The 115,343-nt window shown below is 28.9% G+C and carries 101 protein-coding genes, 1 other RNA gene and 1 pseudogene (2 of these 103 cut by a window edge); 42 read left to right on the forward strand and 61 right to left on the reverse strand.

Annotated features, from left to right (window positions below; translation table 11 throughout):
* The 5 genes from menA to ACY2RX_RS07115 form a co-directional block, all read right to left on the reverse strand.
* Positions 1 to 617 carry the 5' portion of a 1,4-dihydroxy-2-naphthoate octaprenyltransferase gene (gene menA, locus ACY2RX_RS07095; RefSeq protein ID WP_490103270.1) on the reverse strand. The gene continues 325 nt to the left of window position 1, outside the view, so only the first 617 of its 942 coding nucleotides appear in the window; its start codon is at positions 615 to 617; its stop codon lies beyond the left edge, outside the window.
* A 45-nt stretch (positions 618 to 662) separates the two neighbouring features.
* Positions 663 to 1,442, reverse strand: coding sequence for a (Fe-S)-binding protein (locus tag ACY2RX_RS07100; protein ID WP_490103271.1), 780 nt, complete (start codon positions 1,440 to 1,442; stop codon positions 663 to 665).
* 73 nt (positions 1,443 to 1,515) lie between these two features.
* Positions 1,516 to 2,832, reverse strand: a complete 1,317-nt coding sequence (locus tag ACY2RX_RS07105; RefSeq protein WP_490103272.1) for a 4Fe-4S dicluster domain-containing protein — start codon at positions 2,830 to 2,832, stop codon at positions 1,516 to 1,518.
* A 22-nt stretch (positions 2,833 to 2,854) separates the two neighbouring features.
* A complete protein-coding gene (locus ACY2RX_RS07110; protein ID WP_490103273.1) occupies positions 2,855 to 3,826 on the reverse strand; it encodes an MlaD family protein in 972 nt (323 codons plus the stop codon).
* Between the two features lie 54 nt (positions 3,827 to 3,880).
* Positions 3,881 to 4,978: an N-acetylmuramoyl-L-alanine amidase family protein gene (locus tag ACY2RX_RS07115; protein ID WP_490103274.1), complete on the reverse strand. Its 1,098-nt coding sequence runs from the start codon at positions 4,976 to 4,978 to the stop codon at positions 3,881 to 3,883.
* Between the two features lie 194 nt (positions 4,979 to 5,172).
* Between ACY2RX_RS07115 and ACY2RX_RS07120 the strand changes: the two genes are divergently transcribed.
* Positions 5,173 to 7,734, forward strand: coding sequence for a putative LPS assembly protein LptD (locus ACY2RX_RS07120; protein ID WP_490103275.1), 2,562 nt, complete (start codon positions 5,173 to 5,175; stop codon positions 7,732 to 7,734).
* 64 nt (positions 7,735 to 7,798) lie between these two features.
* Positions 7,799 to 8,179: a RidA family protein gene (locus ACY2RX_RS07125; RefSeq protein WP_490103276.1), complete on the forward strand. Its 381-nt coding sequence runs from the start codon at positions 7,799 to 7,801 to the stop codon at positions 8,177 to 8,179.
* An 81-nt stretch (positions 8,180 to 8,260) separates the two neighbouring features.
* Here the strand turns inward: ACY2RX_RS07125 and gap are convergent, their stop codons facing one another.
* From gap to ACY2RX_RS07140, 3 genes are all read right to left on the reverse strand, one after another.
* Positions 8,261 to 9,262 carry a type I glyceraldehyde-3-phosphate dehydrogenase gene (gene gap / locus ACY2RX_RS07130; RefSeq protein WP_490103277.1) on the reverse strand — a complete coding sequence of 334 codons (1,002 nt, stop codon included), beginning with the start codon at positions 9,260 to 9,262 and terminating at the stop codon, positions 8,261 to 8,263.
* A gap of 24 nt (positions 9,263 to 9,286) precedes the next feature.
* Positions 9,287 to 10,270, reverse strand: a complete 984-nt coding sequence (gene pfkA, locus ACY2RX_RS07135; protein WP_490103278.1) for a 6-phosphofructokinase — start codon at positions 10,268 to 10,270, stop codon at positions 9,287 to 9,289.
* Positions 10,271 to 10,460: 190 nt separating this feature from the next.
* Positions 10,461 to 14,846 (reverse strand): translocation/assembly module TamB domain-containing protein, encoded by a 4,386-nt coding sequence (locus ACY2RX_RS07140; RefSeq protein WP_490103279.1) that lies wholly within the window; start codon positions 14,844 to 14,846, stop codon positions 10,461 to 10,463.
* Between the two features lie 235 nt (positions 14,847 to 15,081).
* On the opposite strand from ACY2RX_RS07140, the gene tsaD reads away from it, so the two are divergent.
* The 4 genes from tsaD to ACY2RX_RS07160 all read left to right on the forward strand — a co-directional run bounded on the left by tsaD (position 15,082) and on the right by ACY2RX_RS07160 (position 19,597).
* Positions 15,082 to 16,107 (forward strand): tRNA (adenosine(37)-N6)-threonylcarbamoyltransferase complex transferase subunit TsaD, encoded by a 1,026-nt coding sequence (gene tsaD / locus ACY2RX_RS07145; protein ID WP_490103455.1) that lies wholly within the window; start codon positions 15,082 to 15,084, stop codon positions 16,105 to 16,107.
* A 7-nt stretch (positions 16,108 to 16,114) separates the two neighbouring features.
* Positions 16,115 to 17,971: an LTA synthase family protein gene (locus tag ACY2RX_RS07150; protein ID WP_490103280.1), complete on the forward strand. Its 1,857-nt coding sequence runs from the start codon at positions 16,115 to 16,117 to the stop codon at positions 17,969 to 17,971.
* A gap of 100 nt (positions 17,972 to 18,071) precedes the next feature.
* The gene (locus ACY2RX_RS07155) at positions 18,072 to 18,551 is read left to right on the forward strand and encodes a hypothetical protein (protein ID WP_490103281.1); all 480 of its coding nucleotides are present in this window, start codon (positions 18,072 to 18,074) and stop codon (positions 18,549 to 18,551) included.
* A 260-nt stretch (positions 18,552 to 18,811) separates the two neighbouring features.
* Entirely contained in the window at positions 18,812 to 19,597 is a 786-nt protein-coding gene (locus ACY2RX_RS07160) for a hypothetical protein (protein ID WP_490103282.1), read from the forward strand.
* Positions 19,598 to 19,699: 102 nt separating this feature from the next.
* Here the strand turns inward: ACY2RX_RS07160 and rlmF are convergent, their stop codons facing one another.
* Complete coding sequence (rlmF, locus tag ACY2RX_RS07165; protein ID WP_490103283.1) at positions 19,700 to 20,548, reverse strand: 23S rRNA (adenine(1618)-N(6))-methyltransferase RlmF; 849 nt, start codon at positions 20,546 to 20,548, stop codon at positions 19,700 to 19,702.
* A gap of 32 nt (positions 20,549 to 20,580) precedes the next feature.
* On the opposite strand from rlmF, the gene ACY2RX_RS07170 reads away from it, so the two are divergent.
* Complete coding sequence (locus ACY2RX_RS07170; protein WP_490103284.1) at positions 20,581 to 21,180, forward strand: hypothetical protein; 600 nt, start codon at positions 20,581 to 20,583, stop codon at positions 21,178 to 21,180.
* Positions 21,181 to 21,184: 4 nt separating this feature from the next.
* Positions 21,185 to 21,475 carry a hypothetical protein gene (locus ACY2RX_RS07175; RefSeq protein ID WP_490103285.1) on the forward strand — a complete coding sequence of 97 codons (291 nt, stop codon included), beginning with the start codon at positions 21,185 to 21,187 and terminating at the stop codon, positions 21,473 to 21,475.
* On the opposite strand, the gene bshC is transcribed toward ACY2RX_RS07175, so the two are convergent.
* Positions 21,470 to 23,062 (reverse strand): bacillithiol biosynthesis cysteine-adding enzyme BshC, encoded by a 1,593-nt coding sequence (bshC, locus tag ACY2RX_RS07180; protein WP_490103286.1) that lies wholly within the window; start codon positions 23,060 to 23,062, stop codon positions 21,470 to 21,472. The genes ACY2RX_RS07175 and bshC overlap by 6 nt on opposite strands.
* Before the next feature lie 210 nt (positions 23,063 to 23,272).
* On the opposite strand from bshC, the gene ACY2RX_RS07185 reads away from it, so the two are divergent.
* Entirely contained in the window at positions 23,273 to 25,750 is a 2,478-nt protein-coding gene (locus tag ACY2RX_RS07185) for a M14 family metallopeptidase (protein ID WP_490103287.1), read from the forward strand.
* Between the two features lies 1 nt (position 25,751).
* Here the strand turns inward: ACY2RX_RS07185 and ACY2RX_RS07190 are convergent, their stop codons facing one another.
* The 13 genes from ACY2RX_RS07190 to ACY2RX_RS07250 form a co-directional block, all read right to left on the reverse strand.
* A complete protein-coding gene (locus tag ACY2RX_RS07190) occupies positions 25,752 to 26,477 on the reverse strand; it encodes a Dph6-related ATP pyrophosphatase (RefSeq protein WP_490103288.1) in 726 nt (241 codons plus the stop codon).
* 46 nt (positions 26,478 to 26,523) lie between these two features.
* Positions 26,524 to 27,876 carry a 30S ribosomal protein S12 methylthiotransferase RimO gene (rimO, locus tag ACY2RX_RS07195; RefSeq protein WP_490103289.1) on the reverse strand — a complete coding sequence of 451 codons (1,353 nt, stop codon included), beginning with the start codon at positions 27,874 to 27,876 and terminating at the stop codon, positions 26,524 to 26,526.
* A 55-nt stretch (positions 27,877 to 27,931) separates the two neighbouring features.
* The gene (locus tag ACY2RX_RS07200) at positions 27,932 to 29,572 is read right to left on the reverse strand and encodes an amidase family protein (RefSeq protein ID WP_490103290.1); all 1,641 of its coding nucleotides are present in this window, start codon (positions 29,570 to 29,572) and stop codon (positions 27,932 to 27,934) included.
* Positions 29,573 to 29,835: 263 nt separating this feature from the next.
* Positions 29,836 to 31,038 (reverse strand): glycoside hydrolase family 88 protein, encoded by a 1,203-nt coding sequence (locus tag ACY2RX_RS07205; RefSeq protein ID WP_490103291.1) that lies wholly within the window; start codon positions 31,036 to 31,038, stop codon positions 29,836 to 29,838.
* Positions 31,039 to 31,951: 913 nt separating this feature from the next.
* On the reverse strand, positions 31,952 to 32,905 hold the full coding sequence (gene ftsY, locus ACY2RX_RS07210; protein ID WP_490103292.1) for a signal recognition particle-docking protein FtsY: 954 nt from the start codon (positions 32,903 to 32,905) through the stop codon (positions 31,952 to 31,954).
* A gap of 334 nt (positions 32,906 to 33,239) precedes the next feature.
* Positions 33,240 to 33,392, reverse strand: a complete 153-nt coding sequence (locus ACY2RX_RS07215; RefSeq protein ID WP_490103293.1) for a DUF4295 domain-containing protein — start codon at positions 33,390 to 33,392, stop codon at positions 33,240 to 33,242.
* Between the two features lie 52 nt (positions 33,393 to 33,444).
* Positions 33,445 to 33,627, reverse strand: a complete 183-nt coding sequence (rpmG, locus tag ACY2RX_RS07220) for a 50S ribosomal protein L33 (RefSeq protein WP_013868805.1) — start codon at positions 33,625 to 33,627, stop codon at positions 33,445 to 33,447.
* 92 nt (positions 33,628 to 33,719) lie between these two features.
* Entirely contained in the window at positions 33,720 to 33,959 is a 240-nt protein-coding gene (gene rpmB, locus ACY2RX_RS07225; protein ID WP_036785598.1) for a 50S ribosomal protein L28, read from the reverse strand.
* Between the two features lie 89 nt (positions 33,960 to 34,048).
* A complete protein-coding gene (locus ACY2RX_RS07230; protein WP_490103294.1) occupies positions 34,049 to 35,290 on the reverse strand; it encodes a competence/damage-inducible protein A in 1,242 nt (413 codons plus the stop codon).
* Positions 35,291 to 35,354: 64 nt separating this feature from the next.
* A complete protein-coding gene (locus ACY2RX_RS07235; RefSeq protein WP_490103295.1) occupies positions 35,355 to 35,672 on the reverse strand; it encodes a hypothetical protein in 318 nt (105 codons plus the stop codon).
* Positions 35,673 to 35,682: 10 nt separating this feature from the next.
* Complete coding sequence (locus ACY2RX_RS07240; RefSeq protein WP_490103296.1) at positions 35,683 to 36,291, reverse strand: fumarylacetoacetate hydrolase family protein; 609 nt, start codon at positions 36,289 to 36,291, stop codon at positions 35,683 to 35,685.
* Positions 36,292 to 36,424: 133 nt separating this feature from the next.
* Positions 36,425 to 37,294 carry a formyltetrahydrofolate deformylase gene (gene purU, locus ACY2RX_RS07245; RefSeq protein ID WP_490103297.1) on the reverse strand — a complete coding sequence of 290 codons (870 nt, stop codon included), beginning with the start codon at positions 37,292 to 37,294 and terminating at the stop codon, positions 36,425 to 36,427.
* Between the two features lie 77 nt (positions 37,295 to 37,371).
* Complete coding sequence (locus tag ACY2RX_RS07250; RefSeq protein WP_490103298.1) at positions 37,372 to 38,211, reverse strand: 1,4-dihydroxy-2-naphthoyl-CoA synthase; 840 nt, start codon at positions 38,209 to 38,211, stop codon at positions 37,372 to 37,374.
* Between the two features lie 67 nt (positions 38,212 to 38,278).
* Between ACY2RX_RS07250 and ACY2RX_RS07255 the strand changes: the two genes are divergently transcribed.
* The gene (locus tag ACY2RX_RS07255; protein ID WP_490103299.1) at positions 38,279 to 39,436 is read left to right on the forward strand and encodes an alpha/beta hydrolase-fold protein; all 1,158 of its coding nucleotides are present in this window, start codon (positions 38,279 to 38,281) and stop codon (positions 39,434 to 39,436) included.
* A gap of 151 nt (positions 39,437 to 39,587) precedes the next feature.
* Here the strand turns inward: ACY2RX_RS07255 and ACY2RX_RS07260 are convergent, their stop codons facing one another.
* The 5 genes from ACY2RX_RS07260 to ffs all read right to left on the reverse strand — a co-directional run bounded on the left by ACY2RX_RS07260 (position 39,588) and on the right by ffs (position 43,811).
* Positions 39,588 to 40,037, reverse strand: coding sequence for a S1 RNA-binding domain-containing protein (locus ACY2RX_RS07260; protein ID WP_490103300.1), 450 nt, complete (start codon positions 40,035 to 40,037; stop codon positions 39,588 to 39,590).
* Entirely contained in the window at positions 40,037 to 41,719 is a 1,683-nt protein-coding gene (gene menD, locus ACY2RX_RS07265; protein ID WP_490103301.1) for a 2-succinyl-5-enolpyruvyl-6-hydroxy-3-cyclohexene-1-carboxylic-acid synthase, read from the reverse strand. The genes ACY2RX_RS07260 and menD overlap by 1 nt, the downstream gene beginning before the upstream one ends.
* Before the next feature lie 96 nt (positions 41,720 to 41,815).
* On the reverse strand, positions 41,816 to 42,469 hold the full coding sequence (fsa, locus tag ACY2RX_RS07270) for a fructose-6-phosphate aldolase (protein ID WP_490103302.1): 654 nt from the start codon (positions 42,467 to 42,469) through the stop codon (positions 41,816 to 41,818).
* Positions 42,470 to 42,710: 241 nt separating this feature from the next.
* A complete protein-coding gene (locus ACY2RX_RS07275; RefSeq protein ID WP_490103303.1) occupies positions 42,711 to 43,514 on the reverse strand; it encodes an SDR family oxidoreductase in 804 nt (267 codons plus the stop codon).
* A gap of 198 nt (positions 43,515 to 43,712) precedes the next feature.
* Positions 43,713 to 43,811: signal recognition particle sRNA small type (gene ffs, locus ACY2RX_RS07280), an RNA gene on the reverse strand.
* A gap of 179 nt (positions 43,812 to 43,990) precedes the next feature.
* Here ffs and ACY2RX_RS07285 point away from each other — a divergent pair.
* The 7 genes from ACY2RX_RS07285 (at position 43,991) to ACY2RX_RS07315 (ending at position 51,848) form a co-directional block, all read left to right on the forward strand.
* Complete coding sequence (locus tag ACY2RX_RS07285) at positions 43,991 to 44,512, forward strand: DUF4199 domain-containing protein (protein ID WP_490103304.1); 522 nt, start codon at positions 43,991 to 43,993, stop codon at positions 44,510 to 44,512.
* Positions 44,513 to 44,592: 80 nt separating this feature from the next.
* Positions 44,593 to 45,549 (forward strand): glycosyltransferase family 2 protein, encoded by a 957-nt coding sequence (locus ACY2RX_RS07290; RefSeq protein ID WP_490103305.1) that lies wholly within the window; start codon positions 44,593 to 44,595, stop codon positions 45,547 to 45,549.
* A 45-nt stretch (positions 45,550 to 45,594) separates the two neighbouring features.
* Positions 45,595 to 47,310: a phospho-sugar mutase gene (locus ACY2RX_RS07295; RefSeq protein ID WP_490103306.1), complete on the forward strand. Its 1,716-nt coding sequence runs from the start codon at positions 45,595 to 45,597 to the stop codon at positions 47,308 to 47,310.
* On the forward strand, positions 47,310 to 49,139 hold the full coding sequence (locus ACY2RX_RS07300) for an ABC transporter ATP-binding protein (RefSeq protein ID WP_490103307.1): 1,830 nt from the start codon (positions 47,310 to 47,312) through the stop codon (positions 49,137 to 49,139). The genes ACY2RX_RS07295 and ACY2RX_RS07300 overlap by 1 nt, the downstream gene beginning before the upstream one ends.
* Positions 49,139 to 50,347, forward strand: coding sequence for a glycosyltransferase family 87 protein (locus ACY2RX_RS07305; protein ID WP_490103308.1), 1,209 nt, complete (start codon positions 49,139 to 49,141; stop codon positions 50,345 to 50,347). The genes ACY2RX_RS07300 and ACY2RX_RS07305 overlap by 1 nt, the downstream gene beginning before the upstream one ends.
* A 2-nt stretch (positions 50,348 to 50,349) precedes the next feature.
* On the forward strand, positions 50,350 to 51,063 hold the full coding sequence (locus tag ACY2RX_RS07310) for a glycosyltransferase family 2 protein (RefSeq protein ID WP_490103309.1): 714 nt from the start codon (positions 50,350 to 50,352) through the stop codon (positions 51,061 to 51,063).
* Complete coding sequence (locus tag ACY2RX_RS07315; RefSeq protein ID WP_490103310.1) at positions 51,060 to 51,848, forward strand: polysaccharide deacetylase family protein; 789 nt, start codon at positions 51,060 to 51,062, stop codon at positions 51,846 to 51,848. The genes ACY2RX_RS07310 and ACY2RX_RS07315 overlap by 4 nt, the downstream gene beginning before the upstream one ends.
* Here ACY2RX_RS07315 and ACY2RX_RS07320 read toward each other — a convergent pair.
* The 10 genes from ACY2RX_RS07320 to ACY2RX_RS07365 form a co-directional block, all read right to left on the reverse strand.
* Complete coding sequence (locus tag ACY2RX_RS07320; RefSeq protein WP_490103311.1) at positions 51,845 to 53,263, reverse strand: CCA tRNA nucleotidyltransferase; 1,419 nt, start codon at positions 53,261 to 53,263, stop codon at positions 51,845 to 51,847. The two genes, ACY2RX_RS07315 and ACY2RX_RS07320, sit on opposite strands and share 4 nt — an antisense overlap.
* A gap of 70 nt (positions 53,264 to 53,333) precedes the next feature.
* Positions 53,334 to 54,638 carry an ArnT family glycosyltransferase gene (locus tag ACY2RX_RS07325; protein WP_490103312.1) on the reverse strand — a complete coding sequence of 435 codons (1,305 nt, stop codon included), beginning with the start codon at positions 54,636 to 54,638 and terminating at the stop codon, positions 53,334 to 53,336.
* 104 nt (positions 54,639 to 54,742) lie between these two features.
* Positions 54,743 to 55,477: a class I SAM-dependent methyltransferase gene (locus tag ACY2RX_RS07330; RefSeq protein WP_490103313.1), complete on the reverse strand. Its 735-nt coding sequence runs from the start codon at positions 55,475 to 55,477 to the stop codon at positions 54,743 to 54,745.
* Positions 55,478 to 56,419, reverse strand: a complete 942-nt coding sequence (locus ACY2RX_RS07335) for a glycosyltransferase (protein WP_490103314.1) — start codon at positions 56,417 to 56,419, stop codon at positions 55,478 to 55,480.
* Entirely contained in the window at positions 56,409 to 57,494 is a 1,086-nt protein-coding gene (locus ACY2RX_RS07340; RefSeq protein WP_490103315.1) for a DegT/DnrJ/EryC1/StrS family aminotransferase, read from the reverse strand. Before ACY2RX_RS07340 ends, ACY2RX_RS07335 begins: the two co-directional genes overlap by 11 nt.
* A gap of 3 nt (positions 57,495 to 57,497) precedes the next feature.
* A complete protein-coding gene (locus ACY2RX_RS07345) occupies positions 57,498 to 58,478 on the reverse strand; it encodes a GDP-mannose 4,6-dehydratase (protein ID WP_490103316.1) in 981 nt (326 codons plus the stop codon).
* A 129-nt stretch (positions 58,479 to 58,607) separates the two neighbouring features.
* Positions 58,608 to 59,729 (reverse strand): glycosyltransferase family 4 protein, encoded by a 1,122-nt coding sequence (locus ACY2RX_RS07350; RefSeq protein ID WP_490103317.1) that lies wholly within the window; start codon positions 59,727 to 59,729, stop codon positions 58,608 to 58,610.
* Positions 59,719 to 60,840: a glycosyltransferase family 4 protein gene (locus ACY2RX_RS07355; protein WP_490103318.1), complete on the reverse strand. Its 1,122-nt coding sequence runs from the start codon at positions 60,838 to 60,840 to the stop codon at positions 59,719 to 59,721. The genes ACY2RX_RS07350 and ACY2RX_RS07355 overlap by 11 nt, the downstream gene beginning before the upstream one ends.
* 1 nt (position 60,841) lies before the next feature.
* On the reverse strand, positions 60,842 to 61,606 hold the full coding sequence (locus ACY2RX_RS07360; protein ID WP_490103319.1) for a glycosyltransferase family 2 protein: 765 nt from the start codon (positions 61,604 to 61,606) through the stop codon (positions 60,842 to 60,844).
* Between the two features lie 14 nt (positions 61,607 to 61,620).
* Positions 61,621 to 62,436: a 2,3,4,5-tetrahydropyridine-2,6-dicarboxylate N-succinyltransferase gene (locus ACY2RX_RS07365; protein ID WP_490103320.1), complete on the reverse strand. Its 816-nt coding sequence runs from the start codon at positions 62,434 to 62,436 to the stop codon at positions 61,621 to 61,623.
* A gap of 210 nt (positions 62,437 to 62,646) precedes the next feature.
* Between ACY2RX_RS07365 and ruvX the strand changes: the two genes are divergently transcribed.
* The 8 genes from ruvX (at position 62,647) to ACY2RX_RS07405 (ending at position 68,207) form a co-directional block, all read left to right on the forward strand.
* Complete coding sequence (gene ruvX / locus ACY2RX_RS07370) at positions 62,647 to 63,060, forward strand: Holliday junction resolvase RuvX (protein ID WP_490103321.1); 414 nt, start codon at positions 62,647 to 62,649, stop codon at positions 63,058 to 63,060.
* 115 nt (positions 63,061 to 63,175) lie between these two features.
* Positions 63,176 to 63,766: a peptide deformylase gene (gene def, locus ACY2RX_RS07375; RefSeq protein ID WP_490103322.1), complete on the forward strand. Its 591-nt coding sequence runs from the start codon at positions 63,176 to 63,178 to the stop codon at positions 63,764 to 63,766.
* A 40-nt stretch (positions 63,767 to 63,806) separates the two neighbouring features.
* Complete coding sequence (locus ACY2RX_RS07380) at positions 63,807 to 64,232, forward strand: DUF5606 family protein (protein ID WP_490103323.1); 426 nt, start codon at positions 63,807 to 63,809, stop codon at positions 64,230 to 64,232.
* 102 nt (positions 64,233 to 64,334) lie between these two features.
* Positions 64,335 to 65,114: a nucleoside triphosphate pyrophosphohydrolase gene (mazG, locus tag ACY2RX_RS07385; RefSeq protein WP_490103324.1), complete on the forward strand. Its 780-nt coding sequence runs from the start codon at positions 64,335 to 64,337 to the stop codon at positions 65,112 to 65,114.
* A 31-nt stretch (positions 65,115 to 65,145) separates the two neighbouring features.
* Positions 65,146 to 65,871, forward strand: coding sequence for a (S)-benzoin forming benzil reductase (locus tag ACY2RX_RS07390; protein ID WP_490103325.1), 726 nt, complete (start codon positions 65,146 to 65,148; stop codon positions 65,869 to 65,871).
* A 38-nt stretch (positions 65,872 to 65,909) separates the two neighbouring features.
* Positions 65,910 to 66,233, forward strand: coding sequence for a hypothetical protein (locus ACY2RX_RS07395; protein WP_490103326.1), 324 nt, complete (start codon positions 65,910 to 65,912; stop codon positions 66,231 to 66,233).
* Positions 66,234 to 66,237: 4 nt separating this feature from the next.
* Positions 66,238 to 67,089 (forward strand): phosphatase PAP2 family protein, encoded by an 852-nt coding sequence (locus ACY2RX_RS07400; RefSeq protein ID WP_490103327.1) that lies wholly within the window; start codon positions 66,238 to 66,240, stop codon positions 67,087 to 67,089.
* Positions 67,086 to 68,207: a hypothetical protein gene (locus ACY2RX_RS07405; RefSeq protein ID WP_490103328.1), complete on the forward strand. Its 1,122-nt coding sequence runs from the start codon at positions 67,086 to 67,088 to the stop codon at positions 68,205 to 68,207. The genes ACY2RX_RS07400 and ACY2RX_RS07405 overlap by 4 nt, the downstream gene beginning before the upstream one ends.
* Before the next feature lie 159 nt (positions 68,208 to 68,366).
* Here the strand turns inward: ACY2RX_RS07405 and lon are convergent, their stop codons facing one another.
* Together lon and ACY2RX_RS07415 are read right to left on the reverse strand one after the other, a co-directional pair.
* Positions 68,367 to 70,820 carry an endopeptidase La gene (gene lon / locus ACY2RX_RS07410; RefSeq protein WP_490103329.1) on the reverse strand — a complete coding sequence of 818 codons (2,454 nt, stop codon included), beginning with the start codon at positions 70,818 to 70,820 and terminating at the stop codon, positions 68,367 to 68,369.
* Positions 70,821 to 70,977: 157 nt separating this feature from the next.
* Positions 70,978 to 71,637 (reverse strand): class I SAM-dependent methyltransferase, encoded by a 660-nt coding sequence (locus ACY2RX_RS07415; protein WP_490103330.1) that lies wholly within the window; start codon positions 71,635 to 71,637, stop codon positions 70,978 to 70,980.
* A gap of 214 nt (positions 71,638 to 71,851) precedes the next feature.
* Between ACY2RX_RS07415 and ACY2RX_RS07420 the strand changes: the two genes are divergently transcribed.
* The 8 genes from ACY2RX_RS07420 (at position 71,852) to ACY2RX_RS07455 (ending at position 77,139) form a co-directional block, all read left to right on the forward strand.
* On the forward strand, positions 71,852 to 72,316 hold the full coding sequence (locus ACY2RX_RS07420; protein WP_490103331.1) for a hypothetical protein: 465 nt from the start codon (positions 71,852 to 71,854) through the stop codon (positions 72,314 to 72,316).
* Between the two features lie 21 nt (positions 72,317 to 72,337).
* Positions 72,338 to 73,060, forward strand: a complete 723-nt coding sequence (locus ACY2RX_RS07425; protein WP_490103332.1) for an SDR family oxidoreductase — start codon at positions 72,338 to 72,340, stop codon at positions 73,058 to 73,060.
* A gap of 412 nt (positions 73,061 to 73,472) precedes the next feature.
* The gene (locus tag ACY2RX_RS07430) at positions 73,473 to 73,712 is read left to right on the forward strand and encodes a ribbon-helix-helix domain-containing protein (RefSeq protein ID WP_490103333.1); all 240 of its coding nucleotides are present in this window, start codon (positions 73,473 to 73,475) and stop codon (positions 73,710 to 73,712) included.
* Positions 73,705 to 73,998 carry a type II toxin-antitoxin system RelE/ParE family toxin gene (locus tag ACY2RX_RS07435; RefSeq protein ID WP_490103334.1) on the forward strand — a complete coding sequence of 98 codons (294 nt, stop codon included), beginning with the start codon at positions 73,705 to 73,707 and terminating at the stop codon, positions 73,996 to 73,998. Before ACY2RX_RS07430 ends, ACY2RX_RS07435 begins: the two co-directional genes overlap by 8 nt.
* A gap of 240 nt (positions 73,999 to 74,238) precedes the next feature.
* Positions 74,239 to 74,805, forward strand: a complete 567-nt coding sequence (locus ACY2RX_RS07440) for an RNA polymerase sigma factor (RefSeq protein ID WP_490103335.1) — start codon at positions 74,239 to 74,241, stop codon at positions 74,803 to 74,805.
* Positions 74,795 to 75,319 (forward strand): hypothetical protein, encoded by a 525-nt coding sequence (locus tag ACY2RX_RS07445; RefSeq protein WP_490103336.1) that lies wholly within the window; start codon positions 74,795 to 74,797, stop codon positions 75,317 to 75,319. Before ACY2RX_RS07440 ends, ACY2RX_RS07445 begins: the two co-directional genes overlap by 11 nt.
* Positions 75,303 to 76,382: a DUF4097 family beta strand repeat-containing protein gene (locus tag ACY2RX_RS07450; RefSeq protein ID WP_490103337.1), complete on the forward strand. Its 1,080-nt coding sequence runs from the start codon at positions 75,303 to 75,305 to the stop codon at positions 76,380 to 76,382. The genes ACY2RX_RS07445 and ACY2RX_RS07450 overlap by 17 nt, the downstream gene beginning before the upstream one ends.
* 25 nt (positions 76,383 to 76,407) lie before the next feature.
* Positions 76,408 to 77,139 (forward strand): head GIN domain-containing protein, encoded by a 732-nt coding sequence (locus ACY2RX_RS07455; RefSeq protein ID WP_490103338.1) that lies wholly within the window; start codon positions 76,408 to 76,410, stop codon positions 77,137 to 77,139.
* Between the two features lie 95 nt (positions 77,140 to 77,234).
* Here the strand turns inward: ACY2RX_RS07455 and ACY2RX_RS07460 are convergent, their stop codons facing one another.
* On the reverse strand, positions 77,235 to 78,407 hold the full coding sequence (locus ACY2RX_RS07460; RefSeq protein WP_490103339.1) for a GlmU family protein: 1,173 nt from the start codon (positions 78,405 to 78,407) through the stop codon (positions 77,235 to 77,237).
* Between the two features lie 105 nt (positions 78,408 to 78,512).
* Positions 78,513 to 79,295, reverse strand: a complete 783-nt coding sequence (locus tag ACY2RX_RS07465; protein WP_490103340.1) for a choice-of-anchor V domain-containing protein — start codon at positions 79,293 to 79,295, stop codon at positions 78,513 to 78,515.
* A 300-nt stretch (positions 79,296 to 79,595) separates the two neighbouring features.
* Between ACY2RX_RS07465 and ACY2RX_RS07470 the strand changes: the two genes are divergently transcribed.
* Positions 79,596 to 80,141 carry a GNAT family N-acetyltransferase gene (locus ACY2RX_RS07470; protein ID WP_490103341.1) on the forward strand — a complete coding sequence of 182 codons (546 nt, stop codon included), beginning with the start codon at positions 79,596 to 79,598 and terminating at the stop codon, positions 80,139 to 80,141.
* Between the two features lie 76 nt (positions 80,142 to 80,217).
* Here the strand turns inward: ACY2RX_RS07470 and carB are convergent, their stop codons facing one another.
* From carB to rpmH, 4 genes are all read right to left on the reverse strand, one after another.
* A complete protein-coding gene (gene carB / locus ACY2RX_RS07475) occupies positions 80,218 to 83,073 on the reverse strand; it encodes a carbamoyl-phosphate synthase large subunit (protein ID WP_490103342.1) in 2,856 nt (951 codons plus the stop codon).
* 58 nt (positions 83,074 to 83,131) lie between these two features.
* The gene (gene eptA / locus ACY2RX_RS07480) at positions 83,132 to 84,655 is read right to left on the reverse strand and encodes a phosphoethanolamine--lipid A transferase EptA (RefSeq protein WP_490103343.1); all 1,524 of its coding nucleotides are present in this window, start codon (positions 84,653 to 84,655) and stop codon (positions 83,132 to 83,134) included.
* Positions 84,636 to 85,487 carry a phosphatase PAP2 family protein gene (locus tag ACY2RX_RS07485; protein ID WP_490103344.1) on the reverse strand — a complete coding sequence of 284 codons (852 nt, stop codon included), beginning with the start codon at positions 85,485 to 85,487 and terminating at the stop codon, positions 84,636 to 84,638. The genes eptA and ACY2RX_RS07485 overlap by 20 nt, the downstream gene beginning before the upstream one ends.
* A 144-nt stretch (positions 85,488 to 85,631) precedes the next feature.
* Positions 85,632 to 85,793, reverse strand: a complete 162-nt coding sequence (gene rpmH, locus ACY2RX_RS07490; RefSeq protein WP_298949287.1) for a 50S ribosomal protein L34 — start codon at positions 85,791 to 85,793, stop codon at positions 85,632 to 85,634.
* Between the two features lie 228 nt (positions 85,794 to 86,021).
* Here rpmH and pyrG point away from each other — a divergent pair, with 228 nt between their 5' ends.
* From pyrG to ACY2RX_RS07515, 5 genes are all read left to right on the forward strand, one after another.
* Positions 86,022 to 87,635 (forward strand): CTP synthase, encoded by a 1,614-nt coding sequence (gene pyrG, locus ACY2RX_RS07495; protein WP_490103345.1) that lies wholly within the window; start codon positions 86,022 to 86,024, stop codon positions 87,633 to 87,635.
* A gap of 140 nt (positions 87,636 to 87,775) precedes the next feature.
* On the forward strand, positions 87,776 to 89,656 hold the full coding sequence (yidC, locus tag ACY2RX_RS07500) for a membrane protein insertase YidC (RefSeq protein ID WP_490103346.1): 1,881 nt from the start codon (positions 87,776 to 87,778) through the stop codon (positions 89,654 to 89,656).
* A gap of 96 nt (positions 89,657 to 89,752) precedes the next feature.
* Entirely contained in the window at positions 89,753 to 90,379 is a 627-nt protein-coding gene (locus tag ACY2RX_RS07505; RefSeq protein WP_490103347.1) for a GDSL-type esterase/lipase family protein, read from the forward strand.
* A 449-nt stretch (positions 90,380 to 90,828) separates the two neighbouring features.
* Entirely contained in the window at positions 90,829 to 91,062 is a 234-nt protein-coding gene (locus ACY2RX_RS07510; RefSeq protein ID WP_490103348.1) for a hypothetical protein, read from the forward strand.
* Positions 91,046 to 91,333, forward strand: a complete 288-nt coding sequence (locus tag ACY2RX_RS07515) for a type II toxin-antitoxin system RelE/ParE family toxin (RefSeq protein ID WP_490103349.1) — start codon at positions 91,046 to 91,048, stop codon at positions 91,331 to 91,333. Before ACY2RX_RS07510 ends, ACY2RX_RS07515 begins: the two co-directional genes overlap by 17 nt.
* A 143-nt stretch (positions 91,334 to 91,476) precedes the next feature.
* Here ACY2RX_RS07515 and ACY2RX_RS07520 read toward each other — a convergent pair whose 3' ends face one another.
* The 4 genes from ACY2RX_RS07520 to ACY2RX_RS07535 form a co-directional block, all read right to left on the reverse strand.
* Positions 91,477 to 92,436: a glycosyltransferase family 2 protein gene (locus tag ACY2RX_RS07520; RefSeq protein WP_490103350.1), complete on the reverse strand. Its 960-nt coding sequence runs from the start codon at positions 92,434 to 92,436 to the stop codon at positions 91,477 to 91,479.
* 167 nt (positions 92,437 to 92,603) lie between these two features.
* Positions 92,604 to 93,410 (reverse strand): enoyl-ACP reductase FabI, encoded by an 807-nt coding sequence (locus ACY2RX_RS07525; RefSeq protein ID WP_490103351.1) that lies wholly within the window; start codon positions 93,408 to 93,410, stop codon positions 92,604 to 92,606.
* 115 nt (positions 93,411 to 93,525) lie between these two features.
* Positions 93,526 to 95,178, reverse strand: a complete 1,653-nt coding sequence (recN, locus tag ACY2RX_RS07530; protein ID WP_490103352.1) for a DNA repair protein RecN — start codon at positions 95,176 to 95,178, stop codon at positions 93,526 to 93,528.
* Positions 95,179 to 95,323: 145 nt separating this feature from the next.
* Positions 95,324 to 95,662, reverse strand: a complete 339-nt coding sequence (locus ACY2RX_RS07535) for a DUF4870 domain-containing protein (RefSeq protein WP_490103353.1) — start codon at positions 95,660 to 95,662, stop codon at positions 95,324 to 95,326.
* A gap of 102 nt (positions 95,663 to 95,764) precedes the next feature.
* Here ACY2RX_RS07535 and mnmE point away from each other — a divergent pair, with 102 nt between their 5' ends.
* Complete coding sequence (gene mnmE, locus ACY2RX_RS07540) at positions 95,765 to 97,159, forward strand: tRNA uridine-5-carboxymethylaminomethyl(34) synthesis GTPase MnmE (protein WP_490103354.1); 1,395 nt, start codon at positions 95,765 to 95,767, stop codon at positions 97,157 to 97,159.
* An 85-nt stretch (positions 97,160 to 97,244) separates the two neighbouring features.
* On the opposite strand, the pseudogene ACY2RX_RS07545 reads toward mnmE, so the two are convergent.
* Together ACY2RX_RS07545 and ACY2RX_RS07550 are read right to left on the reverse strand one after the other, a co-directional pair.
* A pseudogene (locus tag ACY2RX_RS07545) lies at positions 97,245 to 97,547 on the reverse strand (phage integrase SAM-like domain-containing protein); the annotation flags it as partial.
* A gap of 15 nt (positions 97,548 to 97,562) precedes the next feature.
* A complete protein-coding gene (locus tag ACY2RX_RS07550) occupies positions 97,563 to 97,907 on the reverse strand; it encodes an Arm DNA-binding domain-containing protein (protein ID WP_490103355.1) in 345 nt (114 codons plus the stop codon).
* Between the two features lies 1 nt (position 97,908).
* Between ACY2RX_RS07550 and ACY2RX_RS07555 the strand changes: the two genes are divergently transcribed.
* Positions 97,909 to 98,415: a site-specific integrase gene (locus ACY2RX_RS07555; RefSeq protein WP_490103356.1), complete on the forward strand. Its 507-nt coding sequence runs from the start codon at positions 97,909 to 97,911 to the stop codon at positions 98,413 to 98,415.
* A gap of 306 nt (positions 98,416 to 98,721) precedes the next feature.
* Here the strand turns inward: ACY2RX_RS07555 and ACY2RX_RS07560 are convergent, their stop codons facing one another.
* The 9 genes from ACY2RX_RS07560 to ACY2RX_RS07600 all read right to left on the reverse strand — a co-directional run bounded on the left by ACY2RX_RS07560 (position 98,722) and on the right by ACY2RX_RS07600 (position 113,173).
* Positions 98,722 to 99,348, reverse strand: coding sequence for a sialate O-acetylesterase (locus ACY2RX_RS07560; protein WP_490103357.1), 627 nt, complete (start codon positions 99,346 to 99,348; stop codon positions 98,722 to 98,724).
* Positions 99,303 to 99,644 carry a sialate O-acetylesterase gene (locus tag ACY2RX_RS07565; RefSeq protein WP_490103358.1) on the reverse strand — a complete coding sequence of 114 codons (342 nt, stop codon included), beginning with the start codon at positions 99,642 to 99,644 and terminating at the stop codon, positions 99,303 to 99,305. Before ACY2RX_RS07565 ends, ACY2RX_RS07560 begins: the two co-directional genes overlap by 46 nt.
* Positions 99,645 to 99,714: 70 nt before the next feature.
* Positions 99,715 to 101,847, reverse strand: coding sequence for a N,N-dimethylformamidase beta subunit family domain-containing protein (locus ACY2RX_RS07570; protein ID WP_490103359.1), 2,133 nt, complete (start codon positions 101,845 to 101,847; stop codon positions 99,715 to 99,717).
* A gap of 95 nt (positions 101,848 to 101,942) precedes the next feature.
* Positions 101,943 to 104,111, reverse strand: coding sequence for a heparinase II/III family protein (locus tag ACY2RX_RS07575; protein ID WP_490103360.1), 2,169 nt, complete (start codon positions 104,109 to 104,111; stop codon positions 101,943 to 101,945).
* 203 nt (positions 104,112 to 104,314) lie between these two features.
* Positions 104,315 to 105,937 carry a DUF4955 domain-containing protein gene (locus ACY2RX_RS07580; protein ID WP_490103361.1) on the reverse strand — a complete coding sequence of 541 codons (1,623 nt, stop codon included), beginning with the start codon at positions 105,935 to 105,937 and terminating at the stop codon, positions 104,315 to 104,317.
* 113 nt (positions 105,938 to 106,050) lie between these two features.
* On the reverse strand, positions 106,051 to 107,295 hold the full coding sequence (locus tag ACY2RX_RS07585) for a glycoside hydrolase family 88 protein (protein ID WP_490103362.1): 1,245 nt from the start codon (positions 107,293 to 107,295) through the stop codon (positions 106,051 to 106,053).
* An 87-nt stretch (positions 107,296 to 107,382) separates the two neighbouring features.
* Positions 107,383 to 108,321, reverse strand: coding sequence for a DUF5017 domain-containing protein (locus ACY2RX_RS07590; RefSeq protein WP_490103363.1), 939 nt, complete (start codon positions 108,319 to 108,321; stop codon positions 107,383 to 107,385).
* A 29-nt stretch (positions 108,322 to 108,350) separates the two neighbouring features.
* Entirely contained in the window at positions 108,351 to 109,991 is a 1,641-nt protein-coding gene (locus tag ACY2RX_RS07595) for a RagB/SusD family nutrient uptake outer membrane protein (protein ID WP_490103364.1), read from the reverse strand.
* A gap of 14 nt (positions 109,992 to 110,005) precedes the next feature.
* Positions 110,006 to 113,173 (reverse strand): SusC/RagA family TonB-linked outer membrane protein, encoded by a 3,168-nt coding sequence (locus ACY2RX_RS07600; protein WP_490103365.1) that lies wholly within the window; start codon positions 113,171 to 113,173, stop codon positions 110,006 to 110,008.
* 728 nt (positions 113,174 to 113,901) lie between these two features.
* On the opposite strand from ACY2RX_RS07600, the gene ACY2RX_RS07605 reads away from it, so the two are divergent.
* Positions 113,902 to 115,343: the beginning of a hybrid sensor histidine kinase/response regulator transcription factor gene (locus ACY2RX_RS07605; protein WP_490103366.1), read on the forward strand. Its footprint extends 2,563 nt past the window's final position; the window shows 1,442 of its 4,005 coding nt (coding positions 1-1,442); its start codon is at positions 113,902 to 113,904; its stop codon lies beyond the right edge, outside the window.

Below are 115,343 nucleotides of genomic sequence, written 5' to 3' on the forward strand. Positions count from 1 at the left end.
GCTGTACTTAATAATCCAATAGAAATTGCTGGTAAAAATATTTTAAAGTTGATGTGCTTTGTATATAAAAAATAACTCCCCACAACACTTAACAAACCAAAGAAAAGAAACACAAAAACATCACCAAAACCACTGTAACCATAAGCAGAGTTACCCACTGTATATTTAATAGCTGCTGCAATTGATGCAATTCCTAAACCAAAAAACAAGATAGAATATCCAAAATTTTCTTTCCCAAAAGCAACATAAATAAGTAACAAAGCAATTATTAAAGTAATAATTGTGGTAAGTATCATTGCTGATTTCATTTGTTTTGGTGTTATTACACCTAAAGACACCATTCTTGCTTCTCCTGTTCTATTTTTGTCTGAACCTTTTATACCATCTCCATAATCATTGGCAAAGTTTGATAATACTTGAAAACCAATTGTGGTTAAGATTGCTAAAATAAAAATCCAATAATTTTTCTCTTTATGAATACAAAAAGCTTCTAATAAATTATACCCTGCTGGGTGAGTATCATTTATAAAATTAGCTAAAAAAGCCCCAACAATAATCCCAGAAACCGATAAAGGTAATGTTCTTAAACGTGCAGCTTTTATGTAGTTTTTAAGCATTTTTTAAAAAGAGATTCCCACTTTCGTGGGAATGACAAATTTGGTTTATAATTTATTAGCTTCAGCAATTAATTCTGCAATGTCTTTTACTTGTACTTCAGCTTCTTTTTCTTTGAATTTAATTCCGTCTGTCATCATTGTATTACAATAAGGACAACCTGTTGCAATAATGTTTGGTTGGGTTTCTAAAGCATCTTCTGTTCTTAAAACATTAACTTCTTTATCGCCTTTTTCTGCATCTTTAAACATTTGCGCTCCACCAGCTCCACAACATAATGCAGTAGATTTATGACGTTGCATCTCTGTTAAATTAACACCTAATCTTTTAATTAAATCTCTTGGAGATTCATAAACTTCATTCGCTCTTCCTAAATAACAAGGATCATGGAACGTAACTCTTTTATCTTTTAAAGTTGTGTTATCAATTTTTAAACGACCTTCTTCAATTAAGTTTTCTATGAATTGTGTGTGATGAAAAACTTCATATTTACCACCTAAACCTGGATATTCATTTTTTAGAGTATTAAATGAATGCGGATCGCAAGTAACTATCTTTTTAACTTCGTAACCATTTAGAACTTCAATATTCATCATTGCTTGCATTTGAAACAAAAATTCGTTTCCGGCTCTTTTTGCAGCATCACCTGTAGAAGATTCTTCTGTTCCTAAAACCGCGAAATCTACCTTAGCTTGATGCAATATTTTTACAAATGCTCTCGATATTTTTTTAGCTCTATCATCATAACTCCCAGCTGCGCCAACCCAAAACAACACTTCTGGTTGCTTGCCTTGCGCCATCATTTCTGCCATTGTTGGTACTGTCATAAATTACAAATTTTGAATTATGAATTATGAATTGAACCAATTCGTAATTAATAATTATTAATTAAAATATTATTTATTCTTCGTCTTTCCAGTTTAATCTATCCATTTGGTTGTATTGCCATGGAGCTCCATTATTTTCGATGTTGGTCATCATCATATTTAATTCTTGTGGTGCTGCACTTTCTTCCATTACCAAATATCTACGCATATCCATAATTATTGATAATGGGTCTATGTTTACAGGACATTCTTCTACACACGCATTACAACTTGTACACGCCCACAATTCTTCTGGTGTAATATAATCGTTTAACAACTGCTTTCCATCATCTTTAAACACTCCTTTATTAGCATCAATATTTTTACCAACTTCTTCTAATCTATCACGAGTTTTCATCATAATATTTCTTGGCGACAACTCTTTACCTGTTAAGTTTGCAGGACAAGATGATGTACATCTACCACATTCTGTACAGGTATAGGCATTTAGTAATTGTACCCAATTTAAATCGGTAACATCAGATGCGCCAAACTTTTCTGGGACTTCATCTTCTGCTCCTTCTATTGGAGTAGCGTAAGGATCTGCATCAGGATCCATCATTAATTTTACTTCTTTGGTAACAGATTCTAAATTATTGAGTTGTCCTTTAGGGTTTAGATTCGCAAAGTATGTATTTGGAAACGCTAATAAAATGTGTAAATGCTTTGAATAATACAAGTAATTTAAGAATACTAAGATTCCTAAAATATGAATCCACCAAGCAGATCTTTCTACAATATGAATTGATTCTGGTGAAAAACTGCTAAAAAGTGGTGCCATAAATTGACTTATTGGATTTCCTATTCCTGCTTGTTGAAATGAAGTGTCTGCGGCATTCATCACCAAAAACAAGGTCATTAAAACCATTTCAAAATACAGAATGTTGTTACCATCATTTTTTGGCCAACCTGTCATTTCTTTGCTTAAAAAACGTTTGATGTTAGCTACATTTCTACGCAACCAAAATATAATTACGGCTACAAAAACTAGTGCTGCTAAAATTTCGAAAGTTCCTATTAAGAATGCGTAAAATCTATCACCTAAAACACCTTTAAAAATTCTGTGCGTACCAAATAAACCATCAATAATGATTTCTAAAACTTCTATATTAATAATGATAAAACCAACGTAAACAACAATGTGTAAAAAACCAGAAAGTGGTCTTTTTACCATTTTAGATTGCCCAAGCGCAATCATCATCATATTTTTTAGTCTTTCAGATTTTCTGTCTTTTCTATCTACATCTTTACCTAATTTAATGTTTCTTGATAGTTTGCGAATATTCATCGCAAAAAAACCGATACCAATTGCTAATGCTAAGGCAAAAAAGATGTTTGGTAAGTATTGCATATTGCTAGTAAATTTTAATAAATTATTTGTTAGCTTCTTTTTCTAATTCTTTGTCTTTTTTAGGCTTATAGGGTTTGGCTCTTTTTCCGAACAAAGAAAAATGGACAAATCTTTTAGGATTTAATTTCATTTCTCTTAGCAAATCTTCTAACTCTTTAGACATTGCAGTAAGGTTATTGTACATTTCGTCATCTGTTACTAACTTACCTATTGTACCTTTACCTTTGTGAATTCCATCTAACATTAAATTAACAGAATTTAGTGTAATCTCTGCTTTTTTAATAATTCTGCCAATATTAGCATTTGCTAAAGTATTTGAAACTTTGGCTAAATTATCTGTAATTTTTTTAGTATTCTTTACGGTAATTTTTAATTCTGTTGATGTAGAATCTATGACACTATTAACAGAATGCATTATTTCTCTAACATCTTTGATAGTATATTCTAAATTTTTAACAGACCTTTTTAAACTATTTTGAGTTTTTGAATCTAATATATTGTTAATATTCTTAAATAAAGAATCTGCACTAACAATTACTTTTTCTACTTTATTCTGTAATGGATCTAAACGCTCACCAATAGAGGTAAATAAACTAGACTCTATTTCGCCTTTTAAGACATCGCCACTTATTGCATTTGCTCCCTTATAATCTGGAATAACTGCTAAATTAGAAGGACTTAATGGACTTGGAGAATAAATTTTAACAACACTGTTTTTAGAAAACTCGAAGTCATCTTCTACAGAAAATCTTACAATTAAATGCCCTCTTTTTTCTTGAGATTGATCAAACTTTATACTCTCTACTTTACCTACTTTTAACCCATTAATAGTAACAAAACTAGATCTTGTTAAGCCACCTATTTGGCTATACTCTACTTTAAAATAACGGGTATTTCCATCAAGTAAATTTTGCCCTTTTAAAAAATTATAGCCCCATACAAAAATTGCAATTACAATTATTGCTACAATTCCTGTTTTTAACTCTTTTGACATAAATAGATATTTAACAACAATATTACTAATAATTTTTGGTTGAAACCATTAAAACTATTGCATTTTAATTACATCTTTTATAGAGATTTTAGTGCCATTTTTATAGGCAACTAAAAAAGCTGAGGTATATCCTTTAGATTTTGCTGTTTTAAGATTTTTTTTAGCATTTTTATAACTAGAAGTTTTACCAAAATAATACTTGTAAAACTTACCAACTTTAACTCTTTCTACATTTCTTAAGCCTTTAAAATTATAAGATTTTGTTGCCAATTTATTTTTACTAGAAGCTAACTGTACTTTAAATTCAAGCGCAGCATTTACCTTATTTTCTACAATAGTATTATCTGTTACTGTATTTAGTTTTATGTTAGAAATATAATTATGAATGGCACTTGCAATTGCTTCTGCCATCTGATTTTGACCTTTTTTAGAATTTAAATATCTTCCTTCTCTTCTATTGGTTAAAAAACCTAACTCAACCAAAACGCTTGGCATTATTGTTTCTCTTAAAACTTGAAAATTATCTTGTTTTACTTTTCTATTATTTCTTTTTAATTTAAAAGCAAAATTATTCTGAATTAAACTCGCTATTTCTAAACTTTTATCTAAATTTTCTTCTTGAAGTAAGGACAGTCCTATAACAGATTCTGCCGAATTTGGATCAAAACCTTTATATTTATCTTTATAATTGTCTTCATATAATACAATTGAAGCATTTTCTCTTTTTGCAATTTCAAGGTTTTTTTTGTTTCCTCTTAAACCCAAAACAAAAGTTCCTGCTCCGTAAGCGTTAGATGTATGAGAATCGCAATGAATAGAAACAAACAAATCTGCTTTAGCATTATTTGCAACTTCTCCTCTTTTCCATAAATCTACATAAACATCTTTTTTTCTAGTAAAAATTACTTTTATATCTTTTTTCTTGGCTAATTTTTTACCCACTTGTAAAGCTACTTTTAAGGCTATTTTTTTTTCTTTATAACCATTTCCTAAATTACCAGGGTCTTTACCACCATGGCCTGCATCAATAACTATTACATATTTTTTTTGAGCATTTACAGAAGAAACATTCATTAAAAAAACGAATGCAAAGCTTAAAATAAAAACTATTTTAAATTTGGTATTAATTTTGTGGTTTTGTTGGAATCGCATCAATAAAATTTAACTAATTTTGGCAACTTAAATTTGGTGCTTCAAATATTGAGCCATACTTTTACCTTAATACAAAAATAGTATTTATAGCATTGCAAACAAATCAATTACACATACTTTTATTTTGCTGTTTATTTTTTTTAGACCAAGCTTATTCTCAAGATATTAAGCCTGCTAAAAAAACAAAAGCTCTTTTGGTTAAAAAAGATACTGTACCTGCCCAAAAAAAGGACTCTTTAATTACAAAAAAAATTGATACTACTTCTATAGACTCGTTAAAACCTAAAGAAACTATTGAAGACATTATTACACACGTTGCAAAAGACTATACCTTACAAAACGCTAAAAACAAAACTGTTACACTTTACAACGAAGCCAATATAAAATATACAGATATTGATTTAAAAGCAGGAATTATTATTGTTGATTATAAAAAAAACACCTTATTTGCTAAAGGGATTAAAGACAGTACTGGTTATGTACAAAGACCTGTTTTTAAACAAGGAGGTCAAGAATCTGAGCAAGATTCTATACTCTATGATTTTAAAAGTAAACGTGCTTTAATCTACGGATTAAAAACAAAACAAGGAGAAATGTTTACTTACGGAGAAAAAACAAAACGTGTAAACGATTCTACTGTTTACATTAGAAAAATACGTTTTACTACTTCAGATAAAAAAATACCTGATTACTATATTGCTACAGACAAAGCCAAATTAGTACCAGGTAAAAAAATAATTGTGGGTACTAGTAACTTAGTTTTAGCAGATGTACCCACTCCAATTTTTCTTCCTTTTGCATATTTTCCTATCACAGAAACAAGTGTTTCTGGTTTTTTAATCCCGGCATTTGATACTGGTAGTAGCTCTAGAGGAATTGGTTTTCAAAACGGAGGATATTATTTTGCAATTAGCGATTATATAGATTTAGCTGTAAGAGGTGATGCCTATTCTAACGGAAGCTGGGGATTTAGAATGAATTCTAATTATAGAAAAAGATACAGATTTAATGGTTCTTTTAATTTTAGTTTTGAAAATAATATTAACGGAATTAGAGGTTTTGATACTTTTAGTAAAAGCAACAATTTTAATATAAGGTGGTCTCATAACCAAGATACAAAAGCAAGTCCAAACTCTAGATTTACAGCATCTGTAAATTTAGGAAGCAGTAAGTTTTTTAGAGAATCTCAAAATCAATTTAATGTTTCGCAAACACAAACCAACACTTTTAGCTCTTCTATAAATTACAGCAAAACTTTTGTGGGCACGCCTTTTAATATGAGTTTAACAGCAAGTCATCAACAAAATACAAACACAGAAAAAATAACAATGACGCTGCCTTCGTTAAATGTAAATATGAATAGAGTTTATCCGTTTGCAGGTAAAGGAGGCGTTAAAAAAACACCCATTCAAAAATTAGGTTTTAATTATACACTGCAAGGTCAGTATTTAATTAATACAGATGATGATGATTTTTTTACGAAAAAAATGTTTAAAACAGCCACAGCAGGTGCAAAACACAGAACTAGCACCAACACAAACATAAAAGCTTTTAAGTATTTTACACTTTCGCCAAGTGCTAATTATGAAGAAACTTGGAATTTTAATCACATCAAAAAAAAATATGACCCCGTTAAAAATAAAATTGTTATAGACTCCTTAAATGGTTTTAAAACATTTAGAACTTACAATTTAGGATTAAGTTTAGGCACAAATATTTACGGAACATTTAATTTTAGTAAAGGAAGACTTAAAGCAATTAGGCACACCATTAGACCATCAATTTCTTACACCTATAGACCCGATTTTGGAACAAAATTTATAAAGCAGGTTCAACGTAGTTCAGATCCTTTAGACCTAGAAAACTACACTATTTTTGATGCTAGTTTGTACACAGCACCTAGCGTTGGCTTAAGCAATTCTATAGGGATAACTTTAAACAATGTTTTAGAAGCAAAAGTAGCACCTAAAGACCCAGACAGCGATAAAGAAGATGAAAAAATAACCATTTTAAACAATTTAAATTTTAGCAGTTCGTATAATATTGCTGCAGATAGTTTACGCTGGTCTCCTGTCAGTTTTTCTGCTGGAACAAGGTTGTTTAAAGATAAATTATCTTTAAATCTAAACGGCTCTATGGATCCTTATCAAGTTAAAAACATTAATGGAACAGCCGTTAGAATTAATAAATTTAATCCTAATATTTTAAGATTAACAAATGCCAATTTAACTGCAAATTATTCGATTTCTAGTAGTGATTTTAAAAAGGATGAAAAAGGTGGTAATAATCAACAAAACAATAACGACCCTAATAATTCTACTGATATTATTGGTGCAAATATAGACCCTACAAGTCAAAACCAAAGAAATAATTCTAAAAATAAAACGCAAGAGAAAGAAGCTAAACTTTACAAAGCGGATATTCCTTGGTCTATAAATTTAGCGTATTCAGCAAATTATACAAATAATGGATTAGAAGCTGGAAAAATAGGAAATCATAGTTTAATGTTTAGCGGAAATATAGAACTTTCACCTAAATGGAAACTAGGATATTCTTCTGGATATGATATTAAAAGTGGTGGATTCACCTTTTCTCGATTTAATTTTAGTAGAGATTTAGATAGTTGGAATTTTAATTTTAATTGGGTTCCTTTTGGCACAAACTCTTCTTATACATTCTTTATTGGTGTAAAATCTTCTGTTTTATCAGACTTAAAATGGGATAAAAATAAACCACCAGATAGAAGATTGTTTTAAGCTGTTAGCAAAAATAAAAACTCTTTAATCCTACAACTTTGAACTTTGAACTTAATAAAATACAATGAAAAAAATAATAACAACCACTAAAGCACCAGCTCCTATTGGACCCTATAATCAAGCAGTTTTAAGTGGAAATACTTTATATACTTCTGGACAAATTGCTATTAATCCTAAAACTGGCAATCTAGTTTTAGATTCTATTAAAGAAGAAACAAAACAAGTAATGGAAAATTTAAAAGAGGTTTTAGCTGCCGCTGAAATGACTTTTGAAAACGTTATTAAAACCTCCATTTTTATTTCTGATATGAATAATTTTGCCCAAATAAACGCTGTTTATGGAGATTATTTTAATGAAGAAACTGCGCCTGCAAGAGAAACTGTAGAAGTTGCTAACTTACCAAAATTTGTAAATGTAGAAATTAGCGCAATTGCTGTTAAGTAATTAATCATCAAATGATAAAAATAAAAAACCTGATTAGTTTAACTAATCAGGTTTTTTCATCAATTCAAATCACTATGTTTACTACAAAGTAGCTGCGTATTCAATTAAATCTACAATTTTAGTTGAATAACCCATTTCGTTATCGTACCAAGACACCACTTTTACAAAGTTATCGTTTAAAGCAATACCAGCTTTAGCATCAAAAATTGAAGTTCTAGTGTCGCTTACAAAGTCTTGAGATACAACTAATTCTTCTGTATATCCTAAAACACCTTTCATAGATCCGCTTTCTGATGCGGCTTTCATTGCAGCACAGATATCATCATAAGAAGCAGCTTTTTCTAATCTAACAGTTAAATCTACTACAGATACATCCATTGTTGGAACTCTAAATGCCATACCTGTTAATTTACCATCCATTGCAGGTATAACTTTACCTACAGCTTTAGCAGCTCCTGTAGAAGAAGGAATTACGTTTCCGATAGCAGAACGTCCACCTCTCCAGTCTTTCATAGAAGGACCATCAACCGTTTTTTGAGTTGCTGTTGCAGCATGAACAGTTGTCATTAAACCTTCTACAATACCAAAGTTATCATTTAAAACTTTTGTAATTGGTGCTAAACAGTTTGTTGTACAAGATGCATTAGAAAAAATCTTTTGATCTGCTTTTAATTCAGTATTATTTACACCCATTACAAACATTGGTGTATGATCTTTAGAAGGTGCAGATAAAACTACTTTTTTAGCGCCAGCTTCTAAGTGTTTACCAGCTGTTTCTTCGGTTAAGAAAAATCCTGTAGACTCGATAACATATTCTGCACCTACTTCATCCCATTTTAAATCTGCTGGGTTTCTTTCTGCAGTAATTCTAATTTCGTTTCCGTTTACAATTAATTTACCGTCTTTTACATCAACAGTTCCATCAAATTTACCGTGAACTGAATCGTATTTCAACATATATGCTAAATAATCTACGTCTAATAAATCGTTAATTGCAACTACTTGTACGTTTTTTCTATTTACTGTAGATCTGAAAGCTAATCTTCCAATTCTTCCAAATCCGTTAATTCCTACTTTAATCATTTTACTAATCTTTATTTGTTTATTTTATGTTGTTATTATATCAGAAATTCTAAGGAGCTCAAGGTTTATTGTATGGCCTCCAGAAATTGCTTCTTTTATATCTGTACTAATTACTATGTTATCTTTTAAACCTACCATTAAATTGGTTTTGCCATCTAATAATAATTCTACTGCTTTTACGCCTAATCTACTTGCTAAAACTCTATCGAAACAAGAAGGAGAACCACCTCTTTGCATGTGCCCTAAAATACTAACTCTTACATCGTATTCTGGCAAGTTTTTTTCTACATACTGTGCTAGTTCATAAACGTTTTTACCAGATTTATCGCCTTCTGCCACCACAACAATACTAGATGATTTACCTGCTCTTCTACTTTTTTCTAAAGACTCTAACATTCTATCTAATCCTAAATCTTCTTCAGGAATTAAAATTTCTTCTGCTCCTGCTCCAACACCTGCGTTTAAAGCTATAAAACCTGCATCTCTACCCATTACCTCTACAAAGAATAATCGATTGTGTGATGATGCTGTATCTCTAATTTTATCTATTGCTTCTACTGCTGTATTTAAAGCGGTATCATAACCTAAGGTATGAGAAGTACCAAAAATATCGTTATCTATTGTACCCGGAATTCCAATTACAGGAAAATTATATTCTTCATTAAAAATTACGGCTCCTGTAAAAGAACCATCACCACCAATTACAACCATTGCATCTACTTCTCTTTCTTGCAGATTTTCGAATGCTTTTTGTCTTCCTTCTTTTGTTCTAAATCCTTTAGATCTAGCAGATTTTAAGATGGTTCCTCCTTTGTTAACAATATTATGCACACTTCTTGCATTTAATTCTACAAGATCGTCTTCTATTAATCCTTCATAACCTCTGTATATTCCTACACAACCTAAACTGTAATACGCACAAGACCTTACTACTGCTCTAATTGCGGCATTCATCCCTGGAGCATCTCCTCCAGAAGTCATAACTGCTATTTTTTTTATTTTCTTCATAATATTCTGATGTAAAATTACTGCTTTTTAGACATTTAAAATAATAAAACTACGAAATCGTTTTAGGCTAATTTGCAGAATTTAAGTTGATAAATTGTTGCTATTTATTTTTAACAACAAAGGTTTTTTATACGTTTATAAAAACAAATTTAAGCTAAATAACCAATGATAAAATATTAGCTTTTGTACACTAATTTCCTTCAAAATTATCAAACTCTTTACTATTTGTTTTAGCAGAGTCTTTTTTTACAGGAAGTTTCTTTTTTTGTTTTTTCTTTTTCAATCCTATTTTTCTAAGTAAATCTGATAAATTATTAAAGTTTACTTGATAAGAAAGTCCAAAACCTTGTGTATACCCTTCTTCTTGTTGTGAGTATTGAATTTCATTCTGGCGATTAAAAATAATTCCTCTAAAATTACCTTCTTTGTTTAATAAAACTTCAACTTTTACTTCGCCAACAACACTAGACTGAGTTTGAGCGCCAACTGGAACACCTACTTTACCATTAATTATTACTCTATCACTTACTTGGGTACTTACAGATACATCTACCTGATTATCAATATTTAATCTATCTACATCACTCCCTCTGTTTCCTTGTTGATAATCTACTCCTAATTGAAATTTACTATCAGGGTTACTTAACAGGCTTGAAAAAGCTGCTGCCACTGCACTTGATGCTGTACTAGTAAGTTGCGCATTTGCATCAAAATCTGTTTTGTCTGGATTTGCAAAATTACCAAAAGCTAATAGCGATATAAATTGCGTTGTTTTTTCGTTTACATTATTATCATTTAAAATAAACTCTAATTCGCCTGCAATTGTTGGATCTACATTTGTTAATTGAATGTCTAATTCTTGTTTAGAACTGAATAAACCTCCAGTAATTCTGGTTACCAAATCTACTTCAATTTTTCTATTAGAATTAAAGTTTTCTAACAAAACACCTGGGTTTGCTTTTGCCTTATAAACTGCTGTTACATCTAAGTTTGCTTCGTAAGGATTTCCGTTCCAAGAAACGGTTCCTCCTTTTTGAATTACAAATGGTCTGCTTACAATACCTCCATATTTAAAATCGTACACTCCTTTATCTATGGTATAATCTCCATACATATTAAATTTACCACGTGTGTTTATTTCGATTCTTAAATTTCCTTTTCCACTACCAGACAACTGACTTCCGTAAACTTCATCTATTACAACTTGTGCAGTGGCATCTTTTGTAACATCTAAATTTATATTTAATGATAATCCTTTTAAAGATTCTCTAGCTATTTCTTTTTGTTTATCAACAATTTTTGTTTCCTTAGTTTTAAAATGGATTAGTCTGTAACTATCTACCGTTACAATATCTTTTAACGGAACCACAAATACAGTTCCTGATTTTGTTTTAGCATTTACTTCGATTGTTAGTTGATCTGTTAAACCTGTAATAGCTGCATTTCCATCAATAAAAGCAGTGCCATAATACAAGGCTTCTTCGGTGTTTTTTGTGTCTAAAACCAACAAATTATCACTTTCTATTTCAATATTTAAAAACCATTTATCAAAATTAAGATGCGTAATATCTCCTTGTAAAACTCCTTTCGTTTTATGTTTTGTATCTAAGAGAGCAATCTTTTCTAAAATAAAGGATTGCTGCTGCAAAGTAATTATAGATTCGCCTTCAAAATCATAATCAACATTTAAATAAGGAAATCTTAATCCTGCATTTTTAAGTGTTAAAGCACCATCCATTTCTGGGTTTCCTAAAAATCCTCTTAAATTAAAATTACCGGAAGCTGTACCTCTTATTGACGATAAAACGTCTTGCCCTAAAGGACTAAAAGCGTCTAAACCAAATTCTTCTAAATAAACTTCTAAATCTATTAAAGGTCTTTTTGTGGAAAAATCTAAATTCCCAGTTGCAGCTATACTTTTAACTTTTTTATTTTCTATGGATAAATCTACATCATATTTTTTGTAAGAATTATTGCCTTTTACATTTAAGGCTAAATTACCTTGTTTAAAGTTATTTACTTCAAAACCTTTAATTGCCAATGTTGCTTCTGGACTGTATTCTCCTTCTTTTTGTACAAAATCTACATTGCCAGATAATTCTCCTTTTAAAGCCAAACTATCTATAACTGGCAAAAAGCTTTGCAATCTAACTTTGGTAAAATCTGCCAATAATATTTTTTCGTTTTCTCCTTTTAAACTGCCAGTAAATTCAATTTTTTGTTCGCCAGAAACTAATTTAAATTGACTAAAGTTAAACTCATTGTTTTTTAAATCGAAGGTAATTTTATCGGTGTTTGATTTATCTGGATTTATATTCCAAACATTGTCTTTAAATTTAAATGAAGAATCTTCGAAACCAATAACAGATCTACCTTCTTTATTAAACGTATAGAAAAAATCTAGATTAAAATCTTCGTTTTTTTTATGACCTCCTTTAAATTCGGATTTAAAAAATAAGGTATCGTTTTGAGTTCTGTTTATTAAATTTAATTTGGCAATTTTATAATATTCTGTATTAATTTCATCCGCAGTTAAACTTGTGTTATATAACGGATTTTGATTGTCTGTTATCAACCTTATTTTTTTAATTTCATTTCCGTAAACATTTAGTTGTGGAGAAAAGAAATTAACTTTTAACAAGCTTTTATTTGAGTTAACGCTACCTCTTAATTTGGTTTTATTATCAATAGTTATTTTTGGGAAAAATACACTAACTACTTGATTATAAATGGTAAAATTAAAATCTATAAATTGATTTGGCTCAACTGTATAAGGTTTGTAATTTGTATAAATACTACCCAAAGCATTTTGTGCTACAAAAGGCAGTTCTGAAAACGAAAATTTACCAGAAATATATCCTTTAGCAATGTCTTTAGAATCTACTTCAATCCTTTTAATACTGTCTTTTAAGGATGAAGTTACATTGAACTTTTTGAATTCAAATTCCTCCTTTTCATTGGTATATAAAATATCATTAAAAGTGGCTTTTCCTGTAATATCATCAAACGTGTTACCTTCTATGTCTAAGGCAATTTTTCCTTTTAAAATAGAAATACTATCTCTAACAAACAGGTTAGTTTTTTTTAGATTTAAATAGGTGATGTCAGATTTAAAATCGAATTTATTTACTTTTTGTGATAAATCTGCCAAGCCATTAAATTTCATTTTAAAGTTCTCATCATCTATGGTCAAATCTCCATCAAATTTGTTATTTTGATATTGCCCATTTGCAGCTATATTCTTATAAGCATACTTGTTAAAATTTAATTCTGATACATTACCAATAAATGATGTGTTGATACTTTCTAGCTTAAATCCTTTTCCATTAACATCGCCTTTTAAAGAGACTTTACCAAAAATAGCATCATTAAATAAAACACCAACATCAAAAGATTTTAACTCTATTTCACCACTATAAGAAGCATAATCTATGTCATCTAACTCAGAAATTTGTAAGTCAGAAATAATTGTACCAATTTCAGATTTTAAGTTAACAGTGGCATTCATTTGCTCTGGAGTAACATTTATTTTACCTCTAGCTGTAAACTTGCCAAACTTACTAAATTCAGTTGGCAAGGTTTTTCCTAAAACGTTTGGCAAAATACTTTTTAGCTTACCATAAGTTGCTGTAAGATTTTTTAAATCTCCTTCAAAAATAAATCCTCTTTCATTATTTACTGCATTTACAAAAGCTAAATTTCCAATTATTTTAATACCTTGATTTGTATATGAATTTAAGTTATAGAGTCCAAAATTATTAAGTTTCCCATCTAATTTTCCAGAAAAATTAATTTTATCATTTCCACTTAACTCATTATAATATTTTTTTAAATCGGTTACAGCCAATTTGCTTTTTTTAAAATTCGCTTTGATTTGTACTTTGTTATTAAAATCGACTAAATCTTCTCTTTTGTAGGTAAAATTAATATCTGCTTTTAAATCAGATTTTCTTGTTTGCAAAGTTGTTTTTTTAAAACGCATTGCTGTTAAAGAATAAGAAAAATCGGTAGTTAAATTGGTTACTTCTAATCCTCTATTATCTACAAAATAGAGTCCTCTAATTTTAGTTGAAAAATCTGGACCAGAAATTAACATATCTTGTAAGTTTCCTCCAGTTTTATCCGCAGAAAATAAAAGAGAATCTTTTTTATTAGCATCAATTAATTTAAAACTTAAATTATTTACATACACATCCGAAGATCTTAATATAAAAGGATTTGCTAAAGAATCTGTTGGACTTCCATCATCAAAACTATCAATAAAAACAGCCATATTATCATCAGTTTCTCCTTTGTAAGTCTTCATATAAAAATGAACTCCATCTAAAGAAATACTTCCTAAATTTACTTCGTTATCTAAAACTCTTTTGGCATTTAAGACAGAAGTTTTTAATTTGTTTACAAAAATTAAAGTGTCTAAATGATGGTCTCTAATTTCTACACCTTTTAAACGAACACTTCCTAAGAAAGATAAATCTATTTTTTTAATAGAAATATTGGTGTTAAAATCTTCGTTTAACTTTTTGGTAGCATAATTTCCTAATTTTGTTTGAATGGCAGGTATAGAAAGCAGCATACTAATCAGCAGTAAAAAGAGCACTAAGTACCCAAGCCATTTTAGTATTTTTTTTCCAACTTTTTTAATGATTTCTCTTTTTTAAGATTGATAAAAGTAAGTAGTAATAATAATCAAAAACTTTACCATTTATTACAAAGAACGTGCAAATTTAACAAAGAATTAAATTTCTATTCTTAAAAAAGACTAAGAAGATAAAATTATGTTTAATTTTGCTTTAAAATATCGTTTTTTAATGCAAAAACCTGTTTATATTTTAGGAATTGAATCTTCATGCGATGATACAAGTGCGTCTGTAATTTGCGATGCAAAAGTTTTAAGCAATGTTGTGGCAAATCAAGAAATTCATTCTAAATATGGTGGTGTTGTTCCAGAATTGGCATCAAGAGCACATCAACAAAACATTGTACCTGTTGTACAACAAGCTATTAAGCAAGCCCATATTACAAAAAAAGATTTATCTGCAATTGCATTTACTAGAGGACCAGGCTTAATGGGTTCTTTATTAGTTGGTACTTCTTTTGCAAAATCGTTAGCCTTAGGTTTGCAAATTCCTTTAATTGATGTAAACCATATGCAAGCACATATTTTAGCACATTTTATTAAAGAAGAAAATAGCAAAATACCTCCTTTTCCTTTTTTATGTTTAACAATTAGCGGAGGTCATACACAGATTGTAAAAATTACCAACCATTTTAAAATGGAAATTTTAGGAGAAACTATTGATGATGCTGTAGGTGAAGCTTTTGATAAATCTGCAAAAATTTTAGGACTACCTTATCCTGGTGGACCTTTAATAGACAAATACGCAAAACTTGGAAACCCAAAAGCGTTTCAATTTACAAAACCAAAAGTGGGCGATTTAGACTTTAGTTTTAGCGGATTAAAAACAGGAATTTTATATTTTATTCAAAAACAACAACGCATAAATCCGCAATTTATTGAAGAAAATTTAAATGATATTTGTGCTTCAATACAATACACAATTGTAGAAATTTTAATTGATAAATTAAAAAATGCCGTTAAAAAAACCAACATTAAACATATTGCAATTGCTGGTGGGGTTTCTGCAAATTCAGCAATTAGAAATCGTTTAGAATTAGCCCAAAAACATTTTGGATGGACAACCTATATTCCTAAATTTGAATACACAACAGACAATGCTGCAATGATTGCAATTACAGGATATTTAAAGTTTTTAAACAACGATTATTCTAATGTTTCTATAACCGCAAAAGCAAGATTAAAAGTTACAGAGTAATAAACCTATGAAAACTTTTCTCAATCGTCTTTTTTTAAACATTACCTATTTCTTTTTATGGGTAATTTATTTTGTATTTGCGCGTTTATTTTTCTTGCTTTTTGAGTTTGATAAAACTCAAGAACTAGGTTTTATAACCACTCTTAAAACTTTTTTATACGGTTTACAATTAGATTTTTCTTTTGCAGGTTATTTATGTGCTATTCCTTTTTTGCTAATCCTATTTACAGTTTTTATCCATCAAAAAAAAATAGCTCAAATTCTAAAATGGTATTCTGCAATGCTACTTATTTTTATTAGTCTACTTTTAATTATTGATGCCAGTTTGTATGGTGCTTGGGGGGTGCGTTTAGACACTTCTATACTGCCGTATTTAAACACACCAGAATTAATGATTTCTTCTGCTTCTACTTTTCAATTGGTTTTAGGAATCTTTTTTTGGATACTCATTTCTTTTATTTTTATCAAATTTTTTAATAAAATAATCGAAAAAAGAATGCACAAAGTAGCAAAAAGCAACTGGTTACAAGCACCCGCTTTTTTGTTGATTACGGGTTTATTAATTTTCCCAATAAGAGGTGGTTTACAAACAATACCAGTAAACCAAAGTAATGTTTATTTTTCTGATAAAATGTTTGCAAATCATGCAGCAATTAATTTTATCTGGAACTTTTTTAACACACTAACTCATAAAACTGATGGCACAAATCCTTATACATATTTTGATAATCAAACTGCTAAAAACATTATCAATAAAACCAAAAACAAACTTTTAACTGCTGACATTGACAGTATTTTAAACACAAAAAAACCGAATATAATTTTAATTCTTTGGGAAAGTTTATCTGCTAAAGTTGTAGGTTCTTTAGGAGGCGAACCCAATGTAACCCCCAATTTAAATAACTTATCTAAAAAAGGTATTTTATTTACCAATTTTTACGCAAATGGTGACAGAACTGACAAAGGAATTCCGGCTATTTTAAGCGGTTATTACCCACAACCATTTAAAAGAATTATGAGAATGCCTAACAAAACTAGAAGTTTACCTATGTTGCCAAAAAAAATGAAAAAATTAGGCTATAAAACTTCGTTTTATTATGGTGGCGATTTAAATTTTGGCAATATGAACACCTATTTAAGAAATGCAGAAATTAACACTATTGTTGACGGAAGCGTGTTTGACAAAAAAGATTGGAACTCTAAATGGGGAGCTTATGATGATGTTTTTATGGAACGTTTTGCCAAAGATTTATCAATTCAACAAAAAGAACCTTTCTTTAAAATCGCTTTAACGCTTACAAGTCATGAGCCTTATGAAATTCGAGGCGAATATAAATTCGGAAAAAATTCTGAAGATAATCTATATAGAAGTTCTCACTTTTATACGGATGCTGTAATTGGTAATTTTATAAATTTTGCTAAAAAGCAAGATTGGTATAAAAACACTTTAATTGTTATTATGGCTGATCATGGACACAGTTCTCCTAAACATAAAGGTCCTTATTTTTCTCCTAAAAAATTTAGGATTCCTATGTTGTGGTTAGGTGGCGCATTAAATAAAAAAGAAATAGAAATAAATACCGTTTCTAGCCAAGTAGATTTTTCTTATACCTTGTTAGATTTGTTAGGTGCAGATAACAAAGACTTTGTTTTTAGTAAAAATATTTTTAATACTTCTGATAAACAATATGCGCATTACACTTTTAATAAAGGCTATGGAACCCTCACCAAAAATGGCATTTTTATTTATGATTATATTGGTAAAAAACCAATTTTAGAAACTGGCAAAAACACGAAAATGTTAGACTCTCTAGGTAAAGCATTAACACAAGATTCTTATCAAGATTTTTTAGAGAGAAAATAGGTGTTTTTCCTATTGATTTTCTTGACTGAAAAAAACTAACTTCGCTAACTACGAATATAAAACATTGAAACGTTGCATAAACGTGTTTACGTTGGCAATAATGTCAGAAACACTTGTCAATATAAAACAAATAATTACAACAATATTTTTCTTAACATCAATAATCAGTTATTCTCAACTTAATTTGACTTTCGAAGAAGTTCAAAAGAAATTCGGAACCAAAAATATAACCGAAACTCAAATCGATGAAAATCATTTTGAGGTAAAAAAACTAAATGAAACGGAAACAATTAAATTCACTTACAATATTAAAAATATCGTGACTATGATTGAAGTTGAAAACAAACAAATAATTGATAATAGCAGATTTCATAAACTTGCAAAAGAACTTAATCCGAAATTTAAATTAACATCTTCTGGAAATACTGAAACTATAAATTTTTATTATGACTCGAAAAATGAACTTTTAAATATTAAAGTATATAAAACAAATAAAAAGTCCAAACTGAAAAAAGTTATTTTTATTTCAGACACTAAAATAATTTCGGAATTAATTCCTGACATAAAAAAGTGGAAATAAATACTATTGCCAACAACGTGTATAAAAAATTGCGTAGTTTAGTGCTTTACCAAAGTCAGTTGCAATTTTGCTACGTCTGATTTTCCCTTCGAAAAATCCTCGCACTTTTGCTATCTTTGGTACTTAACTCGGAAAAATCTTGCCGATTTTTCCGTAACGAAATCATACACTAAACCGTTCGGCGGCATCAAGCCCTAGCGGACTAATGCCGCCGAACGTCCGCGCAGCTGCGCGGACGTTGGTGGTAATTTGAGAAAAGAATGGGAAATAGAGCAAACTTAATTCTTCAGAAGAAGAATTCGAATAATAAATTGGTTCTTGAAGCGAATAACCAATTGCCCTTTTTTTGGTTGTTAATTTTAGACTTGAATACAATCGAAAAAAACGAGGAACGATTTCTAAATTGCTTTGAAGGTCAAAATGCGAATTGCGAACGTAATTTTAAAATAAATAAAACAGTTTTAGAGAAAAACGTAAAAACCGCAAAAGAATATATTAAAAAATTTCATCCCGATTTAACTACAAAATATGAACAGTTCTCTGAATATATCATATATATAATATCGGAAGACTTTATTGAGTTAGATTTTATAGAAATCACAAATTTCTATTCTTCACCAACTGAATTTCTAAACGAGATTAAAAAGACATTAACTTCTATTGAGGAAATGACTTCATTGGATAAAAAAGATTTGTCTGAATATCTTTCCAATACAAGTTATTTTTATCTAGTAGGATACGATAATTACGTTAATATTGAACAAAAATTTTCTGATTTCAGTAAAGATTATAATCAATTACATATTGACATAAAAAAAGAAAAAGAAAGAGTAAATAAGCTCAAAAAGAGAGATAAAAGAAAAAAAATGCTCTACGCACTTTTAATAAGTTTTATTGGTCTATTAATGCTAATTGTCCATATAATTAGAATTGTTTACGATAAAAACTTAAAATTGGGAAAAGGAATTTTTGGTATTGCTTTTGGCTTACTGATTATAATATATGGCTTTAAAAAGTATAAAAAAACTACCACCAACACCGTATAAAAATAATGCGTAGTTTAGTACAAAATCAAAAGTTAGTGCGTATTTGGTCACTCTGATTTTCCTATCGGAAAACCCTCGCCACAAACACGTTAGCAAATCTGTTTAAAACCGCCAACAAATAATACGTGTAACTTTATTTCCTTGCGTCATCGGAATAATTTTAAATTCTTTTACTCCTAGCTTCTTTCCAGACTTCTGTAAACTTTCTACATTTTCCTTTTTAGAAACTAAACTTGTAAACCATTTGCTAGCATCTGGTAGTTGAGAACTTTCATACAAATAGGTATGTAAAAAAGCTTTTTCTCCACCAACATACCAAAGTTCATTATTATTTCCTGCAAAATTACGGACAGCGTTATTTCCTAAATTTCTAGTTTTTCTTCTATTAGCTCCTTGAGCTTCTTCAGCAGATTTATAAAAAGGAGGATTACACATTGTAACTGTAAAAGAATCCTCTTCTTCTATAATTCCTTTTAAAATGTTTTCTTCTTTAAATTGCTGACGTAATTCTATAAATTCATCAAAATTATTATCATCAATAATATCTTGTGCAGAATCTAACGAGTCTAAATCAATATCTGTGGCAACAAAATTCCATTTGTATTCTGCAACACCTAATAACGGATACACACAACTTGCGCCAGTACCAATATCTAATACTTTTACATCAGTTTCGTTACCAATCAAATCTGCTAAATGATGAATATAATCTACACGTCCAGGAATTGGCGGACATAAATTGTCATCAGAAAAATTCCAATCTTTAATTCCGTAATATGCAAGCAACAAGGCTTTATTAAACTCTTTTACCGCTTTTGGGTCAGAAAAATCGATGGTAATTCTCTCAAATCTTTCAATAAGAAAAGGTTTTATTTTTGGATACTTTTCTGATAAAAAATCAAAATCATAACCATTGTTGTGCTTGTTTTTTGGATGTAAAGATTTACTCATTTATAATCATCTATTTTACTATTTTTGCTGCTATGTTTACAAATACTTCAGCATTTACAAAAGTACTACTAAAAGCCACTGTAAAAATAACAATTGCTGGTTTTTTAATTGGTTTTTTACATCAATATGATTGGCTAGTTGCTTTAATGCTATTTGCTAAAGTAGCTTTTGAAGTGTATGCTAGAGTTTACAAAAACAAAAATTACTTATTTTTAGTGGGTATTATTTTAACTTGTATAGCTGGTTTAATTGGAGAAAATTGGGGCGTTTCTAATGGTTTTTGGGAATATCACGATGTTCACAGAAACTTACCTTTATGGTTACCTTTTGCTTGGATGTTGGCTTTTAGTTTTTTATATAAATTAGAAGTGAGAACGATTCCTTTACTGAAAGATAAGTCGTTAAGAAACAAACTTATTTTAACTGTTATTTACGTGATTTTCTTTCCTGCATTTGGAGAAATCATCACCATAAAAACCGGTGTTTGGACCTATTATTGGCCTTATCAACTTTTTGGAGTTCCATTATATGCCTTATTTTGTTTGGTTTTTGTACATATGATGGTAAACCTAGTTTTAGTTTGGGCAAATAAAAAATACAATTGGAAAGATGATGTTTTTACGCTTTATTAAAAAAATGAAAAATAACTCTAAAGATTATTATATAAATCAAAAGAAAAAAAGCATACAAAAATGGGAAAAAACTAGGAAAAATAGAACTAAGTTTGCTTTCAAAAAATCTTTTTTTGACGCTTTAATTTATGGTTTAGGAATTCCTTTTATTATTAGTGGTTTTCCTACAATAGAAAATATGTTTAGGTATTCTATCTTTTTTAGTTTAACATTCATAATTTTCTTTTTAATCCATTTTTATATAACTTTTAAAATCAAAGAAAAATACTATCAGAAAACAAAAAAAGAACTATAACTCTAAAACGGTAAATTCTAACTCTAAAGGTTTTAAGTTTTCTTTTAACGCTTTTATAAAGTTATTTCCATACTCTAAATAATATTCAGAAAAGTTACGTTGACGTTCTTCTAAACTTTGATTTGGCAAGACTTCGTTTTGTAATTCTATAATTCTGGTAACCAAATCTTTTTGCTTTCGTTTTTCTGCTCTTAATAAACGTTTTTCTAAGTTTTCTAATCCTTTTTGCTGTTTTCTTTCTTGTGCATTAACTGCTCCTACAAAAGATAAATCTGTTTTGTTTGCTACTCTTCTTAAAGCTAAAAACTGTTCGTTTAATAAAACTTTTGCATCTTGAAAACTAAATTGAATATCAGAATTTTCTTTAATTTTTAGTTTTAATAATTCATTTTGTTTTAAAAAAACTTCTTCTAAAAAAACATTAAGGTTAGCTAATTTTTTCGCTTGTTTTCCTGACAAAACTTGTACAGAATTACGCAATAACAAAATTGGAAAAGGAACATTTACGCTTTCGAAATAAGCTTTTAATTCTAACCAATATGCAATTTCTCCTCCACCTCCTATATAACAAATATTTGGTAAAATTACCTCTTGATACAAAGGCCTCATTATTACATTTGGCGAAAAAGCTTTTGGATTATTTGCTACTTCTTGTAAAATTTCTTCTTTAGAAAAAGTGATTTCTGTATTATTAACTTTATAAATTCCGTTTTCAAAAATGATGCGTTCTCTAAAATTATCACCCAAATAAAATAAGTTGATTTCTCTCGGATTTACCTGAATTTTATACTTTTTTTCTAAAGATAAAATAGTTTTTGAAACCGCTTTAAACGAAGTTTTATTTTCCAATTCATCTTTTACAATTGGAGCAAATAATTGTTTTAAATTCACGTCATCTCCATCAATAATTACCAAACCAAAATCGCTAAACAATTCATTTGCAATATAACGTGTTGCATTTGCTAAATTTTGATGCTTTAAATATCCATCAGTAAACAATTGCTTTAAATATTGTGCATTTTTAGAATTTCCTAAATGATTTGAAAAAACTTCAAAAACATCCTCTAAACCATCCGTAGAAAAACGACCAACTGCGCCACCATCTTCTCTATTCCATTGTACTTTTTTACCATCAAAATTAAAATAATTAATTTCATCAAAATCGTGATCTTCTGTTGCCATCCAATAAATTGGCACAAAATTTTGCTCAGGAAATTTTTCTGATAATTCTTCACATAAATTAATGGTAGACAGTATTTTATATAAAAAATACAAGGGTCCTGTAAACAAATTTAATTGATGACCAGTAGTTACTGTAAAAGTATTCTGCAACTTTAAGCTTTCTATTTTTTCTTCAGATTTTTCAGAAATCTTAAAACCTTTGTATTGCTTTTTTAGGGCATCTACCAGAACGAATCTATTTTGTAATCGAAAAGAATTTTGCTTTTCTTCTATCTGATTATAAAAACCAGCAATGTTTGGAAAGTTATTGTAAAACGGTTGTATGGTTTTTTTTTGCTCTAAATAATCTAGCATTGTTTTAGAGAAAAAACCTGTTTTTTTAAATGGAATGTGCGTTACTTTCATAATTAAAATGGAATCACACGGTTTTTACAACAATCAGATTCTAAAATAAAACTCATATAGTTTGATTAATTTTTTGATAAAAATACGAATATTTTAAGGCTTTGTCGAGAAGTTAAAATCAATCTAACAAATTTTTAACTTGTTTAACATTCATCAACCTATAAAGAGAGAAAATAATCCTTACTTTTGAAAATAACAACTTCCGCTTTTATGAAATTAAAATTACTTTTTCTTGTTGCAATATTCATATCAACAGGTATTTTTTCACAAAAACTACAATCTCCTTCAGAATTTTTAGGGTACGAAATTGGCTCACGTTTTACAAGACATCACAAAGTTGTAGCCTATTTTAAATATGTTAGCAACACTTTATCGAACGTTAAACTAGAAAAATACGGAGAAACTAACGAGTATAGACCTTTGTATTTAAGCTATATTTCATCACAAAAAAACATTACTAATTTAGAAAATATTAGAAAAAATAATTTATCTCAAACTGGTATTATTTCTGGTAATTTAGATAACAAAATAGCAATTGTTTGGTTGAGTTATAATGTTCACGGAAATGAAGCTTCGAGTACAGAAGCATCAATGTTAACACTTTACGAGCTAGTTATAAAGAAAAAAAATTGGTTAGAAAATACGGTGGTTATTATAGATCCTTGTATAAATCCTGATGGAAGAGACAGATATGTAAACTGGTATCATCAAGTAAAAAGTACGCCTTATAATGTAAATCAAAATGCCAAAGAACATTCTGAACCTTGGCCTTCTGGAAGACCCAATCATTATTTGTTCGATTTAAACAGAGATTGGGCTTGGGTTACGCAAGTAGAATCTGCGCAAAGAATAAAAATGTACAATAAATGGATGCCACATATTCACGTAGATTTTCACGAACAAGGCATTAATAGTCCTTATTATTTTGCGCCAGCTGCAGCGCCATTTCACGAAATAATTTCTGATTGGCAGCGCAATTTTCAGATGGAAATAGGAAAAAACCACGCAAAATATTTTGACAAAGAAGGTTGGTTGTATTTTACTAAAGAAAGTTTCGATTTGTTATATCCAAGTTATGGAGATACATATCCAACTTATATGGGCGCAATTGGTATGACTTATGAACAAGCTGGTCACGGACGCGCAGGTTTAGGAATTAAAACTGATGAAGGTGAAATTTTAACCTTAAAAGATAGAGCCATTCATCATTTAACAACAGGCTTATCTACCGTAGAAATTTCTTCTAACAATGCAGAAAAATTAAATGCTGAATTCAAAAAATTCTTTGATAATAGTAAATTAAAATACAAAAGTTATGTGTTAAAAAATGATAATAAAGACAAAACAAATCGTCTAAAAAAATTATTAGACGCGCACGAAATTCAATACGAAAATGCTAAAAATGGCACTGTAAAGGGTTATGATTATACGACTCAAAAAGACAGAAAAATGAGTGTTTCTTCATCAGATTTAGTTGTACATACACATCAACCAAAAGGAAAAATGGTAAAAGCACTTTTTGAACCTAAAACAAAATTAGCAGATTCTTTAACTTACGATATTACTGCTTGGTCTTTACCTTATGCACACGGATTTAAAGCAATTGCTTCTAAAACCAGAGTAAATTCTTCTAAAAGTAATGCTTCAACAAACATCAATAATTCAATTAATAAAAGTGCATACGCCTACATTTCTAAATGGAATAGTTTAGAGGATGCTACATTTTTAGGAGCATTATTACAAGCCAATATTACCCCTCGTTTTTCTGAAAAACCTTTTTCTGTAGAAGGAAAATCTTATGACAGAGGTAGTTTAATCATTTTAAGAAATGACAACAGAAATAATTCTTTTGATGCAAAATTGATTGAAATTGCGAACAAACACAAAAGAAAATTGAATGCTGTTTCTACAGGATTTGTGAGTTCTGGAGTTGATTTTGGTTCTAATGCAGTAAAACCAATCAACCAACAAAAAATAGCAGTTTTATCTGGCAAAGGAACATCATCTTTAAGTTTTGGTGAAATTTGGCATTTCTTTGAAACGCAATTGCAATACCCAATTACCAATATAAATTCAGATTATTTTGGTAGCATAGACTTTTCTAAATTTGATGTCATAATTCTGCCAAACGGATATTACAGCAGTGTTTTAAACAAATCTACTTTTGATAAATTAAAAAAATGGACTCGTTCTGGAGGAACATTAATTGCTATTGGAAATGCCTTAAATAGTTTTGCAAACACAAAAGGATTTGCGCTAAAAAAGAAAAAATCAAAAAAAGATGTTACAAAAGCTAATTTAACTCCTTATGCAAATTTAGAGCGTAAAAGTGTAGAAAATTTTATAACCGGTAGTATTTTTAAAAGTAAGGTTGATGTAACGCATCCGCTTGCTTTTGGTTATGATAAAGAATATTTTAGTTTAAAATTAGGAACAAATGCTTTTGAATATTTAAAAGACGGAAACAATGTGGTTTATTTTGATGAAAACACTAAAAATGTTTCGGGCTATGCAGGTAGTAAAGCAGTAAAAATGATTCCAAAATCTTTACTTTTTGGCGAAGAAAAAATAGGAAAAGGAAGTGTTATTTATATGACTGAAAATCCGTTATTTAGGTCTTTTTGGGAAAATGGAAAACTCTTTGTTGCCAATGCCGTTTTCTTACTAAATTCGAACAAGCTAAAATAATTTAGAATACATCGCAATACCAAAAACGGGTGTCGTAATTGGCATCCGTTTTTTTTGTTTGATCACAATTATCGTCTTTATCATCACTTAAAGTATAAGAACGTAATACTTTATTTCCTATTGAAAAATCAACAGTATTTTTAAAAATTGGCCCATCAAAAACAAAGGTATGAAACTCACCATTTTCTCCGCAAACATCTACATTGTCAGGTAAATCTTCAATAAATTGTTTATCTATAATTCTTCCAACAAATTCTTTACCTAACAATTTTGCATTTACACAAACTGTAATTGCTTTAAAACCTAAATTTAAAAATTCTTCAAGCAAAGCTCTTGTGTCTTGTTTCCAAAGTGGATACACACCTGTTATAGCAACTTCTTCTAATTTTTTATCTCTATAATTCTTTAAATCTTCTAAAAAAATATCTCCAAAAATTGCGTGTGTATAACTTTTTTTAACGAAAGAAACCATAGACTTTTTCATAATTTCTGAATATAAATCCATAGTAACATCAGCAGGAAATTCTATTGTTTTTAACGGAATACCTATAGATTCTACTTGTTTTTGCAGTAAGTTTTTTCTCAAGCCGTGCATAGAAACTCTATCAAAATCTTTATTTAAAGTAGTTACCAATAAATCTACATTAAAACTTGGGTTTTGTAAAATTTTGTAAAGTGCCAAAGCAGCATCTTTACCAGAACTCCAATTTATATAGGCTTTTTTCATTGTAACAAAGTTGCATAAAAAATCCTGCATTTAGCAGGATTAAATATTATTTTCTTTTTTGATGTAAAGAAACTGGTTTTTCTTGTTTTATAGTTGGCTCTCCATACAAATCGTAATCGCCAGCTTCGTTAATTTTAATATCTATAAATTCTCCTAATTTTATATAATGTTTTGTTGCATCTACAATTACATCATTATCTACATCTGGTGAATCGAATTCTGTACGTCCATAGAAAAACTCGCCATCTTTTCTATCGAACAAACATTTAAAAGTTTTACCAATTTTTTCTTGATTTAATTCCCAAGAAATTTGCGATTGAATTTCCATAATTTCATTCACTCTTTTAAACTTCACTTCTGCAGGCACATCATCTTCTAAAACATAAGCTCCTGTATTTTCTTCGTGCGAATATTCGAAAGCCCCCAAACGTTCAAAACGCATCACCTCTACCCAATCTTTTAGTTCTTGAAACATTTCTTCAGTTTCTCCTGGATAACCAACAATTAACGTAGTTCTAATTGCCATTTCTGGAACAGCTTCTCTAAATTTATGAATTAACGCAGTTGTTTTTTTATGTGTTGTTCCGCGTTTCATAGATTTCAGTAACTCCGTATTGATGTGTTGCAACGGAATATCTAAGTAATTACAAACTTTAGGTTCGCGTTTCATTACTTCTAAAACATCCATAGGAAAACCCGTTGGAAACGCATAATGCAAACGAATCCATTCAATTCCATTAATCTTAACAAGAGCTTCTAATAATTTTGCTAATGCTCTTTTTTTGTAAATATCTAATCCATAATAGGTTAAATCTTGCGCAATTAACATAATTTCTTTGATGCCTTTTTCGGCTAATTTTGTGGCTTCAATAACTATTTCTTCAATGGGAGTTGATTTGTGTTTACCTCGCATCAACGGAATTGCACAAAACGAACAAGGTCTATCGCAACCTTCAGCAATTTTTAAATATGCGTAGTGTTTTGGCGTAGTTGTTAAGCGTTCACCAATTAATTCGTGTTTATAATCTGCTTCTAAAACCTTTAATAAATTAGGTAAATCGTGCGTACCAAAATATTGATCTACATTGGTAATTTCTCTTTCTAAATCTGGTTTATATCGCTCACTTAAACACCCTGAAACAAAAACTTTATCTATTTCTCCTGCTTCTTTACGTTGCGCATAATGTAAAATTGTATCTATACTTTCTTCTTTAGCTTTACCAATAAATCCGCAAGTATTTATAACCACAATATTTCCGTCATCATCTAGATCTTCGTGCACCACATTTTTACCATTGGCTTTTAATTGTCCCATTAAAACCTCACTGTCGTAAACGTTTTTAGAACAACCTAAAGTAACAACGTTAATCTTATTTTTCTTTACTGTTTTTGTACGCATTGTTTCTTATTTAAGCGGATGCAAAAATAGTGGTTTTAATACGATTATAAATTTTCTACTGATAGTTTTTTGGTATCTTTCTGGCTTTGGTTAATTGCTCAAAAGCATAGCCTATTTCTAATAATCTTTTTTCTAAAAATGGTTTTCCAATAAAAGTTAAACTAATAGGTTCTCCAGATTTTTTATAACCCATAGGCACAGTTAATGTTGGATGATTTGTAACTGCTGCAATTGCAGAATGATAATTATTTATAGATAAAATAGCAACTAAATTTTTATCTTCTAATACATTTAATAACTTTTTTCCTTCTAAATTTAACTTACGTTTTACAACTTCTAATTGTGCTAAAGTAGTGGTGTCTTTTACAATTCCTTCAAATAATTGTTGCCCATACGGAGCTCTTAAAAGAGAATCTTTTTTATTAAATTCTATAACATCTTTTACGTTTTTAACAGTTATTGAAGTAGCTGCATTATTTTTTAAATATTTAGGCAAATCATACTTCATATCAATATTAAGCAAAGTTAGAAAACCATTAAATGAAATTTTTGGAGGTATAATTTCAACTATTTCTGCACCAGCATTTTTTATTTTTTCTATTGTAGATTTATAAATAGAATCTGTTAATAAAGGTTTTAAAACGCCAATTCTAGATTTTACAAAATTAAATTTATATTCATTTAACAAGTTAAATTTATAATCTGTTTTTATTGATGCTGCATCACTATTATCTAAACCTAACATGGCTTCTAAAAATATTGCATTATCAATTACATTTTTTGTCATTGGTCCAGGTGTATCTAAAGTTGAAGAAATTGGTACAATACCCGTTCTACTTAACACACCAATGGTTGGTTTTAAACCTACCACAGAATTTTTACTTGAAGGCGAAGTTATTGATCCTGCAGTTTCTGTACCCACTGCTGCAACTGCATAATTTGCTGCTACTGCTACTCCACTTCCTGCTGAGCTTCCTCCTGTTTCAAACACTTTTCTCCCGTAAGGATTTAACGTTTGACCCCCAATTGCAGAATAGCCTAATGGACAACCCGAACAGAAAAAGTATGCCCATTCACTCAAGTTTACTTTTCCTAAAATTAAAGCTCCTTCTTTTTTTAATTGCTGAACAATAAAAGCATCAGATTTTGTATTATTTTTTTCTAGAGCCAAAGCACCGGCTGTAGTTGCCATTTCTTTAGTGTTAATATTATCTTTTAAAAGAATTGGCATTCCGTATATAGAATTTTCAGAGGCGTTATTATTTTTATCTTTTTCTCTAGCTTCCTTTAAAACATTAGGATTTAAAGCAATAATTGCATTTAAAGACTTAGTAGAATCGCTTTCAAACTTTCTAATTCTATACAAATAAAAAAGTACTAGTTTTTCATAAGTCAACTTCTCTTCTTTTATATTTTTCTGAAGTGAAGGAATATTTTGCTCTAAAATTAAAGGTTTTAATTTCTGATATTCTACTTCAGAAAAATTAGCCAAATCGTTTTGAAAAGGCTTAAAAACTGAATTCATATCTAATACTTTAGATTGAATCAATTTAAATTGCATTCTAGGATTTTTTTGATTTTGTTGTGAAGCTAATTCAGCTGTTTCATCATATTTTTTAAAATAATTTTTTTCTACTTCTTTCTTGCAAGAAACTGTAAATAAAACAATAGCAATTATTAAAACTAATTTTCTCATTATATTTAAATTGTAATTCAAATATATGATTTTAAACTTTTGTATATTTTACCATTTAAAAAATAATGTACTATATCTGTTTAAAATCATTGTTTAATTATTAATTTTAAAAACATTAACTTCTTTAGTAAACCATTTATTAAGTAAAAAAACACATACAAAAGATAAGAAAAACAGTACTTTAAACAATAAAAACAAAAATCATATTTAATTAAGAAATTACTTGCTCAATTAAATATGATTTTTGTTTTTATTTAAGTTCTTTATTTTGATTCATTTTCCATTTTAACTTTTCTCATCAAAGCTTCTACATAATAATAATCTGCATATACAAGTGGCGCATCAATTTCTTGATTATGAGGAATACTACCTACACTATGCTTTAATATAAAATTATGATTCTCACCTAATTTTGCTGTATACACATCACTCGCCAAAGATTTAAATACTTTATCTATAAAAGGAGAATAATCATTCTTAGAGTATTTTTTTAATTCTAGTAATGCAGAAATTGTAATTGTTGCTGCAGATACATCTCTTGGTTCGTTTGGTATGTTTGCTGCGTTATAATCCCAATACGGAATTCCATCTTCAGGTGTTATTGGTTGCTCAATAATGTATTTTGCTATTTTTTCTGCTTGTTCTAAATAACGATTATCTTTTGTATAACGATAACAAACTGTGTAGCCATATAAACCCCAAGCTTGTCCACGCGCCCAAGCACTACTATCTGCAAAACCTTGAGCCGTATTTCTATTTCTAACTTCACCTGTTTCTGGGTCATAATCAATTACATGGTATGAACTATTATCTTTACGATAATGATTTTTTAAAGTTGTATTTGCATGCGCAATTGCAACATTTTTATACTTTTCATCTCCAGTTATTTTAGTCAATTCAAATAATAACTCAAGATTCATCATATTATCAATAATAACAGGAAATTTCCAACCTCTTTCAGCTTGCCAACCAGAAGTTACTTCCCAACTTTGAATACATCCAACATTTGGATTAAAACGTGTTAATAAAGAGTTTCCTGCTGTAATGATTACTTCTTTAAATTCTTTGTTGCCTGTTAATCTATATCCATTACCAAAAGAACAATTAAAAATAAATCCTAAATCATGATTAAATGTTTTTAATTTGTGTGATTCAAATTTTGCTTGGAATTTTTCTGCTGCTTCTCTCCAAGCTTCATCTTTTGTATTTTCATATAAATACCAACAAGTTCCTGGAAAAAAACCTTCTGTCCAATCAAACGCTTCACGAGTCCAATGCATTTTATTTTCTGCGGTTACTGTTCTTGGTATTCTATTAAATTCAAGAGCACTTTTTAGCAACAATGCAGTTTGTTTTTCAGAATGAATTAGCTGCTCTTTTGCAAAATTATTTTCTTGCTTTTTTGTGGTTGAATTACAAGAGAATAATAAAGTACAAGATATTATTAAAATTAGATTTTTTATCATTTTAGGTACTATGTATTAAAGTTGATAATTATAGTGAAACAAGACTTTATATTTCTAATAAATATTAAAATTTTGTATTAGCAAATTTAACCTCAAAAAAAAAAACATAATGGGGGTAATAGTTCTAACAAAGGGGAAATTAAGTTCTTTGCGTGTTAAAAACACCCTAAAAATGGAAAAAGTGATTAATAAAGAATTTTTTGAAACCAACTATCCTCGAGGCAGAGCCATAGAGGTATTTTGCTGGTTTCATACTCAATTAAGTTGAGTACAAGCTTTGACCTAAAAAAGGTCAAAAAACAAAATCCTGTATTTAGATTCCCGTTTTCACGGGAATGACAATTTCAACGGAAACCCCGAGGCAGAGCCTCGAGGAATTCTTTTGATGAAAAATAAGAATTTATAATTTTTTTAAGAATGATTTGATGAAAAATGTCTTCTTACTTAAAAAAAGAATTTCCAAAATCATTTATTATTAATTTAATATTAATTCTACCAAAACAGCTACTCATCGTCTAAAAATAAAACTTAAATTTATAAAAAAACAACTCGAAAACGTAATATTCATTATTACAAACGCTTTCAAAAAACACACTAAACATATTATTATGAGTAGTTTAACCAAAACAAAGCTATCTTAATTTATTTGAAATAAAATTATTAAAAAATATAGTCCTATTATTTAAAATTATACTAATTTTGCAGGCTTTTAAAATTTAAATAAAAATATTATGATTCATAAAGAAAGAATACCAACAGAAAGCAAGGTTGGGGTTAAAACAACTAAGTTTAGTAATTCAAACGCTGTTCACTGGAATATGAGAAGAAGATTTAGATAATCTCTTATTTCTACAACTAAAAAACTCCTTTTGCAAATTGTAAAAGGAGTTTTTTATGTTTAAAATTTATATGGCTATTTAAAAAAAGAATCTACAAATTCTATTTTATTAAAAACTTGTAAATCATCTATTCCTTCTCCTACTCCAATATATTTTACAGGAATTTGAAACTGATCTGAAATACCAATTACAACACCACCTTTTGCGGTTCCGTCTAATTTTGTAACCGCTAAAGAAGTTACTTCTGTTGCCAATGTAAATTGCTTTGCTTGTTCAAAAGCATTTTGACCTGTTGACCCATCTAAAACTAATAAAACATCGTGAGGCGAATTGTCTACCACTTTTTGCATTACACGTTTAATTTTTGTCAATTCATTCATTAAATTAACTTTATTGTGTAATCTACCTGCAGTATCTATAATAACCACATCTGCATTTTGTTTTACTGCAGAAGTTAACGTATCAAACGCAACAGATGCAGGATCTGAACCCATTTCTTGACGTACAATTGGTACTTCTGTTCTGTCTGCCCAAACCTGTAATTGATCTATGGCAGCAGCTCTAAATGTATCTGCGGCTCCTAAAACAACTTTTAATCCTTGTTTTTTAAATTGACTGGCTAATTTACCAATAGTGGTTGTTTTACCAACTCCGTTTACACCAACAACCATTATTACGTGTGGTTTGTTATTTTTTGGAACTGTAAATTCGGTTTCGTTACCAAGATTGGTTTCAGAGAGTAAACCCGCAATTTCTTCTCTAAGAATTCTATTTAACTCGTCTGTACCAACATATTTGTCTTTTGCAACTCTGGCTTCTATTCTATCAATAATTTTTAAGGTGGTATCTACTCCAACATCAGAAGCAACTAAAACCTCTTCTAAATTATCTAAAACATCATCGTCTACTTTAGATTTACCAGCAACCGCTTTTGTTAATTTGCCAAAGAAACTTTCTTTAGACTTTTCTAATCCTTTGTCTAAGGTTTCTTTTTTTTCTTTTGAAAATATTTTTTTGAAAAAACTCATATTTCGAGTGGTTAGTTTTTAGTTATTAGTTTTTTAGTTCGCTAAAATTGTACCAAAATAAATAATGGACAACTTGTCTTATGTATTACTAAAGTTTGCAAACAAGCCGCGTTAGGGATTGAAATGGCATCCTTTTTTTATGAAGACTCTTTACCTCTTTTTAATTTTGAAATTGCCACAAAAAATAAAAAACTTTTTTGCAATGACAGCCTAAAAAAAGATATAATGAAAAGCCCGACCTTTAGGTAACGCCCAAAAATACGGAATTCTAAGGCATAAAAAAAAGCTACTTTCTAAAATTAGAAAATAGCTTTTATATTTTATGCAGTAATACTTACTTTTTAGCTAAAAAGTCGTTTACTTTAGAAGGATCCATAATAGATTCTACAAACATATAAGCTCCTGTTTTTGGAGATTTTACCATTTTTATAGCTTTTGTTAATCTTTTTGATCCTGTTTGTAACGATGCTACTGATTTTTTTGCCATTGTCTAAATGTTTTAAATCTATGTGCTCTGTTCTGAGTTCTAGATAATTTAATTATTTAATTTCTTTGTGAACAGTCATTTTCTTTAAGATAGGATTGAATTTTTTAATTTCCATTCTATCTGGAGTGTTCTTCTTGTTCTTAGTTGTAATGTATCTTGATGTACCAGGTTGCCCAGAAGCTTTATGCTCTGTACATTCTAAAATTACCTGAACTCTGTTTCCTTTTTTTGCCATCTCTTTTGGAGTTTAAAAGTTTAAAAGTTTAAAAGTTTAAAAGTTTAAAAGTTTTGCAACTGAAAACCGAAACTGTAAACTGCAACTTATATTTATTTTGTTAAAAATCCGTTAGCTCTTGCTTCTTTTATAACTGCAGAAATACCTTTTCTGTTTATATTTTTTAAAGCTGATGCAGATACTTTTAAAGTAATCCATTTATCTTCTTCTGGAATGTAAAAACGCTTGGTCATTAGATTAGCGTCAAACTTTCTCTTAGTTCTATTTAAAGCGTGAGAAACATTGTTCCCAACCATTGCTTTTTTTCCTGTTAATTCACAAACTCTAGACATCTTTTCGACAGTATTTATAGTGTTATCTCTAAACGAGGTGCAAATCTACAAATAATTACAATATTGAACAAAACTATTTTACAAATTTTTTACAGCAATTCTTTTTGTAAAATCTCTAATGATTTACTCACGGTTCTATTGATAACCTTTTCTCTGGGTTGACCAAAATTAAACTCCTGTACAACCTCCTTATTATCAGCAACTAAGGCAATAAAAACAACTCCCACACTTTTATCGTTATTATCTGTTGTTGGACCAGCATTACCTGTAACTGCTATTGCATAATTGGTTTTTAGTTTTTCTTTTGCTCCTTTTGCCATTTCTAAAGCCACTTCTTTACTAACAACTGTGTGTGTTTTTATGGTTTCTGCTAAAACGCCTAATAAATTTATTTTAGTTTCTGCTGAATAGGTTACAAAACTCCCTTTGTAATATGCTGACGACCCTGCAACAGAAACCAAGGTTGAGGCTATTTTTCCGCCAGTTAAACTCTCTGCTGTACAAATGGTTTTGTTGTTTTTCTTTAACAACTTACCTACTCTTTTCTCTAGAGAACTATCATCATCTAAACCTGTAATAATATCTGGTATTAATTGATAAAGAGTAGCCACTTTTTTATTCAACTCGTTTTCTAATATTTCTTTATTTTCGCCTTTGGCGGATAAACGCAAACGCACTCTACCAAAAGAGGGCAAATAGGCTAACTTTATATAATGTGGTAAATTATTTTCGAAATCTTCAATACGTTCTGCAATGGTACTTTCTCCTTGTCCATAAGTCATAATGGTTTTATGAATGATAAATGGCAGTTTAAATTGCTTTTGAATTCTTGGTAAAACTTCAGAAGTCATTAATCCTTTCATTTCATAAGGAACTCCTGGAAGTGACACAAAAACAGTGTTATTTTCATAAAACCACATTCCGGGTGCTGTACCAAATTGATTCATTAACAACGTTGCTTTTGATGGTAATTGCGCTTGATACCTTTGAATTTCTCTGAATGGATGGTTAATTTTTTTGAATAATTTTTTAATATGCGTTATAACTTCTGGATATTCAATTAATTGATTATCATTGAAAAATTGAGCTATTGTTTTTTTTGTGATATCGTCTTTTGTGGATCCTAATCCGCCAGTAATAATTACAATATCTACTCTTTCTTGTGCTTCTTTTAAAGCATTTAAAATATGTTGTTGATCATCTTGTATAGACGTAATCTGATATACAGAAACGCCAATCTTGTTTAATTGCTGACCTATAAATTGTGAATTGGTATCTACAATTTGTCCTATTAAAATCTCGTCTCCAATGGTTATTATTTCTGCGTTCATATTTTATAAAGTTGCAAAGTAAAAATTAGTTACAAAGCTGCAAAGTTTACTTTACGACTTCATTTTATTTATTTCCAATTCTATCAATTTCTTTTTTATCTACCTTCTTTTTTCTACTCCAAATAAAACTTAACAATTGAAACAAAAAGAAAACACTTAATAAACCTATTAAAAAAGATTTTAATGAAATTACCGAAACATCAATACTATTAATTTCATCAGCTTTAAAAAATCTTAAGTATAAAGGATACATAAAAACTCCCGTAAAAAAAGTTCCTATACCTAGCAAACCAAACAACCATTTACTTCTATGATGATTTTCAGCTAATCTATAAAAATAAAACCCTACATAAAACATAAAAATATAGCCTAATGCATTCATAAATAATACATTATTTCACTCTGACATTAAAAGATTCATTGCTATCAAGAATTCCTTTTAAAGCATCATTTTCTGCAACTTTACCAACGCCAGCAGGAGTTCCTGTAAAAATGACATCTCCTTTTTTTAGGGTAAAATATTGCGAAACATAGGCAATTAATTCATCAATTTTCCACAACATTGCATTGGTGTTTCCATCTTGAACGATTTCATTATTTTTATATAATTGAAACTTCAAATTTTCTAAATCAAAGTTTTCCTTTGGATAAAACTCTCCAATAACTGCACTACCATCAAAGGCTTTTGCTTTTTCCCAAGGCAATCCTTTTTCTTTACATTTGGCTTGTACATCTCTGGCAGTAAAATCGATTCCTAAACCAATTTCGTCATAATATTTGTGAGCAAATTTTGCATCTATATATTTACCCACTTTATTTATTTTAATCAAGATTTCCACTTCATAGTGAACATCATCAGAAAAAGGCGGAATAAAAAATGGATTTTTTTTAGGCAAAATTGCAGAATCTGGCTTTAAAAAAACAACAGGGTTTTTTGGTTTTTCGTTTGCCAGTTCTTGGATATGTTTTGCGTAATTGCGCCCAATACAGATTATTTTCATAAGTCCCTTTTAGTTTCCCCAAAGGGGAAAAACACTCATACTACAATATTTATTAAATAAATTATAAGTACTAATTATAACTTCATTTTTTCACCCAAGAGCTTCTTCCCTTTGGGAAGATTAAGATGGACTTTTATTCTCCTGCTTCAGGAAAAACAATGGCTCTATTTCCTGAAACAATAATTTGATTGTTCAAATGACATTTTACTGCTCTTGCTAAAACCAATTTTTCGATATCTGCTCCAATTCTTTTTAAAGTTGTTGGTGTACTTTCGTGTGTTACAGGTTTTACATCTTGTTCAATAATTGGACCTTCGTCTAAATCTTCTGTTGCATAATGTGCAGTTGCTCCTATTAACTTTACACCTCTTTCGTAGGCTCTTTTATAAGGGTTTGCTCCTTGAAAAGCAGGCAAAAAAGAATGATGTATATTAATAATTCTCTTTGGATAATGATTGATAAAATCAGAAGATAAAATCTGCATATATCTTGCCATAATCACCAAATCTATTTCATTAGAATTTAACAAATTGATAACTTGTAACTCTTGTTCTAATTTGGTTTCTTTTGTTACTGGTAAATGATAAAAAGGAACCTCAAACATTTCTGCAATCGGTCTTAATTTATTGTGATTACTAATAACCATTTTTACATTGCAATCTAAACGTTCTTCTTTATAACGCTCTAACAAATCGTATAAATTATGACTTGTATGCGATACCATAATTGCTACATTTTGCTTTTTATCTCCGTAATTTACAGACCAATCAAACTGTAAAGGTGCTGCCAATTTTAAAAAGCTATTTTCTAATTCTTGTTTAGAAATATTTGTACCATCAGCATTTAAACGAACACGCATAAAATAAGTGTCTTCAATAGAATTTACATATTGCTGACAACTTAAAATATTGAATCCTTTTTCATAAAAAAAACTGGTTATTTTTGCCACCAATCCTTTTTGATCTGGACATTTTATTAAAAAAGTTACTACTTGTGATTTCATTTTAAATAATTATGAATTATAAATTTTAAATTACGAAATATCTATTCGTAATTCATAATTGTAAACTTGCTAATTGATTATGGTATCCATTTTTTAGGAAAGTTTGGTTTTCTTTTTTCTAAAAACGCATCTCTTCCTTCTTTGGCTTCATCAGTCATATAGGCCAATCTTGTTGCTTCTCCTGCAAAAACTTGTTGCCCAACCATTCCATCATCAGTTAAATTCATAGCAAATTTTAGCATTTTAATTGAAGTTGGTGATTTTGCTAAAATCTCTTGTGCCCATTCATAAGCTGTATCTTCTAACTCTTTGTGCGGAATTACAGCATTTACCATTCCCATTTCATAAGCTTCTTGTGCAGAGTAATTTCTTCCTAAAAAGAAAATTTCTCTTGCTTTTTTCTGACCCACCATTTTAGCTAAATAAGCAGAACCATAACCACCATCAAAACTGGTTACATCAGCATCTGTTTGTTTAAAAATGGCGTGTTCTTTAGATGCTAATGTTAAATCGCAAACCACGTGTAAACTATGACCACCACCAACCGCCCAACCAGGAACCACAGCAATTACAGCTTTTGGCATAAAACGAATTAAACGTTGCACTTCTAAAATATTTAAACGATGATAACCATCATCACCCACATAACCTTGATGTCCTCGCGCTTTTTGATCGCCACCAGAACAGAAAGAATAAACTCCATCTTTTGTACTGGGTCCTTCAGCAGAAAGTAGCACAACTCCTATTGATGTATCTTCACCTGCATCATAAAAAGCATCATACAATTCTGAGGTTGTTTTTGGGCGAAAAGCATTTCTAACATTAGGTCTGTTAAATGCTATTCTTGCAACTCCATTTGCTTTTTTATAAGTAATATCTTCATACACTTTAGCTGTTTTCCAATCGGGTTGTATCATATTTTTGTATTTTAGGCGTTCTTGAAGAAGAACAAAATAATTGTTACAAAAATAAAGATTATAATTTATGTTAAAGAAAACGTGCTTACTAATATTTACACTTTTTTACTTTAGTGGATTTTCTCAAAAAATTATCAATAAAAATATTGAATCAGAAATATTAGAAACTACCAGAAATCTTAAAATTTATTTGCCTCAAGGATATGAAAAAGATAGTATTAAAAATTATCCTTTAGCGGTAGTTTTTGATGCAGAATACTTGTTTGATACCTATGTAGGAAATTCAGTTTTATTTGCTGCAAAAGATAAGGCTCCTAAACAAATTGTGGTTGGAATTTCTATGAAAAAAACTAGAAAAAAAGACACATATTTTAATATTAACAATGGTAGTTTAACTGCAAATAACTCTGCCTTTTATCAATTTGTAAGAGATGAAGTAATTTTTTATATGGAAAGCAACTTTAGAACTTCTCCTTTTATTTCTTTAGTTGGCGAAGGAACTTCTGCCAAATTAATTACACATTTTTTAAACGAACCTAAGCCTTTTATCAACTCTTATATTTGTATCAATCCTACTTTTTCGGATTTTGTTGGTCAAAATTTTCAGGTTTTTAATTTAGAAAAGTTTCAAAAAGAGGATAATACCTTTTACTTATACATAAACAATTCTACTTCTTTTTCTAGCAAAAAACAAACAAAAATTGGGCAATTGCAAGTTGGTTTATCATCGCTAGAAATTAAAAATTTTAATGTTGTTAATGATACAATTATTACAACAAGTAGCATTTCTGCTATGAGTGAAGCTATTCCTAGAGCTATGACAAAAGTGTTCGAAATTTACTCTGCTATCTCAAAAGATGAATATGAAAAAAATGTAAAAGATTTATCTCCTGTTGATGCCATTGCCTATTTAGAAAATAAATATTTAGAAATTGAATTTCTTTTTGGTAGCAATTTAGGAATTAGAGAACGTGATATTTATGCCGTAGAAAAAATCATTATCGAAAAAGAAAACGGAGATCATTTAAGAGATTTTGGTAAAATGATTTTAAAACTATTCCCTTTATCTCCTTTAGGTGATTATTATATTGGAAGATATTATGAGGAAGGTAAAAACATTAAAAAAGCATTAAAATATTATAAAATTGGATATGGAAAAATGGATCCTTCTGACCCAAATTCTGATGCTTTTTATGAAAATATTTTAAGACTTGGAGGACAGTAATTGTTAGTTGTTAGTTGTTAGTTGTTAGTTGTTAGTTGTTAGCAAAAATGAAAACTTTTCCACTTTCTAACTTTGAAACTTTGAAACTAATTAACAATACAAAATTTCCAGCCTTTTACTGCCTACTAAACACTGACAACTGAATACTAATTTACACCAACTCTATTCTATCTTCTTTAATAACAATAAGCTTTTGTTTGTATAGATTTCCAACGGCTTTTTTAAACGCTTTCTTACTCATTTTTAGATGAAAACGAATAGCATCTGGAGAACTTTTATCGGTTAATAATAAAAAACCTTCTCTACTTTTTTTTAGTTTTTCTAATACTTTTTCTACATCAGCATCAATAACATTTCTAAAACCTTGCGGACGAAGAGAAACATCTATTTTACCGTCTTCACGAATTTTTTTCACATAACCAACAACTTCCATATTTTCTTCTAAATCCTGAAAAACTTCACTTCTAAAAAGCAAACCATCATATTCTTCATTTATTAAAACAGTGTATCCTAAACCTGTTTCCGTTTCAATTATCAATTGTACTTTTTCTCCTTCTTTTAAATTGATATCTCCTTCTTGATAATCTTCTTGTGAATCCATTACTGTATGTATTTAAAATATGTGGTTAAAATTACATCATTTTCTTCACTTGGTGTGAAGATTTCTAAAATCTTTGGTTTTTCTGATGTTTTATAAAAATCTACCAATTGTGCTTTTACAGTTGCTGTAGAAGCTGCTTTACAATACTCAAAATCATACATTTTAGCCAAATGTTCCGCAGTTAAATTATGTGGAGTTTCAAAATATTTTGTTGCATTTGTTGATTTTGGTCCTGGAATAATTTTAAAAATACCTCCACCAGAATTGTTAATTAAGATAATTCTAAAATTAGCAAGAATATTGTTATTCCACAATGCGTTAGAATCGTAAAAAAAACTTAAATCGCCCGTAATAAAAACGGTCTGATTTTTACTTGCAAAAGCTGCGCCAATTGCGGTAGATGTGCTTCCATCAATTCCGCTTGCCCCTCTATTACAAAACACACGTAATGAGTCTTTTAAAGTAAATAGTTGTGCGTATCTAATGATTGAGCTATTACTTATTTGCAATTGATTATTCTCAGGAACACTCTCTAAAATTTGCTCAAAAACTTTAAAATCTGAATGTATTGCTTTTGATAAATATTCAGCGTGTTTTACTCTTTTTTTATCACGAATTTGCAACCATTTTGGTTGATAATTACTTTCTTTTTTATCGATGATTTTATTAAACTTAGAAAAGAAATCTACAGGTTTTGCTTGTATAAATTCTGATAAACAGAAAAACGTATTGGTCGCTTTTTTTTCATCAATATTCCAGTGATGTTTGGGTGGATACTTTCTTAAAAATTGTTTTATTTTTTTAGAAACAATCATTCCTCCAAATGTTATTAAAACATCTGGTTGCAACTCTTTAAATTGATCATCTTTCAAAGAAAAAATTAATTGATCTATAGAATTTATTGCTTTGTTATGATATAAATTTGAAGTGGTTTCTGTAAGAATTAATACAGAATTATCTTCTGCATATAAATCTATTAATTTATTTAATTCAGCATCTGGATAATTTACCCCCACTAAAATCATTTTCTTTTCGGCTATATTCCAAATAGAACTTAATTTTTGACAATCCGTTTTGTCATTACGAGGAGTTTTCGACGAAGTAATCTCTTTAAAATAGTGCTTCACTTTATTGGTAATAACACTATCCATTTTATCAACCGTTTCATACAAAGGCTCATCAAACGGAACGTTTATATGAACAGGACCTTTCTGCAAAACAGCTAATTGCAAAGTTTTACTAACTAATTTTAAATTTTGATTTTTAAATTTTGAACCTTCTGTTAAATTGGCCGAAAATAAAATGTGATTTTCAAATACATTTTCTTGACGAATAGTTTGCCCATCACCAATATCTATAAAGTGTTTGGGTCTATCCGCAGAAATTACCACTAACGGAATATTACTGTAAAAAGCTTCTGCAATTGCAGGATAATAATTTAACAAAGCAGAACCAGATGTACACAAAATTGCGACTGGTTTTTGCTTTTGTTGCGCAATTCCTAAAGCAAAAAAAGCAGCACAACGCTCATCTACCACACTTAAAGTTTTAATTTCTGGATGATTAGAAAAACCAACCGTAAGTGGCGCATTTCGCGAACCTGGAGAAATAACAACTGAGTCAATATTAAATTGATGACAAGCTGATATTACCAATTGAGCGAGTTCTTTTTTAGGATACATTTTTTAAATCTTTTTTAAGATTTAAAAAGTTATTAGTTATTAGTTATTAGTTATTAGTGAGCCACTGAAAACTGAAAACTGAAAACTGAAAACTTTCTAGTTTCCTTTTTTATAATCTGCTAAAAACTTAGCCAAACCTATATCTGTTAAAGGATGTTTTAACAAACCTTCTATGGCACTTAAAGGTCCTGTCATTACATCAGAACCTAATTTTGCACAATCAATAATATGCATTGTATGACGTACAGAAGCTGCTAAAATTTGAGTTCCAAAACCATAATTATCATAAATCTGACGAATCTCTGCAATTAAGTTTAAACCATCTGTAGAAATATCGTCTAAACGCCCAATAAATGGCGATACATAAGTTGCTCCTGCTTTTGCTGCCAATAAAGCTTGACCCGCAGAAAACACTAAGGTTACATTCGTTTTTATTCCTTTCGACGAAAAGTATTTACACGCTTTTACGCCGTCTTTTATCATTGGTAATTTTACCACAATCTGCGGATTTAAAGCAGCCAAAGCTTCACCTTCTTTTACCATTCCTTCAAAATCAGTAGCAATAACTTCTGCAGAAACATCGCCATCAACCAACTCGCAAATTGCTTTGTAATGATTAATAATATTTGCTTCTCCGGTAATTCCTTCTTTTGCCATTAAAGACGGATTTGTAGTTACCCCATCTAAAATTCCTAATGCTTGCGCTTCTTTAATTTGGGCTAAATTTGCTGTGTCTATAAAAAATTTCATTTGTACTTATTTACGTGTCATTTTTATTTATTTGGGCATTCCCTAAAGGTCGGGCTTTTCGCACTCGCTTTTTGTTCATTCTTCACAAAAGAGCTCAAACAAATGCTACAATCCCTAATGCAAAGATAGTTACTACTTATAATATTTTAGCAGTAACAAAAACTATTTTTCTATCATTTATAAACAATACTAAAAAAGACCTCAGAGGTTTTAAAAACCTCTGAGGTCTCGTAAATATTATTTACAACTTATAATAATTCATTAATAATTTTTCGTACATTTTATCTGGCAAAATTCTTTTTAAAATTATAGAGAATTTTTCCATAAATCCGCCCACTTTATAATGAATTTTAGGATGCTTCGTATTAATTATTTTATGAACCGCTTTTGCCATTTCAATAGGATGCATTCCTCCATCAACGTGTGCGTCCATTAAGTCTAAATTTGCTTGATAATTTTCTTTATACGCGGAATTTTCGAAAACAGGTGTATGATATCTTCCTGCAGCAATATTAGTTGCAAAATCTCCAGGAGCAACATTTACAACGTTAATTCCAAAATTCTTCACTTCCATTCTTGTGGCTTCTGTAATTAATTCTAAAGCACCTTTTGTAGCAGAATACAATCCTCTAAAAGGCAAACCCATATAACCTGCAATAGAAGTTACATTTATAATTGTACCTGAATTTTGTTTACGCATTTGTGGTAAAACAGCTTTCATTACATCAATTGCACCAAAAAGATTTGTGTTAAAAACAGCACGCATTTCATCAGTTGGCGTGTCTTCAATAGGTCCTGTAATTCCCATTCCTGCATTATTTACAAGTACATCTAATTTTCCTTCTTTATCAATAATAAAATTAATGGCTTCTTTAATGGTATCAACTTTTAAAACATCTAAAGCAATCAATTGAAAAGAAAAATCTTTTACATTTTTAGGATTTCTACTGGTACCGTAAACTTTATAACCTTTTTCGTTTAAAAAAGTAGCAATTGATTTTCCAATTCCAGAAGAAGCACCAGTAATTAAAACAACTTTAGACATTGACTATTAAAAAATTGAAAGATTAAAATATTCAAGAATTAAATTTTTCAATAAAGTTTTATTTAATCTTTGAGTTCAAATGCAAATATCATAAAAGTAAATGAAGAAAACTAAAAAAAGAAAATCAAAGTAAATTTAAAAGAAATGCTTTTTTTGAAATCCTTTCTATCGGAAAGGGTTTAGGATTAGGAGCATAAAAAATGGCAAGCTATCTACATCACACTGCTACAACCTAATACCTTTGCTGCGTTCCCGCCCTGGAGGATTCAAAGGGAGCTAGTTGTGTAGGACTTGCCGCTGCAAATTTACAACAGATTTTTATTTAAACAATTAAAAAAAGATGAAATTTTGTGTAACAAATTCAACACCCTGAATACTAATATATTGTTTTGATAGTTGATAAACTTTTTTCAAAAATAAAAACTATCAAAAATGAAATGAATATATTTGTATTACTAACTAAATTTTAAAACACAATGGAAGATAAAGTAAATAGTAAAGGTCTTATTTTAAACTACGGATTGTATTTAGGTATAATTGGTGTAGTTGTACACGTAGCATTATGGGCTTCAGGTAAGTTAATTGATTTAAACTGGGTGAACACTGTAGTTTGGTTAATAGCTTTAACCGCATTTTTAGTAATGGGTATTAACAAATACAAAGAACAAACTGGTGGATTTATTTCTTGGGGACAAGGATTAAAAATCGGAATGGGAATTGCTATGATTAGTGCTGTAATTACAGTTATTTATACACTTTTATTTACCAATGTTATAGATCCAGAATTTCAACAACAAGCTATGGAAGTTCAACAACAAACTTGGTTAGATTCAGGAATGACTGAAGAGCAAGTAGAAACTTTTACAGAATCTGCTAAAACTTTTCAAAGTCCAGCCATTATAACTGCTCTAGTTTTAGGTGTTTTTGCATTTTTAGGATTTATTGTTTCTGCTATTACTGCTGCAGTAATGAAAAAATCGGACGAAGAACAATATTAAGAATAGTTTAAAGTTTTAAAAGAAAGGTTTAAAAGTTTTCCTTACTACTTTTACAACTTGCAACAATACAACTAAAATATATGGATATTTCGGTAGTAATACCACTTTTAAACGAAGAAGCTTCTTTACAAGAATTATACGATTGGATTGCAAAAGTTATGCAATCCAATCGTTATTTATATGAAATTATTTTTATTGATGATGGCAGCACAGATACTTCTTGGAAAGTAATTGAACAATTATCTGAAAAACATACTGAAGTAAAAGGAATTCGTTTTCAAAAAAATTATGGTAAATCGCAGGCTTTAGACGCTGGTTTCGAATTGGCAAAAGGACGGGTAGTAATTACTATGGATGCTGATTTACAAGACAATCCTGAAGAAATTCCAGATTTATACAGTTTAATTGTTGATGAAGATTTCGACTTAATATCTGGCTGGAAAAAGAAACGTTATGACAACGTTATCACAAAAAATATTCCATCAAAATTATTTAACGCGGCTGCAAGGAAAACATCAGGATTAAAATTACACGATTTTAACTGCGGATTAAAAGCTTATAAAAACGAAGTCATAAAAGCTGTAAAAGTTAGCGGAGAAATGCACAGATACATTCCTGTTTTAGCTAAAAACGAAGGTTTTCATAAAATTGGCGAAAAAATTGTACAACACCAAGCTAGAAAATATGGCGAAACCAAATTTGGTATGGATAGGTTTATAAATGGTTTTCTTGATTTAATTACCATTTCATTTTTATCAAAATTTGGTAAAAGGCCTATGCACTTTTTTGGTCTTTGGGGCACTTTAATGTTCTTATTCGGAACAACTTTAGCATTTTACATTGGTGCTTATAAACTCTACAAGGTTTACAACGGTATTAAAACCATTTTAGTGACTAACAATCCTTGGTTTTATATTGCTTTAACATCTATGGTTTTAGGAACTTTACTTTTTTTAGCAGGTTTTATTGGCGAACTCATAATAAAAACTAAAAATGATGAAAAACACTATACCATTAAAGAAAAACTAAATTTCTAAACGTATATTTGTCTTTTTATTTATACAACTCAATTTTCTATCAAAATGAATGATATTTTAGATAAAGCAAAACAATGGTTAACAGCTACTTTTGATGCTGAAACTCAGAAAGAAATTCAAGAATTAATCAATACAAATTCTAATGATTTAGCAGACAGATTCTATAAAAATATGGAATTTGGTACAGGTGGAATGCGTGGAATTATGGGCGCAGGAACCAACAGAATTAATAAATATACCTTAGGTAGAGCAACCCAAGGTTTATCTAATTATTTAATAGAAAACGTAAAAAAAGAACAATTAAAAGTAGTAATTGCTTTCGATTGTAGACATAACAGTAAAAAGTTTGCTAAAATTGTGGCAGATGTTTTTTCTGCAAATAATATTAAAGTATTTCTTTTTGAAGATTTAAGACCAACTCCAGAATTATCCTTTGCAGTTCGTCATTTAAATTGCGATGCAGGTATTGTATTAACAGCTTCTCACAATCCGCCAGAATATAATGGTTATAAAGTTTATTGGAATGATGGTGGGCAAATTGTACCTCCTCATGATAGCGGAATTATTAATAAAGTAAACGCGTTAGATTTTTCTGAAATTAAATTTAATGCCAATGAAAGTTTAATTGAAGTAATTGGTAAAGATGTTGATAATGTCTTTATTGATGGTGCTGTTAAAAACGGATGTTTGTCTGATAAAATTGACAGAAAAAAACTAAAAGTAGTTTTTACGTCTTTACACGGAACATCAATAATTTCTGTACCAGATGCATTGGCAAAAGCTGGTTATACAGATGTTCATATAGTTGAAGAACAAAGAAAACCCAATGGAGATTTTCCAACAGTAAAATCTCCAAATCCAGAAGAACCAGAAGCTTTAAAAATTGCTACAGATTTAGCTGATAAAATTAAAGCAGATATTGTAATAGGTACAGACCCAGATTGCGATAGATTAGGTGTTGCTGTAAGAGATACTGATGGAAAAATGAAGTTGATGAATGGCAACCAAACAATGGTTGTTATGACTGAATTCTTGCTAAAAAAATGGAAAGAAGAAGGTAAAATTAACGGAAACCAGTTTGTGGGTTCTACCATAGTTTCTTCTGAATTGGTAAATGATGTTTCTGCCAGTTATGGTGTAGAAACCAAAGTTTGTTTAACAGGTTTTAAATGGATTGCAAAACTAATTAGAGATTCTTCAGAACTCGATTTTATTGGTGGTGGTGAAGAAAGTTTTGGTTATATGGTTGGCGATTTTGTTAGAGATAAAGATGCAGTTACTGCAACACTTTTAGCTTGCGAAGTTGCAGCATACGCAAAACAAAATGGCAGTTCTTTTTATGAAGAATTGCTAAATATTTATGTAAAAAACAGCTTTTACAAAGAGCATTTAATTGCTATCGTTAAAAAAGGAATGGATGGCGCAGCTCAAATTAAACAAATGATGAGTGATATGAGAAACAATCCTATCTCTGAAATTGATGGAGAAAAAGTAGAATCACTTTACGACTATCAAGCATCAACTAAGAAAAGTTTAATTACAGGAGAAATTACAACTATAGATTTACCTAAATCTAACGTTTTAATTTATCAAACAGAAAAAGGCACAAGAATAGCTGCAAGACCCAGTGGAACAGAGCCAAAAATTAAATTCTACTTTAGTGTAAATGCACCTTTAGACAACACTAAAAATGCTGAAAAAGTAGAAGCTGAATTGGATGTTAAAATTCAAAGAATTATAAAAGAAATGAAACTCGATTAATGAATCATTTTAAAGACATTTTAAAATATGAAAAGAAATATAGAAAGTTTACTCTTTTAAACATTTTCTTTAATATTTTATATGCCATTTTTAATGTTTTATCTGTTCTCGCTTTTATACCAGTTTTAGGAATACTTTTTGAAACAGAAAAGAAAATAACTTCACAACCAACTTATGAAGGAATTACGAATATTGGTAGTTATTTAAAAGAAAATTTTTATCATTTTATTTCACAAAAAATAGATAATGATGGGCAAATAAATACACTGTTATTTATTTGCCTATTAGCTTTGTCACTGTTCTTTTTAAAGAATTTTTTTAGGTATTTGGCTTCTTATGTTATTACTTTTTTAAGAACAGGAATTGTAAAAGATTTGCGAGATAAATTGTACAATAAAATTGTAGAATTGCCTATCTCTTACTTTACCGAAAAAAGAAAAGGAGATATTATTGCTAGAATGACTGCTGATGTACAAGAAGTAGAAGTTTCTATTTTAACATCTATAGAAACCATTGTAAGAGAACCACTTACCGTAATTATTGCAATAGCAATTATGCTTTTTATGAGTGTAAAATTGACACTTTTTGTATTTATTTTACTACCTGTTTCTGGTTTTATCATTTCATCTATCAGCAAAAAATTAAAAGCAAATTCTGTAAAAGCCCAAAAAGAAACTGGTACTTTTTTATCTTTTATCGAAGAAACTTTAGGCGGTTTACGAGTGATAAAAGGGTTTAATGCAGAACAAATTATAAAGAAAAAATTCAACAATTCTACTTCTATTTTTAGAAACTTAATGACGAGTGTTTTTCATAGACAAACACTAGCATCTCCTATGAGCGAATTTCTAGGGTCTGCCACCATCATTGCCATTCTTTGGTATGGAGGAACCGAAGTTTTATCGAACACAAGTTCTTTACAACCAGATGAATTTATGGGATATATTGTCTTGTTTTACACGGTTTTAAATCCTATTAAATTAATTACAACTTCCTATTATAATATTCAAAAAGGAGAAGCATCTGCAGAGAGAATTATGCAAGTTTTAAATACCGAAAACAACATAAAAGACAAACCTAATGCTATTGTAAAACAATCTTTTGACAAAGAAATTGAGTTTAAAAACATTTCTTTTAAATATAAAAAAGAATATGTTTTAAAAGATTTTTCTTTGACTATTAAGAAAGGAGAAACTGTTGCTTTGGTTGGACAATCAGGTAGTGGAAAATCTACCTTAGCAAATTTAATTACTCGTTTTTATGATGTTAACGAAGGTGCTGTTTTAATTGATAACATCAACATAAAAGAGCTCACAAAAAAATCTTTACGAGATTTAATGGGTATTGTTACGCAAGAATCCATTTTATTTAATGATACCGTAAAAAATAATATAAAATTAGGTACAGAAAATGCATCAGAATCTGCCATAAAAGATGCTGCTGATATTGCAAATGCTTATGAATTTATAAAAGATTTGCCAGAGCAATTTAATACCAATATTGGCGATAGTGGTAATTCTCTTTCTGGCGGACAAAAACAAAGGCTTTCTATTGCAAGAGCTGTTTTAAAGAATCCTCCTATTATGATTTTAGATGAAGCAACTTCTGCTTTAGATACAGAATCTGAACAATTGGTGCAGCTTGCTTTAGAAAAAATGATGCAAAACAGAACTTCTTTAGTCATTGCGCATAGATTGTCTACCATTCAAAAAGCAAATAAAATTGTAGTAATGAAAAAAGGACAAATTGTAGAACAAGGTAAACACGAAGAATTACTTGCCAACAAAGGCGAATATTTTAAGTTAGTAACTATGCAAAGTCTTAATTAATGTTTAAGGTAAAATCCATCAGAAAAAAAAAATCTAATTTTTTAAAATCTTCATTTCAAACTAAAAAGAGTGTTTTTTTGTTTGGCTTGTTTTTTACGTTTGCAGTTACTTTTAAAGAAGTAATTAATTTATCTTATAATAATTTTCAGATATTTTCTTTTGGTTCTATCGATTTTTGGAACCATATAAACCCTTATTCAGATTGGTATCACTTAAGTCTTAGAGGCAAACCTTTAGATGTCTTTATTTACTTGCCTTTATTTTCGATACTTTTTACGCCTTTTACACTTTTACCAAGTTGGCTTGGAGCTTTTACTTGGAATTTTTTTACCTATTTTGTTTTCTACACCTCTATTTTTACGCTACCAGAAAAATTTAATTTTAAAGCTAAAAAGTTTATATTTTTTATTTCTTGTCTATTACTTTTTGCAACGCAATTATCAATGCAATTTAATCCAATTGTTGCGGCTATATTTTTATTCTCATTTACTTTATTCGAAAAAAATAAAAGTTTTTGGGCAATCTTATTAATTTCAATCTCTGGTTTTATTAAAATTTATGGTATTTTTCAATTGATTATGTTGCTTTTTTATCCCAAATTTTGGAAAAACGTAGGTTACACTTTTATTATAGGAATAGGATTACTTTTCTTACCATTAATCCGTTTTAATTTTAAAGAATTATTTATGTATTACCAATCTTGGTTAACAGCAGTTTCTGAACACTCAACAAGAGCACAAGATTTTTACAGTATTTACAGACCAATTTATACGCTATACAATTCCATTAATGATTCTGCTTCTATAATTGCAATAGTTGTACTTTTCTTTTTGTTTGTGATTACAATATTAAAATTAAAAAAATTTAAAAACTCGTTTTCGTTAAGAGCTCAGTTTACGGGTATATTAATGAGTTGGTTAATTATTTTTGGTTTAAGTTCTGAATTGCACACCTATGTAATTGCTATGGTTGGTTATGCAATTTGGTACTTGTTTAGCGAAAAAACGAAACTAAATACAATTTTATTATGGGCAAATTTTGTACTCATTGCTATTTTTCCGATTGATATTCTTTGCCCAACAATAATTTCTGATGTTGTTTTAAAAGATTTACATCTTGCTGTAATTATATTTTTTATTACCTGGGTTAGAATGGTTTATTTAACGTATTTTTCGAATACTAACAACTACAATAAGATTCAAAAATAAAAATGAGTTTAAAACCAGAACTAACAATAATTTTACCTATTTACAACCCTCATAAAGGTTGGGAAAAACTTTTAGGCTCTGAATTACAAAATTTGGATACTTATTTTAAAGAAATAACTTTTAAAATTATTATTGTAAACGATGGTTCTTCTAAAGAAATCGACAAAGAAATTAGTGTTTTAAAAAATCAATATTCAAACTTAGAATACATAAGCTATCCTAAGAATAAAGGAAAAGGTTATGCCGTAAAAAAAGGATTGCAAGAAGCTAATTCTATTTTCTACATATATACTGATTGGGATTTTCCTTTTGGTACAAAAGCAATCAACACATCTTATAAACTAATGAAAGAAAATGGTTTTGATGTAATTGTAGGCACAAGAACCATAGATTATTATAAAAAACTACCTTTTTTTAGAAAATTTATTTCTGCTGGATTAAGAGCTTTAAACTTCTTACTTCTTGGCTTTAAAAACATAGATACACAAGCAGGATTAAAAGGAATCAATGAAAAAGGACGCAAACAATTTTTAGAAACCAAAACCAATAGTTTTATTTTTGAATTTGAATTTATTAAAAGAGCTTTAAAAAATCGCTTAAAAATCAATTATATGACGGTTCATTTAAGAGAAAATATGATTTTTACTAATTTTAGCTTAAAAACATTACAAAAAGAGTCTAGTAATTTAATTAGAATGTATTTTAATAAAAAATGAGCAAAAAAATATTATTAACTTTTGATTTAGAAGAGTTTGATTTACCGTTAGAATACAATTTAGATATCAGCAAGAAAAAGCAGCTAGAAATTAGCACAAAAGGTCTTTTAACTTTATTAGATTTATTAGAGAAATATAATGTAAAAGCAACTTTTTTTACCACAGCTTATTATGCTGAAAACAAACCAGAATTAATTAAAAGAATTATTGATAAAGGGCATGAGTTGGCTTCTCATTTATATTATCATTCTGATTACAACCCAGCACACATTGCACTTTCTAAACAAAAATTAGAAGAAATTTCTAAGCAAAAAATATATGGAATTAGAAGTCCAAGATTAAGACCTTTAAGTTTTGATGAAATTAAAAAAGCTGGCTATACATATAGTTCTTCTTTAAACCCAACTTATATTCCTGGTAGATATAATAACTTAAAAAAACCAAGGCAAATTTTTTATGATACAACCTTAAATATACTACGTGTGCCTTTTTCTGTTACACCAATTTTTAGGTTTCCATTATTTTGGTTGAGTTTTAAAAGTTTACCATTAAGTATCTATTCTTTTTTATGTAATAGATCTTTAAATAAGGATAAATATTTGCATCTATACTTTCATCCATGGGAGTTTTCTGACATAACAGCTTTTCAAATTCCTAGTTTTATAAAAAATGTTAGTGGTAAAAAAATGACTACTAAATTTGAAAAATTTATTCAAAAAATAGCACAAAAAGGCGACTTTATAACTGTTAAAAAATACCTTAAACAAAACTTTAGAGAAAACTAGTTTTTATCAACTTTAAAACCTAATTCTTCTCCTTTTTTAATCATAAATTGATAAGAAGCTTCTTTTTCATTGGGTATAATTCCATCTAAAATTGCATTTTTAATAGCCTCTTTTATCACTCCAATTTCTCTACAAGGCTTTAAATTAAAGACTTTTATAATTTCTTCACCTGTAACAGGTGGCTGAAAGTTACGAATTCTATCTCGCTCTTCTACTTCTTTTATTTTAGTACGCACTAATTCAAAATTTTGATGATAACGTTTAAATTTCTTTGGGTTTTTTGTGGTAATATCTGCTTCACACAAAGTCATTAAAGAATTAATATCGTCTCCAGCATCAAAAATTAAACGTCTTACAGCAGAATCTGTAACTTTACTCGCTAAAACAATAGGTCTAGAACTTAACAACACCATTTTCTGAACAAATTTCATTTTATTATTCAATGGCATTTTTAGTCTTTTAAATAATTTATAGACCATTTTAGAACCAACAAATTCGTGTGCATGAAATGTCCAACCCACTTTTTTACTAAACTTTTTGGTGGGCGCTTTACCAATATCATGCAACAAAGCTGCCCAACGTAACCAAACATCATTGGTGTTTTCAGAAATGTTATCAACCACCTCTAAAGTGTGATAAAAATTGTCTTTATGCTTTTGCCCTTCTACTTCTTCCACTCCTTTTAAGGCAATAATTTCTGGTAAAATTTGCTTTAACAATCCTGTTTTTTCTAACAATAAAAAACCGATTGATGGTTTTGGTGATGCTAAAATTTTATTTAGTTCAACAACAATTCTTTCTCTTGTAATAATCTTTAATCGATTAGAATTTTTAGTGATTGCGTTCAAAGAATTTTCTTCAATTTTAAAATTTAATTGTGTTGCAAAACGAATGGCACGCATCATTCTTAAAGGATCATCAGAATAAGTTATATCTGGATTTAAAGGTGTTCTAATAATCTTCTTTTTTAAATCATCAATGCCGTTAAAAGGATCTAATAATTTGCCAAAATTAGTTTCATTTAAACTTAAAGCCAACGCGTTAATAGTAAAATCTCTTCTATTTTGATCATCTTGCAAAGTACCAGCTACAACTTCTGGATTTCTACTATTCTCAGAATACGATTCTTTTCTAGCTCCAACAAACTCAATTTCTACATCATTGTAACGCAACATTGCTGTACCATAGGTTTTAAAAACTTGTACTTTTGGTTTTTTGGGCAATAATTCTGATACTTTTAAGGCCAAATCAATTCCGCTACCAATGGCAACAACATCAATATCTTTTGCGTTTCCTCTTTTTAAGAAAAAATCGCGAACAAAGCCACCAATTACATAACTATCTACTTGTAATTGTTTTGATGCGTTAGAGATTACGCTAAAAATTTCTGCTGAAATTGCTTCTGTATACTTCATAATTTTAAAAGTGACGCAAATTTACATTTTAGTAAAGACTTTAAAAACTTATCTACTTTTTAATGAATAACTATTTTTTCTTTAAGAGAATAGCTTTTTTATCTTGAAGATGCAAATTAGATATAATTTCATACTCTTTAAATTCTTTATTTTTCTCTAAACTTGATTCTATAATGATATAATCTCCTTCTGATAAATTTTTATTAATCGTAGCTAACTGAAACTCTTCTGGAAATTTATATCCTAGTACGGCTGGATTTGGAGAATTATACTTGCATAAAAAATAATAAGAAGGAGAAATTCCTTGTAAATATACATTCTCTTCCATTTTTAAATTAGCTTTTAAAATTGGAATATTTTTTTGTTGGCTTAAATGCATTTCTTTAGTTTCAATATATGTTTTATACAGCTCAAAAAATGAAGATCCTATAAAAAAAACAGTGACAGCAAAAACTAATTTAGCTTTCTTATAAAAAAAATATTTTGGTATGCTAGCTATTAGTATAAGAATATATGGAATAATTAGTTGATAATAATGATCGTAATAAGCAAAACATAATTGACATAAAGAACCTAATAATAAAAATATAGCAAACCAATTTTTATTTGTTTTTCTAGTTTTATTAAAGATTAAATACCCAATTAAAAGTATAAAAGGAAACCTAATTAATAACTCTAAATTTTTTGTAAATAATCTAGATAATTCGTAATAAGTACCCGTTACAGATTCATCGCCTTTTAATGCAGAAACTCCAAAAATTTTATAAACAAAATCTATAATTAAAACTTTTTCGATATAAACAAAATAAACAGCTAATAATACTATTGGTAATAAAAAACCTAGTATTAAAAAAAAACTATAGTAAAAAAAATCTTTTGTCTTTTTTACTTCTCTAAATATAAAAAAGAACATAGCAGGAAACACAAACAAACCATACTGTTTAGAATAAAATGCGAGAAATACAAATATTCCTGAAAGAAACAGCTGCCATTTTTTGTTTTTCCAACTTAATAAAACCCATAAAGCAGTTAATTGAAACAATAATACATAAGGCTCTAATAAAATATGGTTTCCTTCTAAAACAAAAATTGAAGTAATACAAATTAATGTTAGTAGTAGCTTAGTTTTTTTATCCTCATTAAAATAGTTTAGTATTTTATAAAATAGTAAAGCAATTACAGGATATACAAGAAAAAAGAATACAAAAATCATTTCTAATCCTGTATTTTTATCTATATAAAAAAGAATAGAAAAAAAATACATAACCATAGGAGGATAACTACAGTTCAATCCTTTAAAAAAAGAAAATCCATTTGTTAAATCGTAAGCTATTTTTAGATAGAAACCTGAATCTGGTCCTATAGAAGGGTACAAAAACACTATAGTTAAATAACTAAATATTACTATACTAAATACAAAAATAAAAAACACAAAAAATTTGTTATGTTTTGAATCGAAAAGGTGAATGTTAGCTATTTTCATTTATTTTTTTTTGCAACAACAAATAACGAACTTCCAAAAGGAATATTTCCAATATTTAAAATAAAATAATTTTCAATTCTTCCCAAAAAAGAAAAGATAGCATTAACAAACGACGATGTTTTTTGCACATCTGAATATACTTTTTTAACAGGTTTTATTTTATATATAAACTTTTGAATAAGTATTATTAAAAACAAATATGGCATCCTGTAAGATGCCTTTTCTATTGTAAAACCTATTTGTTTTAACTGATAAATTAAATCTTTTTTATAGTACCTTCTTTTTGTATGGACAACTGTATCATGGTCTCTTTTTAAAATATTAAAAGCTGCCAAGTTTAAAATGAGAGTACCATTATTATTTAAACTATTATAAAACTTCTCTAAAACTTTGTAATCGTTTTCTATTGCAGAATGATACAATACATCTATAGAGGTTATAACATCATATTTAATTTCAGCTTCCCAAGTATTTAAATCACCTTGTTTTACATTATTTAATCCTCTTTTTTCAGAAAAGCAAATTGCTTGTTCAGAATAATCGATACCAGAAACATTCCCAAAAACTTTTAATAATTCCATTAATCTTCCTGTACCACAACCAGCATCAAAAATAGATAAACTTCTAGATTTTTTTTCTTTGACATAAGAAATAATTAAACAATGAATAATTTTGTACCACCAAAAATCATTTTCTTGTTCATACATATTTTTATACTCCTCTTTTTCCATCTAACTACTTAAGCTATAAGATTTTCTAATTGAGTATTGAGGCATTCTATTTTGAGCCATAAACATTCTTCCTATATATTCACCAATCATTCCTAGGGCTAATAATTGTATTCCAGAAAAAATTAATATTAAAATAATCATAGTTGTATATCCCATAGGTAAATTGGGGTTATAAAATTTTTCAATTACAGTAATAATACCATAAACAAAACCTAAAATTGAAAAAACAAACCCTACAAACATAGATACACGAAGTGGTAAAACAGAAAAATTTGTAAACATATTAAGCCATAAAGAAACTAATTTTTTTAAAGTATAATTAGATTTTCCTTCTTTTCTTTTTTGGTGTTTTACTTGTATTTTACCAATATTATTAGTTGTTCTTAAAATTAAGCCGTCTATATATGGAAAAGGCAAATCATATTTAATAATTTCTTTTACTAAAAATGCATTAAGAATTTTAAAACTGGATAAATATAATTCTTTTGGTTTTTTTAATAAAACTGTTGCTACTTTATCATTAAATCTACTTCCTAAATTTCTAAAAAAATTATGCTCTTTTTTTTCATAATAGGTATAAACTACATCGTTTTTTGAAACCACAGCATACTCAATTAATTTTATAACTTCAGATACTGTATTCTGAAAATCATCATCCATAATTACAGTATAATTTCCTGTTACATTATTTAAACCTGCCATAACAGCATTATGTTCTCCCACATTTTTGGCCAAACTAAAAAACTTTACTGTTTCTTTATATTTTTCAAAAATTGAAATACATACTTCCTCTGAATTATCTGGAGAGCAGTCATTTACTAAAACAATTTCTAAAAGATAGTTTTTAGTTAAAGAAGTAATTAACTGGTTTACTAGCTTTGATATAGATTTAGCCCCATTATACACAGGAATTACAATAGAAACTGATTCTTTATTTTTCATAATTATTTACTACTGTAACTATTCTTTGTAAATTTTCTTCTGTAAGTTCTGGGTAAATTGGTAAACTAATAATTTTACTTGTAAAATCTTCAGCAACATTTAAACATTCATCTTTTTGAGACAAGAATGCTTTTTGCTTATGAATTGGAATTGGATAATGTATGAATGCTTGAATATTATTATCATTTAAATAATTTAAAAACTGATCTCTATTTGATATTTTTATGACAAATAAATGATAAACAGATTTACCATACTTGTTTTCTTTTAAAAACTCAACTCCTTTTAAGTACTTTTTATAATAATTTGCTATATGATTCCTCTTACTATTCCAGTCATTTAATAAAGGCAATTTACTTCTTAAAATAGCCGCTTGTATTTCATCTAATCTACTATTAATTCCTTTAAAATTATGGTGGTATCTTTTTGTTTGCCCATAATTTCTTAATGAAATTAATTTGGTATATAGCTCTTTATTATTTGTTGTTATAGCACCAGCATCTCCATAAGCTCCTAAATTTTTTGTTGGATAAAATGAAAATGCTCCACAACTACCAATTGTTCCGCATTTTTTTGTTTTATAACTTGCGCCAGCTGCTTGTGCACAATCCTCAATAACCTTTAAATTATACTTATTGGCTATCTTCATTATTGCATCCATATTACAACTTTGTCCATATAAATGAACAGGAATAATTGCTTTTGTTTTTGATGTAATTTTTTCTTCAATTTTTGTGTAATCGATTAACCCATCCTCTTCAAAAATATCTATAACTATTGATTTTGCTCCAGACTGTTCTATTCCTGTAATTGTAGGAAAAGCAGTAACACTTGTAGTTATTACTTCATCATTATAACCAATCTCATTTGCCATTAAAGAAAGTGTTATTGCTTCTGTTCCAGAAGCCACTCCAACACAATATTTAGCGTTTAAATATTCAGAAAATTCTTTTTCAAAACTCTCTACTTCTTTACCTAAAACGTACCAACCACTCTCTAAAACTCTAGTTATTGCTGAATCTGTAGCTAGTTTATTATTTTGATAATGTAATTTAAAATCGTTAAATGGAATCATTTATTAGATATAATAGTTTAAATTGGTATTATAATATTTAAGTGTTTTTTTTATACCTTCTCTAAAAGAAACTTTAGGTTCCCATCCTAAATCTTGATGTATTTTATTAAAGTTTCCATAAAAATCTCCTATATCAATATTTTTTCTATCTGCTGGAAAATCAATATGGTTATATGCTCCTTTTTTATTTTCTTCAACCAAAATCATTGCTGTATCATTTAATGAAATAGGGTTATTATCGCCTAAATTATAAATTTTACCATTTGCTTTTTCAGACAATGCAGTTAATAAAAATGCATCTACAACATCATCTACAAAGTTATAATCTCTTATTTGTTTGCCATTTCCAAAAATTAGAAATGGCTTTTCTTCTAAAAGATTTCTAATCCAAACCCCTAAAAAAGTTTGTCTAGCATCTTTTATTCTTAATCGAGGTCCGTATGTATTTGTTAAACGTAAAACACTTGCCTTAATACCGTACACATTATTATATAATAAATGATAACTTTCTCCAGACATTTTATTTATGCCATTTACATCAACAGGGTTTATAGGATGTTTTTCATCTACTGGTAAATATTCTGGCTTGCCATATAATTGTCTAGTACTTGCAAAAACTATTTTAATAGAAGAATTATATTTACGACAAGCTTCTAAAATAGATAATTGAGCTTTTGAATTTATTTCTAAATCTTGAAAAGGATCAATCATAGAATCTAGATGACTTGTTTGTCCTGCCAGATTAAAAAGATAGTCTTGATTTTTAATCAAATGCTTTATGGAGAATTCGTCTCTAACATCAGAAAAATTAATTGTAATTTTATTTTTTACAGGTTCAATGTTCTTAATATTCCCTCCATACTCAGGAATCATACTATCTAACACAGTAACATTTGCACCTAATTCAACTAGTCTTATTGCTAAATTAGAACCTATAAAACCAAGTCCTCCAGTAATTAAAATATTTTTTTTTGTAAAACTCATTTTTACATTTAATTTTTATAAAACCTTTATTTAAAAATTGATTTTTCTTGAAGGAAAACAGCTTTTTTATGTTGGTGCAAATTTACAATATAATCTACATTTATAAAATAGTATTATTTTTTTGATGTTTTAAGAGTTATTAATTTCTAATCTCATATTATTAAGAACCTCTGCATATAATAAACTCATTTTTTTTGAAGAAATTTTTATTGAATGTTTTTTATTTACATCTAAAAAAGCTTTCTCAATTAAATCTTTAGAAAACTCTTTATTATTTAATAATTTAAGAATATTAATCTCTAATTCATCAACCATTGTAGGTTTAAAAATTAATCCATTTTTATTATGCATAATAATTTCTGGAACTCCTCCAACATTTGAAGCTATTACAGGTACTTTAGATGCAAATGACTCTAAAATAACATTGGGATAACCTTCTGCAAGTGATGGCAAAACAAGCATATCAAAATTTTCCATTATTCTAGGAATATCATTTCTAAATCCTGCAAAAATAACACTTTCATTCAGATTTGCTTTTTTAACCATTGTCTTTAATTCTTCTTTTAAAACTCCATTACCAATAATTACTAATGTTACATTAAAAAATTTCTTTTTTACAGCCTTAAAGGCATCTATCAAACAAGGTATTCCTTTCTCTTTTGATAGACTTCCTACAAAACCAATAATTTTATTTTCAACTGGTATATTAAATTCTTTTTTTAAAGAATAATCTGATTTTAAATTATACTTTTCTGTTTTTATACCATCATTAATAACGCAAACGTTATTTTTATTTTTATAGTTTATTAAGACTATTTTTTTTGCTGCTTCAGATACACAAACAATCTTTTTTAAATTCTTATGAGAATATTTAAATGTTGATATTTTTCCTTTAGAAAAAGGAAAAATTGTTCTTTTACTTAAAACATTTGGAGTTTTATTTTTAAAGAAAAGTGAAGCCAAAAAACAAATTGTTTGTGAACCAGAATCATTATTATGTATAATATCTATTTTATTATTCTTACAAATTTTTGTTAATTTATAAGCAGCAAATAGATCTAATGAAATCCTTTTTTTATATCCAATAACTTTTATATTGTTTTCAATGCATTTTTTATATAATACAGAATTGTTTGGGCAAAAAAAACAAACATTAACTTCATTTTTAATTTCTTTTACAAGCTCAAGTATCTGAAACTCTCCTCCTCTCCAGCTTATAGGTGTTGAAAAAAATAAAACATTAATTTTCATTTAATACTTTTTTATATAAATTCATATAAGAATCTGCTATACAAACATCATTAAATTTTTGAACATAATTAAAACCTTCTTCTACCATTCTATTTCTTTCTTTAGGGTTATTCAATAAAAAAACGATAGCATCTTTAATCTCTTTAATACTCATAGGGTTTACATAATAAGAATTAGGTCCTGCTGCTTCTGGAAAAACCCCTTTACCATTAGTAACAACAGGCGTTTTAGAGTATAAAGCCTCTATAATTGGTATTCCAAATCCTTCAAAAATACTTGGATACACAAAAACAGTTGCCAGTTGATAAATTACTGATAATTCTTTCATACTAACCCCTTCTAAAAAACGTATTTTATGATTTAATTGATGGTTATTTACATATTTTAGTACAGTCTTAAAATAAGAAGTTTTTGCTCCAACAATAATCAGCACTGTGTCTATTTCCTGTACAGATTTAATTAATGATAAAATATTTTTCCTTTTATTAATTGCTCCAACATTTAAAACAAACTCTTTGGGAAGCTTAAATTTATTTTGAACTTCTTTTTTAAAATCATTTGTTTTTTCTACTGTAAAAGTTTTATGACATCCTTGATAAATAACTTCAATTTTTTCTTCATCAATTTTTAAAAAGTTTACCAAATCTTTTTTAGTTTGCTCACTAATTGCTATGATTCTATCAGCATTTTCAGTTGAAAACTGTACTTTTTTTAAATGAATTTTTCTATCAAAAAAAGAATATAATTTAGGATATCTTAAAAAAATTAAATCATGAACAGTTACAACTTTTTTAATTGGTAATTTTTGAATACCATTAGGTATTTCGCCTGATAGACCATGAAAAATTTCTAAATTGTCTACTTTTAATTGGTTTGTAACAGGACCTTGTCTCCAAATTGATGAAAAAACTTTCCAAAACTTTGAGTTGGGTAAAACTTCAGACATATTACCTTCTATCTTTAAGCGATTGTTCTTTTTAGGTTTTGGATTGTAAAGAACATAATTGTTTTTAGGATAATAATATGATAAAATTCTAATTAAGTCTCTTCCATAATTCCCTAAACCTGTAGAGTTATGAAAAATTCGCTTTGCATCATATCCTATTTTCATATTACTTTAATTTGTTATTTAATTTATTATTTAAAAGCCAAAGCTTTACATATCTAGTATACACACCATAAGCTTGTGTTTTGGCAAAAATATAACCTGGAAAACCATCTAAAAAACCAAATCTAACAAAATAATGAATTACAAATCTTGCTGGAGGCTTTATCAGGATATGAAACAGGTTTACTTTTTTTCCTTTTTCAAAATACTGTTGCGCTCTTAAAGCTCCATAATGATTCATTTTAGAAACATAATGATCATAACTTTTATAAGAATAATGTTCTATTCTGTTTTTAAAAAAACCCAATTTGCCATTTGCAGCAATAGTTTCGTGTACAGGACTCCCATTATATTTACAAAATTCTTTTAAAAAAAGACGTACAACCTTATCTCTTTGGCAACCACCATAATTAATATTCTTACCTGCAAAATAGAAACTTCTTCTTACATAAAAACCCACAAAATCTTTTGGGTTTTTAACAGCTGATAAAATTTCTTTTTCTACTTCTGATGTTACCCTTTCATCAGCATCTAAAATATAAATCCAAGAATGTTTTGCTAAATTGATGGCAAAGTTTTTCTGAGAAGAAAAATCATCAAACTTACGTTTGATGATTTTTACGTTAAATTGTTCAGCTATTTCTATAGTTTTGTCTGTACTATAAGAATCTATCACAATAATTTCATCTGCAAAACTTACTGATTTTATAGCATCAGCAATATGAATTTCTTCATTTAACGTTGGTATAATTGCAGAAATTTTTGTCATAGCTTTTTTACTTCTTAAACGGCAACATCATACTCGCGCAAAGCATCGTTTAAAGATGTCTTTTTATTGGTACTTTCTTTTCTTTTTCCTATTATTAATGCACAAGGCACATTGTATTCTCCTGCTGCAAATTTCTTGGTATAACTTCCAGGAATTACTACAGATCTTGCTGGGACAACTCCTTTTGTTTCTACAGGTTTATCACCAGTTACATCTATAATTTTTGTACTCATTGTAAGTACAACATTTGCTCCTAAAACAGCCTCTTGCTCCACTCTTACACCTTCTACAACTATACATCTAGAACCAATAAAAGCACCATCTTCAATAATTACAGGAGCAGCTTGTAATGGTTCTAAAACTCCACCAATACCAACTCCACCAGAAAGATGTACATTTTTACCAATTTGTGCACAAGAACCAACTGTAGCCCAAGTATCTACCATTGTTCCTTCATCAACAAAAGCACCAATATTTACATAACTAGGCATTAAAATGGTTCCTGTAGAGATGTAAGCACCATAACGCGCAACAGCATTTGGAACCACTCTTATTCCTCTTTCTGCAAAGTTTTTCTTTAACGGAATTTTATCATAATATTCAAAAATACCTGCTTCTAAAGTTTCCATTTTTTGAACAGGAAAATATAACACTACTGCTTTCTTAACCCATTCATTAACTTGCCAACCATCATCTGTTGGTTCTGCAACTCTTAAATCTCCTTTATCTAATAAATCAACAACTTTTCTAATAGTGTTAATTGTATTTTGCTCTTTTAACAACTCACGATTTTCCCAAGCTGACTCTATGATTTCTCTAATATTTTTCATTGTAATAAATTAATTTGTGCAAATATAAATCTATCTACAAAAATCAATACGAATATACGTTTTTTAAACAGATTACCACTCGTTGTTTAAAATATGATTTTAACAATTATTACTCAATTTTTCTAAATTCTCTATAAATCAATTCGATAAAAATAAATTTCTTTTCTCTTTATTAATTTTGAAGCTGTATTTTTGTAAAAAACATTTAGTTTGGAAAGAATTTTAGCCATAGATTTTGGAAAAAAAAGAACAGGAATTGCAGTAACAGATGAGCTTCAAATTATTGCCTCTGGTCTTACTACTCTTGCTACAGAAGATGCAATTGCTTTTTTAAAAGAATACACATCTAAAGAAAATGTAGCCCTTTTTTTAGTGGGTAAACCAAAACAAATGAACAATTCTGATAGTGAAAGCGAAGCATTAATTGTTCCTTTTTTAGAGAAATTAAAAAAACAAATTCCAAGTATTCCAATAAAAAGAATTGACGAGCGTTTTACTTCTAAAATGGCATTTCAAACAATGATTGATAGTGGCTTAAAAAAGAAACAAAGAAAAAATAAAGCTTTGGTTGATGAGATTAGCGCCACCATTATTTTACAATCGTATTTATATAATAAAAGTTAAAATGCTTTTGCGTTTCATTGTATCATCAACAAAAAAAGTGTTACAAAATTCATAATTCAAAAATTCGTAATTCGTAATTCTAAATTGTACTTTTGCAAAGTTTAAAATTTAAAAAATGATTTTACCAATAGTTGCTTACGGAGATCCTGTGTTAAGAAAAGTTGCCAAAGAAATAGATGCAAACTATCCAGATTTAGAAAAGTTGATTTCTAATATGAAACAAACTATGTACAATGCTTCTGGCGTAGGTTTGGCGGCTCCACAAATTGGTAAATCTATACGTTTGTTTTTGATTGATGCATCGCCTTTTGCAGAAGATGAAGACTTATCTGAAGAAGATAGAGCCGTATTAAAAGATTTTAATAAAGTATTTATTAATGCAAAAATTCTTGAAGAAGAAGGAGATGAATGGGTTTTTAACGAAGGTTGTTTAAGTATTCCCGATGTTCGCGAAGACATTATTCGTCAGCCAAAAATTACAGTAGAATATCAAGATGAAAGTTTTAAAACGCATACTGAAGTTTTAGATGGTTTAGCTGCAAGAGTTTTTCAGCACGAATACGATCATATAGATGGAATTTTATTTACCGATAAACTTTCTACCCTTAAAAAAAGATTAATCAAAAAGAAACTAGAAAATATCTCGAAAGGAAAAATTAGAGCAGATTATAGAATGCGTTTTCCTAATTTAAAGAAAAAAAAATAACCTCTCGATTGCACTCGAGATGACATAATAAAATAAACAAATGGAATTTAGTAAAATTATAGCCGTAACTGGTAAACCAGGATTATTTCAAGTAATCTCACAATCTAAAAATGCAGTCATTGCAGAATCTTTAATTGATAAAAAACGCTTAGCAATTAACGCCGCTCAAAATGTAAGTTTGTTAGAAAATATTGCAATTTACACTTATGAAGAAGATGTACCTTTACTAGCTATTTTTAAATCTATGTATGAAAAAGCTGAAGGCAAAGAAGCTATTTCTCATAAAGAAAGTGCAAAAAAATTAGAAGCTTTTTTTGCTGAAGTTTTACCAAATTATGATGGCGAAAGAGTGTACACATCAAACATAAAAAAAGTAATTCAGTGGTATAATACATTGGTAAAAGCAGGTATGGATTTCTCTAAAATTGAAGAAGTTACAACTGAAGAAAACACTGAAGAAGTTTAAAAAACCTGTCATTTCGACGTTCAGAGAAATCGTTCTTTTTATAGGTTTTTCAATCGTTTTTTTCAATTTCATTTCGAAATGGCATTTTAATAAAATATTATTTTGAATAGCAGAAAAGAACAGTTAGCAGCTTTTAACAGATTGTTAGATATTATGGACGATTTGCGTGAGCAATGTCCTTGGGATAAAAAACAAACCTTACAAAGTTTACGTCATCTTACCATAGAAGAAACCTACGAACTTGCTGATGCAATTCTAGATAATGACTTACCAGAAATAAAAAAAGAATTAGGCGATGTGCTTTTGCACATCGTTTTTTATGCAAAAATTGGAAGCGAAAAAAATGCTTTTGATATTGCTGATGTTGCCAATTCTATATCTGATAAATTAATAGATAGACATCCTCATATTTATGGCAATGTAAAGGTTGAAAATGAAGAAGATGTAAAACGTAATTGGGAACAATTAAAACTAAAAGAAGGAAAAAAATCGGTTTTAGAAGGTGTTCCTAAAAGTTTGCCTGCTGTTGTAAAATCCAATAGAATTCAAGAAAAAGTTGCTGGTGTTGGTTTTGATTGGGAAAAACCAGCACAAGTTTGGGAAAAAGTACAAGAAGAACTTTCTGAACTCAATGAAGAAATTAAAAAAGGAAACAAAAAAAACATCGAAAAAGAATTTGGAGACGTCTTATTTTCTATGATTAATTACGCTCGTTTTATTAATGTGAACCCAGAAAATGCTTTAGAAAAAACCAATAAAAAATTCATAAACAGATTTCAATATTTAGAAAAAGCTGCCAAAAAAGAAGGCAAACAACTTTCTGAAATGACTTTAGCAGAAATGGATGTTTATTGGAATGAATCTAAAAAATATTTCAGCTAAATCTTATTCATAAATTTCATACATTTACTGTATGAACATTCTTATTATTACTGGCGGAAGCAAAGGAATTGGAAAAGCAATTGCTGAAAAATACGCTTCAGAAAACAATACGGTTTATTCTTTAGCAAGAAGTAAATCTAACCTAAAAAATATTGAAGAAATCGCTGTAGATTTAACCAATTTAAACGAAGTTAAAACTACTTTTAACGCTCTTTTTAAAACGCTTAAAAGCGATAAAATAGATTCTATTACATTGATAAATAATGCTGGTAGATTAGGAGAAATTTCTTCATTAGGAAATCTAGATTCTGAAGATATTAATTTATCAATCACTCTAAATACCACTACTCCACTTGTTTTAGCCAATCTTTTTATCAACCAAACAAAAAACTGGAATTGTAAAAAACAAATCATTTCCATTTCATCGGGTGCAGCAAAAACCCCTTATGAAGGTTGGTCTATTTATTGCGCTTCAAAAGCTGCAATAGATATGATGACAAAGACCATTGCTTTGGAACAAGATTCAGAAAAAAACGGCGTAAAATGTGTTGCTATTTACCCCGGAGTTGTAGATACAAATATGCAAACTCAAATAAGAAATACATCTGAAAATAATTTTAAAAATGTGGAGCGTTTTATCAATTTAAAAGAAAATAACGAGTTGTTTACACCCAATTTTGTAGCTGATAAAATTTATACAATTGATGTGGAAAATCAATTAAATAATGGCGATATTATTGACATAAGAAACTTTTAACTTATATTTATTTTTTTGAAACTCACCCCAAATAATATATGAAAAACGCATTAGAAACTTATGAAAAGTTAGTTGATGAAAATCCTAATTTTGTAAAAAAAGGAAAAACAACTGCATATACTTCTGCCAACGGATATATGTTTTCTTTTGTGAATAAAGCTCAAGAAATTGGTTTGCGTTTATCTAAAGAAGACACTAAAATCTTTGGAGAAAAATATGAAATACTTCCATTTATTTCTCACGGAGCAAAAATGCGAGAATACGTTTTAATTTCTGAAGAAGCTTTAAAAAACGATTGGAGTTTTATTTCAGAATTACTGCAAAAAAGTTTTGAATATGTAAATTCGTTACCATCAAAATAAAATAATGCAGTTTAAAAAAATTGACTTCCTCTTTTTCTCTTATCTATTTATTACAACCATTTTATTGTTTTTTTCTTGGAATGATTCTCATAAATCTTTAGAATTATTTTTAACAAGATGTGTTTTATTAGGTCTTTCAATTTTATTTATTTATTACGATTCTAGAGTAAAATCTATCGTTTTAAACTTACTTAGAAATTGTTATCCTGTATTGTTTAGTATGCTTTTTTACACAGAAACTGTTTACTATAACAAATTATTTTTCAACAACTTAGATAACTATTTAATCGATTTAGATTTTAAATTGTTTGGGTACCAACCCAGTATAAAGTTTTCAGAATATTTTTCGAATCCGTTTTTTAGTGAGTTGATGTATTTAGGATATTTTACGTTGTATATTCTAATTATCAGTTTTGTTTTTATCACATATTTCAAACTAAAAAAAGACACAGAAGAACTATTTTTTAAGTTCGCAGCATCTATGTTACTTTATTATTTATTCTTCTGTTTTTTTCCAGCAGCAGGACCACAATTTTATTTTCCATCACCAGAAAAAGAACTACCAAGTGCATTTGTGTTTGATAAAATAATACATTTTCTACAAAAAGCAGAACAACCAACAGGTGCTTTTCCTAGTTCTCACGTGGGTTTATCACTAACTATTTTAACCTTATTTAGAAAAAGAGTTCCTAACTATTTTAAAATTGCTATTCCGTTTGTTTTTCTCTTAATTTTATCAACCGTTTACATAAAAGCACATTATGTTGTAGATGCAATTGCTGGAGTGCTATCTGTACCAATTGTCTTATATTTAGCTGGACTTTTGTATAAAAAAATACCTGCCCTAAAAATATGATTCAACTTAAAGAAGTACAATCTAAAAAGGAGTTAAAGCAATTTATAATGTTGCCTTACACCATTCATAAAAACCACAAAGAATGGTTGCCTCCTTTAATTTCTGATGAAAGGAAAGTCTTTGATAAAAACAAAAATCATTCTTTTAAACATTGTGATACTGTGCTGTACTTAGCAGAAAAAGAAGGTAAAATAGTTGGTAGAATTATGGGCATCATCAACCACAATTACAACAAAGGAAACAATGAAAAAAGCGTTCGTTTTTTTGGTTTAGAATGTTATGATGATGCAATTGTTTTTGATACTTTAATAAATGCGATTGAGAATTGGGGAAAGCAAAAAGGGATGCAAACCATAATAGGTCCTTTAGGTTTTTCTGATAAAGATCCTCAAGGTTTTTTAACCAAAGGTTTTAATGATGCAATGACTGTAATGGTTACCAACCATAGTTTTAAATATATGGTTACACATACTAAAAGAAATGCGTTTAAAAAGAAGTTAAACATTTTTCAATATAGAGCAAAATTGCCACAAGAAACTCCTGTAATTTATTCTAAAATTGCAGAAAGAGCAAAAAGAAATGGTTATAAAGTGTTAGAATTTAAAAAACCGAAAGAGGTAAAACCTTATGTAAAAGATGTTTTTAATTTAATTAATAAAAACTATAAAGATATTTATGGTTTTGCGGCTTTAGATGAGTTCGAAATTAAAGAATTTTCAGAGCGATTTTTACCGCTCCTAAAACCACAATATATAAAAGTAATCTTAGATGTTACTAACAATGTAGTTGCTTTTGTTGTTGCAATGCCAGATGTTAGCCAAGGATTTAGAAAAGCAAATGGAAAACTATTTCCCTTTGGGTTTATTCACATTTTAAGAGCTTTTAAAAAAACCAACCAATTAAATTTATTATTAGGTTGTGTAGATGAAAATATTAGAAATTCTGGTTTGATAGCTTTAATGGCAGAAGCAATGTTTAAAGCTGCAAAAAAAGGAAACTTAACTATTTTAGATAGTCATTTAGTTTTAGAAGAAAATACCAAAATGCGTGCAGTTATGGAGCGTATGGAACACACTATTTATAAAAAATATAGAATTTTTGAGAAAGAATTAAAATAAAGAAGGCTGTCTAAAAAGTAACTTCTACAGCAATGACAACTATAAAAGGATATAACCATTTTACTTTGTTCAAGATAAATTCCAAGTAAAGAATCTGCCTGTGGCAAGCAGTTAGCTTCAAAAAAAAGCCCTCAATTAAAGAAACTGAAGGCTTAGTATTTACGCTAATTTCTTAGCATTTTTTACTTTCTGTTTTGTGAGCGCAATTTCTATGACTTCGTTCATATCTGTTACATAATGAAATTTTAAGCCTTTTAAGTAGCTTTCTTTTATTTCTAAAATGTCTTTTTCATTTTCTTTACACAAAATAATTTCTTTAATATTGGCTCTTTTTGCTGCTAATATTTTTTCTTTAATTCCGCCAACTGGCAATACTTTACCACGCAAAGTAATTTCTCCAGTCATTGCTAATTTATTTTTAATTTTACGTTGCGTAAAAGAAGAAACTAAAGAAGTTAACATTGTAATACCTGCACTTGGACCATCTTTTGGAGTAGCACCTTCAGGAACGTGAATATGAACATCATAACTCTCTAAAATAGCTGGCTTAATGTCAAATTCTTCTGCATTCGATTTTATATATTTCATTGCAATGGTTGCAGATTCTTTCATAACCGTTCCTAAATTACCTGTTATAGAAAGGTTTCCTTTTCCTTTTGATAGAATAGATTCTATAAATAAAATATCTCCACCAACTTGTGTCCAAGCTAAACCAGTAACCACACCAGCAACATCATTATTTTCAAATTTATCTCTATTTCTTGGTGTTCCTAAAATATCTTCTACTTTTTCTGATGATAAAGCAATCTCATATTCTTCTTCTAATGCAATAGATTTTGCAGCAAAACGAACCACTTTTGCAATTTGTTTTTCTAAACCACGTACTCCAGATTCACGGGTATAACCTTCAATAATTTGTTCAATTTGTTTTTTGCCTAACTTTAAATTCTTATTGGTTAAACCGTGTTCTTTTAATTGTTTTGGCAATAAATGTCTTTTGGCAATTTCTATTTTTTCTTCGATAGTATATCCTGTAACATTTATGATTTCCATTCTATCTCTTAATGCCCAAGGAATTTGACCCAAGTTGTTTGCAGTAGCAATAAAAAGTACTTTAGATAAATCGTAACCAACTTCTAAATAATTATCGTAAAAAGCTTCATTTTGCTCAGGATCTAAGACTTCTAACATTGCAGAAGACGGATCTCCTTGATGACTTTGCCCTAGTTTATCTATTTCATCTAACACAAAAACAGGATTGGAAGTTCCCGCTTTTTTCAAATTCTGAATTAAACGCCCTGGCATTGCGCCAATGTATGTTTTTCTGTGTCCGCGAATTTCTGCTTCATCACGTAAACCACCTAAAGACATTCTAACATATTTACGCCCTAAAGACTCTGCAATCGATTTTCCTAAAGAAGTTTTACCCACTCCTGGAGGTCCGTATAAACAGATAATTGGCGATTTCATATCACCTTTTAACTTTAAAACTGCTAAATGTTCTATAATTCTTTCTTTCACTTTTTCCAATCCAAAGTGATCTCTATCTAACACTTTTGTTGCGTGCTTTAAATCGAATTTATCTTCAGAATAAATATCCCAAGGTAATTCTAATAACAATTCTAAATAGCTTCTCTGCACACCATATTCTGCAGCTTGTGGATTCATCCGTTTTAAACGATTGATTTCTTTTTCAAACGTTTCTGCAACATTTTTAGACCATTTTTTAGATTTTGCTTGCTTACGCATTTCTTCTAATTCTTGGTCGTTAGAAGCGCCACCCAATTCTTCTTGAATGGTTTTTAATTGTTGATGTAAATAATATTCGCGTTGTTGTTGGTCTAAGTCTTCGCGAGTTTTAGACTGAATATCATTACGCAATTTTAATTTTTGTAGCTCTTTGTTTAAGTTTTTTAAGGCTAATAAAGCACGTTCTTTTAGATTGTTTTTTTCTAAAATTATTTGTTTTTGAGCTACAGATAAATCCATATTTGAGGAAATAAAATTCACCAAAAACGAATTCGATTTTATGTTTTTAATTGCAAAAGACGCTTCTGTTGGTAACATAGGATTTTCCTTAATCACTTCTAAAGCTTGTTCTTTAATCGAATCTATAATGGCATCAAACTCTTTTTTATTTTCTACATTTCTGTCTTCAATTGCTTCTTTTACAGTTGCTTTTAAATACGGTTTGTCTTGAATAATAGTATCAATTTCAAAACATTTTTTTCCTTGAATGATAACAGTTGTATTGCCATCTGGCATTTTTAAAACACGTAAAATTTGTGCAACAACACCCGTTTTATGAATATCTTTTAACCCAGGTTCTTCTACATCTTCATTTTTTTGTGCAACAACGCCAATAACTTTATCGCCTTTGTTTGCATCTTTTATTAACTGAATAGATTTATCTCTACCCGCAGTAATAGGTATTACAACTCCAGGAAATAAAACGGTATTTCTTAAAGGTAAAATAGGAAGTATTTCTGGTACATTTTCTTTATTAATAATTTCTTCATCTTCAGGAGTCATTAAAGGGATTAATTCAGAATCTTCATTTAACATACTTTGAAGCGACAAATTGTCTAAATGCATTATTTTTGGTTTGCTCATTTGTTATATATCTGTCATACTGACATTGATTTTTTTAATGTGTAAAATCAACATCAAAATTTTATTTTTATTTAATTGATAATCAGTTAAGTAAATAAACTTAAACCAATCATCAATACTATAAAAACAATTGTTGTGCCAAGGTGTAAACAATAGCTTAAAACATTGTAAAAAGAGTGGTTACAATTACGCCTTTGTTATTTTTTAAAGCATAAGACAGTAACTGTTTTTCTGCTTTTATTTTTAGATGAAAAGGCGGCATTAATAAGTTGATTCCGCTTTGTTTTTTAAGTCGAATTCCTTGTCCAGAAATAATGTCTTTGTTGGGAAAAAAATCGCCATTTGGTATGTGTTCTGTAAGAATAACGTATTTAAATTTTGATAATTTTTCGATACAATTTTTTACTTCAAAATTTGATAAATGCTGCAAAACTTGCCTTAGTATAACACAGTTTGCAAACGGTAAAGTGTCTTTAGTAATATCTAAACATCTAAAATCTAAATTCTTTGCATTAAATATTTTTTTATTGTACTGTATTAATTCATCAACAATATCTATGGCAACATAATTTTTAGTGTGTTTTACAAAGTTTTTTCCGATATTAAAATCTCCACAACCTAAATCTAACACAGAAATTGGTTCTTTAAAAGAGGTTAAAAAAGAACTTACTATTTCTATATATGGATTTACAATTTCTGGATGATGAGAACCTTCTCCTGAATAAAACTGCGTATTATTGCTACCCCAAAGATTCTTTTTATAAACTTGATTCATAACGTTTTTGGTAGGCCAAGGTTTCTTTATTTTTTTATCCATAGAAATTAAAAACGTCTTAAGTTGTAATCAAATGTAATATGAAAATAATTGTAAAACAAAAAAGAGAAACCGTGTTTTTCTCGTTGATTTTTTAACTGAAAAAAACCTAACTTTGTTAACTTCTGATATAAGTTTTAAAACGGACGTTATATCAGTTTACACGTTGTGCATAATGTAGAGCAACTAATGCAAAACCGAAAAACAAACTACTGAATTGAAACGAAAAGAAATATTTTGGTTAATTGGAACAGCGCTATTTTTGCTGATTTTGAATTTCATATTATTCGGTGTTGACGGATTAAAACCTGAATCTAATACTGATATTAATATTCACGACACTTATATTGTGATTGCCAATTTTCATTTTATTCTATTCTTATCCGTTCTGATTTTTTTTAGCGTTTACCTTATACGAATGTTAAGGAGAAGTTTTAAAAACCTAACTGCAAATCTAATTTTTATGATTAGCGGATTATTGATTATTTGGGTTCTTACTGAAATGATTTCAATTGTCAATTCTTATATCGGAGTAACAGACACAACTGAATATAATCTTCCTGTAACAAATAATATATTTGATAATGTTTCAACAATTCTATATTTAACTCAAATAATAATAGTTGGGTTAATAGCATATAGCGGATTTAAAACAGGAAGAAATTATAAACAGACTGAATAAAAACACAATAAAAATTTAAAAATGAATAAACCATTAATAGCAATTACAGGAGCCAGTTCAGGAATTGGAGAAGCTACAGCGAAACTTTTTTCAGAAAAAGGTTATCCTTTACTTTTATTAGCAAGGAGAATCGAAAAAATTAAGCAGTTCAATTTACCAAACACCATTTACAAGAAAGTAGATGTTACAAATATGGAAGCTTTAAAAAATGCCATTTCGGATGCTGAAAATAAATTTGGAGATGTAGATTGTATGATTAATAATGCTGGATTAATGCTTTTAGGAGACATTGCAACACAAGACCCTATCGAATGGAAAAAAATGTTTGATGTTAACATATTAGGAGTGCTTAACGGAATGCAAGCTGTTTTACCTAAAATGAAGAAACGACAATCAGGAACTATAATCAACACAAGCTCAATTGCTGGACGAAAAACATTTCCTAATCACGCTGTATATTGTGGAACAAAATTTGGCGTTCATGCTATAACAGAAAATGCACGAGAGGAAGCTGCTCTATCAAATGTTAGAATGGTTACGATTGCCCCAGGCGCTGTAGAAACTGAATTATTGTCTCACACAACATCTAATGAAATAAAAGAAGGATACGAAAGTTGGAAAAATGATATGGGAGGTGTTTTAAATCCAATTGATATTGCTAATGCTATGTGGTATGCTTACAACCAACCACAAGGAGTCAATATTAGAGAGATTGTAATTGCTGCAACCAAACAACAACCATAAAAAAACCAGTTCAAATACTGCTTCTTTTTAAAAGATAATTTTGAAGTCGAAGATATTATGCAAGAAGCGTTTTTAACGATATTCACAAAAATGAATATATAAATAGAGACGAAGTTACTTTTGGATTGTGGTTAAAAGAATAGTTATCTATAAGAGTTTAACACAATTAAAAACATCTTAAGTTGTAATCAAATGTAATATGAAAACAATTGTAAAACAAAAAAGAGAAACAATGCTTTCTAGTTGATTTTGAAATCAAAAAAGTCTAATTTCGCTAACTTCTGATATAAGTCTTTAAAACAGAGGTCATATCAGTTTACGCGTTGGCTACAAGAACTGATGACATCACAATTCATAAAAGAAATTTGCATTTGATGCTTTTTTGATGTAAATTAGCATCAAAACTTAAAATATGACAAGACAAAGTATTTCATTTACAGAACCGAATGATAATTGGTTGAAAACACAGATTGAGAATAAGGAATATTCAAGTAAAAGTGAGTTGGTTAACGATTTAATAAGACAAGCTCGAAAGCAACAAGCTCGAATAGATTGGATTAGTTCAAAATTAGAAAAGGCAGAAGAAAGCGGATTTACATCAGATTCGAAAGAACAGATTTTAGCTCAATCAAAATCTTTATTGAATGGCTAAATATAGGCTGAGTAATACAGCAAAAGAAGATTTAATAAGAATTCATCATTACGGAATAAAAACGTTTAGTGAGAAACAAGCTGATAAATGTTTTAATGAGTTTTTCGAGTATTTTGATAGAATATCAAAAAGTCCATATTCATTCGAATCAGTTGAATACATCAAAATAGGATATCGAAAATGTGTTTGTGGTTCTGATTCAATTTATTTTAAGATAAATAACAAAGATAAAGCAATTGAAATTATGGCGATAGTTGGTCGACAAGATTTAAAAAATATACTTTAAAAATTACAGTTGCCAACAATGTACATAAAAAATAACTTTATTAAATAAAATGTTTCTAAAATATGAAAAACTTAAATTTAAACATTTGAAAATAACGCTTTCAAAAACACTACTTTTCATATACTAACCCATTAGCAAAAAACCATCTTCAAATACTGCTTCCATAAAAAACTGTATTTTTATTTTCAATAAACTGTCACAACTCAAAAACAGTTTTGTCTTTAATACAGAAACGTTTTATTGGAAACCAATCAACCACATATAACCAACTTTATAGAACGCTGCAAAAAGTCGGATAAAAATGCGCAGTTAGATTTGTATAAAGCTTATTACAAAGCAATGTATAATACTGCACATCGTATTTTAAAAGATAATTTTGAAGCTGAAGATATTATGCAAGAAGCATTTTTAACGGTATTCACAAAAATGAATATGTATAAAGGCGAAGTTACTTTTGGTGCGTGGTTAAAAAGAATAGTTATCAATAAAAGTTTAACACAATTAAAAAAGAATAATCGTTATAACGAAGTAAAAATGGAAGTGATTCCTAATGATGAAGTTGAAGAAGAAACTATAGATTATTCTGGCTTAAAAGCCAACAAAGTATTAACGTGTTTGCAAAGTTTAAAAGACAATTATAGAGTGGTTTTAAACTTGCATTTAATAGAAGGGTATGATTATGAAGAAATTGCAGAAATTTTAAATTATACCAACGAAAATGTGAGAACAACCGTTTCTAGAGCAAAAAAGAAATTAAAGCAAGTAATACTTGCAGAAAATATAAATACTCAAGCGTATGGAAGATAAATTACATCAATTTTTTTCTGAAAATGAATTCGATTTTCAAGAACCTCATTCTGGTCATTTAGAACGTTTTGAACGCAAGCTAAATCATCAAAAAAAAATAAATAAAACTTCTTGGAAATGGTTGTCTGTGGCTGCATCTGTAGTGTTAATTTTGGGCTTTTGGTTAGGTAATAATCATCAAAAAAAACAAATAGAATTAGCAGATGTATCGCCTAAAATGGAAGAAGTTCAAAGCTATTTTGTAGCTACAATTAATCAAGAATTAAAAACCCTAGAAAGCAATAGGAATTTAGATACAGAAACTATTATAGAAAACGCTTTAGACCAATTAGAAGACCTTGAAGAAGAATACAAAACCTTTGTTAAAGAGTTAACTAAAAACGGAAAACAAAGAAAAATTATAAGCGCAATGATTAAAAATTATCAACAACGTTTAGACATTTTAGAAAGCACCTTAAAACAAATTGAACAAATAAAAAATCCTAATATTTTAAACAATGAAGTCTATATATAAAATTACATTATTATTTCTTTTAATACCACTATTAGCAACTGCAAACAACGATAAAAAAAGACACGAAAAAAGTAAAATCATAAAAAAAGAATTTAACGTAAATGCTGATGCAAAAGTTGCTTTAAACAACAAATATGGAAATTTAAATATTACAACCTGGAACAAAAATAAAGTTGAAATTGAAATAACAATAACTGTAAAAGGTGATGATTTAGAGGATGTAGAAAATAGGCTAAACACTATTCACGTAGAATTTAACAATACGCCTTCTTTGGTTGAAGCAAAGACAATTTTTGAAAAGAAAAAAAGCAGTTGGTCTTGGTGGAAAAAGAATAAAAATATGAACTACAAAATAAATTATGTGGTTAAAATGCCAAAATCTAATTCAGTAGATTTAAACAACGATTATGGTAATATTTACTTAGATAATTTAGATGGCAAAGCAGATATTAATTGCGATTATGGTAAAATTTCTATTGGTAATTTAGCTGCATCAAACAACGACATAAACTTAGATTATTGTTCTTCATCTAGCATTAATTATATGAAAAGTGGAGATGTAAATATTGATTATTCTAAATTAACAATAGATAAAACTCAGAAAGTTAGAGTAAACTCAGATTATTCTACAGTTAAATTAGGAGAAACAAAAAGTGTAGATTTTAACGCCGATTACGGCTCAATTTCTATTGATGAAGCAGATAATGTAAATGGTAATTCAGACTTTGCAAGTATGCGTTTTGGCACCATTCATAAAAAATTAATTATAGAAACTGAGTATGGCGCATTAACTGTAAAAAACTTGGCAAAAGGATTTGAAAATGTTGAAATTGATGGCGAATATGCTGGCATTAGAATTGGTGTTGCCCCAGATGCTGTTTTTAATTTTGAAATTGATTTACAATATGCTGGTTTTAGTAGAAATAAAAACAAATTTGAAATGTTTAAAAGTATTTCTAAATCAACTAAAAAATATTATGAGGGTAAATTTGGAAAAGGAAACACGAATTCTAGATTAAAAATTAAATCGCAATATGGTGGTGTAAGCATCAAAGAAAACTAAAAAAAATCAACCAAAAATAAATATTATGAACAAAAAAATATTTTTAACTAGTATAATTCTAACACTAACCTTTGCTGCAAACGCACAAAGCTGGTGGAATAGTAAAAAAATTAAAGGAAATGGAAACCTTATTACAGTTACCAAAACAACATCAGATTATGATAAAGTTTCTGTTGGTGGTCCTTTTAATGTAGAGCTTGTAAAAGGCAAAGAAGGAAAAATTAAAATTGAAGCCGAAGAAAATATCATTCCTTATATAGAAACTAAAGTTTCTGGAAATACTTTAAAAATTAATTACAAAAAAAACACCAATATCAGAACCACAAGAAAAATTACAATAACAGTTCCTTATAAAGATTTAGAAGCTGTTGCCTTGGGTGGTTCTGGAAATATTAGTAATAATAATATTATTAAAAGTGATAAATTTAGCGCTAGTATTGGTGGCTCTGGAAATATAAAACTAAAAATTGATGCCAAAAATGTAAGAGCTTCTATTGGTGGTTCTGGCAACATTTATTTAGAAGGAAAATCAGATGAATTTAATTGTTCTATTGCTGGTTCTGGTAGCATTAAAGCTTATGATTTAAAAACGGACGAGGTGTATGCAAAAATTGCTGGTTCTGGTAGTATAAAAACTACAGTAAAATCTAAAATTAAAGCAAAATTAGTAGGTTCTGGTAGCGTTTATTACAAAGGAAATCCAACTCATATAGACAGTAAATCTGTTGGTTCTGGCGATATACGCGATAGAAATTAGAAAAAATCCATTTTAAAGTTAAATTAAAAAAGCTCTAAAATGAAAATTCATTTTAGAGCTTTTTAACTTTTAGACTTTTAGACTTTTAGACAAATCTAATAATTTCTATATTTTTTAGTAGCTTCAAAAACACTTTCTAAAATCTTTTGGTCTTTTTCATCAAACAGTAAATCTTTACGTTTCATAACAACAGTGGCTACTTCAAAAACCTTATTTGTTTTATATTCTGTAAACCCAGATGCTCCACCCCAACTAAAAGAAGGTATAAAATTTCTAGGAAAACCGCTACCAAAAATATTTGCGCTTACACCAACAACTGTTCCTGTATTAAACATTGTGTTAATTCCACATTTAGAATGATCTCCCATCATTAAACCACAAAATTGCAATCCTGTTTTGGCAAAACGTCCTAAACTATAATCCCATAATTTTACTTCTGCATAATTATTTTTAAGATTAGAATTGTTTGTATCTGCACCTAAATTACACCATTCTCCTAAAACAGAATTTCCTAAATAACCATCATGACCTTTACTAGAATAAGCAAATAAAACAGCGTTATTAACTTCTCCTGCAATTTTACAATAAGGCCCCATAGTTGTACCGCCAAATATTTTTGCTCCTAATTTTAAAACGGCATTATTACACATTGCAAACGGACCTCTTATTGCGGTTTGCTCCATAACCACTGCATTTTTACCTATATAAATTGGCCCAGAAGAAGCGTTTAAAGTTGCAAAAGTAATTTCTGCACCTTCTTCTATAAAAATATTATCCTTATTAATATACCTTGTTCCTTCTGGTATGGGTTGCGATTTTCTACCTTCAGTAATAAAATCGAAATCTTGTTGAATTGCTTTATAATTTAAAGAAAATATATCCCAAGTATTTTTAATTTGTAGAATATCTTCTTCAAATTCTATTTGAGTAAACTCATCAAAATTAACTTCTTGGTTTTCTTCTGAATAAAAAGCAATAACATCTTCTCCTTTAAAAATTGCTTCATTCTTAGAAAGGTTTTTTACCATTTCTACCAGCTCTTTATTTGGTAAAAAAGAAGCGTTTAACAAAACATTTTCTTCCATTTCTACCATCGGATATTTTTCCTCTAAATATTCTTCAGTAATTGTTGTAGTGGTTAAACTCAAATACTTTTCCCATTTTTCTCTTATCGTTAAAATACCAACTCTAATATCTGCAACGGGCCTTGTATAAGTAAATGGTAATAAAGAGTTTCTTACATCACTATCAAATAAAATATAATTCATTTTTCTTATTTTCGAAGTCTTGCAAATTTACTTTAAAAAGTGTACAAAAAAAACCGATTGTATGAATACAATCGGTTGGTATAAAATATTTTTATAAAAAAATTGTTATTCTTTTATAAATTTTTGGCTTCCTATTTTATCTTCTGTTTTAATTTTTAAAACATAAACACCAGAACTTAAATAAGTTACATCTACAGCTTGATTAGATTTTGTTATTTTTTTTGATAATGCTAATCTACCCACATAATCGTAAAATTCTACAGTTGCTTCATTTACATCTGAAGATAATTGAATATTTAATTTATCTGAAGCTGGATTTGGATACATATCAAAGTTTAAACGTTGAGCTTCAGAAATTCCTAATACAGATACTGGAGAAGAAGAAGCAGTTACTACTTGATCACCACCTGTACTTCCATCACCATTTGTAGCATTAAAAGCGGTGTAAAAAGTAATATTTCCTTGATCTGTTAATGGTGATTTCCAAGTAACATTCCAAGTAGTTTTGTTTGTAGAGCTACTATTATGACCAATAGATTTACCACTGTTTAAAACATTTACATCTGCACCTCCACTAAAAGTACCTACTTTTGCAGAAGCATTTTCTGCAGTAAGTTGAAAACCATGTTTAGAGGATGAAGAGCTTCCTGTTACTGTTATAGTATAATCTGTGTTTAGTGCATAACCCCCAGCAGGTATGTTAGTTGTAACCGTTGCAGAAGCACCGAAACTAGCTCCTGCTGAGTGACAAGCTGTACAAGTTGTTGCGTCTTGAGGTGAACCAGTTCTACTACCAATTGCACTACTACCACTTGTGTATGATAAGAGTGTAAATGCGGAAACTGGTATTAACAATAAGATTAGTTTTAAAAAATAGTTTTTTTTCATTGTGATGTAGTTTTTAAAAAGTTTAATAATTATTTTACATAGTCGTAAAAGAAGTATCAAAATTACAGTTTTTTTAAAACACTTAGCTATATTAAAATTAAACTATAGTTATATTAAAGTTAAACTATGGTTTTTACATAACAGGTTTTCCGTTTTTAATATAAAAATAATGTCTTTCTTTTGATGAAACATCTTTATAAAATTTAACTAAAAAACTATGTTCTTTTTATTGATTATTTAATTAAAAAATATAACTTAACTTCATCAAACAATAAAATTGAAAGTTAAAAATTCTTTTTAATGATAAAATTAAGAAAACTAGAACTTAATGATTTAGAAGACTATAGATTTTGGAAACTACCAAAACATAAATATCACTCATTAAATGGTCCCTATTTTAAAAAAGATTCTGAAAATAAAGTTGAAAAGAGAATTCAAAAATTAAGAAACAAATTCTTAAAAGGTAAAAATGTTTTAAATAATGTAAGAATTATTTCTAATGATAAAAATGAAATTATTGGAGAAGTTAGTTGGTATTGGAAATCTAAAGAAACTAATTGGTTAGAAATAGGAATTGTAATTTTTAATGAACAATTTTGGGGCAAAGGAATTGGTTATTTAGCTCTTAAATTATGGATTGACGAAGTGTTTAACACAAAAAAAGAAATTATTAGAATTGGAATATCAACTTGGTCTGGAAATTTTGGAATGATTAAACTCGCTGAAAAATTAGGACTGAAAAAAGAAGCAAGATATATAAAAGCAAGAATTATAAATGGTGAGTATTTTGATTCTGTAAGCTATGGAATCTTAAAAGAAGAATGGATAAATAACAAAAATCATTAATAAAATAACTATAAAAAAAGCATCCAATTACTGAAACAAATTCAGCATAAATGGATGCTTTCTATATAAATAAATTTTACTTACTCAAATACATTTTTCTACGTGAGTATAAGTTGTAAAAGTCATCATCTTTTAAACTATCAATAAATAGTATACTTTCTCCTGTCGATTTCATTTCTGGCCCTAATTTCTTATTTACATTCGGAAACTTGTTAAAAGAAAATACAGGTTGCTTAATTGCAAAACCATCTAATTGTGGATTAAAATCGAAATCTGTTACTTTCTTTTCTCCCAACATTACTTTAGTTGCATAATTTACATACGGTTCTTTGTATGCTTTTGCTATAAAAGGAACCGTTCTAGAAGCTCTAGGATTTGCTTCAATTATATAAACAATATCATCTTTAATGGCAAACTGTACATTTATCAATCCAACAGTTTTTAACTCTCTTGCAATAGTATATGTATGATCTTTAATTTGTTGCATCACAAACTCACCTAAATTAAAGGCTGGCAAAGTTGCATTAGAATCTCCTGAATGAATTCCGCAAGGTTCTATATGTTCCATAATTCCGATAATATATACATTTCCATCAGCATCGCAAATTGCATCTGCTTCTGCTTCTATGGCACCATCTAAATAATGATCTAACAATAATTTATTGTTTGGAATTTTATGTAGCAAATCTACAACGTGTTCTACTAATTCTTCTTTGTTGATAACAATTTTCATTCCTTGCCCTCCTAAAACATATGAAGGTCTTACCAAAATTGGGAAATCTAATTGGTCTGCTAAAGCCAAAGCTTCATCCGCAGTTTCTGCGACACCAAATTCTGGATACGGAATGTTGTTTTCTTTTAATAATCTCGAAAATCTTCCTCTATCTTCAGCAATATCTAGTGCTTCAAAAGAAGTTCCTATAATTTTAATTCCGTATTTAGTTAATTTTTCTGCTAATTTTAATGCGGTTTGACCACCCAATTGTACAATAACTCCTTCTGGTTTTTCGTGACGAATAATATCATAAATATGTTCCCAAAAAACAGGTTCGAAGTATAATTTATCTGCCGTATCAAAATCGGTAGAAACCGTTTCTGGATTACAGTTAATCATAATAGTTTCATAACCACATTCTGCTGCTGCTAAAACTCCGTGAACACAGCAGTAATCGAACTCAATTCCTTGCCCAATTCTGTTGGGTCCAGAACCTAAAACAACAATTTTTTTCTTTTCTGTCACAACACTTTCATTAGCTATTACTATATCTCCCTTAACAGTTTCAATCTCATTTTCGAAAGTTGAATAATAATAAGGTGTTTTTGCTTTAAACTCTGCAGCACAAGTATCAACTAACTTATAAACACGCTGAATTTTTAATTCTTTTCTCTTATTATAAACTTGGCTTTCTAAACAGCCTAACATATGTGCTATTTGTCTATCTCCATAACCTTTTTGTTTTGCTTCTAACAATAAATCTCTATCAATAGTATCAATAGAAAATTTAGAAATCTCTTTTTCTAAATGAAATAACTCTTCGTATTGTTTTAAATACCACATATCAATTTTTGTGATATCGTAAATTTTACTTAGCGGAATTCCCATTGCAACAGCATCATAAATTGCAAAAACTCTGTCCCAACTTGCGTGGGTTAATTTTTCTATAATTTTATTATAATCTGTATATCCTTTACCATCTGCACCTAACCCATTTCTTTTAATTTCTAAAGATTGTGTTGCTTTATGCAATGCTTCTTGAAAAGAACGTCCTATACCCATAACCTCACCAACAGCTTTCATTTGTAAACCTAAAGTTCTGTCTGAACCTTCGAATTTATCAAAGTTCCAACGTGGTATTTTTACGATTACATAATCTAAAGTTGGCTCAAATAAAGCTGAAGTAGATTTTGTAATTCCGTTTTCTAATTCATCTAAAGAATACCCAATAGCTAATTTTGTAGCCACTTTTGCAATTGGATAACCTGTTGCTTTAGAAGCTAAAGCTGATGAACGCGACACACGTGGATTAATTTCGATAGCAATAATTTCTTCTTTTTCATCTGGAGAAACTGCAAATTGTACGTTACAACCACCTTCAAAATCTCCAATAGAACGCATCATTTTTATGGCCATATCACGCATTTTCTGAAATGTAGTATCAGATAATGTCATAGCAGGCGCAACTGTAATAGAATCTCCTGTATGAATTCCCATAGGATCCATATTCTCGATAGAACAAATAATTACTACGTTATCGTTTTTATCGCGTAATAATTCTAATTCGTATTCTTTCCATCCCATCATTGCTTTATCAATCATCACCTCATGTATTGGTGATGCTTCTAAACCTCTACTTAACAGCTCATCAAAATCTTCTGGTTTATAAACGATAGAAGCTCCTGCTCCACCCAAAGTATAAGAAGAACGAATTACTAATGGAAAACCAAATTCTTGCGCAATTTCTTTTCCTTTTAAAAATGATGTTGCAGTTGCTTGAGGCGCCATTGGCACATCAATTTTTAGCATTAATTCTCTAAATTGTTCTCTATCTTCAGTAATATTAATTGCATCAATATCTACACCTATTAAATTTACATCAAAATCTTCCCAAATTCCTTTATCATCAGCTTCTATACATAAATTTAAAGCTGTTTGCCCACCCATTGTTGGTAAAACCGCATCTATTTGTGGGTGTTCTTTTAATATTTGAATGATTGATTTTGTGGTTAGTGGCAACAAATACACATGATCTGCCATAGAAGGATCTGTCATAATTGTTGCTGGGTTAGAATTGATTAAAATGGTTTCAATTCCATCTTCTCTTAAAGATCGTAAAGACTGAGATCCAGAATAGTCAAATTCACAAGCTTGTCCAATTACTATAGGTCCTGATCCTATAATTAAAATGGAGTTAAGGTCTTTTCTTTTTGGCATTGTTATTCGTTGTGTTAATTGTTATTTTGTTAATAATTGTGTTTTATCATTAAGCTTTTTAGTTTTTAAAAATGCTCTTATTTTTATCAAAAATAGGACTTTCTATTGCTAAAAAATCTAGCACACTATGAAAAATATGGTGTTGAGATACTGTATTATTCTTTTTAAGTTCTTTTGTTTTGTCTGATTTCCAGACTATAAATGGTATTTCTAATTGTTCTTTTGGGGCAATACTTATGGGTATTCCATGCATATACAAATTGTTTTCTCCCAGAGATTCTCCATGATCAGAAACATATATCATAGAACTATTATAATCTTTAAGCTGTTTTAATTTATTTATTAAACTAGCAAGTATGTAATCTGTATAAACAATAGTGTTATCGTAAGCATTTATTAGTTCTTCTTGTGTACATTTTCCTAACTCAACGCTTTTACAAACTGGAGTAAACTTATTAAACTCTTTTGGATATTTTTTATAATATGTTGGTCCATGGCTTGTACTTGTATGCAAAACTACCAATATTTTGTTCTTTTTACTAGCTTGTATTTGCTCGTTTAAACCGCTTAATAAAACTTCATCATAGTTACAATTATCGCCTTTACATAGTTTTTTTAATTCTTCGCTTTTTTGATAGCTTTTAATATTTACAGTGGGTTCTCCCCAATTGGTAGTTCTCCAAAAGACTTCTACATTATTTCTGAATAAATAATTGGGTAAAATTTCGTACAATTTATTTGTATTTTTGTGCTCTAAAATACACTTAATCCCAGCTGTGGTATATGTTGCACAAGATTCAGATTTATAACTGTATACATTTTTTATCTCAGACAATAATGGGTTTGTATTTTTTTTATAACCGTATAAAGAAAAATTTTGACTTCTAGCAGATTCTCCTATTACAAGAACTACTACAGATTTTTTATCATCTTTTATAGTGGCATCTGGCAATAAAATTTGTTGCTTGTTTTCTTGGTTCTTATGATAATAAAATCGATAAATATTAACCACATAAGACCATGGCATCACCAAACCTCCAATAGTTTTCGAGTGTTTATCAATCCATAACCAATTGCTAGAATTTGCATACACTAGAGAGCCAATAAAAATTAGTGTTAAAATAATATGCGCTAAAAACTTTGTGAATTTAACTTTAATAATTTTTATTTTATAAATTAAAATACTGGGTATTATCCCTAAGAAAAACAAGTAAATAATTAAGGTAAAAGATAAAAAACTGGTCGATTCTTCATAACTCGTATTCAAAATATTACCAATCATTGTTTTATCTATTATAACTCCATAAGTGTTTATAAAATAGACAGCTATTGCATTTACATTAAAAAAAATTACGAGTAAAATTTTACCCACAAAACGAGAGATAAATAGCCCTATATAAAAAACCATTGCATTTAAAACAAAAGCTAAAATTGCCAGACTAACAATAATTGTAATTCCTTGTAAACTTCTATTATCTAAATTATTAAATGTAAATTTAAATAACGGAAAATGGTATAGAATTAAATTAATAAAACTAATTATTAATACATAGTAACTTAATTTAATGTCTTTTTTTAACATAAATATTTATCATTAAATATAAAGTTGCAACTAAAGATAATAACGCTAAATAAAATATAAATAGATTATTTTCTACTATTTTTTTTGCAATCGCAAACATACAAATTATAAAAAAAACTATAAAAATAGGGTAGTATTTTTTATTTTCAATCCAATTCCACCAACTAATTCTATTGTTTATAAAAATGCCTAAAACAGCAGAAATGTAACCTATAATACTACCTATTATAACATCTAAAGGATAATGTGCTCCAACACCAACTCTTGAAAAAGAAATTAATAAACCCAATAATAATACAAAAAAAAACCAGCCTATTTTGTATTTAAATTCTTTTGGCATAAATGCAAAAATTAATACAGTAATTATGGTAAAAGTAGCAATAGAATGCCCAGAAGGCAAACTGGTATGCCCAGAAAGTGTTTTTCCAATAATCGCAAAACTATCATTATCAAACATTGCTGCAGGTCTTGGTACTGCAAATAACTTTTTTAAAGAAAATGAAAAGACCCCAGAAATTATTGCTGATGTAAACAAAGCACCCCATAATTTAGGAGTATAAATAATAAAAGCCACTAACAAAGAGAAAAATATTAAGACATCTCCTAATTGTGTTAAATTAAATTGTAAACTAGGTAATTTAGATAACTTATTATTTAAAGAAAAAAATAAATCTTCTTGAACTTTAACATAGCCATTAATAGAAAATGCATCTTCTTTAAAAAGAATAAAAGCAACAACAAACAGTAATAAAACAGGAAAAAAAAGTAAATTTAATCTAGTCTTGGCAAGATTATTAGTTACTTTAGTATCTAATTTATGATTATTGAACATATTTGTTTTTAAAAATAAAATTGATTTTTTTTGCTTTTACCTTCTTTATTGTTTTGTTTTTTCACAAAAATAGTTAGTGCTTAGATATAAAAAAAGGTGTTACTAAAAAAGTAACACCTTATATATTAACAATTGTTAATCATTTTATTTTTTATGTCTAGTTTCAGACGAAACAGAAATTTTCTTTCTTCCTTTTGCTCTTCTACGAGCTAATACTTTTCTACCGTTAGCAGAAGCCATTCTCTCTCTGAAACCATGTTTGTTTCTTCTCTTTCTCTTTGATGGTTGATACGTTCTTTTTGGCATTATTATGTATTTTTAAAAGTCTTCTTTAATATTTATTTGTGCTAAACAATTTTACTCGTTAAAAGCGTGGGCAAATATACAACTGTTTTTATTTATGACAAATACTATTTTAAAAAAAATTAAAAATATTTTTCTGATGTTAAAAACCATAATTTCTCTGAATGTTTTTCTCATTTTTATTTGTGATAAAAACTAGAGTTAGTACTTTTGCGCAAACCTAAAAGAACCATGAGTAATACTAAATACGTTTTTGTAACCGGAGGCGTAACATCATCACTTGGAAAAGGAATTATTGCAGCTTCTCTAGCCAAACTTTTACAACAAAGAGGCTTTTCTGTAACCATCCAAAAATTAGACCCTTATATTAACATAGACCCAGGAACCTTAAATCCGTATGAACATGGAGAATGTTATGTAACTGACGATGGAGCTGAAACCGATTTAGATTTAGGCCATTATGAACGTTTTTTAAACATTCCTACTTCTCAAGCAAACAATGTTACTACAGGTAAAATCTATCAATCTGTAATTAATAAAGAACGTAAAGGAGCCTTTTTAGGAAAAACAGTACAAGTTATTCCTCATATTACAGACGAAATTAAGCGTAGAATTCAAATTTTAGGTGAAACTGGTGATTACGATATTGTTATTACAGAAATTGGTGGAACTGTTGGTGATATAGAATCTTTACCTTATGTAGAATCCGTAAGACAAATGTTGTGGGAAAAAGGCGAAGAAAATGCCATTGTTATCCATTTAACTTTAGTGCCATATTTAGCAGCTGCAGGTGAGTTAAAAACAAAGCCTACACAACACTCTGTAAAAATGCTAATGCAAAGTGGTGTAAGTCCAGATATTTTAGTGTGTAGAACAGAACACGAAATTTCTGATGACATTAAACGTAAGTTAGCCTTATTCTGTAATGTTAAAAAAGAGGACGTTATACAATCTATAGACGCAGAAACTATTTACGATGTTCCTAATTTAATGTTAGAAGAAGGTTTAGATAAAGTTGTTTTAAATAAATTGAATTTATCTTCAGAAAAACAACCAGAACTTAAACTATGGAACAACTTTTTAAGAAAACATAAAAACCCAAAATTTGAAGTAGAAATTGCTTTAATTGGTAAATATATAGAGTTACAAGATTCTTACAAATCAATTACTGAAGCATTTATTCATGCGGGTTCATCAAACGAAACCAAAGTAAAAGTACGTTGGGTACATTCAGAAAGTTTATCACCAGAAAACTATACAAAAAAACTAAAAGGTGTTAACGGTATTTTGGTGGCTCCTGGTTTTGGCGATAGAGGAATTGATGGAAAAATAAAAGCCGTGCAATATGCCAGAGAAAATAACATTCCGTTCTTCGGAATTTGTTTGGGTATGCAAATGTCTGTTATCGAATTTTCTAAAAATGTTTTAGGTTTGGTTGATGCTTTTTCTACAGAAATGAAAAAGGATTGTAAAAATCCTGTTATCAATTTAATGGAAAGTCAAAAAGAGGTTACAGAAAAAGGTGGCACAATGCGTTTAGGAGCTTGGGATTGTAAATTAGCTAAAAATTCTAAAATTTTTGATGCTTATCAAACAGAAATAATTAGCGAACGTCATAGACATCGTTATGAATTTAATAACGACTATAAAAATCAAATAGAATTAAAAGGAATGAAAGCAACTGGTATTAACCCAAAAACTGGTTTGGTAGAAGTTGTAGAAATACCTACGCATCCTTGGTTTGTGGGCGTGCAATATCACCCAGAATATAAAAGTACCGTTTTAAAACCTCATCCTTTGTTTGTAGATTTTATTAAAGCAGCTTTAAAACAATCTAAAAAATAATTTTGGAATAAGATTTGAACTATATAAGTTCATAAAATATAAAGCAGTAAAACAACTATAAAAACTGCTTTTTTACTACATTTGTCGCGTTTTTATCAGAAGTGAATTCTGATTTAATGACAAATTGACAATTAAAAAATATGGAACAAAAAAAATTTGATTTCAATTCCTTTATAGGGATGATTTTATTAGGTGGTATTTTACTTTGGTGGATGAACTCTAACAAACCCGAAGAAACCAAAGATACTTCAACAAAAACCGAACAAATTGTAGATACTACAAAAAACACAACCAAAACAATTACCCAAAACAAACCTGTTTTTAAAAACGACTCTTTAAAACAAGTTGCCTTTACAAATCAATTAGGTGCATTTGCTAAAAGCGCCATAAATGGCTCTGAAGGAACTTCTGTCTTAGAAAACGAAGTTGTTAAATTAACAATTAATAATAAAGGAGGGCAAATTACTGAAGCTTTAATAAAGAATTACAAAACACACGATTCTTTACCTTTATATATGATAAAAGATAAAAATGCCTCTTTTAATATCAATTTCGGGACAACAGATAATAGAATTTTAAATACTAAAGATTTATTTTTTGAGCCAACTGTTACAAAAAATGGAGACAATCAAATAGTTTCTATGAAACTAAAAGTTTCTGATACTCAGTTTTTAGAATACAGATATGAAATGAAACCTAATGATTATATGGTAAATTTCGCAGTTCGTTCTCAAGGTTTAAGCAATGTAATTAATGCTTCTAATCCTATAAATTTAGACTGGTCTTTAAATGGTTACAGACATGAAAAAAGTCTAAAAACCGAAAACACAATGTATTCTTGGTATTATTATAAAACCAATGACGAAGTAGAATACATAAGACCAGGAAACTCTGAAGTAGCCAATAATGTAGATTGGGTTTTTTATCAGCAACATTTTTTCTCTTCTAGTTTACTGTCTGATACGCCTTTTAACAATGCAACAATTACCTCTACAGATTTAGTGAAAAATGAAGAAATTGATACGGTTTTCACAAAAAGATACGAACTAAAAACACCTTTAGCCTTATCTAATGGTGAGTTAAATTATAATATGAAATGGTTTTACGGACCAAGTGATTATAATTTATTAAAAACTTACGAAGGAACAAGTTTAGAAGAAACAGCAGATTTGGGTTGGGGAATTTTTGGTTTTTTAAACAGAACCGTATTTTATCCTGTATTTAATTTCTTAAAAGGATTTTTATCTAACTACGGATTAATTATAATTCTGATGACCATTGTTGTTCGTATTTTAATGTCTCCTCTAGTTTATAAATCTTACGTTTCTAGTGCAAAAATGAAAGTGATAAGACCTGAGTTAACTGCTTTAAACGAAAAATATCCTGGTAAAGAAAATGCAATGAAACGTCAGCAAGAAACAATGGCAATTCAACGAAAAGCTGGTGTTAGTATGATGTCTGGTTGTATACCTGCCTTATTGCAAATGCCTGTATTCTTTGCTTTATTTAAGTTTTTCCCAACAAACTTATCATTAAGACAACAAAGTTTTTTATGGGCACCCGATTTATCTTCTTACGATACTATTTTTACACTTCCATTTGAAATTCCTTTTTATGGAGATCACGTAAGTTTGTTTCCTATTTTGGCATCTGTAGCAATTTTCTTTTATATGAAAATGAATCAAAGTCAGCAAGCAAATATGCAAGCACCGCCTCAAGAAGGTATGCCAGATATGAGTAAAATGATGAAGTATATGATTTACTTCTCTCCTATTATGATGTTATTTTTCTTTAACAACTATGCAAGTTCCTTAAGTTTGTATTATTTTATCTCTAACTTATTAACGATTGCAATTATGTTGGTGATTAAAAATTATGTAATTGATGAAGATAAGATTCACGCGCAAATAGAAGAAAACAAAAAGCGTCCTGAAAAGAAAAAGAGCAAGTTCCGCCAAAGAATTGACGACGCTATGAAACAAGCACAAGAACAACAAGCACAACAGCGAAGAAAAAAATAACCTCATTCTGAACTTGTTTCAAAATCTTATAAAATTTAAAAACTGAAACTAAGTAATTTATTAAATCATATTATAAACTCTGATAAAATAAAAATTATGAAATCTTATTTAATTATTCTTGTATCTCTTTCAACAATTCTTTTTTCGTGCAAAAAAGAAATAAAAATAGCTTGCATAGGTGATAGTATTACCAATGGTGGAGGAAAGAGTCAATCGTCATTTTATCCGATACAATTGGACATATTGTTAGGTGATGGTTTTCAGGTGTTGAATTGTGGAGAAAGTGGAGCCACTATGCAAAACGATGGAAATAAACCCTATTGGTATCAAAAAGATTTGCATAATGTATTTATGTATAAGCCAGATAAAGTTGTTATTATGCTAGGCACAAATGATTCTAAAACTAATAATTGGAACGCAGACAGTTATGAACGTAATTACCAATTAATGATTGATACCTTAAATACGATAGACTCCAAACCACAAATTTATCTTTGTTCCCCTCCTCCTGCATACAGCAATGCTTGGAGTATTAGCGATTCAACAATTCGATTAGGAGTTATCCCAATAGTTGAAAGAATTGCAAAAAGGAATAATCTTCAGATAATTGATATTTACAACGGGATGACCAAAATGCCGAATTTGTTTCCTGATGGAATCCACCCTAATGAAACAGGAATTAATGTAATGGCTAAAATTGTAGCCAAAGCTATTGTTAAATAAACAGATAAATGAACTGTTAAGTTAGTCTGATTTTGGAAGTAAAATAAAACACATAACATTTATATTTTAAAATACAAGAGAGGTTATATTAAACAAAAAAATTATGCTTAGTAATAAAAGGAAAATAGTAGCACATAACAATTTATAAAAATAATGCTGCTTAATAGGGGCTTGAAACATAATCTCATTTTACTATCTTTGATTTAGAAACTGAGAATAAGGTTAGCGAATTTTCTTAAAAACTTCGATTCTAAAAAACCCAATCCATAGCCTAAAAATTCCGTTAAAGAATTGACGACGCTATGAAACAAGCGTTTTTTCTATTAATTTTTTGATTCAAAAAAGCTAACTTCTCTAACTTCTGATTTAAGTCATTAAAACGGACGTAATATCAGTTTACACGTTGTAATGCATTTGCACACGAATGAAAAATATGCTAAATTTGAATTATGGAAATAAATATTCAAAATGCTAAAATTGACTTAATTCAATGGTTGACGACCATTGAAGATAGTTCTATAATTCAAAAAATTATGGAATTAAGAAATACAGAAAAGGAAGATTGGTGGAATAAAATATCTGAAACAGAGAAAAAATCAATAGAATTAGGGATTTCTGACGCTGATAATAGAAATTTGAAATCGCACTCTGAAGCAAAGAAAATATATGAAAAGTGGTTATAAGATTCTTTGGACAGAACACGCTTTAAATGAACTGTCTGATACTTATGAATATTTAGAATTACATTTTACTGAACGAGAACTCAAAAAACTTTCTACTGAACTTGATAAAACATTAAAATTAATTTCACAAAACCCTAATTTATTTCCGAAATCTGAATTAAAAGGAGTGAGAAAAATTGTCATTAAAAAATTCAATACGTTATATTTTAGAGAAGATGAGAGTTCCATTGAAATTCTTTCATTTTTTTCAAACCGACAAGATCCGAAATAAAAGAAAAATGTAAAACACATTACAACACCGTATAAACTTCATTGCTGGTTTTTTGCTCGCTTGGGAAATTCCTTCGGAATTTCGCCGTTCATGTTTTATTTAGTAAATTAACAGCTTAAACTACGCAACAAAGCTTAAATATGTTAGCAAATTTTCTTAAAAAACTTCGATTCTAAAAAACCCAAACCGTAACCTAAAAATTGCGTTAAAGAAGTAACAATACTTAAAAACGCAACATAGATATTCTTATTCTGAAACAACGAATCTAAGAAAATTAGTAAGAAATAAAATCCATAGAAATATAAGATTTGATGGTAGCCAAAAATTGCCAAAATGATACTGATGTCTAATCCAAGAATAAATACACTAGGAAACCAATACGTTGGTTTTGCTGTTTCTGGATATTTTTTATTTAAAATGGGTCTTGCTGTTCCGAAACCAAAAGTTTGCTTAAAAAATTGCTGAATTGTACTTCTTCTTTTGTGATATACAAAAGCTTTTTCTATCAACTGGGTTTTAAAACCATTTTCCCACAATCTAAAAGTTAAATCGATATCTTCTCCGTTTTTCATTTTAGAAAATCCGTTTGTTTTTTTAAAAGCCGATTTTGACATTCCTAAATTGAAACTTCTGGGTTGAAATTTACCTACCGCTTTTTTCTTTCCTCTAATTCCGCCAGTTGTTAAGATAGAAGTCATAGAATAATTTATGGCTTTTTGTAACGAGGTAAAACTTTTATGTGCAGCATCTGGGCCGCCAAAAGCATCTGTATAATTGATTTCTAAAGCTTTTTTTACTTCTGATAAATATTGTTTTGGAACAATAACATCTGAATCTAAAATGATAAAATAGTTGCCTGATGCTTTTTGCATTCCAAAATTACGGCTTGCTCCTGCTCCACTATTTTCTTTAAAAAAATATTTTACATTAAGTTGATTGTTGTATTTTTCAACTATTAAATCACTTTTATTATCAGAACCATCTTCGATAATTAGCACTTCAAAATTATCAGAAAAATCTTGTTTTGTAAGACTTTCTAACAACTCATCAATTTCTTGTGGACGATTATATACTGGAATTATGATGCTAAAAAATAGTTTCAAAGTTGTAAAGTTAAAAATTGAATCTTTATGTTTTCTAAAAGCTCGCAAACAGGTTTAGCCGTGATTGAGCGGTTTGTTTGAGCTCTTTTTTGAGGAACGAAAAAAAAGCGAGTAGCGAAAGCGCGAAATAGCTTCTAACCTTTAGACTGCGCTAAAGATGACATTTTTTACTCAAACTTTTCCATAATTGCATCACTTACGCCCATATTTGAAAAGCCGCCATCGTGAAATAAATTCTGTAAAGTTACTTTTTTGGTTAAATCTGAAAACAAAGAAATGGTATAATCGGCACAATCTGAAGCGGTTGCGTTTCCTAACGGACTCATTTTTTCTGCATAGGCAATAAAACCATCAAAACCTTTTACGCCACTTCCTGCAGTGGTTGGCGTTGGCGATTGCGAAATGGTGTTGACACGCACTTTATAATCGCGACCAAAAAAGTAGCCAAAACTACGTGCAATAGATTCTAAATAGGCTTTATTATCTGCCATATCGTTATAATCTGGAAACACTCTTTGCGCTGCCATATAAGTTAAAGCAACTATGCTTCCCCACTCGTTCATTGCTTTTTTGTTGTATAAAATATTCATTGTTTTGTGGAAAGAAACCGCAGAAACATCCCAACCTTTGGTTGTAAAATCGTATTTTGGATCTGTATAATGTTTTCCTTTACGCACGTTTACAGACATACCAATGGAGTGTAACACAAAATCGATTTTACCTCCTAAAATCTCGATAGATTGTTCTATCAGGTTTTCTAAATCTTCTATTGAGGTTGCATCTGCAGGAATAATTTGAGAACCTGTTTTTTCTGCCAAAGCATTTAATTCTCCCATTCGCATTGCAATTGGTGCGTTTGTTAACACAAATTCTGCTCCTTGCTCGTGTGCTTTTTCGGCAACTTTCCAAGCGATTGAATGTTCGTTTAAAGCTCCAAAAATAATTCCTTTTTTTCCTTTTAGTAAGTTGTACATATTAATAAGTTTTTAGTTGTTAGTTGTTAGTGTTTAGTTGTTAGTGTTTAGTTGTTGGTGTTTAGTTCTCTGCTGCACTCGAACTGATATTTTACTTTTGCCTTTTGCCTTAAAATCAATTCAACAATTCTTTTGCGTGTGTAATTGCAGAATCAGAAATATTTTTTCCACTTAACATTTCTGCAATTTCTACGATACGTTCATCAGTAGAAAGTTGTTTTAAATTGGTTGTTGTAATTTCTTTAATTTCTTCTTTATAAACTTTATAATGTTGGTTTCCTTTGGCTGCAATTTGAGGCAAATGCGTAATGGTTATGACTTGCATATGTTTGCTCATTTGCTGCATTATTGATGCTATTTTATTAGAAACTTCGCCAGAAACTCCTGTATCAATTTCATCGAAAATAATGGTTGGTAAATTGGTGTTTTCTGATAAAATCTTTTTGATAGACAACATTATTCTAGATAACTCTCCGCCAGAAGCAACTTTTTTTAGCTCACCAAAACTACCACCTTTGTTTGCAGAGAATAAAAATTCTAATTCGTCTTTTCCGTTAGAAAAATATGAGTTTGATAATTTATTATTGATAGAAAAACGTGCATTTGGCATTCCTAAATCTGATAATAAAAACGCTAATTCTTTTGTTAATTTAGGAATTACTTTTTGCCTAGCCGTTGAAATCATTTCTGCAACATTATCTAACTTTTTAGCAACCAAATTTATTGCTTCTTGCTTTTGATTGATAATAACTTCTCCATTTTCTACCTGCCCAACTTTTTCTTCTAATTGCAATTGAATTTCTAATAATTCTGCATTGGTTTGTACATAATGTTTTTTCTGCAAATTATAGATCAACTGCAGTCTATCATTGAGTTTTTCTAATTCATTCGGATTCGATTCTATAGCTTCGTTAGCATTTTCTAGCTCAGTAACAATATCATCTAATTCTATTTTTATACTCGTAATTCTTTGATATAACTCATCATATTCTTTAGAAAAAGAACTAATTTTTTGCAAATTATATTCTAGAGAATTTAGTAAAGATTGTGCGCCAATTTCATCATTTATAGAAATTTGTAATGCTTCTGATAAATTTAATTTTATGTCCTCTACATTATTTAGTTTTTCTAATTGTTCTTCTAAAGATTCTTGTTCATCTTCTTTTACATTAGCATCAACCAATTCATTATACAAATGCAAATTATAATCGTATTTTTGGTTGGCTTCTCTTTGTTGATTTTCTAATTCTGCTAACTCTTTTTGTAAAAAGTTTAGTTCTTTTAAACCTCTTTTGTAAGAAGCTATTTTTTGTTGATTTTTTGCCAAAGCATCAATTACAGAAAACTGAAAACTTGTATCAGACAATTGCATTGTTTGATGCTGTGAATGAATATCTATCAGTTTTGATTTTAATGCATTCAACACCAATAAAGTAACGGGTGTGTCATTTATAAAAGCTCTTGATTTGCCTGAAGGTAAAATTTCACGACGCAAAATAGTATTGGCTTCGTAATCTAAATCTACTTCATTAAAAAAATCTTCTAACTGATAATTCTTGATTGCTAATTCTGCTTCAATAACACATTTTTTTGATGTATCTTTTAAACTAGATAAATCTGCTCTGTTGCCTAAAACTAATCCTAAAGCTCCTAACAAAATGGATTTACCTGCACCTGTTTCTCCTGTAATTATTGATAATCCAGAAGAAAAATCTATGGACAATTGATTGATTAAAGCGTAGTTATTTATTGATAAAGTTGTAAGCAAAGTATCTTATAATTAAAAAATAAAATTAGTAAAAATTTAATGAATACAAAACCAACATCATCAAATTTAAAAAAGTAAAAATCATAAAAATTTAGTATAAAAAAATCGCTCTAAAGAGCGATTTTAATATTACTGTTTTCTTCTTCTATTTTATAAAATGGATTGTAAAAGGATAACTTGGTACTTCTCCATTACTAGCTTTTATGGCGTTAACTATTGGAAAAATTAGATAGAAAAGCCCAATAGCTATCAATCCCAAAATTCCTAATCCTAATAATAAAATTAACGGAATACAGATTAAAATGTATATAAACATCGATATTCTAAAGTTTAGAATTGCTTTTCCGTCTCTATCCATATCTAAAATTTCATCTTTTTTTGTGAGCCATAAAACTAAAGGCACTATAAAGCCTCCAATTCCTGTTACAAAATCTAATAATTGACTTAAATGTGTTAATACCAATAATTGTCTGTCTTCTTTCATTTTATGTCTTAAAATTTAGTTGTTTAATTATTTGACGCACAAAAAACTGTTTTGTTACAAAAGTATGATTTACAACTTAATTAAGCGATGTATATTTGCAGTATGATTCAAAATGATACTATTATTGCTTTGGCAACTCCTTCTGGTGTTGGCGCTATTTCTGTAATTCGACTTTCTGGTAAAGAATCTATTGCTATTGTTGATACTTTTTTTAAATCTGTAAGAAAAGGAAAATCATTAAAAAGTCAGAAATCACATACCATACATTTAGGACATATTGTTGAAAATGATGTGATTTTAGATGAAGTTTTAGTGTCCGTTTTTAAAAATCCAAATTCTTATACTGGAGAAAATGTGGTAGAAATTTCTTGTCACGGATCTCGTTTTATTCAGCAAGAAATAATTCAGTTGTTTTTACAAAATGGCTGTAGAATGGCTGATAATGGCGAATTTACTATGCGTGCTTTCTTGAATGGTAAAATGGATTTAAGTCAAGCTGAAGCTGTTGCAGATGTTATTGCTTCTAATTCGGCTGCGAGTCATCAAATGGCAATTCAGCAAATGCGTGGAGGAATAACCAATGAGTTAAAAGAATTACGTGCCAAATTATTAGATTTTGCTGCATTAATTGAACTAGAACTCGATTTTTCTGGTGAAGATGTAGAATTTGCTGATAGAACTAAATTTAAAGAATTGGTTAGTAAAATTACGTTTGTTCTAAAACGTTTAATAGATTCTTTTGCTTTTGGAAATGCGATGAAAAATGGAATTCCTGTTGCAATTATAGGTGAGCCAAATGTAGGGAAATCTACACTTTTAAATGCGCTTCTAAATGAAGAAAAAGCGATTGTTTCTAATATTGCAGGTACCACCAGAGATGCTATTGAAGACGAATTGATTATTGATGGTGTTGCTTTTCGTTTTATAGATACTGCTGGAATTAGAGAAACTAAAGATGCTGTAGAATCTATCGGGATTCAAAAAACCTACGAAAAAGCTGAGAATGCACAATTGATTATTTTCCTCGTAAACTCGGAAAAGTTTAAAGTTAAAAGTTCAGAGTTTAACGCTGAAATTGAAACTATTAAAGAGCGTTTTCCAAATAAAAGATTATTAGTAATTGCCAATAAAATTGATTTGATTTCTGATAGTGAAACTTCTACTCTACAATCAAAAATTGAGAATTTAATTCCTTTATCCGCAAAAAACAAAACAGGTATTGAAACTTTAAAACAAGAATTGACTTCTCTTGTAAATACTGGTGCTTTAAGTAATAATGAAACTATTGTTACCAATTCTCGTCATTTTGAGGCTTTAAATAATGCCTTAACCGCAATTACTTCTGTTCAACAAGGAATTGATTTAGAAATCTCTACCGATTTATTTTCCATCGACATCAGAGAATGTTTACGTCATTTAGGAAATATTACTGGTGAATATGATGTTGATAAAGATATTTTGGGTCATATTTTTGGGAATTTTTGTATTGGTAAGTAATAACGTCAATCACAGTATGTGTTACAGATGATTTTCTGATACTATTCTGTGTAAATATTTACTATTTCTTCTAAATCTTAAGTACTTATTTCTGACTAATCTTTTTTTTCTGTTGTCTAATATCAAATTTAGGTAGGTATTTGTTACATCTACATTCAGTTTGAGAGAGTTTTCTAACTTCATCAATTGTTAAGAACTCTCTTTTAGAATCAATAAGTTTTGGGGAAGTAACATTTAATGCTGGATTATGATAGATTAGCTTTTCACGTGAGGCTTGATGCAAAGCTGCTTTTATTTTATTGAAATAAGTATGAGCAGTATTCTGATTGAAGTTGCTGACCAAAGAAACTTTAATTTTTTTTAACCAATTTTCATCGACATCAGAAAATCGAAGTTTAGTTTTTTAATGTTGTTTAACTTGTTTTAAAGTACTCCACCAATGAGTGAAATTCACACCATTTTTACGTCTTTTCTCTGTAAGTTTTTCAAAATATTTTATGAAATCATCTTCAACATTATTAGTTGTTCGAATTCCATATGTTCCGTCTTGTAATTCAACTTGACGTTTAGCTTTTAAAGTTCTTGCTAACTTTAAAGTTTGTTTATTCTGATTTCTAATTTCAGTAGTAGTAGGTTTTTCAATGTAAAGTTTAAGAAATTCATATGAAACTTTTCCATTATGATAAACTTCTAAATAAAGACTAGTACGTCCTTTCGATAGATTCCTTTTACGAAGTGATACTCTCATTATGATACAATTTGTTACTTACAATCTTTTATGTAACGTATTAAAGAAAGCATTTCTGTTTTCGTGTTTAACAGGATTACGTTGGAGTGATGTAAATAATTTGATTTGGAAACAAATTTCATATAATAAAGACTTAGGATATTCTTTATATGTAAAGCAACAGAAAACTAAACAACAAATTAATTTACCTCTAACACAACAAGTAATTGAATTAATTAAGTGGAGTGAAGATATTGAAGACTTAGAAGAAAGAGTTTTCAAAGGATTGAATTACAGTTCTGAAATGAATATTAGATTATGTCAATGGGTTTTAAAAGCTGGAATAACAAAACACATAACATTTCACTGTGCGCGTCATACTCATACTACTTTATTATTGGCAAACGGAACTGATATCTATACTGTTTCTAAGTTATTAGGGCATCGAGAAGTTAGAACAACTCAAATCTATGCTAAAGTAATGGATGAAAGTAAACGAAAAGCGGTTGATAAATTACCTGAAATTTAGATTGTCTTAAATTTTTTATCTTTTTTCTTTATTATCATTATTCAGAATAATAGAAATAATGATTTCATAGTAAAAAATTTAAAGAGTTAAGTTCAATTATAAGACACTGTCCAATATTTTGTGTAAATAGAAAAATAGGAGGGTTTTAAAACCCTCCTATTTTTCTATTTACACAATTTTTTGGATACTGCCCTAACTCAACTTTAAAATTCTAAAAATTTCAGAATAACTTTACTTACACACTTATTGGTTTTGTGCCTTAAATAGTAAATTTGAATTAAAAATGAATAACAAAAATGTTACCGTTTAATTCCGTAAGGAATTACCTTCTTTTTCTTGTAAACCTTTGTTAGTTTTCAGATATACTTTTGCAAATCTTTCTCCCAATATTCGTTGTAATTCAGAATTAAAATGAACGTTATCTCCTTTGTGTTTCAAGTCTTCTGTTTCAACAATGTAAAGATTTTTATCAGCCTCAGTAATATTATGAATGATTGTATTTATTGAATCCCATTTTACTTGTTTTTCTACTGGTTTGGAATAAGATCCTAATTCTCCTAAAATTATTAATAAAGAATCTTTTTTGGTTATTTCTCTAAATTTTATAATTAATGAATCTAATCTTTGAGAGTATTTTTGAATTAATTCCGACCTAGCATTACTTTCTCCTTGATGCCAAAGTATTTCTTTTATTTCCCCATATTTTTCAGCAAAATTCACTTTGCTTTCAAAATTATCAAGTAGCCTAACTCCTTGACGAACTTCATTATATAACCACACTTCTAAAGAACTTCCCCCAACTACGCAAGGAATCATAGCAATTGAAATTCCTTCTGGAATCGAATCGAGTAATTTTTTTGCAAATGACATTCCGCAACCAAGTCCCGCTAAAGGAGGTTCATAAAAATGAAGGGCTCTTTTGTATAAATCCACTTATTAGATTTATCAATTGTCAAAATCCTTTTATTTGAAATTGTGTCTGATGGCTCAACAAAACCTCTCCCAACCATATTTGACTGACATACCATAAAGAATATATATAAACTGTTTGGATTTGGTAGTTTATCAACGTACTCAAATGTTTGCGAAAAATTTGATCGCCATTCCTGTTTTACTTTGGAAACAGAATATCTTCTATAGGTTTTTGGAGATCCATAATTAAGATCAATAGTTCCAAAAAAGATTATGGTCAGCATTGGAATACTATACATTTTGATTTTTTTTATCATACTATTTCTTTGTTACGCCTTTCCTTTTCTTCTACAAAATAAAAGGTATTAAATAATTCGTAAAATATGTTTATTTCAAAAATTGATGCAATACATTTTTCATTAACATTCCTAAATTTTCATCGAAATAAACTCCTATTGGAGCAGCAACAGAACCGATATTAAATACTTTCCCCCCTGTTTCTTTTTCCCAATATATAATTTCAGAAATTACCTTTGTTGGATTTTCCATTTCACCATTCTTTGATGCATTATAGTCAATAATTTTGGAATCTGAATAACAACTAGCAAGCGTAACTATACCATTTGGTTCCTTAATATCATAAGAATCTTTACTGGCTTTCAGTATTACTGGTAATCGTACATCATATTCATGTCCAACACATCCTAATTTTTTAGTCATATAACCAAACTTATCATTTTTTTCTAAATCAATTTTATGAGGTGTCTTAAATAAAAAGTGCTCTGGTTTATCTAAAGTATATAAATCAAAATCTTTTAGTTTGGAGCTCCATCCAGCTGTTTCTAAACCTACTAATTTCCATCCTGGGTAACCACAAAAACGCATAAGCCCACCTTTCTTTTTATCTTGGGTATGAAATAAATGTCCTGCTTGTGTGTATGGATTCCCTGAAGCCATTCCTTTAGGATACTTTCTACATTCCATAACTGTATAATCTTCATTAAAACTTACACGCCAAAACACACTATTTGCAGATAATACTGCCAAATTTCCACCTTTATCTACATACCTCTCTACTGCATCAAATGCCTTTGCAGACCAATATTCACTATGCCCAGCAATAATAATTGCTTTATATCCGTCTAAAACTGAAGTATCTTTTTCAATATCAAAATCTGTGGTTACATCATAGCTATAATTGTTATTATCTAACCAAACGTGTAAATAACGCTCACATCGTGTCCACTGACTAAAATCCTTACTATTTCTATACGTTTTATATGGTCCAGCAACAGGCCATGGCATATTAACTCCTAACTGATACGTTGGCTGTCCTTTCTTATGGGATTCGTACATATTGTAGCTAGGTAACTTAGGGTTGCTAGTTCCTATTTTTTTTACTGTTCCTCCAGTCCAATTAATTAATCCTGGTTTATGGTTATTTGCAAATGTTCCTCTACCATAAGCTAACCATGTATTTGTTGAACATACCACCAAAATATCTTTCTTCCTTACTTTTTTAGAACGAGTAACTACAAAAGTGCTATTGTATTCTTTATTGTTAAATTTAAATCTTCCTACAAAAACACCTTGTTTAATATTCTCTGGAATTCTAAAAGAATGGGCTACTGGCCATTTACAATCATACAAATCATCTGTAGCTAACCTAAGACTGTGACCGAATTCAGGATCATTTAAAGGTGAATAATCTTCATCACGCGAATCAATTTTATTAGCTTTAAAACTAGGTCCACCAACCATCCAAGTTCCTCTATTTATAATAATTCCATGATGATTTTTTCCTGAAACATCATTTATTTTATAACCTTTTTCTTCATCAAAATTCCAATTTGCAATAATTTTTCCTTTTGATTCTCCTAGAGCTAAAGAGTTATAACTTTTAGCTATATTAAAACCTTTATTTCCTTTATAAACTACTGTTTTTCCAATATCACCATCATATTTGTAACCGATAGTTTTTATTTTTAAACAAGATTTATTCTTAACGCTTTTAGATACAGCTAACTTATTATTAACCCAAAGTTCATATTTGTTTTTCAAGCGAATTACAACGATATGATACCATTCATTCTTTTTAAGTTTTACATCAGATATAATATCTAAAAAAACTATTTTTCCTTTGTTTAGGATTAGCCAATTATCAATTACATTCCCATTCATTCCAAAAGGACGAATCCAAGTTTCCATAGAAAACCTTCTTGGTATTTTAATTGGTTTATTAAACTTAACGTAAGACCCTACTAGCAATTTTTGAGGTCTAGCTTTAGATGAAGTGCTGTATAGGGTGTTATCTTCTGTAGAATTATCTAAGTTTTTCCCTAATTGTACAATTGAAAACTCGTAAGGAACATCGGCACTTACTCTAAAGTTAACTAAAGTGCCGGCTTTAACACTTTTTTCTGAATATGCGTGAACACCATTTACTACTAAACTATCTGTTTGTCCATAGCTACAAAAAACTACAAAACACAAAAAATATATTTTTTTAAAAATTTTCATATTAACATAAGTTATTTAAATTAGTTACTTGTAAAAATTCTTTAATAATTGGGTTGATTATAATGCACTCAACTATTTAAACAAAACACTATTGCTTATTTTATAACATTAATTTTAAATTTAGAACCTTTTTCTTCAATTAAAATAACTTCTCCTATAACAAAATAATTTTTTACTTTATAAAAATCATAATTTGGCTTTGGAAAATTATGTGCAATTATAATTGTATATTTTTTATCTTCAAATTCAATGGTTACTGCCTCAACATCATCATCATCTATCAATACATTTTTGCGATTATATACTGGTTCTTTTTTATATTTTAACTTAACATTTTCAGGAAAATAGATAAGATTTATTAGTGATGTAAACCCTTTAGACTTAGTAGATAATTCTGCTCTTTTATTTTCTACTTTTAAGTTATATTCAGGTGATCTAAAAGTCTTTTTTAATTTAACATCTACATTTTTTAAAGGTTGAATTCTTAAATTGTTGTTTTTAAATGTTGTTATTAAACCATTTTTTTCAATTTTTACATTGCGGTCTGAAAAATTAAAATATTGTGAATATTTATGTTCTTCCTTTGCTGAAAAACTATCAAAAACTAAACAAATATCTGGCTTAAGGAACAATAACCTACGTTTCATACTTACTGGATCTTTCAGCCTACTATAAGCCATATTCGTTGCTTCAGCATAATCAAAATCAGAAGTTAATTTTGTATAAATACCTTTAGAACTGGCTTCGTATTTATTTGACCAAGAATCCTTGTAAACACTATTTGTATAGTCATCTACACCTAAAGTGTTATGGCTTTTATTATTTTTAAAATACTCTCTCCATTTATTATCAACATACGTGAATCTTCCGCCATCAATTAAATAATTTCTGCCATTAGCAAATAGGGTAAAATGTAACAAGTTATCATGCCCGTGGCCACAGCCAAGTTTTTTTAAATGAAATCCCATATAAGTCGCATCTTCTTTCCATGAAGTTCGCATAAATAAGTCTCCCGAATTTTGCTGATATACCGATAAAAAATCAGGGTTCTTAGGCTCTAATTTGTTATATGCTTGAATCTCTACTTCATTTAACATAAATTGCAAATCATAATTAGCTTTACTAAAACCTCTTGATTTTAAAACTGGATCATTAAAAAGGTGTGCAGACAAAGAAATTAGATCTCTTAAATCTGTATCATCACTATCTCCCAAAATTGGCTGATGATAGTTTGGTTGTTGCCATTTCACATTGGCAAACGCCATATCTCTTGTCTTATTAATTATACTTTTGGGAAGCTTTGTTTTAGTTCTTTGAGCCAGTAAGACAACATTCATATAACAATGAAACACCTCGTTATGATACATTGGAGATTGCTCCCATTGACTTCCATCATCTAAAATTTGAATATTAATACATGTGGTCAATTTATCAATTGCGCTATTTTTCCATTTCTCTGCTATTTCAAATTCACTTAAAAAAACTGAAAGATTGAACAATCCACTAAACTCTAATACTCCCCAATTACTTGTTTTAGAAAAATTACTAAACTTACTATTAATATAGTCTCCATGTTCATATAAGGAGTTTAAAAATTTTGCTAAAAACTCTGGCGTTACATATTTTGAGTGTTTAATATATTCAAAGGATTTAATCCAGTTTTCGCATCTTAACCCTGCTTCTATTCTTCTCCATGAAAATTTCTTTAACTCATCATCTTCTAATGAATTATTATCTATCCAATGTGTAATTTGAGCTACAAGTCCTTTTGCGTACTTTTCTTTTCCTGTTATGTAATATGCTCTTCCTAAATCGACCCAAAACCGATGTCTATTTAACATAAAACACCATTCTTCATCTCCGTTTGGAATTGCTTTCCAATCAATATCACCTTTAAATTTATATGGAATATTTGTTTTTTCCATATCCCAATCATACCTAAAAACAAAGTTTTTATCTAATACTTGTTTTGCAACTTTTATAGTTTGAGCTACATCTTCTTTAAAATTATCAGTAATAAATTTCAAATTGGTATTACTTCGCTTTAAATATAAATTTTCTTTAGATCGATAAATGTCTAAAAGCTGATTTAAAGCAGCAGCCTGTTTGCCTTTTTTATAAGTTTTAATTACGTGATTTACTCTTGCATTATTTGAGTGTTGGTTTAACTTTTCTAAAAGTGAAGATTCTTTATGCTGTGCAACACTAATTGTTGCAACAAAAAAACTAACAAGTAGAATTATTTTTTTAATTTGAAATTTCATTTTTTCTTATAATTTTACCTAATTTGTTAACATCAGGTGTTTTACTTACTTATAATTTCTATGTATTTAGACACTAAACTTTACTTTTTAAGAGAGGGTTTTTATTGCTTTAATGATTTTTATCGCCTGAAAAGCAAATTAATTTTTAATCAATTAATATATTTAAACCAAAATAAAAAAGGGTGATTAATCAATATTTATTATTAATTAGAACCTAATTGTTTTATCCAATTTTTTTCTATTCTTCTCCATTTTCGTAAGGTTTTATTTAACCATTTAGGTTTTTTTTCTAGCCTATATTCTAATTGAGCTTCATATAAAGATTCTGGCATTACTTTACTACCTAAACTCTCTATATAACCAACATTTTCGTTTACAAGAGTTGTTTTAGATCCATGTAAGCCAATAACAATTGGATTAACAGCCGCAAATCCCCAATAATTATGTTTATTACCTGTTAACTTCCAAAAATTATAGTTTTCTACATTATCTCCAACTCTTTTGTAATTCCAAAGGGTTAATCCTTTTAAATGATGTGGTTCATTTTTGTTATTACCTCCATGTGCAGTCATTTTTGCTGCTTCATACATATCTATCAAATTGTTTTTTGGAATATCTGCATGGGAATCCCATCCTCGTTTTGGAGTTTTGACTCTCCATATTACAGAACCTGAAGTTTTATGTGATACACAAGCTCCATGCCACTGGCCTTTGTTGGTCTTGTCGCTAATTAGACCTGTTAAAACCCTTGTAGACAAAGATACATTTGTAAGTTTATGCCCTCTATTACCATCAACTAATAACATTAGTATTGAAGATGAGTAACTATTACTTAAAGATACAGCTCCAGTAATATTGCTAAAGCGACAACGACGCACCCATGAGTTTGCTACTTTATCCATACTTATTATAGACCAAGCATTATCGTGTATGAAATTTTTATGGTGTATAAAATCTTCTTCAAAATTTGCTTTGAAATATATATCTTCTACGCCTACATTTTCGAGAAGACTATAAGGTATCGCCTTCCATTTATTTTTTATATCAATATTATTTAAAAGAGGATCTTTTAAAATAATACGATTGTTCTTAATCTGTTTAATTTCATGTATTTCAATAAGTTTAATTCCTCTTTTATTAATCTTATCCCAAAATGGTCTTGACCCTTTACCTTCAAAATGAGGAGTTACCTCGTTTAAATTATAAGGCATTTTTAGTTTTAAATATTTTTGATTTTTAAATAGCTCTACATTTTTAACTTTAATAACTCTATCTCCTTCTTTAGCATTTGCAATAAGAATAGTACTATCTTGTACTTTTTGATGATGCATAAATTTAAACATATAACTCAAACGCCACTCTTCTTGTTCTGGGTAATCTCTTAACATATGATTTTTCATATGTATAATTGTTCCCTTTTTTCCAAGACCGCTACCTTTTAAAATAACATTAGAAGAACGAATCGTTATTGGATTCGCTTTTTTAGGTTTTACATTCACCAAAAATTCTCCTCGAGGAAAATAAACGATACCACCGTTATTTCTTTCGGCAGCATTAATAGCTTTTTGAATAGCTTCTTGATCAGATAATGTATCATTTGGAATTGCTCCATAATTAATAACATTAAACTTTTTCAATTTTTTAAAGCAGTTTGGTATTCCTTTTTCTCCCAAGGCATATCCTGCATACGAATAGTCCATTAATAAAGGAATAGAATCATTATCAATATCTCCTACATATTTTTTCCAAATAAGCGACTCTTGGCTTTGCAAACCAATACTTAAAATAAAAATTAAGCCAATAATTATATTCTTTACAACATTCATTTTTGTATTTTCCTTTTGAAAATTATACTTTTTTTATTTTTATGATTACAAAGAGTTTTTTTGTTATATATGGTAGTATAAAAACCTTTAAATAAGTCTACAGTATTGATAAATTATTTTTTTTCTTGTATTTTTTTCAATCTTGACAAGGCTTCAATGTAATAATAGTCTGCATAAATTAAGGCTACATCAATTTCTCTTCCTAAAGATTTTGCCCCTGTAGAATGCAACAAGAAAGCATCAGATTTTCCAATACCTGAGTATTTTTCAGAGCTTAATGAGTTTAACATCTTAAGAGCTGCATTGTAATACTTCTTTTTATCATCTTCATTATCAACTAAAGTACTTAACTCTAATAGTGCTGATGCAGTTACAGCCGCTGCAGACGCATCTTTCTCTTCATTTGGTATATTGGGAGCATTAAAATCCCAATAAGGTACATAATCTTCTGTTAAAAGAGACAAATATTTATCTGTTATTTTTTTTGCAAAATTTAAAAATCTTTTGTCTTTTGTCTCTCTATATACCATAGTGTAACCATAGATAGCCCAAGCTTGACCTCTAGACCAACAACTTTCGTCACTATATCCTTGTCTAGTATGTTTATTTAATACATTTCCTGAAATAGTATCGTATTCTAAAACATGCCAAGAAGTGTAGTCTTTTCTGAAATGGTTTTTCATTGTTGTTTCTGCATGATTAAATGCCACATCATAAAGTTCCTTATCACCATTATTTTTGGCAGCCCAAAACAACAATTCTAGATTCATCATATTATCAATAATTGTAATATGTTGATTCCAACGTGGTCTTCCTTTAGAATTCCAAGATTTTATTGTTCCTGTATTTTTATTATATCTGGTAGCTAAAGAATTTGCTGAAGTTAGCAACACGCTTTTATAATCTTCTTTGTTACCAAATAAATAACCATTTCCGTAAGAGGTGAACATCATAAAACCAATATCATGGTGGTTTTTAATTGTTTTATAGCTTTTAAAAACTTCTGTTCTTCTTATGGCTTCTTTTTTCCATTTCTCATCACCAGTAATATTATACATATACCATAAAATACCAGAATAAAACCCTGATGTCCAAGTGTTTTTAGTACTCTTTTCTAGTGTCCATTCTTTTTTACCTGTTTTAATAAATCTTGGATGTTTAGACGAATCTGTTAATTTTAAGACAACTTGTTCTAGCTGTTTGCTACATTTAGCAATCTCTTTACCTAAATCAAAGTCTGTATTGTTAATTTTTTGAGTTACAGTTTTACTTTGTTCCTTTTTTTTTGAAGAATCTGCACAGTTAATAAAACATAAAGTACACGTAAAGCTTAAAATAAATACAACTATTTTTTGCATGGTTTTAATTAATTTATTTAAATAAAAAACTACCATAAAATAGTTTTATAGTAGTTTTTTTGTTAAACATAATTCAAATTTATATAATTATTCTGTTACGGTAATATTATATTCTACTACAGTCTCTTCATCACCATGGATTGTTGTATTGTTTCCAACAAATGTAATAGTATAAGTTCCAGGTTTTTTATAAATGTATGAGAACGATTCTAACTTATCTGAAAATGATTTTAATGATTTACCTCTATCAGGAGAAACATTAAATAAATGAATAGGATTTGTTATTAACCAATCTTCATTTGTATATTCTGCTTTTGTGCCTGAGATTGTGAAATACCCCTTACGTGGATACCATTGATCATAAGCAGAATTACTGTTAGAACCTTGAACATTTGTAATTTTCCAACCAGGTGATACTAGATTTGCTACATTCAATGATTTATCACTATCTTTTAATGTTAAATCTATTTTAAAATTATCAAATCTCCATAAGCCTTGTCTATTTCCTTCAGATTTCTTTTCTTCGGAATAATATTTAATTGCTATATGAATAGGCTTTGAGCCATCTCCACCAATATCTGTAATATCTGCTATACCAGAATGTGTATAAGAATAAGTTCTTGCAGTTGCTAAAGTAAACCTATCTGATATATCTACCCAAGTTGCTTTTTTTATACTTTCTTTTTCTCCAGACCCATCATAGTCAGTTGAATATAAAATAAACAATGATTGTTTTGTTCTACTTACTCCATTTTGCCAGTGTTGTGAGTTATCAAAAGACATACTTAAAGTACCTTCTGCAAGCGTGCGTTTTCTGTGTTTGTATTCGTGTGAAAATTCACCCGAATAAAAGTTTAAAAAATTTGGTGCATTTTCTATTTTAAACTGCACTTCTTCTCCTGCTTTAACAGTTTTATTGAATTTAACTTTAAAGCCTGGCTTATCAACTTCTTCAAAATCTTCACAACTTTGGAATAAAAGAAGTATTGAAGCAATACTAAATAGTGTATAAATTATTTTTTTCATTTTTTAATGGTTTTAGTTTAAAAATGGGATTACCAACCTTTAGTTTGTGTAATGTGTGGATTAACACCTATTTCTTGCTCTGGTATTGGTAATACATAATGCTTTGTAGGGTCAAAATCATTATAGCCGTCATAATAATTATACCTTGTAGGCATATAATTATATTTAATTTTTAGTTTAGTTGGTTCATCTCCACTTTGCGGAATTCCATCAGGACCTACATTTTCTGGGCCATAAATTAAATAATCTTTATTTACAAACTTCTTATTTGCGGCATATGTTTCCATTATCAGTTTTGTTTCAAGAACTTTCTCATGAAGTTTACCCCATCTAATTAAATCATACTTACGTTGACCTTCGAAACACAATTCTAATAAACGTTCTTCTTGAATTAATTCTTCATTAATTGCTGTTAATAATGTAGCCTTGGCTCTACCTCTTACTTTATTAACTGCTGCTAATGCTTTTGACGAACCAGGAGTCAATTTATTTTCTGCTTCTGCATACATCAATAAAACATCTGAATATCTAAGTATTGGCCAATGATGAGGCCCATAACTTGAATGTGTATGATTACTTTCTAAAAATCTGCGGTATTTAGACATTGGGTATCTAAATTGTGTATCTAAAGTACTAAAATTACAATCTCTTTTTCTTTTTACATAATATGGTGATACATTCCACAACCCTCTTTCGTCAGTTGGGTCTAATCTATATTTCTGTATTAATGAAATAGTTGCAAAAGAAATTCCATAACCTTTACCACAAGCTTCATCTTCAACTAACATTCCAAATACGGATCCAATTTTTGAAGAATAATTACTATTTAATTCTGCAAAAGAAAATCCAATTTGAAAAATCATTTCCTTTTTTTCATACTGTTCTTTTGCTAAATTATCAAAGACGTCTTGATAACTTGGGTTTAGCATATGATATTTTTCATCGATGACTTTTTTACTCCAATCACGAGCCTTTTCATAAGCACCTGGTTCATTAATTGGGTTCCCAGCCATATATAAATATGCTCTTGCTAACAAACCTCTAGCAGCATTTTTACCTGCCCTACCTGGTGTAGCTTTTGCGTCTGTTGGTAAATACAGTTCTGCAAACTCTAAATCTGAAATAATCTGTTTATAAACATCTACTCCTTTAGTTCTAGGAAGTAATTGCTTTGCTGTTTTTTCTAACGGCATTGGCACTCCTTCTTCACCTCCAAAAGATTTTTGTAAATCAAAATAGAAAAGTGCTCTTAAAAAATGTGCTTCCGCTAAATATTTATTCTTAATATCATCACTTAATGCAGATTTTTTAAGATTAAGTATATAATTATTTGCGGCATTTACCCCTTCGTAATATGTAGCCCAAATAAATTTAAGAGTAGGGTCTGCAGTAGTAAAATTATTTTTTAAAATACTTCTAGTTCCATGTCTAGCTATATGACCTTCATCTGTACTGGCAGTAGGATATTGCGCATTAATAATTGATTCTCGGTACGTTTTTACTATTCGACTATAAATACCTGCAAGTCCTGCTAAAGCACCTGATTCAGAATTGTATAAATTTTCAGCAGAAATATTATCTCTCTGTTCTATTTCTAATTGACTATCGCATCCTTGCAACACGATTGTAGTTAGAAAAAATATGGTTAAAACTATTATCTTATTTCTCATAATTATAATTTTATTTAAAATGTAATTTTTGTACCTAAACTAATTGTTCTATGCTTTGGATAAGCAGAATAATCAATACCTGGTGTTATTAAAGATCTTCGAACTGACACATCTGGATCAAAACCACTATAATTAGTCCATGTATAAAGATTTTGAGCAGACATATATAATTGTAGACTATTAACCTTTATCTTTTTAAGGAATTCACTTCCAAAATTGTAGCTAAGGTTTATTGTTTTCAGTCTTATATAAGAACCGTCTTCAATAACTCTCGAAGATACATCTTCAAATCCTTGACCACCAGCTCTATATAAATCTGTATTTTGATTATCTGGTCTCCATCTATTTTTTACTGTCGCTAATTGATTTTGAGAAGAAATACTCATACTTTCAAATATCAATCTATTTGCGTTTAAAATATCATTACCATAAGACCATTGAAAGAATACATTTAAATCGAAGTTTTTATAGCTAAATTTATTTTCTATTCCTCCAAAATGCTTTGGTAAAGCATTACCAATAATAGTTTTATCTATACCAGTTATTTTTCCATCACCATTTAAATCTCTAAATTTTTCATCTCCTGGTCTGTGATTACCTTTATAACTTGGCTCAGTTGGTAATAAAGTATGAGATGTTGCATTTGGATTATAGTCAACAAAATCTTTTGGTTGATAAACACCGTCAGAAATATAACCATACATATTACCTAAAGGTTTATTTTCTTGAACAATAAATTGATTGGTACTTAGTTTCCAATAATAATATGGTTTTCCAAAAATTGGTTTTTGATCTGGTAATGAAACTATTTTATTTTTGTTAAAAGAAATATTGAAATCAGTTTTCCATTTAAAGTTTTCTGTTGATACATTTGTTGTATATAATCCAAACTCAAAACCTCTATTTCTTACATGTCCTGAATTTATCCAAATTGAAGAAAACCCTTGAGATAAAGCTGCATCTGAATTAATAAGTAAGTCTTTAGTATCTTTTTGATAAGCTTCAGCAGATATTGAAATTCTGTTATTTAAGAATCCTAAATCTAACCCTATATTTGTTTGATCTGTAGTTTCCCAAAATAAATTTGGGTTGGCTCCATATCCTGGTGGTCGTTGACCAGCAATTATGTTTCCATTAAAAAAATATGATGAATTTTCATCTGTTAAGAACTCAAATCTTGCTGAGCCTGGAATTCTATCATTACCTGTTCTACCATACCCTGCTTTAAATTTTAATTGAGAAAATATATTTAAGTCTTTTATAAAGCCTTCTTTATGTGCTTGCCATGAAACAGCTGCTGAAGGGAAATAACCTATTCTATTTTTTTTAGGAAAGATTGAAGAACCATCACGTCTTATTGATGCTGTAAGTAAATACTTATTCATAAATGAATAGTTTACTCTTCCTAGAAGTGAAAAAACTCTAGTTTCACTATCTCCATATATATCTCCTGTGTTATCAAGAGTTCCTCCATCTATAGAGTTAATGCCTAGGTATTCTAAATATTGAGGAATATCTCTAGAATACTTTTTACTTCGTTCATATTTTCTAATATTTAAAGTAGCACCTAATAATACTTTAAAACTATGATCTCCAAATTTCTTATTATATGTTAAAGTATTTACATTTGAAAAATATGTTCTTCTTCTTTTATCCATAGATCCATTAATACCATCTCGTTTATTAACTAGTCGTCCTGAAACAGTTTTACTGTTATTAAAACGACCATAACTAGAAAATTGAGTATTATAACTAGCTTTAGTCTCTAATCGTAAATTTGGCGTAATTTTATATTTTAATCCTAAACTTGCAATAAATTGATCTTTTTCATTTTTTCTATACTCATTGTTTAATGAAACAATAGGATGCCAGCTAACTACATTTAAATAGTCATAATCTTCATTAACATCGTTTAAAGGATCTTGATCTCCGTAATCAATAAACTTATTTAGAATTGGAGAATAAGAAATTAGATTTCTCATAAATGAATATGATGATGTACCTGTTGTTCTTAATCCTTTCTGAACAGAATTTGTATACAACATATATACAGAAGCATCTAATTTTTTATTAATTTTATGATTAAAAACAACTCGTCCATTAAGCCTATTGTATTCAGATTGTAATAATGACCCTTGATCTTCAATATAATTTAAAGAGGCATTAAATTTGGTAATCTTATTACCTGAAGAAAGTTTTAATTTATTACTTTTTGTAAAAGCTGTTCTAAACGCAACATCTTGCCAGTTTCTAGCCTTTACATTTTTGTAATCTTCTGGTTTCCCTACAACAACACTTGTATTTAAATCATAATCGTATACAGATAGATATCTTCTTGTAGTACTTGATGGGTTTATTTCTAAACCTAATTTAATAAATTCATAAGCATCAAGTACTTCTAGTTTTTTTGTTATATTTTTAACAGCCAAATTAGTTTCGTATGATATCTTCATTTTTCCAATTTCAGCTTTTTTACTAGTAATTAAAACTACACCATTAGCTCCTCTTACTCCATAAATAGCAGTTGCAGACGCATCTTTTAAAATGTTTATTGATTGAATATCTGAAGGATCTATTAAAGCAGGGTCGAAATCATCCATAATAAAACCATCTAATACATATAGTGGTGAATTATCTCCATTTATGGTATTACCTCCTCTAATTGTAATTTTAAGAGCATCTCCTGGCTGACCGTCTCCAGCACTAACTCTAACTCCAGCAACACGTCCTGCTAAAGCTTGGTCAAAACTAGTTACAGGTGCAGCTTTTAACTGCCCCATATTAACTACACCTACTGATCCTGTAACATCTTCTTTTTTAACAGTACCATATCCAATTATTACAACTTCATCTAAAACATTTAAACTTTGTTTTAAACTAACATTAATTACCGTTTGATTGCGTACTTTAACTTTTACAGTTTTATATCCTAAATAACTAAAAGTTAATTCAGATCCTTTATTAACTTTAATAGAATAATTACCATCAAAATCTGAAGTTGTACCATTTCGAGTACCAGTTTCCAAAATACTTACTCCAATCATTGGAATTCCAGACTCCTCTTTTATATTACCTTTTATTATTGTGGTTTGAGCAACTGCTCTATTAACAAAAATGCACATAAAAAATAAAAAGAGTATCTGAAATCTTCTAATTTCTATTTTTTTAAAATTTTTCCTCATTATTTAATTTTTACTTGATTATATAATTACTTGATTTATTTCTAAACAAAACTAATTAAACAAACAGGTAAACTAGTGTGTAAAAATGTTCGTTAAACAGGCCTTAATTGTTCGTTTTACCCTCTAAATCTAGGAAAGCGATTTGTGAAAAATATTTTTTGTCTACTTTTTTAAGTCATATCCCAATTCCATAATAAAGGGTGCCTTTTTATAATATATATTTTATTTTTGAGTTGTAGTAACAAAAACTCAGAATTTAACTTCACTAATTTCTTATAAATATTCATCCGTATTTACAAACATAAATCTTGAATAACAACAATAATCAAATTATTGATACTACTTAATTCTATATTATCTGGTTCTTTTTGTTATGTTTTTTATTACCTTTGATATAATAGAGTATGAGCTATATTGTTTGATTACATTTCTTAGGTCTTATAATCAGTAATTTTTATTGACTCCTTGTTAATAATTCTGATTTTCAAACAAGTAAAGAGGCTTTATAGCTATTTTAAACTAGATAAAAAACAAATCAATATTAATAAATTCTCAAAACGGAAGTTTCAAAAGCTAAGCTAATTGTTCGGAATTTGATGAGAAATTTAAAATAAAACTATAAATTGAAAGTAATTAGATCTATAATTTTTATTATTTGCTCCCTTTCTTTGTTTCTGTGTTATTCTCAAGAAAACAGTTTGCTAATAAATAATTTAAATTTTAAACATTTGTCATCTAAAGATGGGCTATCACAAAGCTCTGTAGTAGTTATTTTTCAAGACAAAAAAGGCTATTTATGGTTTGGAACAAGAGATGGATTGAACAAATATGATGGCTCAAAATTTACAACCTATAGACATAACTCAAAAGAACCTACAAGCATAAGTCATAATTGGATAACTTCGATTTATGAAGATAATTTTGGAAATTTATGGATAGGAACTAAAGGTGGGCTTAACAAGTATAATGCTAAAAATGATAATTTTAAGAATTACTTTAATTTAAGTGGAAAATTTGGTGTTTCTAATAATGGAATCTGGGATTTAACCCAAGTTAACAAAAACTATTTATTAATTGCAACAAATGCTGGCGTTTGCAAGTTAAATATTAAAAACGACTCAATTAAAAACATATATAAAAAAATACTAACAGATAATAGAATACGCTCATTTCATTATTCTAAAAATAATAATTTATGGATTTGTACCATTAACGGAATTGTTTCTATAAATGATAAAATTAAAAAAACTAAACACTATAATTATCCACCACAAGCATTAATTGAAAAACATATTAATAATGCCCCAATAATTTATCAAGACGAAGAATATAACTTATGGCTAGGTTATAATAATGGTTTGGCAAAATTTAATAAGGAAACAAAAACTTTTAAAGACTATAAATTAAATGGTCATAAAATAATTAAAACTCCAGTAAGAAGCATTTACGAAGATGAAAACAATAATTTATGGATAGGCACTTATACTGGATTATACATTTTAAATAACAAAGAACAAACATACAAAAAGCACATCCATAACGAGAAGAATCCTAAAAGTTTAAGTCACAACTCTATATACAAAATTTATAAAGATAAGAGAGGTGGGGTTTGGATTGGTACTTGGGCTGGAGGAATTAATTTTTTCGACACTAGTTTTCAATACTTTAAAAATTTATTATCAAGAACTAATAACAAAGATTTAAAATCAAAAGTAATTAGTTCTATAATTGAAAATTTTGATACTTTTTGGATTGGTACAGAAGGAAGTGGTATTAGCATTTTTAATAAAAAAACTGGTAAATATAAAAATCTATTACACAACCCAGAAGATGAAAATAGTATTTGTTCTAACAATGTAAAATCTATGATTAAAGATTCTAAAGGGAATTTTTGGATTGGAACTCATGATGGCGGTTTAAATATTGTAAACCCTAACTTAAAACCTCTTAAATTTAAAAGAGTTAACAAAGGAAAAAACAGTAACATAAACATATCAGATTACAGAATTTTAGCATTATTAGAAGACGCAAATAATAACATATGGATAGGAACACTTACTTCGGGTTTATTTATTTATGTTAAAAAAGAAGACAAGTTTTTAAGATTGGATAATACACTAAAATCAATTTTAAGTATAACACAATCATCAATCAAAAACAAAATACTTGT

This window comes from Polaribacter sp. 2405UD43-2, assembly GCF_058147125.1.

Bases quoted from the DNA above. Each gene is read 5' to 3' on its own strand.
- ACY2RX_RS07415 (WP_490103330.1), bottom strand. From the start codon at position 71,637: ATGGATAAAAAAATAAAGAAACCTTGGCCTACCAAAAACGTTATGAAT.
- ACY2RX_RS07445 (WP_490103336.1), top strand. From the start codon at position 74,795: ATGGAAGATAAATTACATCAATTTTTTTCTGAAAATGAATTCGATTTT.
- ACY2RX_RS07430 (WP_490103333.1), top strand. From the start codon at position 73,473: ATGACAAGACAAAGTATTTCATTTACAGAACCGAATGATAATTGGTTG.
- ACY2RX_RS07115 (WP_490103274.1), bottom strand. From the start codon at position 4,978: ATGCGATTCCAACAAAACCACAAAATTAATACCAAATTTAAAATAGTT.
- ftsY (WP_490103292.1), bottom strand. From the start codon at position 32,905: ATGAGTTTTTTCAAAAAAATATTTTCAAAAGAAAAAAAAGAAACCTTA.
- ACY2RX_RS07285 (WP_490103304.1), top strand. From the start codon at position 43,991: ATGGAAGATAAAGTAAATAGTAAAGGTCTTATTTTAAACTACGGATTG.
- eptA (WP_490103343.1), bottom strand. From the start codon at position 84,655: ATGTTAAAAAAAGACATTAAATTAAGTTACTATGTATTAATAATTAGT.
- lon (WP_490103329.1), bottom strand. From the start codon at position 70,820: ATGAGCAAACCAAAAATAATGCATTTAGACAATTTGTCGCTTCAAAGT.
- menD (WP_490103301.1), bottom strand. From the start codon at position 41,719: ATGTATCCTAAAAAAGAACTCGCTCAATTGGTAATATCAGCTTGTCAT.
- ACY2RX_RS07485 (WP_490103344.1), bottom strand. From the start codon at position 85,487: ATGTTCAATAATCATAAATTAGATACTAAAGTAACTAATAATCTTGCC.
- ACY2RX_RS07465 (WP_490103340.1), bottom strand. From the start codon at position 79,295: ATGAAAAAAAACTATTTTTTAAAACTAATCTTATTGTTAATACCAGTT.
- gap (WP_490103277.1), bottom strand. From the start codon at position 9,262: ATGATTAAAGTAGGAATTAACGGATTTGGAAGAATTGGAAGATTAGCT.
- ACY2RX_RS07190 (WP_490103288.1), bottom strand. From the start codon at position 26,477: ATGAAAAAAGCCTATATAAATTGGAGTTCTGGTAAAGATGCTGCTTTG.
- ACY2RX_RS07570 (WP_490103359.1), bottom strand. From the start codon at position 101,847: ATGAAAATTTTTAAAAAAATATATTTTTTGTGTTTTGTAGTTTTTTGT.
- ACY2RX_RS07350 (WP_490103317.1), bottom strand. From the start codon at position 59,729: ATGAAAATTAATGTTTTATTTTTTTCAACACCTATAAGCTGGAGAGGA.
- ACY2RX_RS07230 (WP_490103294.1), bottom strand. From the start codon at position 35,290: ATGAACGCAGAAATAATAACCATTGGAGACGAGATTTTAATAGGACAA.
- ACY2RX_RS07170 (WP_490103284.1), top strand. From the start codon at position 20,581: ATGTTTACAAATACTTCAGCATTTACAAAAGTACTACTAAAAGCCACT.
- ACY2RX_RS07110 (WP_490103273.1), bottom strand. From the start codon at position 3,826: ATGTCAAAAGAGTTAAAAACAGGAATTGTAGCAATAATTGTAATTGCA.
- ACY2RX_RS07305 (WP_490103308.1), top strand. From the start codon at position 49,139: ATGTTTAAGGTAAAATCCATCAGAAAAAAAAAATCTAATTTTTTAAAA.
- ACY2RX_RS07525 (WP_490103351.1), bottom strand. From the start codon at position 93,410: ATGTACAACTTACTAAAAGGAAAAAAAGGAATTATTTTTGGAGCTTTA.
- ACY2RX_RS07585 (WP_490103362.1), bottom strand. From the start codon at position 107,295: ATGCAAAAAATAGTTGTATTTATTTTAAGCTTTACGTGTACTTTATGT.
- ACY2RX_RS07395 (WP_490103326.1), top strand. From the start codon at position 65,910: ATGAAAAACGCATTAGAAACTTATGAAAAGTTAGTTGATGAAAATCCT.
- ACY2RX_RS07125 (WP_490103276.1), top strand. From the start codon at position 7,799: ATGAAAAAAATAATAACAACCACTAAAGCACCAGCTCCTATTGGACCC.
- ACY2RX_RS07290 (WP_490103305.1), top strand. From the start codon at position 44,593: ATGGATATTTCGGTAGTAATACCACTTTTAAACGAAGAAGCTTCTTTA.
- purU (WP_490103297.1), bottom strand. From the start codon at position 37,294: ATGAAATCACAAGTAGTAACTTTTTTAATAAAATGTCCAGATCAAAAA.
- rpmH (WP_298949287.1), bottom strand. From the start codon at position 85,793: ATGCCAAAAAGAACGTATCAACCATCAAAGAGAAAGAGAAGAAACAAA.
- ACY2RX_RS07330 (WP_490103313.1), bottom strand. From the start codon at position 55,477: ATGGAAAAAGAGGAGTATAAAAATATGTATGAACAAGAAAATGATTTT.
- ACY2RX_RS07435 (WP_490103334.1), top strand. From the start codon at position 73,705: ATGGCTAAATATAGGCTGAGTAATACAGCAAAAGAAGATTTAATAAGA.
- fsa (WP_490103302.1), bottom strand. From the start codon at position 42,469: ATGAAATTTTTTATAGACACAGCAAATTTAGCCCAAATTAAAGAAGCG.
- ACY2RX_RS07590 (WP_490103363.1), bottom strand. From the start codon at position 108,321: ATGAAAAAAATAATTTATACACTATTTAGTATTGCTTCAATACTTCTT.
- ACY2RX_RS07315 (WP_490103310.1), top strand. From the start codon at position 51,060: ATGAGCAAAAAAATATTATTAACTTTTGATTTAGAAGAGTTTGATTTA.
- ACY2RX_RS07295 (WP_490103306.1), top strand. From the start codon at position 45,595: ATGAATGATATTTTAGATAAAGCAAAACAATGGTTAACAGCTACTTTT.
- ACY2RX_RS07565 (WP_490103358.1), bottom strand. From the start codon at position 99,644: ATGATAAAAAAAATCAAAATGTATAGTATTCCAATGCTGACCATAATC.
- def (WP_490103322.1), top strand. From the start codon at position 63,176: ATGATTTTACCAATAGTTGCTTACGGAGATCCTGTGTTAAGAAAAGTT.
- ACY2RX_RS07535 (WP_490103353.1), bottom strand. From the start codon at position 95,662: ATGAAAGAAGACAGACAATTATTGGTATTAACACATTTAAGTCAATTA.
- ACY2RX_RS07335 (WP_490103314.1), bottom strand. From the start codon at position 56,419: ATGAAAAATAAAGAATCAGTTTCTATTGTAATTCCTGTGTATAATGGG.
- ACY2RX_RS07200 (WP_490103290.1), bottom strand. From the start codon at position 29,572: ATGAGAAAATTAGTTTTAATAATTGCTATTGTTTTATTTACAGTTTCT.
- ACY2RX_RS07175 (WP_490103285.1), top strand. From the start codon at position 21,185: ATGAAAAATAACTCTAAAGATTATTATATAAATCAAAAGAAAAAAAGC.
- ACY2RX_RS07510 (WP_490103348.1), top strand. From the start codon at position 90,829: ATGGAAATAAATATTCAAAATGCTAAAATTGACTTAATTCAATGGTTG.
- mnmE (WP_490103354.1), top strand. From the start codon at position 95,765: ATGATTCAAAATGATACTATTATTGCTTTGGCAACTCCTTCTGGTGTT.
- ACY2RX_RS07155 (WP_490103281.1), top strand. From the start codon at position 18,072: ATGTCAGAAACACTTGTCAATATAAAACAAATAATTACAACAATATTT.
- ACY2RX_RS07455 (WP_490103338.1), top strand. From the start codon at position 76,408: ATGAACAAAAAAATATTTTTAACTAGTATAATTCTAACACTAACCTTT.
- ACY2RX_RS07600 (WP_490103365.1), bottom strand. From the start codon at position 113,173: ATGAGGAAAAATTTTAAAAAAATAGAAATTAGAAGATTTCAGATACTC.
- ACY2RX_RS07160 (WP_490103282.1), top strand. From the start codon at position 18,812: ATGGGAAATAGAGCAAACTTAATTCTTCAGAAGAAGAATTCGAATAAT.
- ACY2RX_RS07505 (WP_490103347.1), top strand. From the start codon at position 89,753: ATGAAATCTTATTTAATTATTCTTGTATCTCTTTCAACAATTCTTTTT.
- ACY2RX_RS07460 (WP_490103339.1), bottom strand. From the start codon at position 78,407: ATGAATTATATTTTATTTGATAGTGATGTAAGAAACTCTTTATTACCA.
- ACY2RX_RS07425 (WP_490103332.1), top strand. From the start codon at position 72,338: ATGAATAAACCATTAATAGCAATTACAGGAGCCAGTTCAGGAATTGGA.
- ACY2RX_RS07380 (WP_490103323.1), top strand. From the start codon at position 63,807: ATGGAATTTAGTAAAATTATAGCCGTAACTGGTAAACCAGGATTATTT.
- ACY2RX_RS07240 (WP_490103296.1), bottom strand. From the start codon at position 36,291: ATGAAAATAATCTGTATTGGGCGCAATTACGCAAAACATATCCAAGAA.
- ACY2RX_RS07215 (WP_490103293.1), bottom strand. From the start codon at position 33,392: ATGGCAAAAAAATCAGTAGCATCGTTACAAACAGGATCAAAAAGATTA.
- ACY2RX_RS07250 (WP_490103298.1), bottom strand. From the start codon at position 38,211: ATGATACAACCCGATTGGAAAACAGCTAAAGTGTATGAAGATATTACT.
- carB (WP_490103342.1), bottom strand. From the start codon at position 83,073: ATGCCAAAAAGAAAAGACCTTAACTCCATTTTAATTATAGGATCAGGA.
- ACY2RX_RS07470 (WP_490103341.1), top strand. From the start codon at position 79,596: ATGATAAAATTAAGAAAACTAGAACTTAATGATTTAGAAGACTATAGA.
- ACY2RX_RS07365 (WP_490103320.1), bottom strand. From the start codon at position 62,436: ATGAAAAATATTAGAGAAATCATAGAGTCAGCTTGGGAAAATCGTGAG.
- ACY2RX_RS07555 (WP_490103356.1), top strand. From the start codon at position 97,909: ATGATACAATTTGTTACTTACAATCTTTTATGTAACGTATTAAAGAAA.
- ACY2RX_RS07580 (WP_490103361.1), bottom strand. From the start codon at position 105,937: ATGAATGTTGTAAAGAATATAATTATTGGCTTAATTTTTATTTTAAGT.
- ACY2RX_RS07550 (WP_490103355.1), bottom strand. From the start codon at position 97,907: ATGAGAGTATCACTTCGTAAAAGGAATCTATCGAAAGGACGTACTAGT.
- ACY2RX_RS07105 (WP_490103272.1), bottom strand. From the start codon at position 2,832: ATGCAATACTTACCAAACATCTTTTTTGCCTTAGCATTAGCAATTGGT.
- ACY2RX_RS07450 (WP_490103337.1), top strand. From the start codon at position 75,303: ATGAAGTCTATATATAAAATTACATTATTATTTCTTTTAATACCACTA.
- ACY2RX_RS07575 (WP_490103360.1), bottom strand. From the start codon at position 104,111: ATGAAATTTCAAATTAAAAAAATAATTCTACTTGTTAGTTTTTTTGTT.
- ACY2RX_RS07100 (WP_490103271.1), bottom strand. From the start codon at position 1,442: ATGACAGTACCAACAATGGCAGAAATGATGGCGCAAGGCAAGCAACCA.
- ACY2RX_RS07400 (WP_490103327.1), top strand. From the start codon at position 66,238: ATGCAGTTTAAAAAAATTGACTTCCTCTTTTTCTCTTATCTATTTATT.
- ACY2RX_RS07255 (WP_490103299.1), top strand. From the start codon at position 38,279: ATGTTAAAGAAAACGTGCTTACTAATATTTACACTTTTTTACTTTAGT.
- ACY2RX_RS07595 (WP_490103364.1), bottom strand. From the start codon at position 109,991: ATGAGAAATAAGATAATAGTTTTAACCATATTTTTTCTAACTACAATC.
- ACY2RX_RS07275 (WP_490103303.1), bottom strand. From the start codon at position 43,514: ATGTCTAAAGTTGTTTTAATTACTGGTGCTTCTTCTGGAATTGGAAAA.
- yidC (WP_490103346.1), top strand. From the start codon at position 87,776: ATGGAACAAAAAAAATTTGATTTCAATTCCTTTATAGGGATGATTTTA.
- rlmF (WP_490103283.1), bottom strand. From the start codon at position 20,548: ATGAGTAAATCTTTACATCCAAAAAACAAGCACAACAATGGTTATGAT.
- ACY2RX_RS07320 (WP_490103311.1), bottom strand. From the start codon at position 53,263: ATGAAGTATACAGAAGCAATTTCAGCAGAAATTTTTAGCGTAATCTCT.
- ACY2RX_RS07310 (WP_490103309.1), top strand. From the start codon at position 50,350: ATGAGTTTAAAACCAGAACTAACAATAATTTTACCTATTTACAACCCT.
- tsaD (WP_490103455.1), top strand. From the start codon at position 15,082: ATGCAAAAACCTGTTTATATTTTAGGAATTGAATCTTCATGCGATGAT.
- ACY2RX_RS07185 (WP_490103287.1), top strand. From the start codon at position 23,273: ATGAAATTAAAATTACTTTTTCTTGTTGCAATATTCATATCAACAGGT.
- ACY2RX_RS07360 (WP_490103319.1), bottom strand. From the start codon at position 61,606: ATGACAAAAATTTCTGCAATTATACCAACGTTAAATGAAGAAATTCAT.
- ACY2RX_RS07260 (WP_490103300.1), bottom strand. From the start codon at position 40,037: ATGGATTCACAAGAAGATTATCAAGAAGGAGATATCAATTTAAAAGAA.
- pfkA (WP_490103278.1), bottom strand. From the start codon at position 10,270: ATGAAGAAAATAAAAAAAATAGCAGTTATGACTTCTGGAGGAGATGCT.
- ACY2RX_RS07345 (WP_490103316.1), bottom strand. From the start codon at position 58,478: ATGAGTTTTACAAAAAAAAATATTTTAATTACTGGAGGACTTGGTTTT.
- ACY2RX_RS07140 (WP_490103279.1), bottom strand. From the start codon at position 14,846: ATGCTGCTTTCTATACCTGCCATTCAAACAAAATTAGGAAATTATGCT.
- ACY2RX_RS07405 (WP_490103328.1), top strand. From the start codon at position 67,086: ATGATTCAACTTAAAGAAGTACAATCTAAAAAGGAGTTAAAGCAATTT.
- ACY2RX_RS07355 (WP_490103318.1), bottom strand. From the start codon at position 60,840: ATGAAAATAGGATATGATGCAAAGCGAATTTTTCATAACTCTACAGGT.
- bshC (WP_490103286.1), bottom strand. From the start codon at position 23,062: ATGAAAGTAACGCACATTCCATTTAAAAAAACAGGTTTTTTCTCTAAA.
- rpmG (WP_013868805.1), bottom strand. From the start codon at position 33,627: ATGGCAAAAAAAGGAAACAGAGTTCAGGTAATTTTAGAATGTACAGAG.
- ACY2RX_RS07205 (WP_490103291.1), bottom strand. From the start codon at position 31,038: ATGATAAAAAATCTAATTTTAATAATATCTTGTACTTTATTATTCTCT.
- ACY2RX_RS07515 (WP_490103349.1), top strand. From the start codon at position 91,046: ATGAAAAGTGGTTATAAGATTCTTTGGACAGAACACGCTTTAAATGAA.
- ACY2RX_RS07390 (WP_490103325.1), top strand. From the start codon at position 65,146: ATGAACATTCTTATTATTACTGGCGGAAGCAAAGGAATTGGAAAAGCA.
- rpmB (WP_036785598.1), bottom strand. From the start codon at position 33,959: ATGTCTAGAGTTTGTGAATTAACAGGAAAAAAAGCAATGGTTGGGAAC.
- rimO (WP_490103289.1), bottom strand. From the start codon at position 27,876: ATGCGTACAAAAACAGTAAAGAAAAATAAGATTAACGTTGTTACTTTA.
- ACY2RX_RS07235 (WP_490103295.1), bottom strand. From the start codon at position 35,672: ATGAATGCATTAGGCTATATTTTTATGTTTTATGTAGGGTTTTATTTT.
- ACY2RX_RS07150 (WP_490103280.1), top strand. From the start codon at position 16,115: ATGAAAACTTTTCTCAATCGTCTTTTTTTAAACATTACCTATTTCTTT.
- ACY2RX_RS07300 (WP_490103307.1), top strand. From the start codon at position 47,310: ATGAATCATTTTAAAGACATTTTAAAATATGAAAAGAAATATAGAAAG.
- ACY2RX_RS07340 (WP_490103315.1), bottom strand. From the start codon at position 57,494: ATGATTCCATTTAACGATTTTAAATTACATTATCAAAATAATAAACTA.
- pyrG (WP_490103345.1), top strand. From the start codon at position 86,022: ATGAGTAATACTAAATACGTTTTTGTAACCGGAGGCGTAACATCATCA.